This window comes from Actinomycetospora sp. ABD4_176 (assembly GCF_056311855.1).
In genome coordinates this window covers 3,164,517-3,276,078 of record NZ_CM149974.1, presented here as the reverse complement: position 1 = coordinate 3,276,078, position 111,562 = coordinate 3,164,517, and the positions used below count along the sequence as shown (strand labels likewise).

At 75.5% G+C, this 111,562-nt stretch carries 113 protein-coding genes (2 of these 113 only partly in view); 68 read left to right on the top strand and 45 right to left on the bottom strand.

The window, feature by feature from the left end; genetic code table 11:
- A protein-coding gene (locus ACYX4T_RS15840; RefSeq protein ID WP_476010253.1) for an isochorismate synthase crosses the window boundary here: on the top strand, positions 1-1,063 show its 3' portion. 140 nt of this gene lie to the left of the window's left edge; 1,063 of the gene's 1,203 nt are visible here — the last part of the coding sequence; the start codon falls outside the window, past its left edge; its stop codon occupies positions 1,061-1,063.
- Entirely contained in the window at positions 1,060-1,767 is a 708-nt protein-coding gene (locus ACYX4T_RS15835; protein WP_476010252.1) for an RluA family pseudouridine synthase, read from the top strand. Before ACYX4T_RS15840 ends, ACYX4T_RS15835 begins: the two co-directional genes overlap by 4 nt.
- A gap of 52 nt (positions 1,768-1,819) precedes the next feature.
- On the opposite strand, the gene ACYX4T_RS15830 is transcribed toward ACYX4T_RS15835, so the two are convergent.
- Complete coding sequence (locus ACYX4T_RS15830; RefSeq protein WP_476010251.1) at positions 1,820-2,269, bottom strand: SRPBCC family protein; 450 nt, start codon at positions 2,267-2,269, stop codon at positions 1,820-1,822.
- Positions 2,270-2,328: 59 nt separating this feature from the next.
- On the opposite strand from ACYX4T_RS15830, the gene ACYX4T_RS15825 reads away from it, so the two are divergent.
- Entirely contained in the window at positions 2,329-2,853 is a 525-nt protein-coding gene (locus tag ACYX4T_RS15825) for an O-acetyl-ADP-ribose deacetylase (RefSeq protein WP_476015292.1), read from the top strand.
- Positions 2,854-3,076: 223 nt separating this feature from the next.
- On the top strand, positions 3,077-3,544 hold the full coding sequence (locus tag ACYX4T_RS15820; RefSeq protein WP_476010250.1) for a L,D-transpeptidase: 468 nt from the start codon (positions 3,077-3,079) through the stop codon (positions 3,542-3,544).
- A 120-nt stretch (positions 3,545-3,664) separates the two neighbouring features.
- Here ACYX4T_RS15820 and ACYX4T_RS15815 read toward each other — a convergent pair whose 3' ends face one another.
- The 3 genes from ACYX4T_RS15815 to ACYX4T_RS15805 all read right to left on the bottom strand — a co-directional run bounded on the left by ACYX4T_RS15815 (position 3,665) and on the right by ACYX4T_RS15805 (position 5,831).
- Complete coding sequence (locus tag ACYX4T_RS15815; protein ID WP_476010249.1) at positions 3,665-4,291, bottom strand: copper resistance CopC family protein; 627 nt, start codon at positions 4,289-4,291, stop codon at positions 3,665-3,667.
- Positions 4,292-4,397: 106 nt separating this feature from the next.
- Positions 4,398-5,378, bottom strand: coding sequence for an alpha/beta hydrolase (locus ACYX4T_RS15810; protein WP_476010248.1), 981 nt, complete (start codon positions 5,376-5,378; stop codon positions 4,398-4,400).
- Between the two features lie 36 nt (positions 5,379-5,414).
- A complete protein-coding gene (locus ACYX4T_RS15805) occupies positions 5,415-5,831 on the bottom strand; it encodes an organic hydroperoxide resistance protein (protein ID WP_476010247.1) in 417 nt (138 codons plus the stop codon).
- Positions 5,832-5,917: 86 nt separating this feature from the next.
- On the opposite strand from ACYX4T_RS15805, the gene ACYX4T_RS15800 reads away from it, so the two are divergent.
- From ACYX4T_RS15800 to ACYX4T_RS15785, 4 genes are read left to right on the top strand one after another with little or no spacing between them, the layout of a single operon-like run.
- The gene (locus tag ACYX4T_RS15800) at positions 5,918-6,625 is read left to right on the top strand and encodes a dienelactone hydrolase family protein (protein ID WP_476010246.1); all 708 of its coding nucleotides are present in this window, start codon (positions 5,918-5,920) and stop codon (positions 6,623-6,625) included.
- Positions 6,626-6,660: 35 nt separating this feature from the next.
- The gene (locus tag ACYX4T_RS15795; protein WP_476015291.1) at positions 6,661-7,407 is read left to right on the top strand and encodes an HAD-IIA family hydrolase; all 747 of its coding nucleotides are present in this window, start codon (positions 6,661-6,663) and stop codon (positions 7,405-7,407) included.
- Between the two features lie 17 nt (positions 7,408-7,424).
- Positions 7,425-7,829 (top strand): ChaB family protein, encoded by a 405-nt coding sequence (locus ACYX4T_RS15790; RefSeq protein WP_476010245.1) that lies wholly within the window; start codon positions 7,425-7,427, stop codon positions 7,827-7,829.
- On the top strand, positions 7,822-8,517 hold the full coding sequence (locus ACYX4T_RS15785) for a lysostaphin resistance A-like protein (RefSeq protein ID WP_476010244.1): 696 nt from the start codon (positions 7,822-7,824) through the stop codon (positions 8,515-8,517). Before ACYX4T_RS15790 ends, ACYX4T_RS15785 begins: the two co-directional genes overlap by 8 nt.
- Positions 8,518-8,734: 217 nt before the next feature.
- Here ACYX4T_RS15785 and ACYX4T_RS15780 read toward each other — a convergent pair whose 3' ends face one another.
- The 3 genes from ACYX4T_RS15780 to ACYX4T_RS15770 all read right to left on the bottom strand — a co-directional run bounded on the left by ACYX4T_RS15780 (position 8,735) and on the right by ACYX4T_RS15770 (position 10,453).
- A complete protein-coding gene (locus ACYX4T_RS15780; RefSeq protein ID WP_476010243.1) occupies positions 8,735-9,124 on the bottom strand; it encodes a hypothetical protein in 390 nt (129 codons plus the stop codon).
- Between the two features lie 59 nt (positions 9,125-9,183).
- A complete protein-coding gene (locus ACYX4T_RS15775) occupies positions 9,184-9,639 on the bottom strand; it encodes a helix-turn-helix domain-containing protein (RefSeq protein WP_476010242.1) in 456 nt (151 codons plus the stop codon).
- A gap of 67 nt (positions 9,640-9,706) precedes the next feature.
- On the bottom strand, positions 9,707-10,453 hold the full coding sequence (locus ACYX4T_RS15770; protein ID WP_476010241.1) for an SDR family oxidoreductase: 747 nt from the start codon (positions 10,451-10,453) through the stop codon (positions 9,707-9,709).
- 103 nt (positions 10,454-10,556) lie between these two features.
- On the opposite strand from ACYX4T_RS15770, the gene ACYX4T_RS15765 reads away from it, so the two are divergent.
- Together ACYX4T_RS15765 and ACYX4T_RS15760 are read left to right on the top strand one after the other, a co-directional pair.
- Complete coding sequence (locus ACYX4T_RS15765; RefSeq protein WP_476010240.1) at positions 10,557-11,945, top strand: aldehyde dehydrogenase family protein; 1,389 nt, start codon at positions 10,557-10,559, stop codon at positions 11,943-11,945.
- Between the two features lie 77 nt (positions 11,946-12,022).
- On the top strand, positions 12,023-12,652 hold the full coding sequence (locus tag ACYX4T_RS15760) for a hypothetical protein (protein ID WP_476010239.1): 630 nt from the start codon (positions 12,023-12,025) through the stop codon (positions 12,650-12,652).
- Positions 12,653-12,751: 99 nt separating this feature from the next.
- Here ACYX4T_RS15760 and ACYX4T_RS15755 read toward each other — a convergent pair whose 3' ends face one another.
- The 3 genes from ACYX4T_RS15755 to ACYX4T_RS15745 are packed head-to-tail and all read right to left on the bottom strand — an operon-like array spanning position 12,752 to position 14,672.
- A complete protein-coding gene (locus tag ACYX4T_RS15755; protein ID WP_476010238.1) occupies positions 12,752-13,198 on the bottom strand; it encodes a DUF2267 domain-containing protein in 447 nt (148 codons plus the stop codon).
- Between the two features lie 54 nt (positions 13,199-13,252).
- A complete protein-coding gene (locus tag ACYX4T_RS15750; RefSeq protein ID WP_476010237.1) occupies positions 13,253-13,570 on the bottom strand; it encodes a hypothetical protein in 318 nt (105 codons plus the stop codon).
- Between the two features lie 7 nt (positions 13,571-13,577).
- Complete coding sequence (locus ACYX4T_RS15745; RefSeq protein WP_476010236.1) at positions 13,578-14,672, bottom strand: glycosyltransferase family 9 protein; 1,095 nt, start codon at positions 14,670-14,672, stop codon at positions 13,578-13,580.
- Between the two features lie 38 nt (positions 14,673-14,710).
- Here ACYX4T_RS15745 and ACYX4T_RS15740 point away from each other — a divergent pair, with 38 nt between their 5' ends.
- The 4 genes from ACYX4T_RS15740 (at position 14,711) to ACYX4T_RS15725 (ending at position 18,847) form a co-directional block, all read left to right on the top strand.
- Positions 14,711-15,577 carry an MBL fold metallo-hydrolase gene (locus ACYX4T_RS15740; protein WP_476010235.1) on the top strand — a complete coding sequence of 289 codons (867 nt, stop codon included), beginning with the start codon at positions 14,711-14,713 and terminating at the stop codon, positions 15,575-15,577.
- A 109-nt stretch (positions 15,578-15,686) separates the two neighbouring features.
- On the top strand, positions 15,687-16,844 hold the full coding sequence (locus tag ACYX4T_RS15735; RefSeq protein ID WP_476010234.1) for a glycosyltransferase family 4 protein: 1,158 nt from the start codon (positions 15,687-15,689) through the stop codon (positions 16,842-16,844).
- Positions 16,829-17,845: a glycosyltransferase family 9 protein gene (locus ACYX4T_RS15730; protein WP_476010233.1), complete on the top strand. Its 1,017-nt coding sequence runs from the start codon at positions 16,829-16,831 to the stop codon at positions 17,843-17,845. The genes ACYX4T_RS15735 and ACYX4T_RS15730 overlap by 16 nt, the downstream gene beginning before the upstream one ends.
- Before the next feature lie 9 nt (positions 17,846-17,854).
- A complete protein-coding gene (locus tag ACYX4T_RS15725; RefSeq protein ID WP_476010232.1) occupies positions 17,855-18,847 on the top strand; it encodes an aldo/keto reductase in 993 nt (330 codons plus the stop codon).
- A gap of 6 nt (positions 18,848-18,853) precedes the next feature.
- On the opposite strand, the gene ACYX4T_RS15720 is transcribed toward ACYX4T_RS15725, so the two are convergent.
- On the bottom strand, positions 18,854-20,269 hold the full coding sequence (locus ACYX4T_RS15720) for a LuxR C-terminal-related transcriptional regulator (protein ID WP_476010231.1): 1,416 nt from the start codon (positions 20,267-20,269) through the stop codon (positions 18,854-18,856).
- A gap of 94 nt (positions 20,270-20,363) precedes the next feature.
- Between ACYX4T_RS15720 and ACYX4T_RS15715 the strand changes: the two genes are divergently transcribed.
- The 7 genes from ACYX4T_RS15715 to ACYX4T_RS15685 all read left to right on the top strand — a co-directional run bounded on the left by ACYX4T_RS15715 (position 20,364) and on the right by ACYX4T_RS15685 (position 26,798).
- A complete protein-coding gene (locus tag ACYX4T_RS15715; protein ID WP_476010230.1) occupies positions 20,364-21,017 on the top strand; it encodes a GntR family transcriptional regulator in 654 nt (217 codons plus the stop codon).
- Between the two features lie 204 nt (positions 21,018-21,221).
- Positions 21,222-21,626: a GlcG/HbpS family heme-binding protein gene (locus ACYX4T_RS15710; RefSeq protein WP_476010229.1), complete on the top strand. Its 405-nt coding sequence runs from the start codon at positions 21,222-21,224 to the stop codon at positions 21,624-21,626.
- A complete protein-coding gene (locus ACYX4T_RS15705) occupies positions 21,623-22,171 on the top strand; it encodes a diol dehydratase small subunit (RefSeq protein ID WP_476015290.1) in 549 nt (182 codons plus the stop codon). The genes ACYX4T_RS15710 and ACYX4T_RS15705 overlap by 4 nt, the downstream gene beginning before the upstream one ends.
- 1 nt (position 22,172) lies before the next feature.
- Positions 22,173-23,885, top strand: a complete 1,713-nt coding sequence (locus tag ACYX4T_RS15700) for a propanediol/glycerol family dehydratase large subunit (RefSeq protein ID WP_476010228.1) — start codon at positions 22,173-22,175, stop codon at positions 23,883-23,885.
- On the top strand, positions 23,882-24,475 hold the full coding sequence (locus ACYX4T_RS15695) for a propanediol/glycerol family dehydratase medium subunit (protein WP_476010227.1): 594 nt from the start codon (positions 23,882-23,884) through the stop codon (positions 24,473-24,475). Before ACYX4T_RS15700 ends, ACYX4T_RS15695 begins: the two co-directional genes overlap by 4 nt.
- Before the next feature lie 32 nt (positions 24,476-24,507).
- Positions 24,508-26,367, top strand: a complete 1,860-nt coding sequence (locus ACYX4T_RS15690) for a diol dehydratase reactivase subunit alpha (protein ID WP_476010226.1) — start codon at positions 24,508-24,510, stop codon at positions 26,365-26,367.
- Entirely contained in the window at positions 26,364-26,798 is a 435-nt protein-coding gene (locus ACYX4T_RS15685) for a glycerol dehydratase reactivase beta/small subunit family protein (RefSeq protein WP_476010225.1), read from the top strand. The genes ACYX4T_RS15690 and ACYX4T_RS15685 overlap by 4 nt, the downstream gene beginning before the upstream one ends.
- Here the strand turns inward: ACYX4T_RS15685 and ACYX4T_RS15680 are convergent.
- Entirely contained in the window at positions 26,788-27,756 is a 969-nt protein-coding gene (locus ACYX4T_RS15680) for a patatin-like phospholipase family protein (RefSeq protein ID WP_476010224.1), read from the bottom strand. The genes ACYX4T_RS15685 and ACYX4T_RS15680 overlap by 11 nt on opposite strands.
- Positions 27,757-27,833: 77 nt before the next feature.
- On the opposite strand from ACYX4T_RS15680, the gene ACYX4T_RS15675 reads away from it, so the two are divergent.
- The 4 genes from ACYX4T_RS15675 (at position 27,834) to ACYX4T_RS15660 (ending at position 33,421) form a co-directional block, all read left to right on the top strand.
- Positions 27,834-29,588 (top strand): CocE/NonD family hydrolase, encoded by a 1,755-nt coding sequence (locus tag ACYX4T_RS15675; RefSeq protein WP_476010223.1) that lies wholly within the window; start codon positions 27,834-27,836, stop codon positions 29,586-29,588.
- Between the two features lie 339 nt (positions 29,589-29,927).
- On the top strand, positions 29,928-30,800 hold the full coding sequence (locus tag ACYX4T_RS15670) for an alpha/beta fold hydrolase (protein ID WP_476010222.1): 873 nt from the start codon (positions 29,928-29,930) through the stop codon (positions 30,798-30,800).
- 178 nt (positions 30,801-30,978) lie between these two features.
- Positions 30,979-31,770, top strand: coding sequence for a SigB/SigF/SigG family RNA polymerase sigma factor (locus ACYX4T_RS15665; protein WP_476010221.1), 792 nt, complete (start codon positions 30,979-30,981; stop codon positions 31,768-31,770).
- A 103-nt stretch (positions 31,771-31,873) separates the two neighbouring features.
- On the top strand, positions 31,874-33,421 hold the full coding sequence (locus ACYX4T_RS15660; protein ID WP_476010220.1) for an FAD-dependent oxidoreductase: 1,548 nt from the start codon (positions 31,874-31,876) through the stop codon (positions 33,419-33,421).
- Between the two features lie 441 nt (positions 33,422-33,862).
- Here ACYX4T_RS15660 and ACYX4T_RS15655 read toward each other — a convergent pair whose 3' ends face one another.
- Complete coding sequence (locus tag ACYX4T_RS15655) at positions 33,863-35,095, bottom strand: FUSC family protein (RefSeq protein WP_476010219.1); 1,233 nt, start codon at positions 35,093-35,095, stop codon at positions 33,863-33,865.
- A gap of 212 nt (positions 35,096-35,307) precedes the next feature.
- Here ACYX4T_RS15655 and ACYX4T_RS15650 point away from each other — a divergent pair, with 212 nt between their 5' ends.
- The 3 genes from ACYX4T_RS15650 to ACYX4T_RS15640 all read left to right on the top strand — a co-directional run bounded on the left by ACYX4T_RS15650 (position 35,308) and on the right by ACYX4T_RS15640 (position 37,805).
- A complete protein-coding gene (locus tag ACYX4T_RS15650) occupies positions 35,308-36,492 on the top strand; it encodes a hypothetical protein (protein WP_476010218.1) in 1,185 nt (394 codons plus the stop codon).
- A 34-nt stretch (positions 36,493-36,526) separates the two neighbouring features.
- Positions 36,527-36,850: a YrhK family protein gene (locus tag ACYX4T_RS15645; RefSeq protein ID WP_476010217.1), complete on the top strand. Its 324-nt coding sequence runs from the start codon at positions 36,527-36,529 to the stop codon at positions 36,848-36,850.
- An 82-nt stretch (positions 36,851-36,932) separates the two neighbouring features.
- Positions 36,933-37,805: a DUF1206 domain-containing protein gene (locus tag ACYX4T_RS15640; protein ID WP_476010216.1), complete on the top strand. Its 873-nt coding sequence runs from the start codon at positions 36,933-36,935 to the stop codon at positions 37,803-37,805.
- Positions 37,806-37,821: 16 nt separating this feature from the next.
- On the opposite strand, the gene ACYX4T_RS15635 is transcribed toward ACYX4T_RS15640, so the two are convergent.
- The 3 genes from ACYX4T_RS15635 to ACYX4T_RS15625 form a co-directional block, all read right to left on the bottom strand.
- A complete protein-coding gene (locus ACYX4T_RS15635) occupies positions 37,822-38,832 on the bottom strand; it encodes an acyl-CoA desaturase (RefSeq protein WP_476010215.1) in 1,011 nt (336 codons plus the stop codon).
- 189 nt (positions 38,833-39,021) lie between these two features.
- Positions 39,022-39,312, bottom strand: coding sequence for a hypothetical protein (locus ACYX4T_RS15630; RefSeq protein WP_476010214.1), 291 nt, complete (start codon positions 39,310-39,312; stop codon positions 39,022-39,024).
- 79 nt (positions 39,313-39,391) lie between these two features.
- Complete coding sequence (locus ACYX4T_RS15625; RefSeq protein WP_476010213.1) at positions 39,392-40,291, bottom strand: Rieske (2Fe-2S) protein; 900 nt, start codon at positions 40,289-40,291, stop codon at positions 39,392-39,394.
- Positions 40,292-40,383: 92 nt separating this feature from the next.
- Here ACYX4T_RS15625 and ACYX4T_RS15620 point away from each other — a divergent pair, with 92 nt between their 5' ends.
- Positions 40,384-40,668 (top strand): DUF6343 family protein, encoded by a 285-nt coding sequence (locus ACYX4T_RS15620; protein WP_476010212.1) that lies wholly within the window; start codon positions 40,384-40,386, stop codon positions 40,666-40,668.
- Here the strand turns inward: ACYX4T_RS15620 and ACYX4T_RS15615 are convergent.
- Both ACYX4T_RS15615 and ACYX4T_RS15610 read right to left on the bottom strand, forming a co-directional pair.
- A complete protein-coding gene (locus ACYX4T_RS15615) occupies positions 40,638-41,693 on the bottom strand; it encodes an esterase/lipase family protein (protein ID WP_476010211.1) in 1,056 nt (351 codons plus the stop codon). The two genes, ACYX4T_RS15620 and ACYX4T_RS15615, sit on opposite strands and share 31 nt — an antisense overlap.
- A 129-nt stretch (positions 41,694-41,822) precedes the next feature.
- A complete protein-coding gene (locus ACYX4T_RS15610; RefSeq protein ID WP_476010210.1) occupies positions 41,823-42,677 on the bottom strand; it encodes an IclR family transcriptional regulator in 855 nt (284 codons plus the stop codon).
- Positions 42,678-42,739: 62 nt separating this feature from the next.
- On the opposite strand from ACYX4T_RS15610, the gene pcaH reads away from it, so the two are divergent.
- The 4 genes from pcaH (at position 42,740) to ACYX4T_RS15590 (ending at position 46,846) form a co-directional block, all read left to right on the top strand.
- The gene (pcaH, locus tag ACYX4T_RS15605) at positions 42,740-43,498 is read left to right on the top strand and encodes a protocatechuate 3,4-dioxygenase subunit beta (protein WP_476010209.1); all 759 of its coding nucleotides are present in this window, start codon (positions 42,740-42,742) and stop codon (positions 43,496-43,498) included.
- Positions 43,498-44,106 (top strand): protocatechuate 3,4-dioxygenase subunit alpha, encoded by a 609-nt coding sequence (gene pcaG, locus ACYX4T_RS15600; protein WP_476010208.1) that lies wholly within the window; start codon positions 43,498-43,500, stop codon positions 44,104-44,106. The genes pcaH and pcaG overlap by 1 nt, the downstream gene beginning before the upstream one ends.
- The gene (locus ACYX4T_RS15595) at positions 44,103-45,296 is read left to right on the top strand and encodes a 4-hydroxybenzoate 3-monooxygenase (RefSeq protein ID WP_476010207.1); all 1,194 of its coding nucleotides are present in this window, start codon (positions 44,103-44,105) and stop codon (positions 45,294-45,296) included. Before pcaG ends, ACYX4T_RS15595 begins: the two co-directional genes overlap by 4 nt.
- A gap of 173 nt (positions 45,297-45,469) precedes the next feature.
- A complete protein-coding gene (locus ACYX4T_RS15590; RefSeq protein WP_476010206.1) occupies positions 45,470-46,846 on the top strand; it encodes a glycosyltransferase in 1,377 nt (458 codons plus the stop codon).
- A gap of 14 nt (positions 46,847-46,860) precedes the next feature.
- Here ACYX4T_RS15590 and ACYX4T_RS15585 read toward each other — a convergent pair whose 3' ends face one another.
- The gene (locus ACYX4T_RS15585) at positions 46,861-47,349 is read right to left on the bottom strand and encodes an Lrp/AsnC family transcriptional regulator (RefSeq protein WP_476010205.1); all 489 of its coding nucleotides are present in this window, start codon (positions 47,347-47,349) and stop codon (positions 46,861-46,863) included.
- 80 nt (positions 47,350-47,429) lie between these two features.
- Here ACYX4T_RS15585 and ACYX4T_RS15580 point away from each other — a divergent pair, with 80 nt between their 5' ends.
- Positions 47,430-48,548, top strand: coding sequence for a DMT family transporter (locus tag ACYX4T_RS15580; protein WP_476010204.1), 1,119 nt, complete (start codon positions 47,430-47,432; stop codon positions 48,546-48,548).
- A gap of 232 nt (positions 48,549-48,780) precedes the next feature.
- On the opposite strand, the gene ACYX4T_RS15575 is transcribed toward ACYX4T_RS15580, so the two are convergent.
- Together ACYX4T_RS15575 and ACYX4T_RS15570 are read right to left on the bottom strand one after the other, a co-directional pair.
- The gene (locus tag ACYX4T_RS15575; RefSeq protein ID WP_476010203.1) at positions 48,781-50,085 is read right to left on the bottom strand and encodes a sensor histidine kinase; all 1,305 of its coding nucleotides are present in this window, start codon (positions 50,083-50,085) and stop codon (positions 48,781-48,783) included.
- Positions 50,082-50,744: a response regulator transcription factor gene (locus ACYX4T_RS15570; RefSeq protein WP_476015289.1), complete on the bottom strand. Its 663-nt coding sequence runs from the start codon at positions 50,742-50,744 to the stop codon at positions 50,082-50,084. Before ACYX4T_RS15570 ends, ACYX4T_RS15575 begins: the two co-directional genes overlap by 4 nt.
- Before the next feature lie 93 nt (positions 50,745-50,837).
- Here ACYX4T_RS15570 and ACYX4T_RS15565 point away from each other — a divergent pair, with 93 nt between their 5' ends.
- Genes ACYX4T_RS15565 through ACYX4T_RS15555 form a run of 3 tightly spaced genes read left to right on the top strand, consistent with a single transcriptional unit; the run spans position 50,838 to position 53,718 of the window.
- Positions 50,838-51,896 carry a LolA family protein gene (locus tag ACYX4T_RS15565; RefSeq protein ID WP_476010202.1) on the top strand — a complete coding sequence of 353 codons (1,059 nt, stop codon included), beginning with the start codon at positions 50,838-50,840 and terminating at the stop codon, positions 51,894-51,896.
- Entirely contained in the window at positions 51,893-52,849 is a 957-nt protein-coding gene (locus ACYX4T_RS15560; protein WP_476010201.1) for an ABC transporter ATP-binding protein, read from the top strand. The genes ACYX4T_RS15565 and ACYX4T_RS15560 overlap by 4 nt, the downstream gene beginning before the upstream one ends.
- Positions 52,846-53,718, top strand: a complete 873-nt coding sequence (locus ACYX4T_RS15555) for an ABC transporter permease subunit (RefSeq protein ID WP_476010200.1) — start codon at positions 52,846-52,848, stop codon at positions 53,716-53,718. Before ACYX4T_RS15560 ends, ACYX4T_RS15555 begins: the two co-directional genes overlap by 4 nt.
- 15 nt (positions 53,719-53,733) lie before the next feature.
- On the opposite strand, the gene ACYX4T_RS15550 is transcribed toward ACYX4T_RS15555, so the two are convergent.
- Positions 53,734-53,943 (bottom strand): hypothetical protein, encoded by a 210-nt coding sequence (locus tag ACYX4T_RS15550; RefSeq protein ID WP_476010199.1) that lies wholly within the window; start codon positions 53,941-53,943, stop codon positions 53,734-53,736.
- Here ACYX4T_RS15550 and ACYX4T_RS15545 point away from each other — a divergent pair.
- Positions 53,942-55,381, top strand: a complete 1,440-nt coding sequence (locus ACYX4T_RS15545) for an acyl-CoA synthetase (protein ID WP_476010198.1) — start codon at positions 53,942-53,944, stop codon at positions 55,379-55,381. The two genes, ACYX4T_RS15550 and ACYX4T_RS15545, sit on opposite strands and share 2 nt — an antisense overlap.
- A 48-nt stretch (positions 55,382-55,429) precedes the next feature.
- Here the strand turns inward: ACYX4T_RS15545 and ACYX4T_RS15540 are convergent, their stop codons facing one another.
- Positions 55,430-56,062 (bottom strand): SAM-dependent methyltransferase, encoded by a 633-nt coding sequence (locus ACYX4T_RS15540; RefSeq protein ID WP_476010197.1) that lies wholly within the window; start codon positions 56,060-56,062, stop codon positions 55,430-55,432.
- Entirely contained in the window at positions 56,059-57,015 is a 957-nt protein-coding gene (locus tag ACYX4T_RS15535; RefSeq protein ID WP_476010196.1) for an NAD(P)/FAD-dependent oxidoreductase, read from the bottom strand. Before ACYX4T_RS15535 ends, ACYX4T_RS15540 begins: the two co-directional genes overlap by 4 nt.
- Positions 57,016-57,073: 58 nt before the next feature.
- On the opposite strand from ACYX4T_RS15535, the gene ACYX4T_RS15530 reads away from it, so the two are divergent.
- From ACYX4T_RS15530 to ACYX4T_RS15515, 4 genes are all read left to right on the top strand, one after another.
- The gene (locus ACYX4T_RS15530) at positions 57,074-57,655 is read left to right on the top strand and encodes a helix-turn-helix domain-containing protein (protein WP_476010195.1); all 582 of its coding nucleotides are present in this window, start codon (positions 57,074-57,076) and stop codon (positions 57,653-57,655) included.
- A 124-nt stretch (positions 57,656-57,779) separates the two neighbouring features.
- Positions 57,780-59,669, top strand: a complete 1,890-nt coding sequence (locus ACYX4T_RS15525) for a methylmalonyl-CoA mutase family protein (protein ID WP_476010194.1) — start codon at positions 57,780-57,782, stop codon at positions 59,667-59,669.
- The gene (gene scpA, locus ACYX4T_RS15520; RefSeq protein WP_476010193.1) at positions 59,666-61,873 is read left to right on the top strand and encodes a methylmalonyl-CoA mutase; all 2,208 of its coding nucleotides are present in this window, start codon (positions 59,666-59,668) and stop codon (positions 61,871-61,873) included. The genes ACYX4T_RS15525 and scpA overlap by 4 nt, the downstream gene beginning before the upstream one ends.
- Positions 61,874-61,992: 119 nt before the next feature.
- Complete coding sequence (locus ACYX4T_RS15515; protein ID WP_476010192.1) at positions 61,993-63,417, top strand: carotenoid oxygenase family protein; 1,425 nt, start codon at positions 61,993-61,995, stop codon at positions 63,415-63,417.
- A gap of 7 nt (positions 63,418-63,424) precedes the next feature.
- Here ACYX4T_RS15515 and ACYX4T_RS15510 read toward each other — a convergent pair whose 3' ends face one another.
- The gene (locus ACYX4T_RS15510) at positions 63,425-64,630 is read right to left on the bottom strand and encodes a MarP family serine protease (protein ID WP_476010191.1); all 1,206 of its coding nucleotides are present in this window, start codon (positions 64,628-64,630) and stop codon (positions 63,425-63,427) included.
- A gap of 132 nt (positions 64,631-64,762) precedes the next feature.
- Between ACYX4T_RS15510 and meaB the strand changes: the two genes are divergently transcribed.
- The 3 genes from meaB (at position 64,763) to ACYX4T_RS15495 (ending at position 66,692) form a co-directional block, all read left to right on the top strand.
- A complete protein-coding gene (gene meaB / locus ACYX4T_RS15505; protein WP_476010190.1) occupies positions 64,763-65,788 on the top strand; it encodes a methylmalonyl Co-A mutase-associated GTPase MeaB in 1,026 nt (341 codons plus the stop codon).
- 41 nt (positions 65,789-65,829) lie between these two features.
- Positions 65,830-66,216 (top strand): hypothetical protein, encoded by a 387-nt coding sequence (locus ACYX4T_RS15500; RefSeq protein WP_476010189.1) that lies wholly within the window; start codon positions 65,830-65,832, stop codon positions 66,214-66,216.
- Between the two features lie 116 nt (positions 66,217-66,332).
- Entirely contained in the window at positions 66,333-66,692 is a 360-nt protein-coding gene (locus ACYX4T_RS15495; protein ID WP_476010188.1) for a hypothetical protein, read from the top strand.
- A gap of 4 nt (positions 66,693-66,696) precedes the next feature.
- Here the strand turns inward: ACYX4T_RS15495 and ACYX4T_RS15490 are convergent, their stop codons facing one another.
- The 5 genes from ACYX4T_RS15490 to ACYX4T_RS15470 form a co-directional block, all read right to left on the bottom strand.
- Complete coding sequence (locus ACYX4T_RS15490; RefSeq protein WP_476010187.1) at positions 66,697-67,335, bottom strand: NAD(P)-dependent oxidoreductase; 639 nt, start codon at positions 67,333-67,335, stop codon at positions 66,697-66,699.
- Positions 67,336-67,387: 52 nt separating this feature from the next.
- Complete coding sequence (locus ACYX4T_RS15485; RefSeq protein WP_476010186.1) at positions 67,388-68,173, bottom strand: enoyl-CoA hydratase/isomerase family protein; 786 nt, start codon at positions 68,171-68,173, stop codon at positions 67,388-67,390.
- A complete protein-coding gene (locus tag ACYX4T_RS15480) occupies positions 68,170-69,225 on the bottom strand; it encodes an acyl-CoA dehydrogenase family protein (RefSeq protein WP_476010185.1) in 1,056 nt (351 codons plus the stop codon). The genes ACYX4T_RS15485 and ACYX4T_RS15480 overlap by 4 nt, the downstream gene beginning before the upstream one ends.
- The gene (locus ACYX4T_RS15475) at positions 69,222-70,367 is read right to left on the bottom strand and encodes an acyl-CoA dehydrogenase family protein (protein ID WP_476010184.1); all 1,146 of its coding nucleotides are present in this window, start codon (positions 70,365-70,367) and stop codon (positions 69,222-69,224) included. The genes ACYX4T_RS15480 and ACYX4T_RS15475 overlap by 4 nt, the downstream gene beginning before the upstream one ends.
- A gap of 144 nt (positions 70,368-70,511) precedes the next feature.
- Positions 70,512-72,053, bottom strand: a complete 1,542-nt coding sequence (locus ACYX4T_RS15470; protein WP_476010183.1) for an alkaline phosphatase D family protein — start codon at positions 72,051-72,053, stop codon at positions 70,512-70,514.
- A 276-nt stretch (positions 72,054-72,329) separates the two neighbouring features.
- On the opposite strand from ACYX4T_RS15470, the gene ACYX4T_RS15465 reads away from it, so the two are divergent.
- Positions 72,330-73,094 (top strand): DUF1707 SHOCT-like domain-containing protein, encoded by a 765-nt coding sequence (locus ACYX4T_RS15465; protein WP_476010182.1) that lies wholly within the window; start codon positions 72,330-72,332, stop codon positions 73,092-73,094.
- 28 nt (positions 73,095-73,122) lie between these two features.
- Here the strand turns inward: ACYX4T_RS15465 and ACYX4T_RS15460 are convergent, their stop codons facing one another.
- Both ACYX4T_RS15460 and ACYX4T_RS15455 read right to left on the bottom strand, forming a co-directional pair.
- Positions 73,123-73,470: a DUF1918 domain-containing protein gene (locus ACYX4T_RS15460; RefSeq protein ID WP_476010181.1), complete on the bottom strand. Its 348-nt coding sequence runs from the start codon at positions 73,468-73,470 to the stop codon at positions 73,123-73,125.
- 207 nt (positions 73,471-73,677) lie between these two features.
- Entirely contained in the window at positions 73,678-76,239 is a 2,562-nt protein-coding gene (locus ACYX4T_RS15455) for an ATP-dependent Clp protease ATP-binding subunit (RefSeq protein WP_476010180.1), read from the bottom strand.
- A gap of 195 nt (positions 76,240-76,434) precedes the next feature.
- Here ACYX4T_RS15455 and ACYX4T_RS15450 point away from each other — a divergent pair, with 195 nt between their 5' ends.
- Positions 76,435-77,442 carry an NADP-dependent oxidoreductase gene (locus tag ACYX4T_RS15450; RefSeq protein WP_476015288.1) on the top strand — a complete coding sequence of 336 codons (1,008 nt, stop codon included), beginning with the start codon at positions 76,435-76,437 and terminating at the stop codon, positions 77,440-77,442.
- Here the strand turns inward: ACYX4T_RS15450 and ACYX4T_RS15445 are convergent.
- A complete protein-coding gene (locus tag ACYX4T_RS15445; protein WP_476010179.1) occupies positions 77,432-79,546 on the bottom strand; it encodes a PhoX family protein in 2,115 nt (704 codons plus the stop codon). The genes ACYX4T_RS15450 and ACYX4T_RS15445 overlap by 11 nt on opposite strands.
- A gap of 187 nt (positions 79,547-79,733) precedes the next feature.
- Here ACYX4T_RS15445 and ACYX4T_RS15440 point away from each other — a divergent pair, with 187 nt between their 5' ends.
- Together ACYX4T_RS15440 and ACYX4T_RS15435 are read left to right on the top strand one after the other, a co-directional pair.
- Positions 79,734-80,915: a zinc-dependent alcohol dehydrogenase gene (locus ACYX4T_RS15440; RefSeq protein ID WP_476010178.1), complete on the top strand. Its 1,182-nt coding sequence runs from the start codon at positions 79,734-79,736 to the stop codon at positions 80,913-80,915.
- Positions 80,912-81,709, top strand: a complete 798-nt coding sequence (locus ACYX4T_RS15435; protein WP_476010177.1) for an MBL fold metallo-hydrolase — start codon at positions 80,912-80,914, stop codon at positions 81,707-81,709. The genes ACYX4T_RS15440 and ACYX4T_RS15435 overlap by 4 nt, the downstream gene beginning before the upstream one ends.
- 105 nt (positions 81,710-81,814) lie before the next feature.
- On the opposite strand, the gene ACYX4T_RS15430 is transcribed toward ACYX4T_RS15435, so the two are convergent.
- From ACYX4T_RS15430 to ACYX4T_RS15420, 3 genes are read right to left on the bottom strand one after another with little or no spacing between them, the layout of a single operon-like run.
- Positions 81,815-82,702: a MaoC family dehydratase gene (locus tag ACYX4T_RS15430; RefSeq protein ID WP_476010176.1), complete on the bottom strand. Its 888-nt coding sequence runs from the start codon at positions 82,700-82,702 to the stop codon at positions 81,815-81,817.
- Positions 82,702-84,078 (bottom strand): 3-oxoacyl-ACP reductase, encoded by a 1,377-nt coding sequence (locus tag ACYX4T_RS15425; RefSeq protein WP_476010175.1) that lies wholly within the window; start codon positions 84,076-84,078, stop codon positions 82,702-82,704. The genes ACYX4T_RS15430 and ACYX4T_RS15425 overlap by 1 nt, the downstream gene beginning before the upstream one ends.
- A 4-nt stretch (positions 84,079-84,082) precedes the next feature.
- A complete protein-coding gene (locus ACYX4T_RS15420; protein ID WP_476010174.1) occupies positions 84,083-85,396 on the bottom strand; it encodes an acetyl-CoA C-acetyltransferase in 1,314 nt (437 codons plus the stop codon).
- Positions 85,397-85,514: 118 nt separating this feature from the next.
- Here ACYX4T_RS15420 and ACYX4T_RS15415 point away from each other — a divergent pair, with 118 nt between their 5' ends.
- The 3 genes from ACYX4T_RS15415 (at position 85,515) to ACYX4T_RS15405 (ending at position 89,172) form a co-directional block, all read left to right on the top strand.
- A complete protein-coding gene (locus ACYX4T_RS15415; protein ID WP_476010173.1) occupies positions 85,515-86,243 on the top strand; it encodes a TetR family transcriptional regulator in 729 nt (242 codons plus the stop codon).
- A gap of 129 nt (positions 86,244-86,372) precedes the next feature.
- Positions 86,373-88,370, top strand: a complete 1,998-nt coding sequence (locus ACYX4T_RS15410; RefSeq protein ID WP_476010172.1) for an acyl-CoA dehydrogenase family protein — start codon at positions 86,373-86,375, stop codon at positions 88,368-88,370.
- Between the two features lie 247 nt (positions 88,371-88,617).
- On the top strand, positions 88,618-89,172 hold the full coding sequence (locus tag ACYX4T_RS15405; RefSeq protein WP_476010171.1) for a DUF4190 domain-containing protein: 555 nt from the start codon (positions 88,618-88,620) through the stop codon (positions 89,170-89,172).
- Positions 89,173-89,532: 360 nt separating this feature from the next.
- On the opposite strand, the gene ACYX4T_RS15400 is transcribed toward ACYX4T_RS15405, so the two are convergent.
- Entirely contained in the window at positions 89,533-90,795 is a 1,263-nt protein-coding gene (locus ACYX4T_RS15400; protein ID WP_476010170.1) for a phosphodiester glycosidase family protein, read from the bottom strand.
- A 272-nt stretch (positions 90,796-91,067) separates the two neighbouring features.
- Here ACYX4T_RS15400 and ACYX4T_RS15395 point away from each other — a divergent pair, with 272 nt between their 5' ends.
- From ACYX4T_RS15395 to ACYX4T_RS15370, 6 genes are all read left to right on the top strand, one after another.
- A complete protein-coding gene (locus ACYX4T_RS15395; protein WP_476010169.1) occupies positions 91,068-92,198 on the top strand; it encodes a TerC family protein in 1,131 nt (376 codons plus the stop codon).
- Positions 92,199-92,207: 9 nt separating this feature from the next.
- Complete coding sequence (locus ACYX4T_RS15390; RefSeq protein ID WP_476010168.1) at positions 92,208-92,675, top strand: DUF309 domain-containing protein; 468 nt, start codon at positions 92,208-92,210, stop codon at positions 92,673-92,675.
- A 95-nt stretch (positions 92,676-92,770) separates the two neighbouring features.
- Positions 92,771-93,355: a type 1 glutamine amidotransferase domain-containing protein gene (locus ACYX4T_RS15385; RefSeq protein WP_476010167.1), complete on the top strand. Its 585-nt coding sequence runs from the start codon at positions 92,771-92,773 to the stop codon at positions 93,353-93,355.
- A gap of 34 nt (positions 93,356-93,389) precedes the next feature.
- A complete protein-coding gene (locus ACYX4T_RS15380) occupies positions 93,390-94,748 on the top strand; it encodes a lyase family protein (protein WP_476010166.1) in 1,359 nt (452 codons plus the stop codon).
- Entirely contained in the window at positions 94,745-95,149 is a 405-nt protein-coding gene (pcaC, locus tag ACYX4T_RS15375; protein WP_476010165.1) for a 4-carboxymuconolactone decarboxylase, read from the top strand. The genes ACYX4T_RS15380 and pcaC overlap by 4 nt, the downstream gene beginning before the upstream one ends.
- 91 nt (positions 95,150-95,240) lie before the next feature.
- Entirely contained in the window at positions 95,241-95,927 is a 687-nt protein-coding gene (locus tag ACYX4T_RS15370; protein ID WP_476010164.1) for a hypothetical protein, read from the top strand.
- 4 nt (positions 95,928-95,931) lie between these two features.
- Here the strand turns inward: ACYX4T_RS15370 and ACYX4T_RS15365 are convergent, their stop codons facing one another.
- The gene (locus ACYX4T_RS15365; RefSeq protein ID WP_476010163.1) at positions 95,932-96,444 is read right to left on the bottom strand and encodes an FBP domain-containing protein; all 513 of its coding nucleotides are present in this window, start codon (positions 96,442-96,444) and stop codon (positions 95,932-95,934) included.
- Positions 96,445-96,611: 167 nt separating this feature from the next.
- On the opposite strand from ACYX4T_RS15365, the gene ACYX4T_RS15360 reads away from it, so the two are divergent.
- The gene (locus ACYX4T_RS15360; RefSeq protein ID WP_476015287.1) at positions 96,612-98,627 is read left to right on the top strand and encodes an MFS transporter; all 2,016 of its coding nucleotides are present in this window, start codon (positions 96,612-96,614) and stop codon (positions 98,625-98,627) included.
- Positions 98,628-98,765: 138 nt separating this feature from the next.
- A complete protein-coding gene (locus ACYX4T_RS15355) occupies positions 98,766-99,809 on the top strand; it encodes a DUF1275 family protein (RefSeq protein WP_476010162.1) in 1,044 nt (347 codons plus the stop codon).
- A gap of 16 nt (positions 99,810-99,825) precedes the next feature.
- Here the strand turns inward: ACYX4T_RS15355 and ACYX4T_RS15350 are convergent, their stop codons facing one another.
- Positions 99,826-100,665: a YceI family protein gene (locus ACYX4T_RS15350; protein WP_476010161.1), complete on the bottom strand. Its 840-nt coding sequence runs from the start codon at positions 100,663-100,665 to the stop codon at positions 99,826-99,828.
- A complete protein-coding gene (locus ACYX4T_RS15345) occupies positions 100,662-101,678 on the bottom strand; it encodes an MSCRAMM family protein (RefSeq protein WP_476010160.1) in 1,017 nt (338 codons plus the stop codon). The genes ACYX4T_RS15350 and ACYX4T_RS15345 overlap by 4 nt, the downstream gene beginning before the upstream one ends.
- A gap of 188 nt (positions 101,679-101,866) precedes the next feature.
- On the opposite strand from ACYX4T_RS15345, the gene ACYX4T_RS15340 reads away from it, so the two are divergent.
- On the top strand, positions 101,867-103,111 hold the full coding sequence (locus ACYX4T_RS15340) for an acyl-CoA dehydrogenase family protein (protein WP_476010159.1): 1,245 nt from the start codon (positions 101,867-101,869) through the stop codon (positions 103,109-103,111).
- A gap of 53 nt (positions 103,112-103,164) precedes the next feature.
- Positions 103,165-104,076, top strand: coding sequence for a DMT family transporter (locus ACYX4T_RS15335; RefSeq protein ID WP_476010158.1), 912 nt, complete (start codon positions 103,165-103,167; stop codon positions 104,074-104,076).
- Here the strand turns inward: ACYX4T_RS15335 and ACYX4T_RS15330 are convergent.
- The 4 genes from ACYX4T_RS15330 to ACYX4T_RS15315 are packed head-to-tail and all read right to left on the bottom strand — an operon-like array spanning position 104,048 to position 106,085.
- A complete protein-coding gene (locus ACYX4T_RS15330) occupies positions 104,048-104,368 on the bottom strand; it encodes a DUF202 domain-containing protein (protein ID WP_476010157.1) in 321 nt (106 codons plus the stop codon). The two genes, ACYX4T_RS15335 and ACYX4T_RS15330, sit on opposite strands and share 29 nt — an antisense overlap.
- The gene (locus ACYX4T_RS15325; protein ID WP_476010156.1) at positions 104,365-104,754 is read right to left on the bottom strand and encodes a YidH family protein; all 390 of its coding nucleotides are present in this window, start codon (positions 104,752-104,754) and stop codon (positions 104,365-104,367) included. Before ACYX4T_RS15325 ends, ACYX4T_RS15330 begins: the two co-directional genes overlap by 4 nt.
- Before the next feature lie 18 nt (positions 104,755-104,772).
- Positions 104,773-104,940, bottom strand: coding sequence for a hypothetical protein (locus tag ACYX4T_RS15320; protein WP_476010155.1), 168 nt, complete (start codon positions 104,938-104,940; stop codon positions 104,773-104,775).
- A gap of 56 nt (positions 104,941-104,996) precedes the next feature.
- Positions 104,997-106,085: a sulfite oxidase gene (locus ACYX4T_RS15315; RefSeq protein WP_476010154.1), complete on the bottom strand. Its 1,089-nt coding sequence runs from the start codon at positions 106,083-106,085 to the stop codon at positions 104,997-104,999.
- 241 nt (positions 106,086-106,326) lie between these two features.
- Here ACYX4T_RS15315 and ACYX4T_RS15310 point away from each other — a divergent pair, with 241 nt between their 5' ends.
- The 3 genes from ACYX4T_RS15310 to ACYX4T_RS15300 all read left to right on the top strand — a co-directional run bounded on the left by ACYX4T_RS15310 (position 106,327) and on the right by ACYX4T_RS15300 (position 108,842).
- Positions 106,327-106,497: a hypothetical protein gene (locus ACYX4T_RS15310; RefSeq protein ID WP_476010153.1), complete on the top strand. Its 171-nt coding sequence runs from the start codon at positions 106,327-106,329 to the stop codon at positions 106,495-106,497.
- Between the two features lie 826 nt (positions 106,498-107,323).
- On the top strand, positions 107,324-108,202 hold the full coding sequence (locus ACYX4T_RS15305; RefSeq protein WP_476010152.1) for a hypothetical protein: 879 nt from the start codon (positions 107,324-107,326) through the stop codon (positions 108,200-108,202).
- Positions 108,203-108,206: 4 nt separating this feature from the next.
- The gene (locus tag ACYX4T_RS15300) at positions 108,207-108,842 is read left to right on the top strand and encodes a flavin reductase family protein (protein ID WP_476010151.1); all 636 of its coding nucleotides are present in this window, start codon (positions 108,207-108,209) and stop codon (positions 108,840-108,842) included.
- On the opposite strand, the gene ACYX4T_RS15295 is transcribed toward ACYX4T_RS15300, so the two are convergent.
- A complete protein-coding gene (locus ACYX4T_RS15295; protein ID WP_476010150.1) occupies positions 108,806-109,243 on the bottom strand; it encodes an acyl-CoA thioesterase in 438 nt (145 codons plus the stop codon). The genes ACYX4T_RS15300 and ACYX4T_RS15295 overlap by 37 nt on opposite strands.
- Before the next feature lie 57 nt (positions 109,244-109,300).
- Here ACYX4T_RS15295 and ACYX4T_RS15290 point away from each other — a divergent pair, with 57 nt between their 5' ends.
- The 3 genes in view from ACYX4T_RS15290 to ACYX4T_RS15280 are tightly spaced (at most 10 nt apart) and all read left to right on the top strand, a layout consistent with a single transcriptional unit that may run on beyond the window.
- On the top strand, positions 109,301-110,356 hold the full coding sequence (locus ACYX4T_RS15290) for an LLM class F420-dependent oxidoreductase (protein WP_476010149.1): 1,056 nt from the start codon (positions 109,301-109,303) through the stop codon (positions 110,354-110,356).
- 10 nt (positions 110,357-110,366) lie between these two features.
- A complete protein-coding gene (locus tag ACYX4T_RS15285; RefSeq protein WP_476010148.1) occupies positions 110,367-110,819 on the top strand; it encodes a MaoC family dehydratase in 453 nt (150 codons plus the stop codon).
- A 10-nt stretch (positions 110,820-110,829) separates the two neighbouring features.
- Positions 110,830-111,562 carry the 5' portion of an acetyl-CoA C-acetyltransferase gene (locus tag ACYX4T_RS15280; RefSeq protein WP_476010147.1) on the top strand. The gene runs 479 nt beyond the window's last position, so only the first 733 of its 1,212 coding nucleotides appear in the window; the start codon lies at positions 110,830-110,832; its stop codon lies beyond the right edge, outside the window.

Sequence of the window (111,562 nt, the reverse complement as noted above, 5' to 3'; positions counted from 1 at the left end):
CCTGCCCTCCGGCGACGCCGACGCGGTCCTGCGCCGGCTGCGCGACCTCGCCGACCTCCCCGAGCTCCCCGACCGGGCCGTGGCCGTCGGCGCGCTGCCCTTCGACCCGGCCGCCGACGCGCACCTCGTCGTCCCCGAGCACGTCGAGCGCGCCGACCCCCTCGGCGCGGTCCTCGTCGCCGGCCCCGGCACCTCGCCCGTCGCCGGCACCGCCCGCCCGGTCCCCGCCCCGGAGGCCTACGAGGCGATGGTCGGCGAGGCGCTGGCGCGCATGGCGGCCGGCGGGCTGGACAAGGTGGTGCTCGCCCGGGTGCTCGAGGTCGTGGCGGACGGGGCCGACGGGCCGGTCGACGCCGTGCCGATGCTGCGCGAGCTGGCCCGCCGCGACCCGCGCAGCTACCTCTTCGCCGTCGACCTGCCGCCCGGGAGCGCGGGCACGCCGCGCACGCTGCTCGGCGCCAGCCCGGAGCTGCTGCTCGCGAAGCGCGGCACGACGGTCACCGCGAACCCCCTCGCCGGCTCGGCGGCGCGGTCGCGGGACCCCGAGGAGGACCGCCGCCGCGGCGAGGCCCTGCTCGCCTCGGCGAAGGACCGCCACGAGCACGCGCTGGTCGTCGCCGACGTCGCCGAGCGGCTGCGTCCCCTCGTCGACGACCTCGAGGTGCCCGACGCGCCGTCGCTGGTCCGCACCCCGACCCTGTGGCACCTGTCCACCACCGTGCGGGCCCGCGCCACCGCCCGCGACGCGTCGGCGCTGCACCTGGCTCAGGCCCTGCACCCGACGCCGGCGGTCTGCGGGGTGCCCCGCGCGGCCGCCCACGCCGCGATCACCGAGATCGAGCCGTTCGACCGCGGCTTCTACACCGGCGCCGTCGGCTGGACCGACGCCCGCGGCGACGGCGAGTGGGTCATGGCGCTGCGCTGCGGCGAGGTCGAGGGCGACCGCGTGCGGCTGTGGGCGGGCGCGGGGATCGTGCCCGCGTCCCGCCCGGCCGACGAGCTCGCCGAGACCGGGGTCAAGCTGCGCACCCTGCTGGACGCGCTCGGCCTCGACGAGACGTGAGCTCCTGGGACGAGGTCCGGGCGGGTCGCGAGCTGCTCCGTGACGACGACCTGCTCGTCCTCGACAAGCCGGCCGGCTGGTCGGTGATGGGCGAGCGCCACGACACCGACCTCGTCCGCCTCGCCCGCGACGCCGGGGAGACGCTGTGGCCCGCCCACCGCATCGACAAGGTCACCTCCGGGATCGTGCTCTTCGCGCGCCGGCTCGGGACGCACGGCGACCTCACCCGCCAGTTCGCCGACCGCACCGTCGCCAAGACCTACCTGGCCGTCGCGTCCGGGACCGGGCTGCCCGAGCGGGGCACGATCGAGCTCCCGCTGTCGGTGGGCCGCAAGAACCGGGTGCGGATCGCCGCGCCCCGCGAGGCGATCACGTGCGCCGACGGGGCGTGGTCGGTACCCGACGACGCGGTCCTGCCCGGCGACGTCTACCCGTCGACGACGACGTTCGAGGTGCTCCGCCGCGGCGAGGACCGGACTCTGCTCGCGGTGACGCCGGCGACCGGACGCCGCCACCAGATCCGCGTCCACCTCGCCTGGATCGGCCACGCCCTCGTCGGCGACCCGCTGTTCGAGAAGAACCCGGCCACGCGCACCGGCCTGCACGCCTGGCGCCTGGGCTTCACCGGCCCCGACGGCACCCGCCACGACCTCGAGGCCCCGCCCGGCGCTGACTTCGACGCCCTGTGCCCTCCGGGCAGGTGAGCAGAACGAAGTGCTCCAGCACCTCGTTCTGCTCACGAGCGCGCAGCGCACCTCAGGCCAGGGCGGCGGCCAGGTTCCCGGTGGTCGCGCGCATCTCGTCGGCCGTGACCTCGCGGACGCGCCCGAGGATCGCGGGGTCGGTGAGGTCCGCCCAGTCGTGGTAGTGGGTCACGACGGTCCGGTCGTCGCCGTCCGACGCCAGCTCCCAGCCCCACACGTGGCCCGACGGCGCGGTGCCGGGCTTCGCCGGCGCCCAGGCCAGCGCGCGGTCCTCCTCGTAGCGCACCACGTGGTTCTCGACCCGGTAGCGCCCGCGCTCGGGGTGGTCCATCTCGATGACGAACACCTCGCCGACCTCCGTGATCGCGAGGTGGGTGTGCGAGGCGTGGACCGTGCCGCTGCCGTCGAGGTCGGGGTGCCGGTCGGGGTCGGCGAGCAGGGCGAAGACCCGCTCGACGGGGGCGTCGACGGTGTCGGTGACCTCGATGCGCGTGTCGCTCACGCCGCGATGGTGTCAGGTGCGCGGTCGTGACCCGCCGTCACGGCGGGTACCTGGCGCACATGGGCACGTCGGAGGTCACGTTGCACCGGGGCGACATCACGACCGCAGAGGTCGACGCCGTCGTCAACGCCGCGAACTCCGGGCTCCTCGGGGGCGGCGGCGTCGACGGCGCCATCCACCGCGCCGGCGGACCGGAGATCCTCGAGGCGTGCCGCGAGCTGCGGCGCACGACCCTGCCCGACGGCCTGCCGACGGGGCAGGCCGTCGCCACGACCGCGGGGCGGCTGCCGGCCCGCTGGGTGATCCACACCGTCGGCCCCGTGTACGCGAAGGGCGAGGACCGCTCGGAGCTCCTTGCCTCGGCCTACCGCGAGTCGCTGCGGGTGGCCGACGAGGTCGGCGCGCGGACGGTCGCGTTCCCCGCCGTGTCGGCGGGCGTGTACGGGTGGCCGCTCGACGACGCCGCCCGGATCGCCGTCACCACCGTGCGCATCACCGACAGTGCCGTGCGCGAGGCACGGTTCATCCTGTTCAGCGATCAAGTCTTCGACGCCTTCGTCCGCGCGGCCGCATCGAGTGGGTGACCGTCGCCTCGCGGTGAACGCGCTGTGTCGACGACGCGCGGAACCCACAGTGGTTGTGCGCCGAACCGGTTCCGGTGACGTGCTCCGAACCACCGGAAACAGTCCGTGACCCCGTCGTGACTGTCTCGTTGTGCCGGTCGGATCGCGCGGTGTGGGAGCCGCGCGACGCGATCGAGGGGCAGGGCGCATGGCGGGCAGGCATCGCAGGGGGACGCGGCGCGGGATGCCGTCCGGTCGGATCGCGGTCTCGGTGGCCACGATCGGTCTCGGGGCGCTCCAGCTCGGCGGTGTGGCCGTCGCGGCGCCGGCGGGTGGCGTCGGCGGTGTCGACGGCACGCCGTGCACCGACGCGCGGATCAAGGCGTGCGTCGACCTGTCGGAGAACCGCGCCTGGCTGCTCGACGGCCAGGGCAACGTCGTCCACGGGCCGGTGCGCAACAGCCACGGCGCCGAGGGCCACGAGACCCCGACCGGTGACTACATCATCCAGCGCAAGGAACGGCACCACGTGAGCCAGGAGTACGAGGGCTCGCCGATGCCGTACGCGGTCTTCTTCGACAACGAGGGGCGCGCCTTCCACGGCGGCAGCACCGACCGCGAGTCGGCCGGTTGCGTGCGCCTCGGCCAGGAGGACGCGAAGCGGTTCTTCGAGCACCTGAACCCGAACGACCGGGTCCAGATCGTCGAGTAGGACCCCGTCGAGTAGGACCCCGGAGTCCTCCCGGGCCCGACCCGAGGGTCGTGGCCGGGCGTGGCGGCGAGGGGCACCCGAGGGGGGTGCCCCTCGCCCGCCCGGACCCCGGGCCGGGCGTCAGGCCCGGCGCCGCAGCACCAGCGCGACCGCACCGCCCACGACGACCACCGCGATGACGACGAACACCCAGGCGGGCACACCGCCGCCGCCGTCGTCGGGCCCGGCCGCCGCGGCGGGCGACGGCGGGGCGGCCTCGTGGCCGGCGTGGCCGGACTGGCCGGGCTGGCCCGTCCCGGCGGCACCCGGCGCGGCCGCCGCGGTCCCCGCAGGAGCCGCCGACGGGGTCGTCAGCTCGAAGGAGACCGAGCCGGTCGTCGGGTGGCCGTCGCTCGAGATGATCCGGTAGCCGATCTCGTACTGGCCGGCCTGCGGCAGCGGGCCCACCGGCACGGAGACGACCTCGCCCCGCGTGGTGGTCGGGCCCGCCTCGTGGTGGGCGCCGTCGGGGCCGACGACGGTCAGCGTGGACAGGTTGCCCTGCGGTTCGTCGCTGAAGGTCACCGAGACGCTGGTCGGCGCGGTGGGAACGGTGGCGCCGTCGGCCGGATCGCTGCCGGTGACGACGTCGTGGGCGCTCGCGGTGCCGGCGGTGACGAGCAGCGCCGACAATGCGAGCAGGCCGGTCAGGAGGGCGGCGAGGACGCCGCGGCGGGGACGGGCGGACGGGGTCCGCGGTGCGGGCATGGAGGGGTCCTTCCGGGTCGCGGCCCTCCACGGTAGCGCCGCCCCGTCGAGCTCCGGCCCCCGACGTTGTGTGAGCACTTTCCGGGGCCATAGGCCCGGAAAGTGCTCACATGGCGCGAAGGAACGCCCCGATCTCCGCGACCGCCTGGAGCGAGGTGCGTGGGGTCAGGCCGCCGGTGGCGACGTAGCCGTGGGCGGCACCGAGGTAGCGGGTGTGGCGCACCGGGACGTCGGCGGCGTCGAGCGCCTCGGCGTAGCGCTCGCCGTGGTCGCGCAGCGGGTCGTGCTCGGCGGTCTGCACCAGGGCCGGCGGGAGCCCGCGCAGGTCGGCGCGCAGCGGCGAGGCGTAGGGGTGGGTGCCGTCGGCGTCGCCGAGGTAGAGGGCGTGGAAGCCGCGGATGTCGGCGGCGGCGAGGATCGGTGCCACCGGGATCGCCCGCTCCGAGGGCAGCACGTCGACCATCTCGACCCCCGGGTAGACGAGCACCTGCGCCGCGATCGCCGGCGCGGGTGGCTCCCCGGGGTGCCCCTCGCGGCGTCGGTCGCGGGCCATGAGGCAGGCGACGGTGGCGAGGTTGCCGCCGGCGCTGTCGCCCATCACCGCGATCCGCGTGGGGTCGATCCCGACGCGTCCGGGGGCGGCGGCGAGCGCCTCGACGGCCTCGTAGGCGTCCTGCGCGGGCACCGGGAAGCGGTGCTCGGGGGCGAGGCGGTAGTCCACCGACACCACGACCGCCGCGGCCGCCCGCGCGACGTGGGCGCAGAACCACTCGGACTGGTCGAGGTCGCCCTGCACGAACCCGCCGCCGTGGAAGTTGACGACCGCCGGCGCCGGCGCCGCGGTCGACGGCGGCCGGTAGACGCGCACCGTCAGGCCCGCGGGCACCGACGCGGTCGGCAGCACCGTCTCCTCGACGGCGACGTCGCGCGGCGGGGTGCCGAGCACCGCCCGGCCGAGCGGGCCGTGCTGCAGGCGCAGCACGGCCTCCCGGGCCGCGGGGACGTCGGCGGGGTCGAGGTGGGCGACCGACCCGCCGAGCAGACGGCGGGTCGTGCCCACGACGCGGAGACCGAGGGGGAGGCGCACAGCCCCCGAGCGTGGCCCATCGGCTCCGGATCTCCGCTAGACCTTGGCTGTGACCTCCACCCCGATGTTGTCGCGGGTGGCCTTCGAGTACGGGCAGAGCTCGTGGGCGCGGGCGACGAGCTGGTCGGCGGTGTCCTGGTCGGTGCCGGGGATCGTGGCGGTGATCCACACCTGGAGCCCGAAGCTCTCGGCGTCCGGGCCGATGCCGACCTTCGCCTCGACGCTGGTGGAGTCCGTGTCGACGTTCGACTGCCCGCCCGCGAGCTTGAGCGCCTGGTGGAAGCAGGCGGCGTACCCGGCGGCGAAGAGCTGCTCGGGGTTGGTGCCCCCGCCCGGCCCGCCGAGCTCCTGCGGCATCGTCATGTCCTGGTCGATGACACCGTCCGAGCTGCGGACGTGCCCGTTGCGCGCGTCACCGGACGAGACGGCCTCGGCGGTGTACTTGATGTCCATAGGATGGGCGTACCCGCGATGGCCGCGGACCACCGCTCCGGCGAGGCTCGGCCGTCCAGCAGCGCCGAACCGTCTGGGGTGCCCACGTGCCCGACCTGCACATCCCCGCCTCCGCGGGCAGCCACCAGTCCGCGTTCCTCGCCGAGCCCCCGGTGGGGGACGGCCCGTTCCCGGGCGTGGTCGTGCTCCAGGACGCCTTCGGCCTGCGCGGGACGCTGCGCGACCACACCGAGCGCCTGGCCGCGGCGGGCTACCTCGCGGTGGCGCCGGCCCTCTACACCGCGCGCGGCGGCGGGCCGCGCTGCATCGCGGCGACCATGAAGTCGATGACCACCGGCACCGGCCCGGTCTTCGACGACATCGAGGCCGCGCGCACCTGGCTCGCCGGGCGGGAGAACTGCACCGGGCGGGTCGGGGTCATCGGCTTCTGCCAGGGCGGCGGCTTCGCGCTGATCTCCGCGGCCCGGCACGACTACGCCGCCGCCGCCCCGAACTACGGCCGGGTCCCCGACGACGCGGAGCGCGCGCTCGCCGGCATCTGCCCGGTCGTCGCGAGCTTCGGCGGCCGGGACCCGTCGCTGCGCGGGCATCCCGAACGTCTGGAGCAGGCGCTCACCGCGCTGGGCGTCGAGCACGACGTCACGACCTACCCGGACGCGAACCACAGCTTCCTCGAGCCGATGCCCGCGCCGCTCGCGGTGTTCGGGCTCGGCCTGCACCGCCCGTCGGCCGAGGACGCCTGGCGGCGCATCCTGCAGTTCTTCGACACCCACCTGCGACGGGAGGCTCCGTGACCGACCTGCCCGACCTCGACTCGTACCTCATCGACATGGACGGGGTGCTGGTCCACGAGCAGAACGCGCTGCCGGGCGCCGACGAGTTCCTCCGCCGCCTCACGGAGGCCGGCAAGCAGTTCCTCGTGCTGACCAACAACCCGATCTACACGCCGCGGGACCTGCAGGCGCGCCTGCACGCGAGCGGCATCGACATCCCGGCCGACCACCTGTGGACGTCCGCGCTGGCCACCGCGCAGTTCCTCGAGGACCAGCGCCCCGGCGGCAGCGCGTTCGTCGTCGGCGAGGCCGGGCTGACCACCGCCCTGCACGACGTCGGCTACATCCTCACCGACCGCGACCCGGACTACGTCGTCATCGGCGAGACGCGGACGTACTCCTTCGAGGCCATCACGCGGGCGATCCGGCTCATCGAGGACGGGGCCCGCTACATCGTCACCAACCCGGACGCCACCGGTCCGTCGCCGGAGGGCACGCTGCCCGCCACCGGCTCGGTCGCCGCGCTCATCACGCACGCGACGCGGAAGAGCCCGTACTTCGTCGGCAAGCCGAACCCGCTGATGATCCGGGCCGGGCTCAACACCATCGGCGCGCACTCCGAGACCACGGCCATGATCGGCGACCGGATGGACACCGACATGGTCGCGGGCATGGAGGCCGGGCTGCACACGATCCTCGTCCTGTCGGGGATCACCGACCCCGCCGAGATGGACCGCTACCCGTACCGGCCCAACCAGGTCGTGCAGAGTGTCGCCGAGCTGGAAGTGGGCGTACGCGGCTGACCGGGTACCTCCCTGGCATGCCGGAGGACTTCGAGGACCTGCCGTCGACGCTGCAGCGCTCGGACAAGAAGGCGCGCGACACCTACGCGAAGGCGAAGGAGTCGGCGGAGGACACGTACGGCAAGGGCGAGCGCGCGAACCGCACGGCGTACGCGGCGCTCAAGCACACCCACGAGAAGGTCGGCGACCACTGGGAGCAGAAGGAGGAGTACGGCCCCTCCGACTCCCGCGCCGAGAGCGGCGGCGCGAACCCGAGCGGCGAGACCGGCGGCGGGGTCGACGCCAACGCCAGCAAGGAGCACCTCTACGAGCGGGCCCAGGAGCTCGACGTCTCGGGCCGCTCGACGATGGACAAGGACGAGCTGGCGCGCGCCGTGGAGAAGGCCAACGACCGCGAGACGCGCAAGGCCCGGGGTGACTGAGCAGCCGGTCGAGCACGCGGCTCCCGTCGCCCGGCCCGCGCTGGGATGGCTCGAGCTGGTCGTCGGGGCGTTCGCCTACGTGGCGCTGCAGGTGGTGCTGTTCGTGGCGCTCGGGCTCGTGAGCGAGGGCACGCCCCCCGCGCCCGCGCTGGTCGCGGTGTCCGGCGGGTCGGCGCTGCTCGCGGTGGCGATCGCGCTGGCGCTGCGGGTGCGCTCGCCGGTCGCGGTGGGGCTCGTGCGCCCCGTCGCGCGCACCGTCGCGCTCGGCGCGGGCATCGGGCTCCTGGCCTGGCTCGTCTCGCGGGTCCTCATCGTCGTCTACGTCGCGGTCACCGGGGACACCTCCGACCCGCAGGAGGCGCTGACGCTGTTCAGCGGGCCGGTCGCCGCCACGCTCGTCGTGCTGATCGGCGGGCTGGTCGTCCCCCTCGGTGAGGAGCTGCTCTTCCGCGGCCTCGCCTACGGCGTGCTGCGCCGGCTCGGGCACGTGCTCGCGGCGGTGCTCTCCGCGGGAATCTTCGCGCTGGCCCACGGGCTCAACGTCGTGTTCGCGGCCGCGTTCCTGCTGGGCCTCGTCAACGCCGTCCTCTACGAGCGCACCGGGTCGATCTGGCCGCCGGCCGCGGCCCACGCGACGTTCAACCTGATCTCGTTCGCGCTGGTGCTCGCGGTCGGCACCCAGGTGTGAGCGGGAGCCGGTGACCGGGGAGCCGTCGAGGTCGAGCCCGTCTCCTCTGCCTGCCGCCGTGACATACGAAGGCCCGGGGCCCAGCGGGGACGACCCTGTCCTCGTTCGTCGCGGCGTCCGGCCGCTCGTCGGTCGTCCCGCTCGGCCCCGGGCCGGGTCGGTGAGATGGATGCGCGGGAGGCTCGACGGCCTCCCTGGTGGGGTCCGCGCTCGGCGCTCACCTCCTCGTCGGATCGGTGACCGTGGTCGAGCGCGGCGGAGGTGATCGGGGGCCCGGCCCGGTTCGTCGCCGGACCTGCGGGGTCGCGTCGACCGCCGGGAGCGGGTCGCTCCGGTGTCCGGAGCGCGGGCCCGGCCCGGGCGGCGGAGGATCCCGGCGAGCGCGGGTCGCGGCCGCGGGCGGCGGCGTGCGGGGCGACGGGAGGTGCTCGCCCCAGGGGCGCTCGCCCAGGACGATGGCGACGAACTCGGCGTCGACGACGGCCTGATCGGTGAGGTCCGGGTCGCGGTCCAGCCGCAGGGGCTCCGCGGGCGGCTCCCCGCCGCGGCCGGGGGCGTCGTCGACGGTGATGTCGCGCAGCTGCGCGTCGAGGACCTCGACGGTCACGGCGACCACCTCCTCCGGGGACCCAGGGCGTCGACACTGCGGCTCGGATATCTCCAAGTTTAGGAGGAGGTTTTCTGGGGGTCAATCCCCAGGTTCTCGTCGTCCCGGCCGTGCCCCGCGCGGCGCGCGCTGTCCCTCTCGCCGCGGGCCCGGTCACGTTCGCGACGAGCGGTGTCGCGCTCGTCGCGCGCGGCATCCCGGTCGCGCACGGCCTCGTCACGCTCGCGCGACGTGGCCGCGTGCCGCGCGCGCTCGCCGTCGAGGTCGGCGCGCAGGTCGAGGATCTCGGCGGCGCTCACGAGGGTGTGGCCCTGGCCGGCCAGCCGGCGGAGCTCGACGACGCGGTCGAGCTGGTGGCGCGAGTAGCGCCGGTGACCGCCGTCGGACCGACCCGGGCTGAGCAGGCCGGTGGCGTCGAGGTTGCGCAGGAAGGCCGGCGTCACCCCGAGGACCTCGGCGGCCTGGCCCATGGAGTACACGGGGTGGTCGGGGTCGTCGAGACGGTCGAGGGCCACGCACTCCTCCCTCGGCCGCGATGGATCCCGGCCCGGAACCTACCCGGCTCACCTGCGCGAAGCGCACCTAGTTGGTCTGCTCGGTGGGCCGCACGAGCACCTCGTTGACCGCGGTGCGCGGCGCCCGGGTGACCATGTAGACCACGGCGTCGGCGATGTCGCCGGCGTGCAGCACACCCAGCTCCGAGGCCTGGCCGGCGTCGGGCTTGTTGGCGTCGCCGGTGGTGGTCAGCTCGGTCTCGACGAGGCCCGGCTCGACCAGCCCGACGCGCACGTGCTGGCCCGCGAGCTCCTGGCGCAGGGCCTCGGAGAAGGCGCCGACCGCGTGCTTGGTGGCCGCGTAGACGTTGCTGCCGGGCCCGGTGACCGCGCGCCCGGCGACCGAGCTGACGGTCACCACGTCGGCGATCCCGCGCGGCCCCTGAGCGGCCTTCACGAGGTGGCCGAGCGCGGCGTGGGTCGTCGACAGCACCCCGTGCAGGTTGACGTCGACCATCGTCTGCCACTCGCCGAGGTCGGCGTCGCGCGCGAGGTCCATCGAGCCGTAGCCGGCGTTGTTGACCAGCACGTCGACGCGCCCGTGCCGCGCCGCCACCTCGTCGACCGCGGCGCGCACGGCGTCCGCGTCGGCGACGTCGACCTCGTGCACGCTCGCGCCGTCGAGCTCGCCGGCGAGGTCCTCGAGCTTGTCGCGCCGCCGCGCGAACAGCGCCACGGCGGCGCCCTCGGCCGCCAGCGCGCGGGCGGTCGCGTTGCCGATGCCGCTCGAGGCGCCGGTCACGATCGCGGTGGTCCCGTCCAGTCGTCCTGTCACGTGGACCGGCATCCCCGGCGCGGGTGGCGGGCTAACGCGAGGGCGACGGTCGGCCGCGGACGAGCAGGCGTACGGCGGGGGCCGCCGTGGAACCCCGGGCCCCGTGAGCACCGCGATCGACACCGACATCCAGGTCCACGACCCGGCGACGGGCGAGCTCGTCGGGCGCGTGCGCCCCGCGGACCCCGACGAGGTCGACGCCGCGGTCGCCCGGGCCCGCGCCGCCCGTGACGGGTGGGCGCGCACCCCCGCCGCCGAGCGCGCCGGGTGCGTCCGTGACGCCGCCCAGGCGCTGCGCGCCGTCGCCGAGGACCTCGCGCGGCTCAACGAGACCGAGACCGGCCGGCCCTACGACGACGGGCTCGGCGGCGTGCTCGCGGCGGCCGGCACGCTGGAGCAGTACGCCGAGCTCGGCCCGGTGCACCGTGGCCGGTCGCTGCTCGGGTCGTGGTCGGCGACCGACCTCATGGTCCCCGAGCCGCGCGGCGTCGTGGCCGTCCTCACGCCGTGGAACGACCCGGTGGCCGTCGCCGGCGGGCTCATCGGCGCCGCGCTGGTCACCGGCAACACCGTCGTGCACAAGCCCAGCGAGCGCTGCCCGCACCTCGGACGCCGCTTCGCCGAGCTCGTCGCCTCGTTCCTCCCCGAGGGCGTCCTCGAGATCGTCGACGGCGCGGGCCCGACGGGTGCCGCGCTGGCCGGCCACGCGGACGTCGACGTCATCGCGCACGTCGGCTCGATCGCGGCGGGGCAGGCCATCCGCCAGGCCGCGGCGGGGACCGGCGCCCACGTGCTGCTCGAGAACGGCGGCAACGACCCCCTCGTCGTCGACGCCGACGTCGACCCGCGCTGGGCCGCCGAGCAGGCCGCACTGGGCTCGTACGCCAACGGCGGCCAGGTGTGCGTGTCGGTCGAGCGCATCTACTGCGCGGCCGAGGTCGCCGAGCCCTTCCTCGACGCGCTGGCCGAGGAGGCCGCGCGCTGGGTGTACCGCCCGGCCTCGACGGGGGAGAAGGCGCTCGGCCCGCTGGTCGACCGCCGTCACCGCGAGCACGTCCACGGCCATGTCGCGGGCGCGATCGCGGACGGCGCGACCGTCCACGCCGGCGGGTTCCTCCCCGAGGGCGACGGGGCCTTCTACCCGGCCACCGTGCTCTCCGGCCTCACGCCGGCCATGACGATCCTGCGCGAGGAGACCTTCGGCCCCGTCGCGCCCGTGCGCGTCGTCGAGGACTTCGCGCAGGGCCTGGCCGAGGCGGTCGACGACCCGCACGGTCTCGCCGCCACCGTGCTCACCGGCAGCATCGCCCACGCCCAGCACGCGTGGCGCGAGCTGCCCGTGGGCACCGTGAAGATCAACTCGGTGTTCGGCGGAGCGCCCGGCGGGGCGGCCCAGCCGCGCGGGAGGTCGGGCACCGGTTTCGGCTACGGCCCGGAGCTCCTCGACGAGATGACCACCACGAAGGTGGTGCACTGGTCCCCGTTGCCGTAACGGCCGCGGGGTCGCGCTGACGGACCGTGCCGACGATCTCCGCGTGACCCCCGGATGGGTGGTGTCGTTACCCCGAGGTGACCAACGAGGACGACGCCATCCCGGTCGCCGGCCCGACGTCGGCCCTGCCTGTCCGGCCGCCGGGCCGGCGATGGCCGGGGCTGGTGGCGCGGTCGGCGCTGGGCGTCTCGACCGTGGTGGCCGGCGTCCTCGGGGCCGGGGTCGCGACCGGCGTGGCACCGATGGTGGCGGCCGTGCCCGGCGGGTCGGCGACCCTCGGGGTGCCGCCCGCCCCGCTGCTGCCCGCGCTCGGTCCGCCGCCGGTCACGACGACCGAGGCGGCGGCCGGGACCAGCACCTCCACGACCACGACGCGCACGACCTCGCGCGCCCGGCGGCGCACGACGGACGCGGAGACGACCACCCGGCGCACCCCGACCCGCGTGGCCCCGCCGTCGGTCGTCGTGGCCACCGAACCGGCCCCGGCCGACCCGCCCGGGGGTGGCGGTGGTGGCGGCGGTGGAGCCGGCAACGGGGGAGGCAGCGGGGGAGGCAACGGCGGCGGTTCGGGAAGCGGGGGCGGCGCCGGTGATGGCTCCGGAGGCGGTGGCGCCGGCGGTGGTTCCGGCGGCGGCCCCGGCGGTGGTGGTCAGGGCAGTGGTGGCCAGGGCGACCCGCAGCCCCGGGTGTCGACGAGCGCCCGCTGACCGCTGCCGCCCGACCGACGGCGCGGCTCCCCATGCGCAGCGAACGACGCCCTCGCTGCCCGGGAGGCAGCGAGGGCGTGGTTCGCTCGACGACGGGGGTCAGCGCATGAGGGCCACGAGGTCGCCGGGGAGCTGCTCGAGGGTGCGGTCGACCTGGTCCTCGGGGAGCCACTCGCGCAGCACCCGCAGGACCTGCTCGACCTGGCGCTCGACCTCGTCGGCGTCGACGGAGGTGACCGCCCCGCTCACGGCGTCGACGAACGACTCCTTGCTCACCGAGCGGGCCGTGTCGTCCTTCGGGCGCTGCGCGCGCAGCTCCGCGGACAGCTCCGGCGGCAGGCTGATCGTCAGCTCCTGCGCGAGGCCGCTGCTGACCGACTTGCCGAGCTCGTTGAGCGTGCTGCGCACGAGGATCTCGGCCTCCGACGGCTGCTCCAGCCCCAGGCGCCGCTGCACCTGCCCGCTGAACGCGGCGAGCGTCTGGCTGGAGTTCGCCGGGTTCGGGTCGTTCGGGTTCTCGTCGCCCTGGATCGGCGGTGTCGTCATCGGTCCCATCGCTCCTTCGGGTTCGGGAGGCCGTGCGAATGCGGGGGCACCCACTCACTCCGGGGGCGCAAACCCCTCGTCGGCGGCCTGTCGCAGGCCGTCGGTCCAGCGGTCGCGGCGGGCGTCCTCGTCCTGCTCCCACCAGGCCGGGCCCCGCTCGCCGAGCGCGGTCTTCGCGGCGTGGACGCGCGAGCGCGCCGCGGCCTCGCCGTCGGTGTCGCCCGCGCGCTTCGCCGTCCCGACGTCGCGACGCGCCGCCATCAGCCAGCGGCGCAGCACCGCGGCGTCGTCGGCGGGGATCAGCGGGTCGGTCGCCCGCCACTTCCGCCCGTCGACGACGACGTGGTGCCCGTCGTCGGTGTGCTCGACCACGAGACGGCTACACCGCCACCGACTGCAGCCGGCGGGCCGCGGCGAGCACCTCGGCGGGGGTGACCGCGAGGCACTCCTGGGCGAACGGGCACACGAGCTGGCGGCAGGGCGCGCACGCGACCGGCCGGGTGAGCACCTCGGCGCGGGTGGAGCGGGGCCGGTACTGGTCGACGGTCTCGGTGCCGGCGAACAGCTCGACGACGGGCGCGCGGACGGCATCGGCGAGGTGCACGCCGCCGGAGTTGTTGGCCACGACGACCTCGGCGCCGGCGAGCAGCGCCGCGAGGTCGCCGAGCCCGAGCCCGCCCGCGATCGGCACGCCCACCTCGCCGGCGACCGCCGCGACCAGCTCCGCCTCGCGGTCGGTGCCGCTGACCACCACCGTCAGCCCGTCCTCGGCGAGCCCCCGCACGACCGCGGCGAACCGCTCGGCGGGCCAGCGGCGCGACGGGCAGCTCGCCCCGGGCGCGACGACGGCGTAGCGGGCGCCGACGACCGCGAGCGGCGTCGCGGCGTCGTCGGGGATCCGCACGGCGAGCTCGGTGCCCTGCGACGGGCCCTGCGACGGCACGCCCACCGCGCCGAGCAGCCCGAGCATGCGGTCGACCTGGTGCTCCTCGTCGGGCGGCGCCGGCACCCAGTGGGTGAGCAGGCCCCCGCCGAACTCCTTCGACATCCCGACCCGCACCGGCACCCCGGCGCGCCGCAGCACCTCCGCGGCGGGCCACGGCGACTGCGAGAACGACGTCAGCACGACGGCGGCGTCGTAGCCGCGGGCGGCGAGGTCGTCGACGAGCTCGGCGTCGGGGTCGTCACCGGGCACGAGGTCGAGCTGCTGCCACGACACCGAGGCGGTGACGACGCCGTCGACCTCGGGCAGCAGGGCCGCGGCCGCCGCGCCCGCGGGGGACGCGAGCAGGTCGAGGGTCGCCGCCGGGGCCGCGGCGCGCAGGGCGCGGAACACGGGCCCGGTCATGAGGACGTCGCCGACGTTGTCGGGACGAACGACGAGGACGCGGCGCGCGGAGGCCCAGTCGGGGTCGGCCTGCCCGGGGCGGTGCGCGGCGGGGTGGCGCAGGTCGGCGGTGGCGGGGTCGGGCACGGCGGCGAGTACCCGCCGCTCCTGGCAGGCTCACCTGGGTGTCCTGGTTCCGCACCCGGCCGGTGACCCGGGACGTGTGGCTCGTCGCCGAGCCGGGCCACGTCAACTCGTGGCTGGTCGCGGGGCGGGACCGCGCGGTGCTCGTCGACTCGGGGCTCGGGATCGCGCCGATCCGCCCGGTCGCCGAGGGGCTCACCGACCGGCCCGTCGACGTCGTGCACACCCACGCCCACCTCGACCACGTCGGCGGCGACGCGGAGTTCGACCGCGTCGCGATCCACCCCGCCGGCGTCGCCGGGCTCCGCACAGGCGTCGACCCGGCCGAGCGCCGCCGCTACCTCGCGTACGCCCGGCGCCTGCTCGCCGCGGCACCCCCGTACCGCGCCCTGGACCGCGACTTCTTCCACCTGCTCTCCGCGGACGCGGACCCGCGCCCGCTCCCGCCCGACGTCGACACCGCCTGGGACCCGCGTCCCGGCCCCGAGCCCGACCTGCTGTGCGACGGCGACGTCGTCGACCTCGGCGGGCGCACCCTGCGGGTCCTGCACACGCCCGGGCACACCCCGGACTCCGTGTGCCTCCTCGACGAGCACGCCGGCCTGCTGTTCGCGGGCGACACCGTGAACACCGGCCCGATCTACGCGCAGGCGCCGGAGTCCGACCTCGCCGCGTTCGCCGCCTCGACCGCGCGGCTGGCCGCGCTCGCCGACGACGTCCACCTCGTGCTCATGTGCCACTTCGGCCGCGGGGTCGCCGAGGGCGCGTACCTGCGCGAGGTCGCCGACGCGTTCGCGGCGCTGCAGGCGGGCGAGGCCGTCCTCCGCCCGGCGCGCGACTGCGACGACGACCCGGTGCGCGAGGCCGTCTTCGACGCCTGCTCGATCTACGTGGCGGCGCGCGGTTGACCGCCGTTCGCCGTCGCGCTCACCGAGCAGCACCGACCGGCGGACCCGTCGGAGCCGGTCGGAGCAGCGATCGGGTTCTCGGGACGGGCGTTCCGGGTACCGCCGCCGGGTGACTGGACTCCGCGTCGCGCTGGTGCATGGGCGCGCCGACCCGGCCCACGACGGCGTCGCCGACTACACCGTGCACCTGGCCGACGCGCTCGACCGCCGGGGCGTCGACGTCGTGGACGTCCCGGTCGACCCGGGCCCGCGGGGCCTGGTCCGGGCCGCCCGCTACCTGCGCTCGAGCCGCGCCGACGTCGCGCACGTGCAGTTCGCGCCGTCGGCGTTCGGCTTCTCCGGCGCCCCGGGGCTGCTCGGTGACCTCGGCGGCGTCCCGCTGGTGACGACGCTGCACGAGTACGGCTGGTGGTCGTGCGCGCCGCGGGTGCCCGACGCGCTGTGGGGGTTCCTCGAGCGCCGCGGCTGGGCCGACCGCGAGACCGGGCGCCTCGTCCCGCGCAGCGCCGCGGTGCTGACGACCAACGGCGACCACGCCGACGCCCTGCGCGCCCGGTGCGGCGTCGAGGCGCGCCGCGCGCCGCTGCTGCCCAACGTCGAGGTCGACCCGGCGGCGCCGGACCGGGCCACCACCCGCCGCGCGCTGGGCGTGCCGACCGACGCCGAGCTCGTCGTGTTCTTCGGGTTCGTGCACCCGGTCAAGGGCCTGCGCTACCTCGTCGACGCCGTCGCCCGGCTCGCCGACGAGCACCCGCGCCTGCACCTGCTCGTGCTCGGCGGCTTCACCTCGCTCGCGCTGCCCTCCGACGAGGCCGCGGCGTTCCGCGACGAGCTCACCGCGCACATCGCGGGCGCCGGCGCGGGCGACCGCGTGACGATCACCGGGCACCGCCCCGCCGGCGAGGTGTCCGCGGCGCTGCAGGCCGCCGACCTCGCCGCCTTCCCGTTCACCGCCGGCGCGACCCTCAAGAGCGGCGCCCTGCTCGCGGCGCTCGACCACGGGCTGCCGACGCTGGTCACCCGCCGCGGCGACGCCCCCGCCGACCCCGACCTCGTCGACGGCGGGACGGTCGTCGTCGCCCCCGAGGTCCGTGACGTCGACGTGCTCGTCACCGCGCTGCGCCGGTTGCTCGACGACGGCGACCTGCGCGGCCGCGTCGCCGCCGGCGGCCACGCCCTGGTGCGCGGGCACGACTGGGACGCCCTCGCCGCGCTGCACGTGGCGACCTACCGGGAGGTGCTGGACCCCCCGTGCGCATCCTCCTGATCGACCTGCTCGGCGGGCTCGGCGACCTGATCATGGTGCTGCCGAGCGTGCACGCGCTGGCCGAGGCGCATCCCGACGCCGAGCTGACCGTGCTCACGCACGCGCCCGGCACGCCGTTGCTCGCGCGCGACCCGGCCGTCACCGCGGTGCGCACGGCCGAGAAGCACGACGAGCGGGCGGCGGTGGAGCAGGCGCTCGCCGACCTCGCCCCCGATCTCACGGTGACCACCACGCGCTTCGACGGCATCGGCGACCTCGTCGACGAGGACGCCGCGGCGCGGGGCACCCGGGCGGTCTCGAACCTGTGGCGCCGGCCGCCGGCCGACGAGAAGGTGGGGGAGCGCTACCAGCGGATCCTCGCCGCCGAGGGCCTCATCGCCGACCGCGTCCGCCCCCCGCGCGTCGTCCTCGACCCCGCCGAGGTGGCCGCGGCTGTGTCAGCGATGCGGCATCGCTGGCGTTCAACACCAGGATCGCCACAGCCTCGCGAGCACGACACGCCGCGCGACCGAGCCGCCGCGCGGGAGAACGCGCACCCGCCGACCGTCCTCGTCCCCGACGCCGGCATGGCGGTCAAGCGCTGGCCCGCGCACCGGTGGGCGGCGCTGGCCGCGTCGCTCCCGGGTCCGGTGTTCTCGATCGGCCCGGTCGACGGCGCCGAGGAGCTCCCGCCCACCGACCTGCGCGGGCTGGCCGCCCGGTTCGCGGCGCTGGCGGCGGCGGGCGGCGTCGTCGTCGGCCCGGACACCGGCCCGGTGCGCCTGGCCGCCGCGGTCGGCGCGCGCACGGTCGCGCTGTTCGGCCCCACCGCCGCGTCGCGCTACGGCCTCGAGGAGGGCACGAACCTGCAGGGCCTGCCCGACTGCCCGCACCGCATGCCGACCGCCATCACCGAGCAGGTGTGCTGGTGGGACGCCCGCTGCCCGCTCGCCACCGAGCCCGCGTGTCTGCTCGACCTCCCCGTCGCCCGCGTCCGGGAGCAGGTCCTCGCGAGCGGGTAGAACGGGGTCATGCGCTACCTCGACCTCCCCACGGCCAAGAAGTGGTCCGCGATCGGCCTGGGCACCTGGCAGTTCGGGTCCCGCGAGTGGGGCTACGGCAGCGACTACGCGCAGGGCCCCGACAGCGAGGCGTCGCGGATCGTCGCCCGCGCCCTCGAGCTCGGCGTCAGCGTCTTCGACACCGCCGAGGCCTACGGCTTCGGGCGCAGCGAGCGCATCCTCGGCGAGGCCCTCGACCGCGCCGACGCCGACCCCGCGACCACCGTCGTCGCCACCAAGATCTTCCCGGTGCTGCCGGTCGACCAGGTCGTCGTCCAGCGCGGCACGTCGAGCGCCGCGCGCCTGCGCCGCAAGATCGACCTCTACCAGGTCCACCAGCCCAACCCCGTGGTCGGCGACGGCACGACCATGGCCGGCATGCGCACGCTGCAGGCCGCGGGCGTGGTGGACGAGGTCGGCGTCAGCAACTACGGCCTCGACCGCTGGCAGGGCGCCGAGACCGCGCTCGGCACGCAGGTGATCTCCAACCAGGTCCAGTACAGCCTCGTCGCCCGCGAGCCCGACCGCGACCTGCTGCCCTACGCCCGCACCGCCGGCCGCGCGGTCCTCGCCTACAGCCCGCTGGCCCAGGGCCTGCTGTCCGGCAAGTTCGACGAGACGCACCGGCCGGCCAACCGCGTCCGCTCGCTCAACCCGCTCTTCCTGCCCGAGAGCCTGCGCCGCGCGACGCCGCTGGTGGAGACGCTGCGCGCGGTCGCCGACGCGCACGACGCGACGCCCTCGCAGGTCGCGCTGGCCTGGACGATCCACCACCCCGTGGTCGTCGCCATCCCCGGGGCGTCCAGCGTCGCGCAGCTGGAGAGCAACTGCGCGGCCGCCGAGATCACGCTCGGCGACGACGAGTACACCGCGCTCACCGCGGCCGCCGAGTCCTTCCGGCCGGTCTCGGGGCTCTCGGCGCTGGCCGGGATCGCCCGCGCGCAGATCGGCGTCGGGCGGTAGGAGCACTCAGCCCAGCTGCGCCAGCATCGTCCGGTTGCGCGTGCCGGTCTTGCGCAGCAGCGAGCCCACGTGCTTCTCGACGGTCTTGGCCGAGATCGCCAGCGCCCGGGCGATCTGGCGGTCGGTGAGGCCGCGGGCCACCAGCCCGCGGACCTCCCGCTCGCGCGGGGTGATCGCGTGCGCGCCGCGGGCCGGGGCGGCGAGGCGCTCGAGCTGGTCGTCGGCCAGCAGCGTCTCCCCCCGCCCCGCGGCGGCGACGACGGCGACGAGCCGGTCGGCGTCCGGGTCGACGCAGCCCTTCACGCCGGCGCCGACGGCGACCCGCAGGCGCTCGTCGGGGCAGTCGCCGGCGAGGAGCACCACGGCCGGCGGGTCGGGCAGCGCGGCGAGGCGCTCGAGCATGCCGACGAGGTCGTCGCCGAGCAGGTCGTGCTCGACCACCAGCACGTCGGGGCCGAGCAGCCGGCAGGCCGCGGCGAGGTCGTCGGCGCCGGAGACCTCGGAGACCATGCCGAGGTCCGGCGCCCCGAGCTGGAGCATCCGCACGACGCCCGCGCGCACCACCGGGCGGACCGCGGCGACGAGGACGCCGGTCCGGGTCCGCCCGGGGACGGGCGGGGGAGCGGAGGTGCAGGGCAGCGTCAGGCGCAGGCGGGTGCCGCGCCCGGGCGCGCTGTCGATCTCGAGCTCGCCGTCGAGGCGCCGGGCGCGGGCGGCCATGGCGCGCAGCCCGAGGCGCGCGCCGGCCGTCGCGACCGCCAGCCGGGCGCCCGCCGCGGTGTCGAAGCCGCGGCCGTCGTCCTCGACGAGCACGGTCAGCGTGCCGGGACCGTGCACCACGCCGACCCGCACGCACGCGGCGTCGGCGTGCACGGCGGCGTTGAGCAGCGCCTCCTGGGTCATGCGGAACACCTCGTCGCCGAGGTCCTCGGGGATGCTGCCGGCGCCGACGGTGACGAGGTCGGCGCGCGTGGGCGCCTGCGCCTCGACCCAGTCGAGCTCCTGGCGCACGGCCTGCTCGAGGGTGCGCCCGGCGAGCACGCCGCTGTCGGCGAGGGCCAGCGCGGCGTAGTCGGCGAACAGCTCGGCGAGGTGGACGTCCGCGTCGGAGAAGCCGGCCGCGTGACCCGCCGACGCCACGCAGGCCCCGACGATGCGCGGCCCCCGGCGGACGGGGACGGCGAGCACCGGCCCGTCGACGACCGGCTCGCCCGTCGTCAGCAGCCGCGCGATGGCCTCGCCCGGCACCGAGCCGTCGCCGACGGCCACCGCCCAGGAGCGGGCGGCCTCGTCGACGCGGACGACCCAGCCGGCGCCGCCGGTCAGCGTGCCCAGGTGGTCGGCGATGCGTCGCAGCAGCGGCTCGGGCTCACCGTGGCGGGGGGCGGCCGGGAGCACGGACGTCGGTGCCGCTGCGACCACGAGCTGCCCTCCTCGACGTGGACACCTGATGCATACAAGATGCATCGATCTGGTGAGAGTAGGGTCACGCCGACTCGACGGCAAGGGCGGTGCGGTGACGGGGAACGGCAGCCTGTCGGCGAAGGAACGCGCCTACCGTGACACGAAGGCCCGCATCCTGGACGGGTCGTTGCCCGGTGGTGACCTGATCACCGAGGGGCAGGTCGCGGACACCCTCGCCATGAGCCGGACCCCGGTCCGCGAGGCGTTCCTCCGGCTGGAGGCCGAGGGGCTCCTCCGTCTGTTTCCCAAGCGCGGCGCACTCGTCGTCGCCGTCTCCCCCAGTGAGGTGGAGGCCGTGCTCGAGGCCCGCGAGCTGGTCGAGGGCCACGCCCTCACCAAGCTCTGCGCCGCGCCCGAGGACGACCGCGCCGTGGTGGCCGCCGCCCTGTACGAGGTGCTCGGCGTCCAGCGCGAGGCCCTGTCCCGCGGGGACGAGCAGGCCTTCGCCGAGGCCGACCGGCGCTTCCACATCACGGTGGTCGAGAGCGGGCGCAACCCGATCCTGCTCGAGCTCTACGCCTCGCTGCGCGACCGCCAGCTGCGCATGAACCTCGGCTCGCTCGAGCGCGGGCCCTCGCGGCCCCGGGCGATCCTCGCCCAGCACGAGGCGATCGTCGCCGCGCTGACCGCCGGCGACGCCGAGGAGGCGCGCGAGCGGCTGCGGGTGCACCTCGACGCCACGCGCGTCTCCGTGCTGGGTCGGTAGCCGCCCGGTCGACGGGGCAGTGGGGGATTTCCCCCAGAGGGCCAGGTGGGGACAGTCCCCGTGGCCCGGGGGTCGCCGGGCTCCCTAGCGTCCAGCGTCGCCGGGCCCCGGGCCCGACCGCCCCGCCCGACCGGCCACACCCCCCGACCGGTCGGGAGCGGGGCGTCCACGTCCACCCGCCCCACCCAGCGCGGAGGTTCCCGCATGCCCGGACTGTCCCTCGCCGAGGCCCGTCGGATGCTCGACGCCGGGCTCGCCGAGGCCGACGCGATCGGCCAGCCGATGAACGTCGCCGTCGTCGACGCCGGCGGCCACCTGGTGGCGTTCGCGCGCCAGGACGGCGCCATCCGCGCCAGCATCGACATCTCCCAGCGCAAGGCGGCGACCGCGATCCTCATGGAGGCCCCGACGGCCGCCCTGATGGAGCTGGTCCAGCCGGGCGCGGAGCTCTACGGGCTCGAGCAGACCGCCGGCGGCATGGTCGTCTTCGGCGGCGGCGTCCCCGTGCACCGCGACGGCGAGCTGGTGGGCGCCGTCGGCGTCAGCGCCGGTTCGGCCGAGCAGGACGTCCGCGTCGCCGAGGCCGCGGTCGCCGCGCTCAAGGCCTGACACCCCGGCACCGAAGGCCGACCCCGCCACCCCGCGACACCCGCCGACGTGGTCGTGCCGACCACCGACGCGGCGAAGGAGAAGGCATGACCAGCACCGAACTGACCCCGGCGGACTACCCGCTGTCGATCAACCGGCCCGAGCTGCTGCACACGCCCACCGGCAAGTCGCTCGGCGACATCACGATGGACGCCGTGGTCTCCGGCGAGATCACGAACGAGGACCTGCGCGTCACGCCCGACACGCTCGTCATGCAGGGCCAGATCGCCGAGTCGATGGGTCGCCGCCAGCTCGGCGAGAACTGCCGCCGGGCGGCGGAGATGACCGCCATCCCCGACGCCGAGGTGCTCGCGATGTACAACGCGCTGCGCCCACGGGCCTCGAGCGCGGCCCAGCTCGAGGAGATCGCCACGAAGCTCGAGCAGACGTACTCCGCCGCGACGTGCGCCGCCCTCGTCCGCGAGGCAGCCGAGGTCTACGCGGCCCGCAACCTGCTCGCCGAAGAGGAATCCCCCGTCGCTCCGCTCGCCCCGCAGGAGGACTGACATGACCGCGGTCGAGCCGCGCTCCGGCGCCACCGTGCAGGCATCCAAGCGCACCGAGGTCCTCGAGGACCGCCCCGTCAACCTCGACGGCTTCGTCGAGGAGTGGCCCGAGAAGGGCCTCGTCGCCATGGAGTCCGACTTCGACCCCGCGCCGTCGGTGCGGGTGCAGGACGGTCGGATCGTCGAGCTGGACGGGCGCACCCGCGACCGGTTCGACTTCATGGACACCTTCATCGCCGACCACGCCATCGACGTGGACGCCTGCGAGGAGGCCATGGCGACCCCGTCGGTGGAGATCGCGCGGATGCTCGTCGACCCGCGCACGCCGCGCGCCGACGTCGTCGCCCTCGGCCGCGGCCTGACGCCCGCGAAGATCCTCGAGGTCGTCAAGCTGATGAACGTCGTCGAGATCATGATGGGCATCCAGAAGACCCGCTCGAGGCGCACCCCGGCCAACCAGGCCCACTCGACGAGCGCGAAGGACAACCCGATCCAGGTCGCGGCCGACGCGGCCGAGGGCGCGGTGCGCGGGTTCGCCGAGCTCGAGACCACGCTCGGCGTCGTGCGCTACGCGCCGCTCGTGGCGATCGGCCTGCAGGTCGGCGGCCAGGTCGGGCGCGGCGGCGTGCTCACCCAGTGCGCGCTGGAGGAGGCCACCGAGCTCGACCTCGGCATGCGCGGCATCACCGCCTACGCCGAGACGATCTCGATCTACGGCACCGAGTCGGTGTTCGTCGACGGCGACGACACGCCCTGGTCGAAGGCCTTCCTCGCGTCGGCCTACGCCAGCCGCGGCATCAAGATGCGCTTCACCTCGGGCACCGGGTCGGAGGTGCAGATGGGCAACGCCGAGGGGCGGTCCATGCTGTACCTGGAGATCCGCTGCATCCTCATGGCCAAGGGCGCCGGCGTGCAGGGCCTGCAGAACGGCTCGATCTCCTGCATCGGCGTGCCGGGCGCGGTGCCCGGCGGCATCCGCGCGGTGGCGGCGGAGAACCTCGTCGCCAGCTGGATGGACCTCGAGTGCGCGTCCGGGAACGACCAGTCGTTCTCGCACTCGGCGATGCGGCGCACCAGCCGCCTGCTGCCGCAGATGCTGCCCGGCACCGACTTCGTGTGCTCCGGGTACTCGGCGGTGCCGAACAAGGACAACATGTTCGCCGGGTCCAACCTCGACACCGAGGACTACGACGACTGGAACGTCATCCAGCGCGACATGCAGGTCGACGGCGGCCTGCGCCACGTCCGCGAGGACGTGATCCTCCAGGTGCGCAACAAGGCCGCGCGCGCGATGCAGGCGCTGTTCGCCGAGCTCGACCTCCCCGCCATCACCGACGAGGAGGTGGAGGCGGCGACGTACGCCGACTCCAGCGACGACTACCCCGACCGCGACGTCCTCGCCGACCTCGAGGGCGCCCGCAGCGTCATGGACCGCGGCATCACGGGCCTCGACCTCGTCAAGGCGCTCGAGCGCACCGGCTTCGGCGACGTCGCGGAGAACTACCTGCAGGTGCTGCGCCAGCGCGTCTCGGGCGACCTGCTCCAGACCGCCGCGATCTTCACCGGCGACTTCGTCCCGCTGGCGGCGATCAACGACGCCAACGACTACGCCGGGCCCGGCACCGGCTACCGCCTGTCCGGCGAGCGGTGGGAGGAGCTCAAGAAGCTCCGCCACGTCACCTCCGCCGAGAACCCCGAGGAGGAGGTCGTATGACGTCGCCAGGAGCGGTCCGGACCGAGTCGGTCCGCACGCTGTCGTTGCGCGAGATCGGGCCCGCCGAGCGTGGCACGAAGGCCGACGAGGTCGTCATCGCGCTCTCGCCGGCGTTCGGCGACCCGTTCACCAAGACGATCGTCGACGTCCCGCACGCCGAGGTGGTCCGCCAGCTGCTGGCGGGCATCGAGGAGCGCGGCGGGTCGGCGCGGGTCGTCAAGGTCTACAAGACCGCCGACCTCGCGGCGATCGCCCACTTCGGCGCGAAGATCTCTGGGTCGGGCATCGCGGTGGGCGTGCTGTCCCGGGGCACCACGGTGCTCCACCAGCGCGACCTCGCACGCCTGTCGAACCTCGAGCTGTTCCCGCAGGCGCCGTTGCTCGACGCCGAGGTGTTCCGCATGATCGGCGCGAACGCCGCGCAGTACGCGCAGGGCCAGTCACCGAAGCCGGTGCCGACCCGCAACGACCAGATGGCCCGCCCGCGCTGGCAGGCCAAGGCGGCGCTGCTGCACCTCAAGGAGTTCGAGTGCATCGACCACTCCCGCAACGCGGTGGAGGTCGAGCCCGTCATCACGAAGGTGGACTGAGCGGGGCACCGTCGGAGCGAGAGAGGACAGGCGTGTCGCTGGTCATCGGCGTCGACATCGGCAACTCCACGACCGAGGCGTGCATCGCGGAGGTCGGGGCGGGGGAGGTCCGGCGGCTCGCGTCCTCGCTCACCGCGACGACCGGGGTGAAGGGGACGCCGGCGAACACCCAGGGCGCCGTCACGGCCGTGCGGCGTGCCCTCGAGGCCGCGGGGCGACCGGCGGACGCGCTGGCGACCGTGCTGCTCAACGAGGCCACGCCGGTGATCAGCGGGCTCGCGATGGAGACGATCACCGAGACGATCATCACCGAGTCCACGATGATCGGGCACAACCCCGACACCCCGGGCGGCGAGGGCCTGGGCGTCGGCATGACCGTGACGCTCGCCGAGGCGGCCGAGGTCGAGGAGGACACGCCGGTCGTCGTCGTGGTCGGCGCGGGCGAGGACTTCGACGACGTCGCGCACCGCATCAACCGGGCCCTCGAGCGCGGCGTGGACGTCGTCGCCGCGGTGATGCACGGCGACGACGCGGTGCTCGTCGTCAACCGGCTGGCGCGCCGCATCCCCGTGGTCGACGAGGTGTCGGCGGTCGACCGGGTGCCGCTGGGGATGCTCGCGGCGGTCGAGGTCGCGCCGCCCGGGCGGACGATCCGGACGCTCTCGGACTCCTACGGGCTCGCGTCGACCTTCGACCTCGACGCCGAGCAGACCCGCCAGGTGTCCCCGGTGGCGCGGGCGCTGTCGGGCAACCGCTCGGCGGTGGTCGTGCGCACGCCCGCCGGCGACGTCACCGACCGGCGCATCCCCGTCGGCACGCTGACGCTGTCGGGGTCCGGGCGCACGCTCGACGTCGGCGTCGACGGCGGCGCCGACGCGATCATGGAGGCGATCGGGCGCGTCGCACCCCTGTCCGACGTGCACGGCGAGGCCGGCACGCACGTCGGCGGCATGCTCGCGAACGTCCGCGACACCATGACCGACGTGACCGGCCAGCCGGCCTCGGAGATCCAGATCCGCGACGTCCTCGCCGTCGACACCCTGGTCCCGGCGACGGTGACCGGCGGGCTCGCGGGCGAGGTGTCGCAGGAGAACGCGGTCGCGCTCGCGGCCATGGTGCGCACCAGCCGCAGCCGCATGCAGGCGGTGGCCGACGCGCTGTCCTCCGAGCTCGGCTGCTCGACGATCATCGGCGGCGTCGAGGGCGAGGTCGCGGTGCGCGGCGCGCTGACGACGCCGGGCAGCGCGGTGCCGATCGCGATCATCGACATGGGCGGCGGGTCCACCGACGCGGCGCTGCTCGACCGCGACGGCGCGGTGTCGGCGGTGCACGTGGCGGGCGCGGGCGAGCTCGTCACGAAGCTCATCGACTCCGAGCTGGGCCTGGACGACCGCGAGGCCGCGGAGTCGGTCAAGCGCCACCCGCTGGCCAAGGTCGAGAGCTTCTTCCACGTCCGCCACGAGGACGGCACGGTGCAGTTCTTCACCGAGCCGCTGCCGCCGCACGTGTTCGCGAAGGTCGTCACCGTGACGCCGGAGGGGCTCGCGGCGGTGCCGGTGAAAGGCTCGCTGGAGTCGGTGCGGCGGGTGCGGCGCGAGGCCAAGCGGCGGGTGTTCGTGGTCAACGCGCTGCGGGCGCTCGCGCAGGTGGCCCCGCAGGGCTCGCTGCGCCTGCTCGGCTCGGTGGTGCTGCTCGGCGGCTCGGCGCTGGACTTCGAGATTCCGGCCATGGTCGCCGACGCGCTCGCGCCCTACGGCGTGGTCTGCGGGATCGGCAACGTGCACGGCACCGAGGGCCCGCGCAACGCGGTGGCCGCCGGGCTCGTCGACGCCCACGCGGGCACGGCCGCCGGCCCGGCGCCCGAGAAGCTCCAGCGGCAGGCGGCCTCATGAGCCGGGGCTCCCCGCTCTCGGGCGTCGCGGCCTCCGGCGGGCCGGGCTGCCACGGCCGGCTCGACCGTCCTCTCTCGAGCCGTGATCTGGCCGACCCCGCGATGCCGCCGGCCGTGCTCGTCGTGGCCCACGAGCACGCGCCGCCGGCGGTGGTGCGCGAGGTGTGCGCCGGGGCGGAGGAGCAGGGGGTGCCGACGGCGCTGCTCGACCCGCCGCGGAGCGACCGGCTGGGCCCGTTCGCGGCGCGCGAGTCCCGGCTCGAGGTCGGGGTGGGGATCGCCGCCGACGGCGCGGTCGCCGTCCACCACGTCCTCGTGCCCGAGGCGGTCCTGACCCTCGACGCGGGCGCGCCCGCCGCGGACCTGCGCGTCGTCGGGGCGGACGCGGCGCGGATCGTCGCCGGGCTGCCGCTGCGCAGTCTCAGGCCGTAGAGCGCTGGTCCTCGTCGAGGTCGAGGGCCTCGCGCAGAGCCGCCTGCCCCGTCTCGATGCCGCGACGCAGGACGTCCGGGTCGGTCTCGAGCGGGTTGATCGTGTCCGAGCCCGCCGGCGGGCGGACCTCGAAGAGGAACGGGCCCTCGTCGGCGGGCGAGGCGGTGGCGTGGGCGAGGCGGGAGTCGTCGGCGCGCCGGTTCTCCAGCCGGTTGCCGATCACGTGGACCAGGCCCGGGACGTTCACCGCGCCCAGGCGCGAGACCAGCGCCTTCTCCAGGCGCGTCGCGTCGATGGCGGTCTGGTCGGCGCGGCGGGTGCGCAGCACGAGCACGTGCGTGGCGCCCTGGTGCAGCGCGGTGTGGAACGGGATCGGCTCGGCGACGGCGGCGTCGACGTAGCGGCGCCCCTCGATCTCGACCGGCAGGCCGGCGAGCAGCGGCACGGCGGCGCTCGCGCGCAGGGCCAGCTGCAGCGAGGCCTTGTCGACGATCGTGTCCGCGAGGTCGACGGCCTCGCCGGTCTCGACGTCGGTGGCGACCGGGTGCAGCGGGACCTCGGCGTCGAGCACCTGCTGCCAGTCGAGCGGGACGACCTCCTCGCCGACGGTGTGGATGAGGTACTCGACGTCGACGACCGGCTGGCCGCGCAGCCCCCGCCCCGGCCGGGTCACGCGCTCCATGAGCCCGGGCCGGTACCAGCCCGCGGCGCAGTGCGCGGCCTGCGCGCCGGCGAGCCAGCTGCCCGCGAGCGCGCCGGCCGACGAGCCGTAGATGTCGTCGAAGCACTCGGCGAGTCCGAGCTCCTCGAGCGCCAGCACCATGCCGCTGGAGTAGGTCGCCCGGCTGCCGCCGCCCTCGACCGCGAGCGCGACCCGGTGAGGGTCGCGACGGTTGCTCGGGCACGTGCCCTCGGCGCGGCGGGCGGCCAGGACGTCCAGGACGGGGTGGGCGCGCACCGGAGCATCATGCCCGCTTCACCCGCCCGCGTCCGTTCGGGCTACGTGAGCACTTTCCCGGGCTATAGCCCGGGAAAGTGCTCACGTGCGGGACCGGCACCGCCGGGCGCCGTTCGACGCGGATCGGCGAGACTCGACGGCGTGAGCCTCGTGACCGGGATCCTGCGCCGGGCCCTGCGCCTGCCCCCGCCGCGCACGTCGCGGGTGTCGGTGGACCGCGACGTCGCGGTGCCGATGCCCGACGGGGCGGTGCTGCGCCACGACCACCACCGCCCGGCCGGGGTGCACCGGGGCCCGGTCGTCCTCGTCCGCAGCCCCTACGGGCGTGCCGGCTGGATCGGCACGGTGTTCGGGGGCCTCGTCGCGGAGCGCGGGCTGCAGGTCGTGGTGCAGTCGGTGCGCGGGACCGCCGGCTCCGGCGGGCGGCTCGCGCCGTTCGACGAGGCCGACGACGGCCGCGCGACCGTCGCCTGGGTGCTCGACCAGCCCTGGTCCGACGGCCGGCTCGCGACGCTCGGCCCGAGCTACCTCGGGCTGACCCAGTGGGCCCTCGCGCCCGCCGCGGGCCGTTCCCTCAAGGCCATGGGCACCCTGGTGACCGCGTCGTCGTTCCGCGACCAGACCTACGCCGGCGGCGCGTTCTCGCTGGACAACGCGCTGTCGTGGACCTCGATGATGCGTACGGCCGCCGCCGGCGGCCTCGCCCGCGTCACGGGGATGCTCCGCGGCCGCAAGAAATCCTCGAGGCCCTGGACGCCCTGCCGCTGCGCACCGGCGACGTGCGCGCCACCGGCGGGGAGGTCGACTGGTACCAGGACTGGCTGCGCGAGACCGACCCCGGCTCGGCCTACTGGGCGCGCCGCGACCACACCGGCGACGTGGCCGCGGTGGCCCGCGCCGAGGTCGCGGTGACGATGCTCGGCGGCTTCCAGGACATCTTCCTGCCCTGGCAGCTCGCCGACCACGCCGCGCTGCGTGCCGCCGGCGGCCGCCCGCGCCTGGTGCTCGGGCCGTGGGTGCACACCTCCGGCCCGGGCCTCGCGGCCGGGCTGCGCGAGGCCCTGGCCGCCTTCGAGCGCGCCTTCGACGGCAGCCACGGCGGCGGGAGCGTCGCGGCGGCCACCACCGAGGAGGCCCCGGTCACCGTGACGCTCTCGGGCGACGGCGGCACCCGCCACCTCACCGACTGGCCGCCGCCGCACGCCTCGCAGCGGACCTGGTTCCTGCGCGCCGACCACTCGCTGTCGGTGCAGCCCCCGCCCGACCGCACCGACGGCGCGGTGCGCTGGCCCGGCACGTTCGTCGACTACGACCCCGCCGACCCCACACCCGCGGTCGGCGGCCCGATCCTCACCGGCAGGTCCGGGCCCCGCGACCAGGCTCCGCTCGAGTCGCGCGCCGACGTCGCCGTGTTCACCTCCGACGTGCTCGCCGAGGACCTCGTGGCCCTCGGACCGGTGTCGGCCACCGTGCACCTGCGCGCCGGGGTCGAGCACCTCGACGTGTTCGTGCGGGTCTGCGACGTCGACCCCCGCGGGCGCTCGATCAACGTCACCGACGGCCTCGTCCGCCTCGCCCCCGGGGCGCCCGCCACGGCCGCCGACGGCACCCGCGCGGTGACCGTCGACCTGTGGCCCACCGGCCACCGGTTCGCCGCCGGCCACCGCCTGCGCCTGCAGCTCTCCGGCGGCGCGCACCCCCGCTTCGCCCGCCACCCGGGCACCGGTGACCCCCTCGGCGAGGCGACGACGCTCCTGCGCCAGCCCCGCGAGGTGCTCCACGACGCCGGCCACCCCACGTCGGTGACCCTGGCGGTGGAAGCCCGCCACTGAGCGTCGGCGAGCGGCGATTCGCCGAGCGGTCGCATGGGCCGGGTCACACCGCCCGCCGGGTGCTCGCCGCCCTTGGCCGACGTCACGCCCCGACGAGGTGGAGACGGCGTCGCCGATGCCGATCCTGGAGCCATGGCCGTCCTGCCCTCCCTGCTGCCCGTGACGGCGGCCGGCGTGGCGACCGACACCGCGAGGACGGGGTCGGCACCCGCACCGGCCGCCCCACCAGCACCGTCACCGGCGCCGTCACCAGCACCCGGACCAGCGCCATCGCCCACGTCCCCATCGCCCACGTCCCCCGCGGCACCCCCGGCGGCGCGCCCGCGCCCCGTCCACGGGGTGCGGACCAGCGACGGCGTGCCGCTGCACGTCGAGATCCGCGGCCACCAGGGACCGGTCGTGGTGCTCAGCCACGGGTTCACCGTGGACTCGGACGAGTGGGCGCCGCAGATCGCGGCCCTGGCGCACCGCGCCCGGGTCGTCACCTGGGACCAGCGCGGGCACGGCCGCTCCGGGTGGGGTGACCCCGCCCACGCCACCGTCGACCAGCTCGGCCGCGACCTCGCCGCGGTCGTCGAGGCCGTCGCCCCGTACGGCCGGGTCGTGCTCGGCGGGCACTCGATGGGCGGCATGACCGTCCTCGCGCTCGCCCGCCAGCACCCCGAGTGGTTCGGGACGCGGGTCGCGGGCGTGTTCCTCGTCGCGACCTCGGCCGGCGACCTGTTCTCCGACGGCCCGCTCGGTGTCCTGCACACCGCGGCCCGGCGCGCCGGCGTGCTCCCGGCGGTCCTCCAGGGCGCGCGCCTGGCCGCCCCGCTCGCCGAGCAGCTGCCGTGGCGGGACTCCCTGCTCGGACGCTGGTTCGTCCGGCACATGGCGTTCACCAAGGACGCGAGCGACGAGGAGGTGCGCCGGCTGCAGGCGGTCACCGAGAGCGTGCCGCTGTCGATCACCTCGGCGTTCTCGTCGTCGCTGCTCGCCCACGACGAGAGCGCCGCTCTCCCGGCGCTGGCGCGCGTCCCGACGACCGTCGTCGCGGCCACCGGCGACCGCCTCACCCCGGCCGCCCACGGACGTCGCATCGCCGAGGAGCTCGGGCCGAAGGCGCGGCTGGTGGTGGTCGAGGGTGCGGGTCACGCCGTCAACCAGACCCACCACGCGGTCGTCGACGCGGCCCTGTTGGACCTGGTCGACGGGCTCCGGCACCGGTGAGCGGAACTGCTCGTAGCCGGCCGTGAGCGGAGAGGTGTGGGTCCGGCCCGCACGGGGCACTCAGCTCGTCACGAAGGAAGTCCGGTTCAGACACCAGCCGGGTCAGCTCACGTTCAACGAGCCCCCGCCTGGTCCGTCGAGACGGTCCGGTGCCCGGGGCCCCATCCGGGGGTGACCGATGGCCGGCCGCAGCAGTGATTACGACGAGTACGTGCCCCTCCTCGAGGAGTACGCCTCCCTCACCGACGACGACCCACGACGCGAGAGCGTCCGCGAGAAACTGGTCGTGGGCTTCCTGCCCGTCGCCCGCAACATCGCCCGCCGCTTCGCGCGGCGCGGCGAGCCCACCGACGACCTCGAGCAGGTGGCCTCGCTGGGCCTCCTCCACGCGCTCGAGCGCTTCGACCCGGGGCGCGAGCGCGACTTCCTGTCGTACGCGGTGCCGACGATCATGGGGGAGGTGCGGCGGCACTTCCGCGACTCGGCCTGGTCGGTCCGCACGCCGCGCAGCGTCAAGGACCGCTACGTCGCCGTCGGCTCGGCGACCGCCTCGCTCTCGCAGCGGTTCGGCCGGGCGCCGACGGCCGCCGAGCTCGCCGAGCACCTGGGCATGAGCCGCGACGACGTCGCCGAGGCCGTCGCCGCGCACGGCTCCTACCAGCCCGCGTCGCTCGACGAGTCGCTCGGCGACGGCGACGACTCCGCCCTCGTCGACATCCTCGGGGTCCTCGACGGCGAGCTGGACCGCGTCGAGGTCCGCACGCTCGTCGGCTCGCTGGTCCGCGACCTGCCCGAGCGGGAGCGCACGATGCTCGCCCTGCGCTTCGTCCACGAGAAGACGCAGGCCGAGATCGCGGCGGTGCTGTGCATCTCGCAGATGCACGTCTCACGCCTGCTGTCCCGCACGCTCGCCGCGCTGCGCGAGCAGATCGAGCGCGAGATGGGCGCCGACCAGCTCGTCGCGGTCTGACCGCCCTGAGGCCCCCGCATGTGAGCACTTTCCTGCCCTATAGAGCAGGAAAGTGCTCACATACCGCCGTTTGCCGTCCCGGCGGGCCGGACACCTCGTCCCCATGCGGCCACCACTCCCCGCGCACGAGATCTCCGCGTGGCACGACCCCGAGCACGCCGAGGAGCCCGACACCTACCCGCGCCTCGACGGGGACCGCCGGGTCGACGTCGCCGTGGTCGGCGCCGGGATCACCGGCCTGACGACGGCGGTGCTGCTCGCCCGCGAGGGGCTGCACGTCGCGCTGCTCGAGGCGCGCCGCATCGGAGCCGTCGCCAGTGGCAACACGACCGCGAAGATCTCGCTGCTGCAGGGCACGCGGACGGCGACCCTCGACCGGCGCCACGACCACGACACCGTCGAGGCCTACCTGGCCGCGCACCGCGCCGGGTTCGACTGGCTGCTCGACCGGGCCCGGCGCGCCGACTGCGACCTCGAGCACCGCGACGCCGTCACGTTCTCGACCGCCGGGCGCTCCTCCGCCGGCGCCGACGCCGTGCGTCACGAGGCGTCGGTGCTGCGCCGCGCCGGGCTCCCCGCGGAGCTGGGGACCGACGTCGGCCTGCCGTTCGCGGTCTCCGAGGCCGTGACGCTTGCCGACCAGGCCCAGTTCGACCCCATGCCCTACCTCGCCGACCTGGCCCAGGAGCTGCACGAGGGCGGCCACCTGGTCTGCGAGGGCACCCTGGTGCGCAGCACCTCCCTGCTCGGCGCCCCGCGGCTGCGCACCGACCACGGCGAGGTCCGCGCCGAGCGGGTCGTGGTCGCCACCGGCATCCCGGTGCTCGACCGCGGCCTGTACTTCGCCCGCGTCGAGCCCAGCCGCTCGTACGCGCAGGCGGTCCGCGTCGACGGGCCGCTGCCCGAGGCCATGTATCTGTCGGTCGACGAGCCGACGGTGTCGCTGCGCACCGCCGAGATCGAGGGCGAGCGCCTCCTGCTCACCGGCGGCTTCGGCCACCGCGTCGGGGCGAGCACGCCGACGTCGTCGCACGAGCGGTCGCTCGCCGACTGGGCCGCCGCCCACTTCCCGGTCCGCGCGATCACCCACCGCTGGTCGGCGCAGGACTACCTGCCCGAGGACGGCCTGCCCTTCGTCGGCCCGATGCGCTGGCAGCCGCGCATCCTCGTCGCGACCGGGTTCGCGAAGTGGGGCATGACCGGCGGCACCGCGGCCGCGCTGGCCCTGCGCGACCACGTCGTCGGGCGCGCCAACCCGTGGATGGGCGCGCTGCGCGCCGACCGTGCCCCGGCCGCGTCGGCGCTGCCGAGCCTGGCGCGGGCGAACACCGAGGTCGGCCGCTACCTCGCCACCGGCTGGGCCCGCCCGCACCTGCCCACGTCCGAACCGCTGCGCGAGGGCGAGGGGCGGGTGGAGACGACGACGCGCGGCAAGATCGCCCGCTGCCGCGTCGGCGGCGTCCTGCACGAGCGCGGCGCGGTCTGCCCGCACCTCGGCGGCATCGTCGCGTGGAACGACGCGGCCCAGAGCTGGGACTGCCCGCTGCACGGCTCCCGCTTCGCGCCCGAGGGCGACGTCCTCGAGGGCCCCGCCACCGCCGGCCTCGCCTCCCCGCCCGGCCTCGCCCGCGTCGTGGCGCCCCGCGGCTGAGGGATCCACGAGCGATGCGGCATTCCTGGCGTTCATCGCCAGGATCGCCACATCCTCACCGGCGCGACACGCCGTGCGAGTCAGACGACGCGCCGCCGGACGCGTCGGGGCCACTCGTCGCGCGGCATCCGCATCTGCGGCGGGCGGCGTCGGGTGACGGCCCGGCACCGGTCGCGGCCCGGGTCCTGCCCCACGTCGACGCCCCGGGCCTCGGCCTCCCGCCATGGTTCCACCGACCTGCTGAGCATCCCGTCCGCCTCCTCGACTCTGTGGAGCTCCCGACGCTAGGTAGCCGCCGACGAGGGGGGAGTGGGGCGGACCCGAGCCCGGACCCCACCTCGCCGGGGGAGACCCTGCTCGCGGCGTGTCGCGGGACCGAGGATGTGGCGATCCTGGCGATGAGCGCCAGGAATGCCGCATCGCTCGTGCCGCCCCCAGCCCTCACTCGTCGGGGGCCGGGGCCTCGTTGGGGCGGGTGGGGCGGCGGCCGGTGAGGTCGACGACCGCGCGCTGGGCGGCGTTGAGCAGCGCGCCCTCGACGCTCCAGCCGGTCCGGACCTCGCCGGACGCGCCGGGCAGGCGCCGGGCCGCGTCCCGGTGCACCGCGCTCATGAGCTCGAGCGCCGCCGAGCCGGGCGGGTGGCGGTCGGCCCGGGGCGAGAGCGAGCCCGGGTCGTTGCGGATCTCCTCGAGCGCCTCGGCGAGGTGGTCGAGCAGGTCGGCGAACGACCCGACGAACAGCGGGTCGAGGCCCGGCTCGTCCGGCTCCTCGGCGGACCCGTCCCGGTCCTGCTCCTCCGCCGCCTCGACGACCGCCTCGCACAGGTCGACCACGTGCCCCGCGACCTCGACCACCGCGTCGGCGGCGGGCCCGAGGACCGCAACGGGCTCGGGGCTCTGCCGGCGGGCGCGCAGCGGGTTGAGGCGCAGGCTCTCGCGCGCCCACGCCACGCTGTCCCGGGCCCGGCGCGCCTCGGCGTCGAGTCCGCGGGCGCGGTGCAGCCAGTCGTGGACGAGGTCCTCGCGCGGTTCCTGGTCCTCGCGCAGCGACGCGGCGACGCCGCGCAACAGGTCGGCGAGCCGGGCGGTCACACCGGTCAGCGCCGCGCTCGCGTCCCGCTGGTAGACCGGCGGCAGCACCAGCATGTTGACGACGACGCCGATCGCGGCCCCGAGCGCGATCTCGACCAGCCGCACCAGCGCGTCGACCGGCGAGCTCGCCGCCGGGCCCGCCTGCGCGACGACGATCAGCGCCGTCACCGCCACCCAGTCGCCCTGCTCCCCGAACACGCGCAGCCGCCCGAGCAGCAGGCCGACGAGGACGACGAGGACGAGCCCGACGACGACCTGGCCGGTCGCCAGCGTCGCCACCAGCGCGAGCACCACGCCCGTCGCCACGACCGCGAGCTGCTGGCCGGCGTCGCGCACCGACCGGTACACGGTCACCTGCACCACGAGGAACACCGCTGCGTAGGGCGCGAGGAACGGCTGGGGCGCCTCCAGCACCCAGCGGGCCAGCAGCCAGGCGGCGCCCGCCGCCGCGGCGGCCTTGACGGCCTGGATGACGGCCTCCCGCTCCGGTCCGCTCGCCTGCGCGGCCCGCGCGAGGAACCGCGGCGGGCGCAGGAGCTGACGGCGTGCCCGGCGGGCGAGCGTGCGCACAGAGGGCCGCATGGAGCACGGTGTGCCCACCCGCGCCGCCGGCGTGAACGACCCGTGCGCCGGACGGCACCGGGCGGGCTGGTGCGGACGGCGCAGCAGCACCCCGGGCCGGCGGACCCGTGACCGGCGCGGCTCGCCGCGTCGTGCGTGCGCCCGGGGTCGGCGTGGGGCACGGTGTGCCCACCCGCGCCGCCGGCGCGCACGATCCGCGACGAGGTGCCCGCATGTCCCAGGGTCCCGACGATCCCGCCGAGGAGGAGCTCCCCACCTCCCTCGAGGACGCCGCCGACCTGCTCTACGGGGTCGGGCGCGAGGAGTTCATCGGGGTCCGGGACGCGATGGTCAAGGAGGTCCGCCAGGCCGGGGACCGCGAGCTGGCCAAGGACGTCGCTGCGCTGCGCAAGCCCTCGGTCGCCGCGTGGGTCGCCAACCGGCTCGCCCGCGAGTACCCCGACGAGGTCGAGGCGCTCGAGGAGCTGGGCTCCTCGTTGCGCGAGGCCCAGTCCAAGCTCGAGGGCGACGCGCTGCGCCAGCTCTCCCGCCAGCGTCACGGGCTCATCAACGCGCTGGTGGACCGTGGCCGGCGCATCGCCCGCGAGGAGGCCGTGCGCCTCGGCGACCAGTCGGTCCGGGAGCTCGAGCGCACCATCGGCGCCGCCCTCGCCGACCCTGCGGCCGCCCGCGCCCTGGCCGGCGGGCAGCTCGCGGGCGGTATGGAGGCGGGCCCGGGGCTGGGTGACGGCGGGATCAGCGCGGCGCTCGGCGGCCCGGCCTCCGGCGCCCGGCCCGCCCGCCGCGACCGGCCCAGCCGACCCGACCGTCGTGACCCGCACCGCCGCCCCGACCGCCGTCCGAGCCGCCCGCAGCGCCCCCGCCCGCCGGCCGAGGAGGACGACGACACCGACCTCGACACCGACACCGACCTCGACACCGACACCGATCTCGACACCGACACCGATCTCGACGACGGCGCCGCCGACATCCGCGACGACCAGGAGACCCGCGAGCGCGAGGAGCGCCGGCGCGCCGAGCAGGAGCGCGAGCGCGCCGAGCAGGAGGAGCGCGAGCGCCGGCGCCGGGAGGAACGGGAGCGCCGCGAGCGGGAGGAGCGTGAGCGCGCGGAGAAGTCCGCGCGCGAGGCCCGGGAGCGCGCCGACGAGCTCGCCGAGCAGGCGCGGGAGGCGTCCGAGGCCGCCGACGCCGCCACGCAGGAGGCCGAGGACGCCGACGCCACCGTCAGCGACCTGCGCGCCCGGCTCAACGCCGCCGAGGACGCCCGCCGCGCCGCGTGGGACCGCTCCGACACCGCCGCCCGCGAGCGCGACACCCGCCGTCGCGAGGCCGACCGGGCCCGCGAGGACGCCGACACCGCCGAGCGCCACGCCCGCGCGCTCGGGGTACACACCTGACGCGGCTCGCCGAGACGCGGCAGGCTGCGCGTCCATGAGCGCACGCACGCCGAGCAGCAGCGACACCCCGGGCGGGCACCTGCCGCCGCTGGTCTACCGGATCGGCCGCGAGGAACTGGTCATCCGCCGCCGCTACGAGGTGGTGTCCATCGTCAACGACATCCTCATCGGCCTGTGGTTCCTCGTCGGCAGCATCCTGTTCTTCTCCGAGTCGACCACGTACGTCGGCACCTGGTTCTTCGTCATCGGCAGCGTCGAGCTCCTGATCCGGCCGGTCATCCGGTTCTCCCGCCGGGTGCACCTGCAGCGCGTGCCGCAGGCCCCGGGCATGCCGACCGACTTCGGGCCCGACTACTGAGCGACACCGCGGGTCCCGTGAGCCCCGTGAGCACCGTCGCAGCGGGGTTTCGCCGGGGGGTGGGTCCGGCGACCTGGCGGGGATGACGACGCCGGAGAGGGTCGAGGGGGTCGGGGAGGCCGCCGGTCACGCCGTGCACGAGGCGGCGGACCGGGCCGTGCACGGCGGCGGCGACGCGCCCAGCCGGCTCGTGGAGCTCCTCGGACGGGCGGGACTCGTGGCCTACGGCGTGGTGCACCTGCTCGTCGCCGGGCTGGGGCTGCGGCTGGCGCTCGGCCAGGCGTCCGAGGTGGACCAGCAGGGCGCGGTGTCGGCCGTGGCGGCCGTCGGCCTTCCCGGCGTCCTGCTGCTCGTCCTGTTCGTCGCGGGACTCGCGGCGTTCGCGCTCTGGCAGGTCACGGCCGCCGTCGCCGGCTTCCGCTGGGTGTCGGGCGGGGAGCGCTTCCGCAAGCGCGTCGGCGCGGCGGCCAAGGCGGTCGCCGTGCTCGCCGTCGCCGTCGTCGCGGCCCGCACCGTGCTCGGCGACCCCGAGGAGGGCCGCGCGGGCCCGCAGAAGCTCGTCGTGTGGCTGCTGGGGCTGCCGCTCGGGTGGCTCCTGGTCGCCGCGATCGCGGTCACGGTCGTGGCGATCGCGGGCACGATGGTCTACACCGGCGCCGCCCGCACGTTCCTGGGCGACCTCGTCGACGACGTGCCGGGCTGGGCCCGCCGCGCCGCCGTCGTGCTCGGGGCGGCCGGCAACCTCGCCCGCGCCGTCGCGTTCGGGGCGGTCGGGGTGCTCTTCGGCGTGGCCGCGATCAACGCCGACCCCGCCCGCGTGGGCGGCCTCGACCGGGCGCTGCGGGTGCTCGTGAGCCAGTGGCAGGGCGTCACGCCCCTCGTCGCGATCTCGCTGGGGCTCGCCGCGTTCGGGGCCTACTGCTTCCTCGACGCCCGCTACCGACGCGCCTACTGACGCTGGTCGGGGTCGCTCACGCCGCGGCGCGCGCCGCCAGCCGGTCGAGGCGCCGGGCCGTCGGCCACTTGACGTGCGTGGCCCAGCCGAGCTTCTCGAACAGCCAGATCGTCCGCGCCGAGATGTCGAGCTGGCCGCGGCCGACCCCGTGGCGCGCCGAGGTCGGGTCGGCGTGGTGCAGGTTGTGCCACGACTCGCCCATGCTGGGGATCGCGAGCAGCCAGACGTTGGTCGACCGGTCGCGCCGGCCCCACGGGCGCTCGCCGACGAGGTGGCAGATCGAGTTCGTCGACCAGGCGACGTGGTGAGTGAGGCCGACGCGGACGAGGCTCGCCCAGAAGAACGCGGTGAGCGCGCCCCACCACGACCACGTCACGAGCCCGCCGATCAGCGGCGGCGCGCCCAGGCTGACCATCGTCAGCGGCGTGAACCAGCGGTGCACCGCCCGCATGTCCCGGTCCTCGAGGAGGTCCGGGGTGAAGCGCTTCTGGTTGGTCAGCGAGCGGTCGAAGAGCCAGCCCATGTGCGCGTGCCAGAAGCCGCGCACCAGCGCCGCCGGCGACGTCCCGAACGCCCACGGCGAGTGCGGGTCGCCCTCCTTGTCGGCGAAGGCGTGGTGGCGGCGGTGGTCGGCGACCCAGTGCCGGATCGGGCCCTGCACGGCCATGCTGCCCGCCACGCCGAGGGCGATCCGCAGGCCGCGGGCGGCGCGGAAGGCGCCGTGGGTGAAGTAGCGGTGGAACCCGACCGTGACGCCCAGCATCGTCAGCACGTAGAAGCCGGCGGTCAGGCCGACGTCGAGCCACGTCAGCCCCCAGCCCCACGCCAGCGGTACGGCCGCGACGAGCGCGACGAACGGGACGAACGCGAAGAGGTAGACCATGACGTGCGGGGCGATGTGCCGCTCGTGGTCGGAGAGGTCGTCCTGCCGGGTCGGCTCGGCCGGGGCGGTGACGGCGGGCCGGAGGGGCTCGGCGGGGTCGACGGACGGGGGGTCGGCAGGCGGGGAAGCCGGACCGGACGTCATGCGGGGATGCTCCCGGGGGGCGGGCGGTCCTGGGCGACGGGCTCGTCGACCAGAGTGGTGGTTGCCTTCTCCACCACCCTGACACGGCGCTCGGACGCTCCGCGCTCCGGGCGCGGGCGGCCCGACGAGGTTCGCCCGGCGGTCGCCGCGCGCTCACCCGGACGACGCACCGCCGTGACGGCGCAAACCTCATCGGCTCCCGGCGGTCGTGGCCGGGGCCGTGAGGTCGGACTCCTCGTGCAGCTCGGTGAACACCGGCGGCGCCATGTCCCCGCCCGAGGCCATGTCCTTCTCGGTCTCGGCGCGGAACCGGGCGAGCGCGTCGTCGTCCGGGAAGGTGAGCAGGACCACCACGCGATCGTCGTCGGCACGGAAGACGCGGGCGCTCTCGCACTCGCGGGCGCCGTCGGCCTCGGCGAAGGCCTGGCGGAAGTGGTCGAAGCCGTCGGTGGGGAAGTCGGCGAGGGCGTGCACGGTCATCGGGCTTTCCTCCCAGGAGGGCGTGCGGAACCGGACCGGCGTCGGGTGCCCGACGCCGGTCCCGGCGCACGTGTGACGCTCAGCTCGCGGGCACGGCCTCGTAGCCGGTGACCGCCAGCTCGAGGCGCCCGCCCCGCACCCGCGTGCGGAACGTCGGCTGCGGCGCGGTGGCCGGGCCGTGGACGACCGAGCCGTCGTCGAGCCGGAAGACGCTGCCGTGCCAGGGGCACACGACGCACTCGTCGCCGTCACGGCCGTCGGCGCCATCGGTGCTGGTCAGCCGGCCCTCGTGGAGCGGTGCCGACGCGTGGGCGCAGCGGTCGGCGAGGGCCTTCACGACGTCGCCGCGGCGCACGACCAGCACCCCGACGTCGCCGACGATGCGGCGCGTCGGCTCGCCCTCGGGCAGCTCGGCGACGGTGCCGACGTCGGTCCAGTCGCCGGGGCCGATGTGGGGGTAGCCCTCGGCGTGGTTCGCGCCCATCGCCTGGTGGTAGGCCATGTGGCCGCCCAGGGTGGCGCCGGCGATGCCGACGGCCAGCGCGGCCCAGCCCCACAGCGCGCCGCGCAGGCTGCGCCCGCGGGCCCGCGCGGCGAGCGAGGCCACGTAGCCGGCGAGCATCACGCCGTTCGCGGCCGCGTGGACGACGCCCACGCGCTGCTGCTCCTCGTGGCCGTCGGCGTAGTCGGCCCACCCCGCCGCGGCCGTCGGCACCGCGGAGACCAGACCCACCGCGATGAGTGCGGCGGCCGGGCGGCGGGTGCGCGGGACGGCATCGAGCAGCCCGGCGGAGGCGAAGCTGCCGATCGAGAGCTGGGCGAGCACCGGGTGCAGGGGGTGGCCGAGCCACACGCCGTGCAGCGCGTCCTTGACCTGCTGGTTCGTGAGGACCTGGTGGACCGCGTCCCGCAGCGGCGCCGCGACCTTGTCGAGGGCGGGGGTCTTCGCGAGGCGGTCGATGTCGTCGAACGGGCGCATGGGGGTCCTCCCGGACGGTGGTGGTGCCCGGGTTTCGCCGATCACGGCCCCCGGGCAAACCCCACGACTCGACGACCGGACGGAGGAGCACCGTGGCCGACCGGAGCGGACGCACCCGCGAGGACTACGCCCGAGGACTGCCCGACTACCACGACCCGACCGCCGGCTTCGGCGGCGCGGCCCCGACCTACAGCGCGCTGACCTTCCGCGCGGTGCTCGCGGCCTTCGGGCTGCTGAGCTCGATCGCGGGCGTGGTGATCTTCCTCGTCGTCCTCTACCTGCCCTGGGCGGCGATCGCGTTCGGGGTGGTCGCGCTCATCTGCCTGGTGGACCTGGCGTGGGTGCTCTACCGCAAGGCCCGGGGCGAGCCGGGCTGATCCGGGTCGGCGAGCGTGTAGGGCGCGAGCTCCGGCTCGGCCAGGACGTGCGGGTAGGGCGCGACCTGCGCGCCGATGCCCGCGGTGTAGGACGCGAGGCGCGCCGGGAACGTCACCGGGTCGACGCCCTCGTGGAACGGCTGCAGGCACACGGCGCGGTCGACCCGTGACGCGCGTGCCGGGCCGTCGTGGTCGAGCGCGTCGACGACCAGCGCGTACGCGACCGCGTCGAACGACCCCATCGACAGGTGCTCGGCGACGTGACCGGGGCAGACGTCGAAGGTCGAGATGTTGGCCCGCCGCCCCGCGCCCGTCGTGAGCTGTGAGCTCGGTCGCGGACCGACGTTGGGCACCACGACCTCGTCGGTCGGCGTCCACATCTGGGTGTAGTCGATGCCCGCGAACGTCTCGGTGCGCGAGTTCAGGGCGGTGGTGAACGCCGAGAGCGTCTGCTGCTGCCAGAACGCCGGCGCGCACCCGGCGGCGGCACACACCGGATAGGCGTCGAGCGTGCCGTGGTTGGACGGGTCGATGCCGACGACCTCGCCGACCTGCTCGCGGGTGTCCGGCCAGAACCGCAGCGCCCACCGGCCGATCATGCCGCCCTGGCTGAAGCCGACGATCGCCACGCGCTGCCCGCTGCGCTCGTGCATCGTCCGGATCGCCGCGACGACGTACTCGGCGGAGACCTGGATGTCGCTCATGGCGTGGTCGGGCAGGGTGACGGTGCAGTACGGCCGCCCGGCGGCGCGGAAGGCGCGCTCGTCGTTCCAGGAGAAGTTCTCCTCGGCGGTGAGCGTCGTTCCGGGGATCAGCAGGACCGGCGGGCGGGAGGCGCCGTCGACGTCGGCGGTGCAGTCGAGCGCCTCGGCGAGGTCGCTCCCGGCGACCTGCAGCGCCGGACCCGGACGGTCCAGCGGCGCGTACTCCCGCGCCGGCTGGGGGATCGGCAGGGGCAGCTGCGGCCGGGCGTCGGCGACCGCCGGGCCCGCGAGTCCGAGGACGGCGGCCAGCACGGCGGCCACGACCGTGAGACCCCCGACACCCGCACTCCAGCGCGCGTCGCGCCCCATCGCGATCCTCCCGTCGCGGGCCCACGACCACACGGCCGGATCGGGACACCCGGACGGCCCAACGACGCGGGCCGGCGCGGGTCACGCGCCGCGGTCGGCTCCGGACGGGGGTGACGTGGCGGCGGCCGCCAGCGGGCTGACGACACCCGCGGGGCGCCGGCGGGCCGACGGCGCGCCGAGGGCCCGGGAGATCCCGCGGGCGGCGGCGCGCACGGCCGGGACGATCGCGCGCGGCTCGGCGCCCGCGCTCGGCACCACCACCGACAGCGACGCCACGACCCGGTCGTCCTCGCCGCGCACCGGGGCCGCCACCGACAGGGAGAGCAGGTCGACCATCCCGTCGCACACCGCCACGCCCTCGCGGCGCACGGCGGCGAGGCAGCGTCGCAGCTCGTGCGCGTCCGTGACCGTGCGCGGGGTCAGCGCGGTCATCGGGGCCGCGAGCACCTCCTCCTGCAGCGGGGGCGGGGCGTGCGCGAGCAGGACCTGGCCGACCCCGGTGGCGTGCAGCGGCATCCGCCCGCCGACGCGACTGAACACCCGCACGGCCTCGGGGTGGGCGAGCCGCTCGACGTAGACGACCTCGTGCCCGTCGCGCACCGCGAGCTGCACGTTCTGCCGCGTCGCCTCGTAGAGGTCCTCGAGGTAGGGCATGGCGCGTTCCCGCAGGCCCAGGCTGCGCGGGGCGAGCGCGCCGACCTCCCAGAGCCGCAGGCCGATCCGGTAGCGCCCGTCCTCGCCCCGCTCCAGCGCGCCCCAGGAGGCGAGCTCGCCGACGAGCCGGTGGGCGGTCGAGAGCGGCAGGCCCGCGGTCCGCGCGATGCCCGAGAGCGTCAGCGCCTCGGCCCCCGGACCGAACGCGGAGAGGATGGCGAGCACGCGGCCGGTCACCGACGGCCCCGCGGACTTCTCGTGGGCGCCCTGCGCTGGGCTCACCTCTGGCTCCTTCCGGTGGCCGGAAGCTCGATTCTGGCACGGCCTCGCCAGCAGGCACCCTGATGCGGGTGAGCGCATCCCAGGAGCCCGCGACCCAGCGGGAGGTGTCCGCCGAGATCGCGACCGCGGCCGGCGTGCCACCGCGAGCCGACGGCCACCCCGAGCGGGCCTACGGGCCGTACCGCAGCACGGCGCTGCGGGCCCCGCAGCAGCCCCTCGTCGTCTCGCCGCCCAGCCTCACCGAGCTCGCCGCGCCCGTCTTCGGTGTGCGCGACGTGGCGCCGATCGACGCCGACCTGACCCGCCACCACACCGGGGACCCGCTCGGCGAGCGGATCATCGTGACCGGCCGCGTGCTCGACGGCGACGGGCGCCCGGTGCGCCACCAGCTCGTCGAGATCTGGCAGGCCAACGCGTCCGGGCGCTACCGCCACGAGGGCGACCAGCACCCGGCGCCGCTCGACCCGAACTTCACCGGCGGCGGCCGCGCGATCACCGACGACGACGGTCGCTACCGGTTCGTGACGATCAAGCCGGGCGCGTACCCGTGGCGCAACCACACCAACGCCTGGCGGCCGGCGCACATCCACTTCTCGCTGTTCGGCACGGCCTTCAGCCAGCGCCTCGTGACGCAGATGTACTTCCCGGGCGACCCGCTGTTCGGCTTCGACCCGATCTTCCAGTCGGTCACCGACGAGAAGGCCCAGCAGCGCCTCGTCGCCGCCTACGACCACGACGTCACCGAGCCCGAGTGGGCCCTGGGCTACCGCTGGGACATCGTGCTCGACGGCGCGCACGCCACCCCGGAGGACCGCGACTGATGCTCGAGCTCACGCCCTCCCAGACCGTCGGGCCGTTCTTCGCGTTCGGGCTGCCCGTCGACGGCGGCGGCGACGTCGTGCCGGTCGGGACGCCCGGCGCGATCACGCTGCACGGCACCGTGCGCGACGGCGCCGGCACGCCGGTGCCCGACGCCCTGCTCGAGTTCTGGCAGACCGGCCCCGACGGGCGCCTGCCGACCCGGCCGGGCTCGCTGCACCGCGACGGGCGGTCGTTCACCGGCTTCGCCCGCGTGCCCACCGACCGCGCCGGCGACTACCACCTGCGCACCCTGCGCCCGGCCGCCCCGGCCGGCTCGCCCCACGCCCCGCACCTCGCGGTGACCGTCTTCGCGCGCGGCCTGCTGCACCACCTGTTCACGCGCGTCTACTTCCCGAACCACGTCGAGGCCAACGCCGCGGACCCGCTGCTCTCGGTCCTCGACGAGGAGCGCCGCGCGACGCTGGTGGCGGTGCCCGACGGCGGTCCGACCGGACCCGGCTACCGCTTCGACGTCCGCATGCAGGGCCCCGGCGAGACGGTCTTCCTCGACCTCTCCACCCACGGCCTCGCCCAGCCCCCCGTGTCGACCGCCGAGACGCCGGCATGAGCGCCCCGGCGCGCACCCAGGTCGCGGTCGTCGGCGGCGGCCCGGCCGGGCTGATGCTGTCCCACCTGCTGCGCCTGCGCGGGGTCGACTCGGTGGTGCTCGAGTCGCGGCCGCGGGAGCGCGTCGAGACCCGCCAGCGCGCCGGCATCCTCGAGCACGGCACGGTCGACGCGCTGCGCGAGGTCGGCGCCGACGCGCGGATGGACGAGCTCGGGCTGCCCCACGACGGCTTCGAGCTGCGGTTCGCCGGCCGCGGCGTCCGCGTCGACATGCAGGAGCTGACCGGGCACCACGTCATGATCTGGGCGCAGACCGAGGTCACGAAGGACCTCATCGCGCTGCGCCTCGACCAGGGTGAGCCGCTGCTGTTCGAGGCGGAGGTCCTGGAGGTCTCGGACGTGGAGACCGACAGTCCGTCGGTGCGGTACCGCCACGACGGCGCCGAGCACGTCCTGCACGCCGACGTCGTCGTCGGGGCCGACGGGTCGTACGGGCCGGCGCGCAAGGCGATCCCCGAGCACCTCGTGCGCCGCTTCGAGCGCGTCTACCCGTACTCGTGGCTGGGGATCCTCGCCGACGTCGCGCCCTCGTCGCACGAGCTGATCTACGCGCGCGGGCGGACCGGGTTCGCGCTGGCCTCGATGCGCTCGCCGACGGTGACGCGCGCCTACATCCAGGTCCCCAACGGCACCGACGCCGCCGACTGGGCCGACGAGGCCATCTGGGACGAGCTCTCGGCCCGCTTCGCGCTCGACGACGGGTCGTTCACGCTCGCGCGGGGCCCGATCACGGACAAGTCCGTGACGCCGATGCGCAGCATGGTGTGCGAGCCCATGCGCCACGGGCGGCTCTTCCTCGCCGGCGACGCGGCGCACATCGTGCCGCCGACCGGCGCGAAGGGCCTCAACCTCGCCGTGGCCGACGTCCGGGTGCTGGCCGAGGCGCTGGGCGAGTGGTTCGCGACCAAGGACGAGCGCCTCGTCGACGCCTACTCCGACACGGTGCTGCGCCGCGTCTGGAGGGCGTCGCACTTCTCCTGGACGATGACGACGATGCTGCACGTCGACCCCGACGGGGACCCGTTCGACGAGCAGCTCGCCCTGTCCCACCTGCACCACATCGAGTCCTCGGAGTCGGCCCGCCGCGCGCTCGCCGAGAACTACCGCGGCCTGGCGCTGGGCGCGGTCTGAGGGGGAGCGAAGGACGCCCTGGCTGCGTGGGAGGCAGCGAGGGTGACCCTCGCCCCGGCTCGGGCGCGCGCGGCCCGCGGCTCGCTCGGGGCCTCGACCGGGTCGGCGCGGCTCCCCACGGCTCCGCGCCTAGGCTGCGCCCCGACGAGGCTCGAGACCCCGGGGAGACACCGATGGGCGACCGGCTGATCTTCCAGCTGGGCACCAACAACTGGCAGCGCGACGGGGAGTTCGCCCCGGGCTCGGGCATCCTCCACGAGGCGCACCACCGCGCCTACGACGAGATCCCCGGGGTGCGCGCCTACTCGATGTATCCGTCGCGGGTGCAGCGCACGCGCGAGGGCGAGGACGACGTCCGGGTGTTCGCGCTCGACCACGACATCCCGATCTGCGAGTCGGTGTCGCCGGTCAGCAGCTACCGCTGGCATGCGATGAGCCCCGAGGAGGTCGACGCCTACCGGGCGCGGCTGGTCGCCGAGGTCACCGCGTTCGTCGACGACGTCGAGGCCACCACCGGCAGCGAGTTCGGGCTGTTCGTCGCCCACCACGCGTTCATGAACACCGTGGTGCTGCGCGACGTCAACCGGGCGCGGGTCGCCGCCGGGCGCTCGCGCGTGCCGGTGCTCTGCTTCGCCCACGGCACCGAGCTGAAGATGTACGTTCACGAGCAGCGCGGCGAGGACCCCGCCGAGTTCCCGTGGCGGTTCCTGCCGTTCGTGCAGCAGGAGAAGATCTTCGACTGGGCGGACCCCGACCACGGCGTCGACATCGTCGCCGCGATCTCCTCGGAGCAGATCGAGGCCTTCTCGGCGATCTTCCCCGAGTTCCCCCGCGAGCGGATGGTGCTCTCGCACAACGGCTACAACCAGCAGGTCTTCCACCCCTCGCCCGAGACCTGGGCCGACCGTGAGCAGGTCCTCGCGGGGTTCACCACCCAGCCGCCGCCCGGTGGCGGGCGGGGCCCGGAGCCGGTCGCGCCGGCCGGCGGGTGCGACGCCGTCGTCGCGTTCGTCGGGAAGTTCGCCGACTGGAAGCGGCTCGACGCGCTGCTCACCGCGGCCGCGTCCTACGAGCGCGGCGACCGGCGCGTGCTCACCGTGGTCGCGGGCTCGGGGCCCGTCGAGCAGCAGGTCGCGATGCACGAGCTCGTCGCCACGCTCGGGCTCGAGCGGACCTACCTGGTCGGACCGCGCCAGCAGAGCGAGCTCGCGACCCTGTTCGCCTGCGCGGACGTCGGCGTCTTCCCGTCCTACCGCGAGCCGTTCGGGCTGGTGTTCCTCGAGTGCATGGCGTGCGGGACCCCCGTCGTCGGCGCCGACTCGGGCGGGCCGCGCGACTTCGTGGTCGACGCCGTCGGGACGCTCGTGCCCGAGACCGACGACCGCGCGGCGCTCGCCGGGTCCCTCGCCGCCGCGGTGACGACCGCGCTGGACGAGGGCTGGAAGCAGAGCAAGGGGCCCGAGGCGGCGCGCTACGCGCGCGACCGGTTCAGCGTCGTCCGGCAGGTGTCGGACCTGCTCGCCGAGGTCGACCGGCTGACCGCGGGCTGACCCCCGCACCTCTCTCAGAGGCGCGTGACCCGGTCCACCAGCGCGGACGTGGCGACCATCGTGGTGAAGCGGGCGACGCCCGGCACGCGGGCGAGAGTGCGCCGCAGCAGGACGTCGAGGGCCTCGACGTCGGCGAGGTCGATGCGCAGCAGGTAGTCGACGTCGCCGGTGACGTGGTGGCAGCTCACGAGGCCCGCGAGGTCGACGATGTGGCGCTCGAACCGCCCGACGGTGTTCTCGGTGTGGTCGACGAGCGTGACCGTCAGGTGCACGACCAGCCCGCGGTCCACGGCGACCGGGTCGAGAACGGCCCGGTAGCCGCGCACCACCTCCTCGTTCTCCAGGCGCCGTAGCCGCCGCTGCGCCGACGACGGGGAGATCGACACCGCCTCTGCGAGGTCGGCGAGGCTCGACCGTCCGTGGCCCGCGAGGTGGTCGAGGATGCGTCGGTCGACACGGTCCAGGGAAGGCTGGGCGGATCGTGCACGCTTCGGCGCGGTCATGGGCTCATCATGCGCCTCCCGGCGATCTCGTCGCGATGATCGCCCGGCATCGCCCGCAGGCGCGCGCGCACCGTGGAGGCATGACGGGAGGCTTGTCGCGCCGGACGGCGCTGGTGGCGATGGTGCTCGCGGGCGCGGGCTGGGGTGCGGTGTTCGTGGCGCCGGAGCTGGCGCCGCTCGCCCCCGCCCTGCTGCTGGCGATGGGACGGTTCGTGGCGTTCGGGGCGGTGTCGCTGCCCCAGCTGCGGGCGGTGCTGCGCGCCGACGTCCCGTGGGTGCGGGTGGTCGCCCACGCCGTGACCGGGTCGCTGCTCTACTACGGCCTCGTCGCGCTGTCCGTCCGTCTCGCCGGCCCGACCATCGCCGTCGCGACCATCGGCCTCGTCCCCGCCGTCATGGCGCTGATCGCCGCCCGGCACCGGGGGCGCGCGGGCCTGGTCGCCCTCCTGCCGGCGTTGGCGCTGGTGGGCGTCGGGCAGGTGCTCGTGCACCTGTCGCCGACCCCGGGCACCGGCGGGTGGTCGACGATCATCGGCACGCTGCTCGCGCTGGTGGCCGTGGCCTCGTGGAGCTGGTACGGCCTCGACTCGCACCGCCTGATCGCGGCGCGCCCCGACCTCGGGCCCGTGCTCGCGGGCGCCCAGGGTCTCGCGGCCGGCGTGCTCGCCCTGCCGATCGGCGCCTGGCTGATCGCGACCGAGGGCGTGCCGGCCGAGCCGGTGCGCGCGCTGCTCGTCGTGCTCTTCCTCGGCCTGGTGTCGTCCTGGCTCGCGGTGCGGCTGTGGCACGCCGCGGCGGCGCGCCTGTCGTCCGTGCTGGTCAGCCAGCTCATGGCGACCGAGACCGCCTGGGGCTTCGTCTTCGCCGCCCTGCTCGCCGGCGCCGTGCCCGGTCCGGTGGCCCTGCTCGGCGAGGTGGCGCTCGTGGCGGGCGTCGCCCTCGCGGTGGTCACCGACGGGCACCGCGAGCGGCGGGAGCGCGCGTCCGTGGCGCACGAGGTGGTCCGGCCCGGCGTCCAGACCGGCGTCGGAGGCCGGGAAAGCCCCCACGATCACGCCGGTCACGAGATGCCCGGCTCGTCGGCGAGCACCGCCCGCGCGACGCGCAGCGCCGCCTCGCGGATGCGCGAGGACCGCGGGTCCTCACCGGAGGCGTGGGCGACGGCCTCGAGCAGCGCGCACACCTCGAACCCCGCGTAGTCGCCGGCGAGACCGGCGTAGCGACCCACGGCCACCCGCCGCCGGAGCACGGCGGCGGCGCGGTCGATGGTCTCGGCGTCGAGGCGCGCACGGGCGCGGCGGTGGTCGAGCGTGGACACGGTGGCTCCCCTCGGGCAGGGCCGACCGCGGTCCGGTCGGCGGGCCGCGGGGGAAGCGCGACGCCACCGATTCTGCCCGCGACCCCCGACAGCCGGCGCGGCGTCGCCGGACCTCAGGCCGCGGGCCAGCGCACCACCACCCGCAGCCCGCCGTCGGGGGACGTCGTGGCCCGGGCGGTGCCGCCGCGCCCGGCGACGAGGCGCCCGACCAGCGCCAGGCCGAGCCCGCTGCCCTCGCCGGCGTCGGGCCGCAGGCGGGTGAAGCGGTCGAAGATGCGCTCGCGCTCCGCGGGCGCCACGCCCGGCCCGTCGTCGTCGACGAGCAGCCGCACCCACCGACCCGCGGGCACCACGGCCACGTGCACGACGGTCGCGGCGTGCCGGCGGGCGTTGGCGAGCAGGTTGTCGAGCACGATCGCCACCTCGGCGGGGGTCGCCGCGACCGCGACGGGCATCGGCGCCCACAGGGTGATCGCCACCGTCACGTCCTCGGGCAGGCGGGCGAGCGCCTCGCCGACCGCGTCGACGAGGTCCACCGGCCGGGCCGGCACCCGCTCGCCCGCGTCGGCCCGCGCCAGCGCGAGGAGGTCCGCGACCAGCGTCGACAGCCGCTCGGCCTCGCGGGTCACCGACCGCCACGTCGCCTCCCCCGACGCCTCGCCGGGGTGCGCGACGGCGACGTCGGCCTGGGCGCGCAGGGCGGCGATGGGGGAGCGCAGCTCGTGCGCGGCCTCGCTGGTGAAGCGCTCGAGGCGCGCCACGGCGTCGTCCCGGCGCGCGAGCAACGCGTTGATCTCGCCCGCGAGGGCGGCGAGCTCGTCGCGGGCGGGCGGCACGGGCAGGCGCTCGCCCGGCGGGAGCGCCGCGGCGGCGCTCCGCATCCGGTCGACCGGGCGCAGCGCCACCCGCACCGCGACCCACGCGGCCGCCGTCACCCCCACCGCGCCCAGCAGCACGGTCAGCGCCAGCACCCGCGCCGCCTCGGCGACGAGCGCCGCCGCGTCGACGAGGTCGCGCGCGGCGAGGACCAGGCGCGGCGACCCGTCGGGCGCCGGCACGGAGACCGCCACCCAGCGCTGCGGACCGAGCGGGCCGGACGTCGTCACCGGCTCGCCGGCCGCGAGCCGGCGCACGGCGTCGGGGTCCACCGGCCCCGGCCCCCGCCCGTCCACCGGGGCCCCCGCGGCGTCGACGACCCGCACCCCGAGCGGCACCGGTGTCCCGGCCGCCACCGCGCCCGAGGCCGCGGCGGCCCGCTCGACGAGCGCCACGTCGCCGCTGCGCACCACCGCCGAGAACAGCTGCCCGCCCGCGACCCGACCCACCGCGAGCAGGGCCACGACGGCCACGACCCCCACGGCGACCGTGATCCGCGTCCGCAGCGACCGCCGCGCCCACCAGCCCGCGGTCCGGCTCACCCCACCCCCAGCCGGTAGCCGCGGCCGCGCTCGGTGCGCACCAGCTCGCCCGCGCCGACCGCCGCGAGCTTGCGCCGCAGGTAGCCGACGTAGACCTCCACGACGTTGCGGCTGGCCGACCCGCCCCCGCCCCATACCGCGGCGAGCAGGTCGTCCTTGGTCAGCACCGCGTCCGGACGCACGGCGAGCGCGTGCAGCACCGCGAACTCGCGCGCCGAGAGCTCCACCTCGCGGCCCTCCCAGGCCGCCGACCGCGTCGCCGGGTCGAGACGCAGCCCGCCCCGCACGACCCGCGGCGCCGGCGGGCCCGCGCGGCGCAGCACCGCCCGCAGCTGCGCGACGAGCACGACGAACGAGAACGGCTTGACCAGGTAGCCGTCGGCGCCGAGGTCCAGCCCGTCGGCCTGGTCCACCTCCCCGTCCTTCGCCGAGAGCAGCAGCACCGGCGTGGCGACGCCCTCCGCCCGCAGCGCCTCGAGGACCCGGTAGCCCGACAGCCCGGGCAGCAGGATGTCGAGCACCACGGCGTCGTAGGCCCCGGTGGCGGCCTCGCGCAGGCCCGCGTGCCCGTCGGCGACCGCGTGCACGTCCATGCCCTCGGCGGCGAGGCCGCGGCGCAGGGCGTCGCGCACCCCGGGCTCGTCGTCGACCACCAGCACCCTCGGCACCCTTCCGACGGTAGAACCTCGGCCCGACAGGAGCGGCCGCCCGACGCTGAGACGGTCTCAGCATCCCGGGGCCACGATGGGGTCATGGGTCGCAGGAGCTGGGTCGGGGCAGGTCTGGGGGCGGCGCTCGTCGGTGCCGTCAGCGTGGGGCTCGTGGTGGCCCCGGCGGGCGCGTCGGCGGCGCCGCCGCTGCCGCCGGTGAGCCCGGAGGACCTCGTGTCCTCGGTGATCCGGGCGGAGCCGGGGGCGTTCGCCGGGGAGGTCGAGGTCGACAACGCCCTGGGCCTGCCCGCGGTCCCGGGCGTGCCGCAGCTGGCGAACGGCACGTCGACGGTGCGGGTGTGGTCGGGCGGCGAGGGCCGCGGCCGGGTGGCGCTGCCGTCGCCCGACGGCGAGCGCACGCTGGTCTCGGACGGGACGACGCGCTGGTCGTACGACTCCCGCGACCGCACCGCCACCCGCGCGCCGGCCGGCGAGGGCCGCGACGGGCCGCCCGGCGAGGTGGCGCAGGACCCGACGGCCGCCGCGACGCAGGCCGTGGCGACGCTGCGGCAGACCAGCACCGTCGCGGTCGACGGCACCGCCGAGGTCGCGGGCCGGCCCGTCTACCAGCTGGTCCTGACGCCGCAGCCCACCGAGCGCACGCTGCTGCGCGAGGTGCGCGTCGCGGTCGACGCCGAGACCCGCCAGCCGCTGCAGCTCACGGTGCTCGCGCAGGGGCAGGGCGAGCCGGCGCTGCAGGTGGGCTTCTCCGAGATCACCTACGGGCCGCAGGACCCGTCGCTGTTCACCTTCACCCCGCCGCCGGGCACCACCGTGCGCGACGCGCCGGCCCGCGACGGCGAGCGGCGTCCCGGGGGCGACCGGCCGCGCGCCACGGTCGGCGACGGCTGGGACACCGTGGTCATCGGGCAGGCGCCGCAGCGCGGCGAGGGTCGGGCACCGGATGGGCAGGACGGGCAGGACCCGCAGCGGCCCGCGGACGCCCCGGACCTGTCGGCGCTCGGCACACCGGTGTCGGGTCCGTGGGGCAGCGGTCGGGTGATCACGACGGCCGTGGCCACGGTCATCGTCACCGACGACGGCCGGATCGCCGCCGGCGCGGTGCCGCAGCAGGTGCTCACCGAGGCCCTGGCCCGGTGACGGCCGCCCCCTCGGTGGCCGCACCGGCCACCGCCACCTCCGCGGACGCGGTCGCCGCGCGGGTGCGCGGCCTGCGCAAGACGTTCGGGGCGACGGTGGCCGTCGACGACGTCGACCTCGACGTCCCGGCCGGCGCCGTGCTGGGGATGCTGGGGCCCAACGGGTCGGGCAAGACCACCCTGATCCGCATGCTGCTGGGACTCACGCGGCCGACCGCGGGCACCGTCGAGCTGCTCGGCCACGCCGGCGACGACCTCACCGCCGCGCTGCCTGACGTCGGCGCGCTGGTCGAGGGGCCGGGCTTCCACCCGTTCCTGTCCGGCCGCGACAACCTGCTGCGCGCCGCCGCTGCCGAGCCCCGCCTCGACGGCGACCTGCGGGGTCCGGTCGACGCGGCGCTCGAGCGGGTCGGGCTCGCCGACGCCGCCCGCCGACGCTACCGCGGCTACTCGCTCGGCATGAAGCAGCGCCTCGGGCTCGCCGCGGCCCTGCTCGTCCCGCGCCGGCTGGTGGTGCTCGACGAGCCGACCAACGGGCTCGACCCGGCCGGCACCCGCGACGTGCGGCGGGTGGTGGCCGAGCTGCGCGACGCGGGCGCGACGGTGCTGCTGTCGTCGCACCTGCTCGCCGAGGTCGAGGCGGTGTGCACCCACGTCGCGGTGCTGCAGACCGGCACGCTGCTGGTGTCCGGCGAGCTCCGGGCGCTGCTCGAGGCGGACGCCGGCGGCCTGGTCGTCAGCACGCCTGACGTCGATGACGCGATCCTCGCGCTGCGCGAGGCCGGCGCCCCGTCCTACCGCGCCGAGGGCGGCGTCGCGGTCCCGCCGGGCGCGCTGGAGGCGCCCGAGATCGTGGCCGCGCTCGTCGGGGCCGGGGTGGCGGTGTGGGAGGTCCACCGCCGCCGCGCCCACCTCGAGGAGCTCTTCGCCCGCCTGACCGAGGAGGACGCGTGACCACGGTGTCCACGGACGCGCCCGCCCCCACCCGCGCGTCGACCCGCTCGGTCGCCCCGCTCGGGCGGCTCACCGCGGCCGAGGTCCGGTGGGTCCTGCGCCGGCCCCGCACGCTGGTCCTGCTCGGGCTCCTGGCGCTGGTGCCGATCGCGCTCGGGGTCGGGATCGCGCTGACCGGCGGCCCGGGCGACGGCGACGGCCCGGGCCTCGTCGCGGCGGTGGCGGGCAACGGGCTCGTGCTGCCGATCGCCGCCCTGGGCCTCGCGCTCTCGCTCCTGCTCCCGCTGACGGTGGCCACGGCGGCCGCCGACGCCCTGGCCGGGGAGGCCGCGCACGGCACGCTGCGCGGGCTGCTGCTCGCGCCCGTCGGCCGGGTCCGCCTGGTCGTGATGAAGGCGGCCGGGGTGCTCACTGTCGCCGTGCTGGCGGTGCTCGTCGTCGCCGTGGTCGGCGTGGTCACGGGCCTCGTCGTCGTCGGCGGCCCGGACGGCACCATGATCACGCTGTCGGGCACCACGCTCGGGCTCGGCGAGGCTCTCGGTCGCGTGGCGCTGGTGGCGGGCTGGACGATCGTGCAGCTGCTGGCGATCGCGGCGGTCGCCCTCGCGGTGTCGGCGTTCACCGAGCACCCGCTCGTCGTGCTGGCCGCCGTCCTCGGCGGCCTGATCGTCTTCGGTGTGCTCGCGGCCGTGCCGTCGCTCGAGTGGCTCCAGCCCCTACTGCTGACCTCGGGCTGGACCGCCGGCGCCGACGCCCTGCGCGACCCGCTCCCGCTCGACGGCCTGGCCTCGAGCACCGAGCGGGCGCTGGTCTACGTCGTCCTCGGGGCCGCGGTCACGGCGTGGCGGATGCGGCGCCGGGACGGGTAGCCGCCCAGGCCGACATCACGGGCCGTCTCGACGCCCCTCGACGCCGGGCTCGACCCGGCCGTTCTCCCCGACGATCAGCGCCCTGCGCCCGCTGCTGACGACCGGCGGGGGCGACGAGCGCGACGCCTGGAAGCTGCGGGTGATCGTCGACGGGCTGCTGGCGCAGAGCCGCTCGCCGGGGTAGCCGCGCGCGACCGGCAGGCCCTTGCCCATGATGGGCGCCATGACGCTGCTGCGGGCACTGGCCGAGGGGGCCCTCGACGACCCCGACGCGATCCGTGTCGGCGACGCCGCCATGTCCGGTCCCGAGCTCCTCGGGGCGGCGGCGGTCGTGGCCGACCAGATCCGGGAGCGCTCCGACGAGGGCCCGGTGGCCGTGCTCGCCGAGCCCACGGCGCAGGCCGTCGTGGCGATGGTCGGGGGCCTGCTCGCCGGCGTGCCGGTCGTGCCGGTGCCGCCCGACACCGGCCCCGGCGAGCGCAGCCACGTCATCGCCGACTCCGGCGCGTCGCTGTGGATCGGCGACCGGCCGCACGACGTCTCGCTGCCGATGCGCAAGGTCGACATCAACCGCCGCAGCGGCGACGTCGCCCGGGAGGCCCCGAACGACGGCCCCGCGCTGGTGCTCTACACGTCCGGCACCACCGGCGCGCCCAAGGGCGTGCTGCTGTCGCGGGCCGCGATGGGCGCCGGGCTCGACGGGCTCGCCGACGCCTGGGACTGGACGGCGCGGGACACCCTCGCCCACGGCCTGCCGCTGTTCCACGTGCACGGGCTGGTGCTCGGGGTCTTCGGCGCGCTGCGGATCGGCTCGCCGCTGGTGCACGTCGGCCGGCCGAAGCCGTCGGCGTACGCGGCGGCCGTCCGCGACCACGGTGCGACGCTGCTGTTCGGGGTCCCGACGATCTGGTCGCGCGTCGCCGCCGACCCGGAGGCCGCGGCCGCGCTGCGCCCGGCCCGCCTGCTCGTCTCGGGCAGCGCGCCGCTGCCCGTGCCGGTGTTCGAGCAGCTGCGCGAGCTCACCGGCCAGGCGCCGGTGGAGCGCTACGGCATGAGCGAGACCATGATCACCCTGTCGGTCCGGGCCGACGGCGAGCGCCGGCCCGGCTGGGTCGGGGTGCCCGTCGCCGGGGTGGAGACGCGACTGGCGTCCACCGACGAGGAGACCCCCCAGGTCGGCGGGGTCGAGCTGCTCCCGCACGACGGCGAGACCATCGGCGAGCTGCAGCTGCGCGGCCCCGGCCTGTTCGACGGCTACCTCGGCCGCCCCGAGGCGACCGCCGCGACCTGGACCGCGGACCGCTGGTTCCGCACCGGCGACGCCGCGGTGATCGACGAGGGCGGCTACCACCGGATCGTCGGCCGCCGCTCGGTCGACCTCATCAAGACCGGCGGCTACCGCGTCGGTGCCGGCGAGATCGAGACCGCGCTCCTCGAGCACGAGGGCATCCGCGAGGCGGCCGTGGTCGGCGAGCCCGACGACGACCTGGGCCAGCGGATCGTCGCCCACGTCGTCCTCGTCGGCGATCCCGTCGACCCCGAGGAGGTCATCGCCTTCGTCGCCGACCGCCTCTCGGCGCACAAGCGGCCCCGCGAGGTCCGGGTCGTCGACGCCCTGCCCCGCAACGCGATGGGCAAGGTGCAGAAGGCGCGCCTGTCGTAGCAACGAACGGCCTGTTCGCTGCTTCTAGGTGCGCGAACTCCCCGTTGATCACGGCCGGCGCACCCGCAGCACCGCGTCGTAGAGGAAGCGCGGGCGGCCGTCGGGCTGGACGGCGTCGCGGCCGCGGCGCTCGGCGACCTCGACCGTCCAGCCCGCGATCGCGTCGCCGAGCTCGCCGACCAGCTCCTCGGCCGTCGCGAACATGTCCGGCGGGTGGTGATCGGCGGCCTCCGGCGGCATGCCCTCGGGGTCGTGCCCCACGATCAGCAGCGTGCCCCCGGGCGCGACGGTGCCGGCGACGGCGCGGTAGAGCCGCGGCCGCTCGGCGCCCGGCAGCTGCATGAAGTGCATGGTGACGAGGTCGAAGCCGCCCGGGAGGTCGTCGGCGAAGAGGTCGACAACGCGCGCCGTCACCCGCTCGTCGACGCCCTCGGCCGCGGCCCGGGCGGCCACGCGCTCGAGCGCGACGCGCGAGACGTCGACGGCCGTGACCCGCCAGCCGCGCGCGGCGAGCCAGACCGCGTCGCCCCCCTCGCCGCTGCCGACGTCGAGGGCGGTGCCCGGCACGAGGTCGGCGACCTCCGCCACGAGCACCGCGTTCGGCTCGCCGCTCCAGATCCTCTCGCTGCTGCCGTAGCGCTCGTCCCAGAACGCGGCGGTGTACTGCTCGTGGGTCGTCATGCGAGTGCTCCCTCCCGGCGGCGGGCGACGGCCCGCGCGATGTCCTCCTCGACGAGGTCGGCGTTGATCCGCGCACCCGCCATCGTGCCCGCCGCGGCGGCCGCGACGACCTGCGCGGACAGGTCGGCGACGTTGCCCGCGACCCAGACGCCGGGCACCTCGGTCCGGCCGGTGAAATCCGCGGTCGCGACGTAGCGCCCGCCCCACGGGTGGTCGACGACGGGGACGCCGAGGTCCTCCAGCACCGCGCTCTGCGCCACGAACCGCGGCCCGACCACGAGCGCGGTGCGCGGCACGATCCGCCCGGTCGCGAGGCGCACGCCGGTGAGGCGGCCGTCTGTGGTCTCCAGGCCGGCCACCTCCTCGTCGACGACCGTGACGCCGAGCGCGGCGAGCTCCTCCGCCTCGTCGGGCGAGAGCGCCGGCGCGTGGTGGCGCAGGTAGACGAGGTCGGCGGTCAGCTGCGAGAAGAGCTTGACCTGGTGCAGGCTGTTCGGCCCACTGCCCAGCACGGCGACGGGCTGGTCGCGCACCTCCCACCCGTGGCAGTACGGGCAGTGCAGCACGTCGTGGCCCCACAGCTCGCGGACTCCGGGCAGGTCGGGCAGCTCGTCGACCAGCCCGGTCGCAACGAGCAGCCGGCGTGCGGACAGGGTGTCGCCGTCGGCGGTGTCGACGGCGAACAGCTCGCCCGCACGGCGCGCCGCGACCGCGGTGCCGGAGCGGAACCGCCCGCCGTAGGACTCCACCTCCGCGCGCCCGAGGCGCACGAGCTCGGCGGGCGGCAGGCCGTCGCGGGTGAGGAAGGCGTGCACCCCGTCGGCGGGGGCGTTGCGGGGCTCGCCGGCGTCGAGCACGAGCACCGAGCGGCGGGAGCGGGCGAGGGTCAGCGCGCCGGAGAGTCCGGCCGCGCCACCCCCGAGGACGAGGGCGTCGACGGTGTCTGCAGTCATGGGACCACCGTGCGCCGACGAGGGGCGGGCGACGAGGATTCTTGCAATAGTGGCAAACATGTCCACCGACGTCCTCGACGACCTGGGCGCCCGGCTGGCCACGCGGCGGCGCCGCGAGGGCCTGGGCCTGGCCGAGCTCTCCGAGCGCACCGGCATCTCGGTGAGCACCCTCTCCCGGCTCGAGCACGGCGGCCGGCGCGCCACCCTCGAGCTGCTCCTGCCCCTGGCCACCGTCTACGGCACCGGGCTCGACGAGCTGGTCGGCCTGCGCGAGGCGCAGCCCGCCCGGGACGCGCCGGTCGCGCGCAGCGAGGACACGGTGACCTACCGGCTCTCGCGCAGCCCGGGCCAGCCCGCGGCCTACAAGTTCGTCTTCTCGCCCGCCCGGCACACCCCGCCCGCCGAGCTCCCGACCCACCAGGGCTGGGAGTGGGTGTACGTCCTCGCCGGGCGCCTGCGCGTCATCAACGGCGACAGCGACCTCGTCCTGCGACCGGGCGAGGCGACGGAGATCGACACCCGCCGCCCCCACTGGCTGGGGAGCACCGGCGACGGCCCGGTCGAGGTGCTCGCGCTCTTCGGGCGCCAGGGCGAGCGGGTGCACATGCGGGGGTCGCGAACGGGGAGTTCGCGCGCCTAGAGGCAGCGAACCGCCCGTTCGCTGCAACCCCCGCACCCCGACTCGACCGATTCCGCTCGCCCGCACCGGTGGCCTGGCGCACGGCGGCCGACCGGTCGGGCCTGACCGTCCTACGATCCCGCGCATGACCGCAGCGGAGCCCACCGAGAGCCCGGAGGACCTGACGCTGGCCGGCGAGTTCGACGCGCCGACCCGCGAGCAGTGGCGCGAGCTGGTCGCGGGCGTGCTGGCGAAGTCGGGCCGCGAGGTGTCCCCGGAGGAGGCCGAGGCGGCGCTCGCGACCGTCACCGACGACGGCATCACCATCGCCGGGCTCTACGCCGCCGAGGACGCCCCGCACGTGCCCGTCGGGGTGCCGGGCCTGCCGCCGTTCGTGCGCGGTGCCCGCGCGGAGGGTCAGGTCGCCGAGGGTTGGCTGGTCCGCCAGCGACACGCGTTCGCGCCCGACGGCGACCTCGGCGAGGCCCACGACGTGGTCATGGCCGAGCTGGAGAACGGCGTCTCCTCGCTGTGGCTCGTGCTCGGTGACGCGGGCGGGCCGCCCGTCGACGCGCTGCCGACGCTGCTCGAGGGGGTGTTCGTCGACCTCGCGCCGATCGCGCTCGACGCCGGCCGCGACACCCCCGAGGCCGCCGCGTCGCTGCTGCGGTTCGCCGAACAGGCCGGCTCCGGGGCCATCGGCGGCTCGCTCGGCTACGACCCACTGCTCGACCGCACCCAGGGCGGGCCCGCGCTCGAGCAGCCGTACACCGACGCCCTCGTCGAGCACAGCCGGCAGGCCGCCCGGCACCACCCCGAGCTGCGCACCGTCGTCGCCGACGCCCTGCCCTACCACCGCGCGGGCGGCAGCGACGCCCAGGAGCTCGGGGCCGCGCTCGCGGCCGGCGTCCACGCGCTGCGCCTGCTCACGGAGAGCCAGGGCAACGGGGGCGCGGGCCTGGACACCGACGACGCGTTCCGCCGGATCGAGTTCCGGTTCGCCGCCACCGCCGACCAGTTCGCGACGCTCGCCAAGCTCCGCGCCGCGCGCCGCTGCTGGGAGCGGATCGGCTCGGTGTCCGGCGCCTCCGAGAGCGCGCGGGCGATGGTCCAGCACGCCGTCACGAGCCCCGCGATGATCACCCGCCGCGACCCGTGGGTGAACATGCTGCGCACCACCGTCGCCGCCGTCGGTGCCGGGCTGGGCGGGGCCGCCGCGGTCACCGTGCTGCCCTTCGACGCGGAGCTCGGCCGTCCCGACGAGGCCGCCCGCCGCCTCGCGCGCAACACCCAGGCGCTGCTGCTCGAGGAGTCGCACCTCGCGCACGTCATCGACCCGGCCGGCGGCTCCTGGTACGTCGAGTCGCTGACCGACGCGCTGGCCCACGCCGCCTGGGAGGAGTTCACGCGCACCGAGCGCGACGGCGGCATCGCGGCGGTGCTGGACGACGGGAGCCTGGCGGCCCGCCTCGACGAGACCTGGCAGCAGCGGGCGACGCGCATCGCCCGGCGGAAGGACCCGATCACGGGGGTCAGCGAGTTCCCCCACCTGCACGAGGAGCTCCCGCAGCGGGCCCCGCTTCCGATCACCGAGCACGACGGCGGCCTGCCCCGGCGCCGCTACGCCCAGGTCTTCGAGGAGCTCCGCGACCGTGCCGACGCGGCCGGGAACAGGCCGACCGTCTTCCTCGCCACGATCGCCACGCTCGCCCAGTACACGGCGCGTGCCTCGTTCACCACCAACCTCATGAACGCCGGCGGCGTCGCCACCACCGACGGCCCCGGCGGCACCGACCCGCAGGAGATCGCGAGCGCGTTCCGCGAGGCCGGCACGCCGGTGGCCGTGATCGCGTCGTCGGACAAGGTCTACGACGAGCACGCCGCCGGCGTCGCCGCGGCCCTGCGCGAGGCCGGCGCGACGCGCATCCTGCTGGCGGGGAAGAAGGACATCGAGGGTGTCGACGCCACCCTCCACGCCGGGTGCGACGCCGCGGGCGTCCTCCGGGACACCCTGGAAGCGCTGGAGGTCCGATGAGCATCCCGAACTTCGGCGACGTCGAGCTCGGCACGCCCGAGCTGCCGTCCCAGGACTGGGAGGCCGCGCTCGAGGCCGCGACCGGCAAGGGCGCCGAGGACCTCGTCTGGGAGACCCCGGAGGGCATCGGGGTCAAGCCGCTCTACACCGACGCCGACCTCGAGGGCCTCGACTTCCTGCGCACCTACCCGGGCGTGACGCCGTACCTGCGCGGGCCGTACCCGACGATGTACGTGACCCAGCCCTGGACCGTGCGCCAGTACGCGGGCTTCTCGACGGCCGCGGAGTCGAACGCGTTCTACCGGCGCAACCTCGCCGCCGGGCAGAAGGGCCTGTCGGTCGCGTTCGACCTGCCCACCCACCGGGGCTACGACTCCGACAACCCCCGCGTGTCCGGCGACGTCGGCATGGCCGGGGTGTCGATCGACTCGATCCTCGACATGCGCCAGCTCTTCGACGGCATCCCGCTGGACCGCATGTCGGTGTCGATGACCATGAACGGGGCCGTGCTCCCGGTGATGGCGCTCTACGTCGCCGCCGCCGAGGAGCAGGGGGTGTCGCCGGAGCAGCTGGCCGGGACCATCCAGAACGACATCCTCAAGGAGTTCATGGTCCGCAACACCTACATCTACCCGCCGAAGCCGTCGATGCAGATCATCTCGGACATCTTCAGCTACACGTCCGAGAAGATGCCGAAGTTCAACTCGATCTCCATCTCGGGCTACCACATCCAGGAGGCCGGGGCCTCGGCCGACCTGGAGCTGGCGTACACGCTGGCCGACGGGGTGGAGTACCTGCGGGCCGGTCGGAACGCCGGTCTCGACATCGACACGTTCGCGCCGCGCCTCTCGTTCTTCTGGGGCATCGGCATGAACTACTTCATGGAGATCGCCAAGCTCCGGGCCGCCCGCCTGCTGTGGGCGAAGCTCGTGCACGGCTTCGGCGCCCGCAACCCCAAGTCCCTGAGCCTGCGCACGCACTCCCAGACCAGTGGGTGGTCGCTGACCGCCCAGGACGTCTACAACAACGTCGTCCGCACCTGCGTCGAGGCGATGGCCGCGACCCAGGGACACACCCAGTCGCTGCACACCAACGCCCTCGACGAGGCGCTGGCGCTGCCGACCGACTTCTCCGCGCGCATCGCCCGCAACACCCAGCTGCTGCTCCAGCAGGAGTCGGGCACCACGCGCACCGTCGACCCGTGGGGCGGCTCCGCCTACGTCGAGCGCCTGACCCGTGAGCTCGCCGGCCGGGCCTGGGCCCACATCGGTGAGGTCGAGTCCACCGGCGGCATGGCGCAGGCGATCGACGAGGGCCTGCCGAAGATGCGCATCGAGGAGGCCGCGGCCCGCACCCAGGCGCGGATCGACTCGGGCCGTCAGCCGCTGATCGGCGTCAACAAGTACCCGCTGACCGCGGACGAGGACGTCGAGGTCCTCAAGGTCGACAACGCCGACGTGCTGCGCCAGCAGGTCGAGCGGCTCCGGCAGCTGCGGGCCGACCGCGACGACGACGCGGTCCGCTCGGCGCTGCAGCAGCTGACCAACGCTGCGCGCGCCGCCGACGAGGGCACGCGCGAGAACGGGTTGGACGGCAACCTGCTCAAGCTCGCCATCGACGCCGCCCGCGCCAAGGCCAGCGTCGGCGAGATCTCCGACGCGCTCGAGGAGGTCTACGGCCGGCACCGCTCGGACGTCCGGACGATCTCCGGGGTCTACCGTGACGAGGTGGGCGAGAACTCCGCCGTCGAGCAGGCGCGGCAGGCGGCGCAGCGCTTCGAGGAGGCCGAGGGCCGCCGCCCGCGCATCCTCGTCGCCAAGATGGGCCAGGACGGCCACGACCGCGGGCAGAAGGTCATCGCCACCGCGTTCGCCGACCTCGGCTTCGACGTCGACGTGGGCCCGCTGTTCCAGACGCCCGCCGAGGTCGCGCGCCAGGCCGTCGAGGCCGACGTGCACGTCGTCGGCGTCTCGTCGCTCGCGGCCGGGCACCTGTCGCTGGTCCCGGCCCTGCGCGACGAGCTCACCGAGGCCGGCGCCGAGGAGATCCTCATCGTCGCCGGCGGCGTGATCCCGCCCGGCGACCACCAGGAGCTGCTCGACAACGGCGCCGCCGCGATCTTCGGCCCGGGCACGGTGATCGCCGAGGCCGCGACCCAGCTGCTCGGCACGCTGTCCGAGCGGCTGGGGCACACCGCCGGCTGAGCTCCCGGGTGGCAGGCCCGGGGCGCGCGGGGGAGGCTCTCCAGGAGCCGAGCACGGAGGTTCTCCTGAGCGCCGCCGAGGACGCCCGCCCTCTCCACCTGTCCGGTCACTACGCGCCGGTGCCCGACGAGATCGACGCCGTCGACCTGCCGGTCGAGGGCACCCTGCCGCCGGAGCTCGACGGGCGCTACGTCCGCAACGGACCGAACCCGCTGCCCGGAGCCGACCCGGGGCACTGGTTCCGGGGCCACGGGATGCTGCACGGTGTGCGTCTGCAGCACGGGCGCGCGCTCTGGTACCGCAACCGCTGGGTCCGCACCGGGGCGCTCGAGGGTCGCCGGTACCTGACCTGGCGCGGGGTCGACCTCACCGCGGTGCCGGCCAACACCCACGTCATCGAGCACGGCGGGAAGCTGCTCGCCCTCGTCGAGCAGGGCCTGCCCTACGAGGTGGACCGCGACCTCGGGACCGTCGGCGCCTGCGACTTCGGCGGGCGGCTGACCACCGCGATGACCGCGCACCCCAAGGCCGACCCGGTGACCGGGGAGCTGCACTTCTACGGCTACTCCCCGGTGCCCCCGTTCCTGACCTACCACCGGCTGTCCGCCGCGGGGGAGCTCGTGGTCAGCCGCCGCGTGAAGGTCCGGCGCCCGACCCTCATGCACGACGCCGCCATCACGGCGCGGCACACCGTGTGGCTGGACCTCCCGCTGACGTTCTCGCTGCGGCACATCCGGGCCGGCTTCCCGTTCGTCTGGGACGAGTCCTACGGCGCGCGCCTCGGCGTGATGCGCCACGACGACCCGACCGCGACGGTGCGGTGGTTCGAGATCGACCCCTGCTACGTCTTCCACGTCGGCACCGCGCACGAGGACGCCGACGGGCGCATCGTCGTCGACGGATCCCGCTACGCCGCGGCGGACATGGCGGCGCAGTGGGCGCCGCCGACGCGACGGCGCCGGGAGCGTCTCCGGGGCCTCCGCCGGCCCGGCGGTCGGGACACCGCCCCGGAGGCGGCGCGTGCCGCGGCGGGAGCCGCGGGCGCGGACCCCGCGGGCGCGGACCCCGCGGGCCGGGCGGCCGGCACCGGCGCGGCCCGGATGCACCGCTGGGTCCTCGACCCCGCCACCGGCCGGGTCTCCGAGGGGCCGCTCGACGACCGTCCCGTGGAGTTCCCCACCGTCGACCCGGAGCGGGTCGGCCGTGCCGCCCGCTACCGCTACGGCGTCACCTCGTCGCCGGACACCAACGCGGTCCTCAAGATGGACCTGGCGACCGGGAGGACCCTCGCCCACGAGCTCGGGCCCGACGTCAAGGCCGGGGAGGCCGTGTTCGTCCCGGCCGATCGTGCCGGTCGGGGCGAGGACGACGGCTGGCTGCTGACGATCACCACGCGCGCCGACGGCTCGGCCTCGCGGCTGCTCGTGCTGGACGCCACCGACGTGACCCGGGCCGTCGCCGCGGTCACCCTGCCCCGCGGCGTGCCCTCGGGCTTCCACGGCTCCTGGATCCCCGAGCCGCCGGCGGAGGGGCCGGGGACGTGAGGGCGGCTCAGAACCGGCAGGCCCCGGTGTCAACGACGGTGTCGCGGGCGACGGCGTCGGCGACCACCGGACGCACCTGCTCGACGGTGAGCGCGTAGCCGGTGGGGCTGCCGTCGGGGGCGCCGGCGAACACCACGCCGCCCACCCGGCCGTCGGCGGTGACGAACGGCCCGCCGGAGTCGCCGCGCTCGACCCCGGCGGCGAGGACGAGCACCTCGCGACGCACCGACGCGTCGCCGCGGACGTCGCGTCCGACGGCGTCCACCCGGGCGCGGACGGTCGCCGGCTCCACCACCAGGTCGGCGCTCCCGCCCGGGAAGCCGAGGGTGGCGCCCTCGTCGCCCCGCCCGAGGGTCGCCTCGCTCCACGCGAGCGGGGGCGCGCCGAGGTCGGGCGCGGACAGCACGGCCACGTCGAGCGCGGCATCGACCAGGATCGGCTCCGCGGTGTACCGGCCCGCCGTGTCCTCGACGGTCAGCCGGTCGAAGCCCGCCACCACGTGCGCGTTGGTGACGACGACGCCGGGCGCCGTGACGAACCCCGAGCCGAAGCCGACCGCCGCCCCACAGCCCCGACCCTGGACGCGCACGGTGCTCGGCAGCCCGGCCCGGGCCGCCGCCTGCACGGCGGCGTCCGCCGTCGCGGCGACCGGCGGGGCCGTGATCCCGCCGCCCAGCCCGGCGAACACCGTGGGGAAGCCCTGCCGGTCCAGGTAGGCCGCGACCTCGCCGACGACCGCGGGGGTCGGAGGCAGGGCCCGGTCGAGGGCGGCGACGATCTCCGAGCCCTGCACCTGCCGGGCCACCGCCGGGATCGGGCCCTGGGCGAGCAGCCCCGCGAGGAGCCACACGACGAGGGCGGTGCCGGCCAGACCGACCCCCAGCCCGAGCACCCGGTCGACGGCCCCGGCGCCGACCCGGACGGCGCCGCGGCGCAGCGCCACGCCGAGACGCAGGCCGATCCCCTGCCCGACGAGGACGGTCACGAGGAGCAGTCCGAGGCTCAGCAGGGCGGTGCCGGCGCCCGGGCCGTCGAGGAGCCACGCCGTGATCCGGGGCGCCGCCCACGCGCCCGCCAGCAGCCCGAGGACCAGACCGCCGAGGGAGAGCAGCGCGACGAGCGCGCCCTGGCGCCAGCCGCGGAGCAGCGCGAGCAGGCCGACGACGACGAGGACGCCGTCCAGGATGTTCGGGGAGAGCCCCTGGGCGGGCACGTGCGGCACCTCCGTGTCTGTGGTGGCTGCCCCCACTCTCCGCTCTCGACCATGGCGGCGGGGTGTGCCGCGCACCGCAGCGGCGCGGGCGCCACGGCGATCTCACCGAGGGGAGCGACCCGGGTCCGTAAGATGGCCGACCGTGTCGTGCGGGGTCATCGGGCAGGAGATGTGAGCGCCATCGACCTGGACAAGTACGTCGAGGGCGTCCGGTCCGGCTCGCGGCTCTGGATCGGGCGGGCGATCACGCTCGTCGAGTCGACGCGCCCCGACCACCGGGAGGCCGCCCAGGAGCTGCTCGTCGAGCTCCTGCCCCACGCGGGCGGGGGGCGGCGGATCGGCATCTCCGGGGTGCCCGGGGTCGGGAAGTCGACGTTCATCGGGGCGCTCGGGTCGACGCTGACCGCCGCCGGCTCGAAGGTCGCGGTGCTCGCCGTCGACCCGTCCTCGACCCGGTCCGGCGGCTCGATCCTCGGCGACAAGACGCGGATGAACGAGCTCGCCACCGACGACGACGCCTTCATCCGGCCCTCGCCGACGGCCGGGACGCTCGGCGGGGTGGCGAAGGCGACGCGCGAGACGATGGTCGTGATGGAGGCGGCGGGCCACGACGTCGTCATCGTCGAGACGGTCGGGGTCGGGCAGTCGGAGACGACCGTGGCGCAGATGGTCGACTCGTTCCTCTTCCTGACCCTCGCGCGCACCGGCGACTCCCTGCAGGGCATCAAGCGGGGCATCCTCGAGATCGCCGACGTCATCGCCGTCAACAAGGCGGACGGACCGCACGCGCGCGAGGCGAAGCGGGCCGCACGGGAGCTCGAGCAGGCGCTCGCGATGCTGCGCGGCGAGCGGGAGACCTGGAAGGTCCCGGTCCTGACCTGCAGCGCGGCCGAAAAGACGGGGCTCGACGACGTGTGGTCGGCCCTGGTGCGCCACCAGGAGCACCTCGACGCCGGAGGCGGGCTGGCCGAGAAGCGCGCTCAGCAGCAGGTCGACTGGACCTGGCAGATGGTCCGCGACCGCCTGCTCGGGCGGCTCCAGGACCACCCGCAGGTCAAGGGCATGCGCACAGAGCTCGAGCACGAGGTCCGCGACGGCGCGCTCACCCCGGCGCTCGCGGCCGACCGCATCCTCGAGGCGTTCCTCGGCCCCACCTGAGGTCTGACGCGCGGCGCTCCGCATCGGGTACACCGGACGCCATGAGCGAGGCACCGGAGCCTGCGGGCGGCCAGAACCCGCTGTGGAGTGTCGTCACCGGCCTGCGCGGACTCGCGGAGAACGTCGTCAGGGCGGCCGGGTCGGCGACGCCGCTCGGGGAGCTGCCCGCGCTGCCGGAGGTCGCGACGCACCCCGGCGCGATGTCGGCGGCGCAGCTCGGGGCGATGCGCTCGGCGATCCAGGCCCAGCGCGACGCGGTGAGCGCGATGCGGAGCCAGCTCGCGGCGTTCGACGAACAGCTCGAGGTCCTCCAGCGGCTGCTCGTCCCGCTCGCCGAGTGGAGCGCGACGTGGGCCCGGCTCGAGGCGCGGGTGGTGCCGGGGGCCCACGGGTCGTCCCCGCAGGCCGAGGGGGACGACGCCCGCTGACCTCGCCGGGTTGGCGGGGGTCGGCGGAGGGGTAGCCGGACCGGTACACCGCGCGCTCCGAGCCCCCTCACCGGTGCCGGGACCCACCGCGCGCCGGACCAGGAGGGCGGTCAACGATGGGGGTCTCGACGGCGAGCTTCGTGACGACGGTGGTCATCGGCGTCGTCGTCACGGTGGTGGTGGGCGTGCTCCTGCGCCGGCTCGGCCGCGACTTCCTCACGGAGGTGTACGGCGATCGATCGCTCTCGAGCTCGCTGAGCTTCCTGCTGGTCAGCCTCTACTACCTGTTCGCCCTGGGTCTGCTGACCCTCGTGGCGGGCGCGGACCTGGCCCTCACCGGCGTCCAGCTCGTCGTCGTCCGCGTCGGGATCTTCCTGCTGGTCCTCGGCGCGGTGTACGGCGGGGCGGTGCTGGCGCTCGAGAGGGCGCGCAGCCGTCGCCGGGAGGAGGACCTCGAGGACGGCTTCCGCCGGTGAGCCGCTAGTTGCTGATCGCGGGCGCGGCGCCGACGTAGCGGTCGTCGGTGAGCTGGTCGACGAGGAAGGCGGCGACGTCGGTGCGCGCCATCGGTGTCCCGACGTCGTCCCGGCCGAGGAAGCCGGCCCGCAGGGTGCCGTTGGACGGGACGTCGACGGGTGCGAACATCCGCGCGAGCGTCCAGTCGAGGTCCGACGTCGAGACGACCTCGGCCATGCCCTGGACCTCCTCCAGCGCACCGGGGATGAGCAGCCCGATCCCGACCGGCACGAGCCGCTCGACCAGGCCCGGGCGGTCGCGGGGGTCGGGCACGCTGACGGTGCTCAGCGCGATGAGCCGGCGCACGCCGGCGTCGTGCATGGCGGCGACGATCGTGCGCATCGCCGCCGTCAGCGGGCCGCTGCGCAGGAACGGGTCGACGGCCGGGCCGAGCGCGCTGATCACCGCGTCCGCGCCGCCGACCGCCTTACGGATCGCGGGCTCGTCGTCCAGCTCGGCGACGATCACCTCGAGGCGCTCGTCGTCGACCGTCAGCTTCTCGGGCGAGCGCACCAGCGCCGTGACGCGGTGACCGCGGGCGAGCAGCTGCTCGACCACGAACCGCCCGATCTTGCCGGTACCGCCGAACACGGTGACGTCCACCCGGTCGGATACCCGCTCGTCCGGGGACCGCGCGTCACGTGGGTCACACGGCTCAGCGGGCGCGCCAGACCGGGTCGCGCTTCTCGACGAAGGCCGCGACGCCCTCGACGCGGTCCTCGCTCGTGTACGGGTCGGGGCCGACGTCGAGGCGCAGGGCGGCGGACAGCGGCAGCGAGCCGCCCTTGCCGAGCGCGGCCTTGTACCGGCGGACGGTCAGCGGGGCGTTGGCGGCGATCCGGGACGCCAGCGATGCCGCATCGCCCGCGAGCTCCGCGGCGGGCACCACGCGGTTGACCAGGCCCCAGCGCGCGGCGTCGGCCGCGGCGAGGTCGTCGCCGGTGTAGAGCAGCTCGTAGGCGATGCCCGGCGGCAGCATGCGACCGACGAGGTGGGCGCCGAAGTTCGCGCCCATGCCCCGCTTGGCCTCCGGGAGCCCGACGCGCGCGTGCTCGGCGGCGAGCCGGATGTCGCAGGCCAGCGCGAGCTCGAAGCCGCCGCCCAGGGCCCAGCCGTTGATCGCCGCGATGGTCGGCTTGGTGCACTCGAGGACGGTCTCGAAGACGTTGCGCGACGCCCCGCCCATCGGTCTGATGCCGGCGTCGCTCGCGCTGTCGTTCTCCCGGATCTCCCGCAGGTCGACCCCGGCGCAGAACGCCTTCCCGCCCGCCCCGGTGAGCACCACGACCCAGACCTCGGGGTCGTCGACGAACCCGTCGAACGCGGCGACGAGGTCGCGCTGGAGCCCGGTCGAGAGCGCGTTGAGGCGCTCAGGGCGGTCGAGGGTCACCGTCGCCACCCGGTCGGCGACCTCGACGACCAGCCCGTTCCCGGTCCTCATCGACACACCCCTCGTGACAGCGTCGGCCACAGCGCCTCCGGGCCGCCCGCCGCGAGAGTGTGGCCGAGCCGCGTCGCCCACGCCCGCTCGCCACCCCACTCGTCGCGCCACGACCACAGCCGCCGCGTGAGGACGCCGAGCGCGAACTCCCGGGTCACGCCCATCGCCCCGGTCGCCTGGTGCGCGGCCGCGGCCACGATCCCGGCCGCCTCGGACGCGACGGCCGACGCCGCGGCCACCTCCAGCGCCGCCGGCTCACCGTCCCCGGCCGACGCCGCCGCCGACCGCGCGGCGATCGCGGCCATCTCGACCTGCTCGGCGATGCGCACGAGGTGGTCGGCGACGGCGGGGAACCGTGACACCGGGCGGCCGAACTGCACGCGCTCGCCGGTGTAGGTCACGGTCAGCTCGCCGACGCGCCGGGCGGCGCCCGCGATCATCGCCGCGCGCGCCAGCGCACCGCGCCGGGCCAGGGCCTCGCGGGCGTCGGCGGGGGCCGGGGCGGTCGTCTCGGGGACCACGCCGTCGAGGTCCACCGCGTCGCGGGGCTCGGCGGCGAGGTTGGTGCCGGGGGTGGTGCGGGCGGCCGCGGGGTCGACGACGGCGACGTGCGTGGTGCCGTCGGGGTCGTCGGCCAGCAGCACGATCCGCGCCGCCCGCCGGGCCCACGCGATGCGGGCGAGGCGCCCGGTGAGTGCCCTGCCGTCGAAGGAGACCTCGCCCGTGCCCGTGGTCAGCGGCCCGTCGGGCAGGCCGAGCCCGGCCGCGGCGAGCAGCCGCCCGGCGAGCAGGCCGGTCTCGGCGACCGGCACCGGCGCGCACGCCGCGCCCGCGGCCTCGAGCACCGCGCAGGCCTCGGCCACCGAGCCGCCCGCGCCCCCGGCCGCCTCGGGCACGCCGACCGTCGTGAACCCGCCCGCGTGCAGCGGCTCCCACACCCCGGCGGCCCAGCCGTCACGCTCGGCGTCCTCGAGGACGGCGGGGGTGACGCGGTCGGCGAGCAGGTCGGCGACGGCGTCGCGGACCTCGGTCACGTCCAGGGTCGCCGTCACCGCGCGCTCCTCGTCAGGGCCTTGGCCGCGATCCCGCGCAGGACCTCGGTGGTGCCGCCGCGCAGTGTCCAGGTCGGGGCGTTGAGCACGCACTCGGCCAGCAGCCGGTCGAACATCGTCGGGCCTCCCGGGTCGATCTCGCCGCCGGCGACGTCGCGCAGGGTCTCCACGACCTGCTGCTCGAACGTCGTCCCGACGTCCTTGACCAGCGACGCCTCCACCGCGGGGGCCTCGCCCTGCTCCAGCGAGCGGGCGACGGCGAGCGAGAGCTGGCGGATCGCCCACAGCTGCGCGCCGATCCGCCCGATCGCGGCGGCGCGCACGTCGTCGGGATCGCGGCCGTGCACCGCGAGGAACGCCCGGTAGAGCCCGAGCACCGAGAGGTAGCGGTCGGGGCCGGAGCGCTCGTGCGCGAGCTCGGCGGTCACCTGCGCCCAGCCCTGCCCGACCTCGCCGAGGACGCGTTCGTCGGGCACGAACACCCCGTCGAGGACGACCTCGTTGACGTGCTCCTCGCCGTCGATCAGCGGGATGGGCGAGACCGCCACGCCCTCGGCGCCGAGGTCGACGATCAGCTGGGACAGGCCCGCGTGGCGGTCGCCGTCACCCTGCGGGCTCGTGCGGCACAGGACGACGGCGAAGTGGTTGAGGTGGGCGTTGGTGGTCCAGACCTTGGTGCCGGTGACGCGCCAGCCCCCGTCGACCGGCGTCGCCGTCGTGCGGACCGAGGCGAGGTCGGAGCCGGCGTCGGGCTCGCTCATGCCGAGGGAGAACCAGCACTCGCCGGCGGCGATGCGCGGGAGGAACCAGCAGCGCTGCTCCTCGGTGCCGAAGCGCAGCAGGGCGGGGGCGGTCTGGCGCTCGGCGATCCAGTGCGCCGCGATCGGGGCGCCCGCGGCGAGGAGCTCCTCGACGACGACGAACCGCCGGACCGTGCTGGCGCCGGCGCCGCCGTACCCGGTGGGGATCGACATGCCGACCCAGCCGCGCTGGGCGAGCGCGCGGGTGAACTCCGGGTCGTGGCGCCCGCCGAGCCCGAGGCCGGGGCGGAAGTCGTCGGGCAGGACGTCGGCGAGCCAGGCGCGCACCTCGGCGCGCAGCTCCTCCTCGGCGGGGGAGAGCGGGGTCGGGTCGAAGATCATCGGCTGCCCCCGGCGCGCTGGACGTCCACCTCGGAGCCCCCATGCTGCCCGACCGGCGGGCGAGCGGCCCGTCGTCACCCCCCAACCACCGCGCCGCCACCGTCCCTTGTGAGCACTTTCCGGGCCTATAGGCCCGGAAAGTGCTCACGTACGGGGCGGGACCTCCGGGACCACCACCGTCGCGGCCGTGCGCACCGGCGCGCCGCGGACGGTGACGCGGTCGACGACCTGGAAGTCCGCCCGCCACTGCTGCGGCGTCACCGTGCTGCGGACGTAGCCGCGGCGCCGGTCGAGCACGCGCAGGTGCGGGTTGGCGGCGAGCAGCGCGGCGTCGCCCGGACCCCGGGGCCCGCCGTCACCGCCGGAGGTGATCGAGGTCGTGACCAGCTCGGTCGCCACGCGTCGCGACGCCGGGTCGGCGGGGTCGGCGAGCACGTCGGCGGCGTGGTGGGCGTGGACGTCGCCCGTGAGGATCACGGGGTTCGACGTGCGGGCGGCGACGAGGTGGTCGCGCAGGGCGTCGCGCTCGGCGGCGTAGCCGTCCCACGACTCCTCGTCGAGGGCGACCGCCGGGCCGGGCGCGAGGTCGCGGGGCGCGAAGAACACCTGTTGGGCCAGCACGTTCCAGCGCGCCGTCGGCCCGGCGAGCCCGCCCCACAGCCAGGCCCGCTGCGCGGCGCCGAGCATGGTGCGCGCCGGGTCCCGGGCGCGGGCCGGGTCCTGGTCGCTGCGGTGCTGGCGGGTGTCGAGCAGGTGCACGTCGACGAGGTCGCCGAACGTCAGCCGCCGGTGCGCGCGCATCGCCGGGCCGTCCGGGCGCTGGGCCCGGCGCAGCGGCATGTGCTCCCAGAAGGCGCGGAACGCGTCCGCGCGCCGGCGGCGGAACACCGCCGGGTCGGCGTCGGGCTCCCCGTCGCGCTGGGAGACGTCGCCGGCCCAGTTGTTCTCGACGTCGTGGTCGTCGAGCGTGACCGCCCACGGGAACGCGGCGTGCGCGGCCTGCAGGTCCGGGTCCGTCCGGTACTGGGCGTGGCGCACGCGGTAGCCGGCGAGCGTCGACACCTCGCCGGCGGGCTGGTGGTCGCGCCCGGCGAAGCTCGTCGCGGGGCTCTCGTAGATGTAGTCGCCGAGGAAGACGACGAGGTCGAGGTCGTCGCGCACCATCGCCGCGTAGGCGGTGTAGTAGCCGTCCTGGCGGCACTGGCAGCTCGCGGCGGCCAGCGCGAACCGGTCGACGCGCGCGCCGGGCGCCGGCGCCGTCCGGGTCCGGCCGACCGGGCTGATCACCGATCCGGCCCGGAAGCGGTAGAAGTGGTCGGCCCGCGGGCGCAGCCCGCCGACCTCGACGTGCACGGCGTGCGCGTCCTCGGGCCGCGCCACCACGCTGCCCCGCGCGACGACCCGGCCGAACGCCGCGTCCTCGGCGACCTCCCACGCGACGAGCACGGGACGGTCGCCCATGCCGCCGCGCCCGTCGGGGGCGAGGGGCGCGGGCGCGAGCCGGGTCCACAGCGCGACACCGTCGGGCGTGGGGTCGCCGGACGCGACGCCGAGGGTGAACGGGTCGGAGCGCGGCGGAGCCGCGTCCGCGGCCGACACCCACGGGGCCCCGAGCGCCACGGCCGCCCCGGTCAGCGCCACCGCGCCCCCGAGCAACGTCCGGCGGGACACCGGTGCTCCGCTCACGGGCCTCCTCTGGTCGTCCGGACCGGGGTGCGCCGACGGGCGGCGCCTGTCCCACCGAACGGTTGGCCCTCCCCCGCGGTTCGGGACTGTCCGTGATCGGATCATTCCGGTGCGTCACCGCGCGGCGGACGGCGAGCGCGCAGGAGGCGTCGAGCACCGCGGGCGCCCGGTCATCGCGAGCCGCCCGGGGGAGACCCGCGTGGTCGTGGACGTGCCGGGCGGGGCGACCATCGCGGGTGCTGCCACCGTCCCGGAGGGCGGCCTATCCTCCCGCCCATGAGCCAGCCGCCGCCGGAGCAGCAGGGGGACGACGAGCAGGGCGCCGGGGCGGAACGGCTCCCGTCGAGGCCCGAGCCGCCGGCGATCCGGGCGTCGGACGGCGAGCGCGAGGAGGTCGCCGAGGTCGTGCGCCGGGCGGTGTCCGACGGCCGGCTCACGATCGTCGAGGGCGACGAGCGCCTGCGCGACGTCTACGCCGCGGTGTTCCGCCGCGACCTCGTGCCGATCACCGCGGACCTGCGGCCGGCGCAGGACCGCTCCACCACGGCCGCGACGCCCTCACGGCGGGCGCTCGGGCACCTCGACCGGCCGTCGTCGACGCTGTCGGTCGCGGTGCTGTCCGGGGTGCAGAAGCGCGGGGAGTGGACGCCCGGCCACACCCACCGCGTCGTCGCGTTCTGGGGCGGCGCCGAGCTGTCCTTCCGGGACGCGCGGCTCGACGACGCCGGCCTCGTCATCGGCGCCATCGCGATCATGGGCGGCGTGTCGATCGACCTGCGCGGCATCCCCGCCGGGGTCGAGGTCACCATCCAGGCCGTGGCGATCATGGGCGGCATCGACGTCACCGTCGACCCGGAGACCACCGTCGTCGAGGACGGGTTCGGGTTCATGGGCGCGTTCGAGGACGGCTCGGGCCGCCCGCAGCGCACCGACGGCCCCCGCGTCCGGGTCACCGGGCTCGCGCTGATGGGCGGGGTGTCGGTGGCCCGCAAGCCGCTCGCGATCGAGGGCGGCGGGGACCAGCCGGCGGTCGAGGGCTGAGCCGGTTCCCGGTGGCAGGACCGGCGGATCAGCGCTCGAAGCGCTTGGCGACGTCGTCGGCGACGTCGGAGACGGCGCGCGCGGCGGTGCCCGCCGCACCCTCGGCCTGCTCCTTCGCGGCGCCGGCAACCTCGGCGGCCTTCTCGCCGGCCTGCTCGGCGGCCTGCTCGACGGCCAGGCCGACCTTGTCCGTGACCGAGCCCGACTCGAACGTCGCGTCCGGGCCGGGGGTCACGATCGTCTCGTGACCGTCGTCGAACCGGATGCGGTAGGGCGGGCCGTCCTCCCCGAGCACGCCCACCACGGTCCCGGTGCGGTCGGGGACGTCGGTGTGGTTCGAGTGCATGCGGATGCGGTCGCCGACGGACGCGCTCACGGGGTCCTCCTCGTTCGACGGGGTCACCTGGTCGGTACCCCGTTCCGGGCGGTGGGCACCCTCGCTCGGACTACCCGACCGTGGGCGCCCGTCGCCGGAACCGCGCGCCGGCCCCGGGAACGAGCGAAGGGTCCCTCCGATCGACACAGTCGACCGGAGGGGCCCTTCGCTCAGAAGTGCTCGCTGCCGCTCAGGACGGCAGCACCGTCAGCCGGCGGCCACCGGCGTCGCCGCGGCCGGGCTGTCCGCCACGGCGAACGTCAGCTCGCCGTCCGCGACGTCGATCGTCACCGTCTGGCCCCCGTGCAGCTCGCCGCCGAGCAGCATCGAGGACAGCCGGTTGCCGACCTGGCGCTGGATGGTCCGGCGCAGCGGCCGGGCCCCGAACTCGGGCTGGAAGCCCAGCTCGGCCAGGCGGTCGACGGCGGCCTCGGTGATCGCGAAGCCGATGTCCTTCGCCGCGAGGCGCTCGCGCGTCTCGTCGAGGATCAGGTCGGTGATCCGGCGCAGCTGGCCCTCGTCGAGCCGCTTGAAGACGATCACCTCGTCGATCCGGTTGAGGAACTCCGGCCGGAACGACTCCCGCAGCCGCGGCATCAACCGCTCCTGCAGGGACTGGTCCGGGTTCACGCTCGAGGGCGCGAAGCCCAGCGCCTGGGTGTTCGTCGTGATCAGCTCGGAGCCCACGTTGCTGGTCATGATCAGCACCGTGTTGCGGAAGTCGACCGTGCGGCCCTGCGAGTCGGTCAGCCGCCCGTCGTCCAGCACCTGCAGCAGCGTGTTGAAGACGTCGGGGTGGGCCTTCTCCATCTCGTCGAGCAGCACCACCGAGTACGGCCGGCGGCGGATCTCCTCGGTGAGCTGACCGGCCTCGCCGTACCCGACGTAACCGGGGGGCGACCCGATGAGCCGCGAGACGGTGTGCCGCTCGGAGTACTCGCTCATGTCGACGCGGACCATGCGGTCCTCGTCGCCGAACATCGTGGCGGCCAGGGCCTTGGCCAGCTCGGTCTTGCCGACACCGGTCGGGCCCAGGAACAGGAAGCTGCCGATCGGGCGGTCCGGGTCGTCCAGGCCGGCCCGCGAGCGGCGGACGGCCTCGGCCACGGCCGCGACGGCGTCGTCCTGACCGACGACCCGCTCGTGCAGCTCCTCCTCGAGCTTGAGCAGGCGATCCCGCTCGGTCTCGGTGAGCTGGCTGACCGGGATGCCGGTCGACCGCGCGACGATCTCGGCGATGTCCTCGACGGACACCTCGAGCACCGACGGGTGGTCCGACCGGCGGTCGGTGCGGGCCTGCTCGAGCTGCGACTGCGTCTCGGCGATCTCGTCGCGCAGCGCGCCGGCGCGCTCGTAGTCCTCGTCGGCGACGGCCTGGTCCTTGTCGCGGGTCAGCGACTCCAGCTTGCGCTCGAGCTCGCGCGAGTCGGTGTGCGGGCCCTTGGCCTGCAGCCGCTTGCGCGCGCCGGCCTGGTCGACGAGGTCGATGGCCTTGTCGGGCAGGAACCGGTCGGTGACGTAGCGCTCGGAGAGCTCGGCCGCCGCGGTCAGCGCCTCGTCGGTGAACCGCACCTGGTGGTGCGCCTCGTAGCGGTCGCGCAGACCGTGCAGGATCGCGATCGTGTCCTCGACCGACGGCTCGGGCACCATCACCGGCTGGAACCGGCGCTCGAGCGCGGCGTCCTTCTCGATCGACTGCCGGTACTCGTCGAGCGTCGTGGCGCCGACGATGTGCAGCTCGCCGCGGGCCAGCGCCGGCTTGAGGATGTTGCCGGCATCCATGCCGCCCTCGGACGAGCCGCCGGCACCGACCATGGTGTGCAGCTCGTCGATGAAGACGATGAGCTCCTGCGAGTGCTCGCGGACCTCGGAGACCAGCTTGGTCATCCGCTCCTCGAAGTCACCGCGGTAGCGGGTGCCCGCGACCATGCCCGACAGGTCGAGCTGGACGATGCGCTTGCCCTCGAGCTGCTCGGGGACGTCGCCGGTCACGATGCGCTGGGCGATGCCCTCCACGACCGCGGTCTTGCCGACGCCCGCCTCGCCGATGAGGACGGGGTTGTTCTTGGTGCGGCGCGAGAGGACCTCGATGGTCTGGTCGACCTCGTCCTCCCGGCCCACGACCGGGTCCAGCTCGCCGGCCCGCGCCTTCGCGGTCAGGTCGACGCCGAACTGGTCGACGGTCGGGGTGTCGGACTCGCCGCCCTGGCCGCCGGCACCGCCCTGACCGCCGCCGCCCGGGCGCTGGCCACCGTTCGCGGCGGAGCGCTGCAGCGACTGCGGGGTGACGCCCTGCGCGCCGAGGGCACGGCCGACGGGGCTGTCGTTGTTCGCGGCCAGCGCGAGCACGATGTGCTCCGGGCCGATGTAGCTCGAGCCGAGCGCACGGGAGATCTGGTGCGCGTCGAGCAGGGTGCGCTTGGCCGTCGGGGTCAGGGACGGCGGCTCCGTCCGCGCCTCGTCACGCGGCAGCTGCTCGTCGGCGGTGCGCGCGAGCGCGTCGACGTCGGCCCCCGCACCGGCCAGGAGCTGGCGCAGCGGCGGGACCTGCGTGACGACGAGCAGGAGGTGCCAGGCGTCGAGGTCGCTGTTGCCCCGCTCGGCGGCCTGCTGGGCCGCGGCACCGACCAGCTGGCGGGCCGGCTCGGTCATGAGCTGGGTGATGTCGATGCGCTGAACGCCTCGCGGGGACGCTCCGCCCAGGAAGCGTGCGAGGAAGTCGTCGAACGGGCCGGACCCGGGACCACCGGGCCCGAAGGCGCTGGTCATGAAGCTCCTCAGTGGGTCCACACCGGCGGGAGCGCCGGCACTGACCGGATCAGCAACGGGCGCGGCGCATTCATTCCTGAGCCACGCCGACTCAAGTCGTGACGCGGGCCATGAGTCGGCCACGCTCAGGGCGCGGGCTACCCGCGTCACGGCATGGCCACGCGCCGGCGCGGGCACGCGTCCTCCATGAGCTCCGTGACCGCCCGCGAGGTCCACCTCGTCCGCCGCCCGCAGGGGATGCCCGACCCCGACGACTTCGCCCTCGTCGACCGCGACCTCGGCGAGCCCGGTGACGGTGAGGTGCTCGTCGCCAACCACGACTTCTCCGTCGACCCCTACATGCGCGGCCGCATGAACGACGTCCCTTCCTACGTGCCGCCCTTCCGGCTGAACGAGGCGATGGACGGCCGTGCCGTCGGCGAGGTCCTCGCCAGCAAGAGCGACGACGTGTCCGTGGGCGACGTGGTGACCAGCAACCTCGCCTGGCGCACCCACGGCATCGTGCCGGCGAAGCAGGTCCAGAAGGTCGCCGCGCCCGAGGGTGTCGACCCGTCGGCCTACCTCGGCGTGCTCGGCGCGCCGGGCCTCACGGCGTGGGTCGGGCTGCTCGACAAGGCCGCGTTCCGGGAGGGCGACAGCGTCTTCGTCTCCGGTGCCGCCGGCGCGGTCGGCAGCGTCGTCGGGCAACTCGCGAAGATCAAGGGCGCGTCCCGGGTCGTCGGCAGCGCCGGCAGCGCGGACAAGGTCCGCTGGCTGACCGAGGAGCTCGGGTTCGACGCCGCGTTCAACTACAAGGACGGCCCGGTGGTCGACCAGCTGCGTGAGGCCATGCCCGACGGCGTCGACGTGTACTTCGACAACGTGGGCGCCGACCACCTCGAGGCCGCCATCGCCTGCGCCAACGACTTCGCCCGCGTCGCCGCCTGCGGGGCGATCGCGCACTACAACGACACGGCGGACGACCCGACCCCCGGTCCGGGCAACCTCTTCCAGATCGTCAAGAAGCGCCTGACGATCCAGGGCTTCATCGTCACCGACTCGCTCGACCGCATGCGCCCGTTCCTCGACGAGGTCACGCCGTGGGTCGCCGAGGGCCGCCTCAGGTTCGCGGAGACGACGGTGGAGGGCATCGACAACGCCGTCGAGGCCTTCCGCGGCCTGCTCCGCGGCGAGAACACCGGGAAGATGATCGTCAGGATCTAGTGCGGTCCTGCACCAGCGGGCCGCCGTCCGCGCGCCACACGGAGACGACGGCGGGGCGGGGGACGCTCGTCCCGCCGTCGGGCCAGCGCGACGCGGGTTCGGCGACGGTGGCCTCGTCGGACTCGCCGGGATGCTGCACCGCGACGAGCGCGAGCCGCTCCTCCAGCACCGGCCCGCAGGTCTCGGCGCCCCGCGGCACCGTGAGGAACTGCTGGACCCGCCCGCGCTGCGGCCCGTCGACCGGGACGGCGAAGAGACCGTCGTTGGAGCCCAGCTCGTTGCCGTCGGTGGCCACCCACAGGTTGCCGGCGGCGTCGAAGGCGACGTTGTCCGGGCACGAGATCGGACTGACCTGCTCCTTGGGGAAGCCACCGAAGTAGGTGTCGGCGGCCGCCGGGTCACCGCATACCAGCAGCAGCGACCAGGTGAACGACCGGGCGGCCGGGTCGTCGCCGGCCTCGACCAGCTCGAGGACCTGGCCGTTGGTGTTCTGCGGGCGCGGGTTCGCCGCGTCGACCCCCGGCTTGCCCGGCGTGCCGCGCTCGTCGTTGTTGGTCAGCGCGGCGTAGACGCGGCCGGTGGCGGGATGGGGCTGCACGTCCTCCGGGCGGTCCATCGTCGTCCCGCCGGCCACGTCGGCCGCCTGCCGCGTGTACACCAGCACCTCCACGCCGGACATGCCCGGCACGAACGACCGGGCGGTGCCGTCGGCGCGCGACTCCACCAACGGCAACCACTCGCCGCCGCCGTCGGGTCCCGGCGCCGGGGCGCCGTCCGGAGCCTGCGCGCCGAAGCGGGCGACGTAGAGCGTGCCCTCGTCGAGCAGGCGCGCGTTCGACGCGCGCTCGGCCTGCCCCGTCCCCGCGCGGTGGGTGCGCGACGAGACGAACTTGTAGAGGTACTCGAACCGCTCGTCGTCGCCCATGTACACCGCGACGGTGCCCGTCGGCCCGACCCGCGCGTTGGCGCCCTCGTGCTTCATGCGGCCCAGCGCGGTGTGCTTGCGCGGCGTCGAGGTCGGGTCGAACGGGTCGAGCTCGACGATCCAGCCGAAGCGGTTCGGCTCGTTGGGTTCGCGGGTCAGGTCGAAGCGGGGATCGACGGTCTCCCACCGGCGCTGCGAGGCGCCGCCGTCCATGCCGTAGCGGGCGAGCTTCTCCTTCACCGCGGGGTCCGCGACGGCCTCGCCGCCCGCAAAGTACTGGTCGACGTTCTCCTCGCCGGACAGGACCGTGCTCCAGGGCGTGGTGCCGCCCGAGCAGTTGTTCAGCGTGCCGAGCACCGTGCGGCCGTCGGGGTCGGCGGTGGTGCGCAGCAGCGGGTCGCCGGCGGCGGGCCCGGTGAGCGTGAAGGGCGTGGTCGCGGTGATCCGCCGGTTCGTCGCGTCCATCACGGGGGTCAGCCGGCCGGAGGCGGGGTCGCGCTCCACCATGACCACCGACATGCCGTGGGCCGCCATCCCGATCCCGACGTGCTCCGCGCTCGGCGCGTCGGGGTCGTAGCCCGGGATCATCTGCGGCTCGGTCGAGTACTCGTGGTTGGCCACCATGAGGGTGCGTCCCGGGCTGCCGGGCACGTCGATCAGCGTCAGGTAGTCGTTGTTGAACCCGAACTGCCGCGCCTGCGCGGCGGCGCTCTGCGCGTTCACGTCGAACGCGGGCGCGCCGGGGAGCACCGGGTCGCCCCAGCGGATGACCACCTGCTGCTCGAAGCCCTCGGGGACGACGACGAGGTCCTCGGTGTTCGGCGGCACCGCGGTGAACCCGAGCGTCGAGGGCGGGGGCGACGCCGCCGGGCCGGCCGGCGCGCCGCCGGCCGCCCCGCCGGTCACCCCGCCGGACGGTGCCCCGCCACCGCAGGCCGCCGTGGCCACGCCGGCCAGGCCGGCCACGAGCCCGGCCTGCAGGACCCGCCGTCGGCTCAGCGCCGCGACCTCCCGGAAGGTCGGGTGGTCGGTGGGGTTCGGGGCCGGCCGGGAGCAGGCGTCGTTGCACTTGTAGCGGCACCCGATCTCCGAGCGCCCGTGGGCACGGCGGGAGCCCACGAGGGGCAGCAGGCGGCGCCCGGGACGCGGCGCGTCACCGTGGTGGAGGGCGTCGGGCACGTGGTCTCTCCGAGGGGTCGAGCGATCGTGTGACGACGCGTGACGCTAGGTGTACGGGGCGTCGCCGCGGGTCCCGAGGGGTGAACGTCGTGCGAACAGCACCGGGGTGCCGGCCGCCCGGCGGCGGCGTGGCGTCGTCGCCGCCCGCGGCCGTTTCGCGTCGACCCGTGGCCGGGCAGCCGGACCCATGCGTGCACTGACATGGCAGGGCCAGAACGACGTCCGCGTCGAGACCGTGCCGGACCCGGCGATCCAGGCGCCGACCGACGCGATCATCAAGGTCACGAGCACGGCGATCTGCGGCTCGGACCTGCACCTCTACGAGGTGCTCGGCCCGTTCCTGGACCAGGGCGACATCCTCGGTCACGAGCCGATGGGCGTCGTCGAGGAGGTCGGGTCCGAGACGGGGGACCTGAAGGTGGGCGACCGCGTCGTCGTCCCGTTCAACATCTCCTGCGGGCACTGCTGGATGTGCGAGCACCAGTGGTTCGCGCAGTGCGAGACGACCCAGAACCGTGAACAGGGGATGGGTGCCTCGCTCTTCGGCTACACGAAGCTCTACGGGCAGGTCCCGGGCGGGCAGGCCGAGTACCTGCGCGTTCCGCAGGCGCAGTTCGGCCCGATCAAGGTCCCCGAGGGCCCGGCCGACGAGCGGTTCCTCTACCTCTCCGACGTGCTGCCCACCGCGTGGCAGGCCGTCGCCTACGCCCGCGTGCCCGAGGGCGGCAGCGTCGTGGTGTTCGGGCTCGGCCCGATCGGGCAGATGGCCGCGCGCATCGCCCGGCACCAGGGCTTCCGGACCATCGCCGTCGACAGCGTCCCGGAGCGGCTGGCCATGGCCCGCCGCCACGGCATCGAGGTCGTCGACTCCCGCACCGTCGACGACGTGGGCTCCGCGATCCGCGACCTCACCGACGGCCGCGGCACCGACTCCGCGATCGACGCGGTCGGCATGGAGGCGCACGGCAGCTCGGTGATCCCGCAGCTCGCGCAGAAGATGGCGGGCAAGCTGCCCGACGCGATCTCCGCGCCGCTGATGCAGGTCGCGGGCGTCGACCGCACCGCCGCCCTCGTCGGCTGCGTCGACGCCGTGCGCCGTGCCGGCGTCGTGTCGCTCTCGGGGGTCTACGGCGGCACCGCCGATCCGATCAACATGCTCAAGCTCTTCGACAAGGGCGTCTCGCTGCAGATGGGCCAGGCGCACGTGAAGCGCTGGATCCCCGACATCATGCCGCTGCTCACCGACGACGACCCGCTCGGCGTGCACGACCTCGAGACCCACCGCCTGCCGCTCGAGTCGGCGGCCCACGGGTACGAGATCTTCCAGAAGAAGCAGGACGAGTGCATCAAGGTCGTCCTCGCGCCGTGACCGACTCCTCGCTCTTCTTCGTCGGGACGGCGACGACGCTGCTGCGGTGCGGGGGGTTCACGGTCCTCACCGACCCGAACTTCCTGCACCGCGGCCAGCGGGCCTACCTCGGCAAGGGGCTGTGGTCGAAGCGGCTCACCGAGCCCGCGCTGAGCCCGGCCGAGCTCCCCGCCCTGGACGCCGTGGTGCTCTCGCACCTGCACGGCGACCACTGGGACCGGGTGGCCCGGCGGGGGCTCGACCCGTCGGTCCCGGTGATCACGACGCCCGAGGCGGCGCGGACGCTGCAGTCGCGCCAGCGCTTCCGGCGCGCGCTGGGGCTCGCGGTGTGGGAGTCGCACACACTCGTCCGGCCCGACGGGGCGACGCTGCGCGTGACGGCGCTGCCCGGCCGGCACAGCCCCCGGCCGCTGACCCGCCTGCTCCCGCCGGTGATGGGCAGCCTGCTGGAGTTCGCCGACCCCGCGGGCGCGGTGCTGCGCCGCATCTACCTCTCCGGCGACACGCTGCCGTTCGAGGGGATCCCGAGGATCCGCGAGCACATCGGCGAGGTCGACCGCGCCGTCCTGCACCTCGGCGGCACGACCCTGCCGGGCGGGCTCGTCGTCACCATGGACGGGCGGATGGGGGCCGACGTGCTCGAGACCATCGCGCCGCGGCGCGCGACACCGGTGCACATCGACGACTACGGCGTCTTCCGCTCGCCGCTGTCCGACTTCCTCGACGAGGTCGAGCGCCGCGGCTGGGCCGACCGTGTCGACGTCGTCGAACGGGGCGGGACGATCCCGCTCTAGCGGCGCGGGTCAAGCAGCGAACGTGCTGTTCGCGCGCGTAGAGGCAGCGAACAGCGCGTTCGCTGCCCCCACGGCGCCCGCTGCCGCGACCGACACGCCGTGCGCTCAGCCCTCGCGCAGGGTCAGCAGCAGGTGGTCGCGACCCTGGGGGCTCACGAGCTTCGCGTCCCAGCCGCCGTCGACGGCCGCGGTGTGGAACCAGGCCCTCGACGGCGCGCGGACCGGCGTCTTGAACACGACGTCGACGGTGAACGCCGGCCCGTAGCGCCCGGCGAGCGCCGCGAGCGCGCGCGCCTTGGTCCACATCCCGTGCGCGATGGTGCCCGGCATCCCGAACGCCCTGGCGGCGAGGCCGTGGACGTGGATCGGGTTCACGTCGCCCGACACCGCGGCGTAGCGGCGCCCGATGTCGCCCGGGACCGTCCAGATCGCGTGCGGCAGGCGCCCGACGTGCGGGTCCGGCTCGGGCGGGGCGGCGGGCGCGTCGTCGGCACCCGCGGGCGTCGGGGCCCCGCGCACGAAGTAGGTGCTGCGCGAGTCCCAGATCGTCGTGCCGTCCTGGGCGGCCACCGTGGTGACGAGGTCGACCTGCGCGCCCTTGGGGTGCGCGGCGAGCCGGTCGGCGTGCACGGCCACGCGCAGCGGCTCGCCGACCACCGGCGGCCGCACCTGGGAGATGACGTTGCGCAGGTGCACCATGCCCGGCGCGGGCAGGGGGAACTCGCGGTCGGTCATCAGCCGCATCTGCAGCGGGAACGCCAGCATGTGCGGGTAGGTCGGCGGCACGTCGCCGCCGACGGAGAACCCGCAGACGTGGTTGTAGTCGGCGACCGCGTCGGGATCGATCCGCACGTTCACCAGCTCCAGGCGGCGGTCGGGCAGCGCCGAGCCGCCCGACCGCGCCGTGAGCAGCGCCCGTCCGTAGAGCACGCCGAGGGTCGGCGCGCTGTCGAGGGTCTCGACCGGAGCGACCGGGGAGGATGGCGCCGTCATCAGGCCCCCAGGTAGTTCTGGCCGTCGACGCGCAGCACCTGCCCGTTGACGGCGTAGGACGCGGCCTGCGCGAACCAGGCGATCGTCTCGGCGACGTCGACCGGCAGCCCGCCCTGGGTCATCGACGACAGCCGGCGTCCGGCCTCGCGGGTGCCGACGGGCATGGCCGCGGTCATCGCGGTCTCGATGAACCCGGGCGCGACGGCGTTGATCGTCGCGTCCTTCTCGACCAGGAGCGGGGCGGTCGCGTCGACCATCCCGATGACCCCGGCCTTCGACGCGCCGTAGCTCGTCTGCCCGCGGTTGCCGGCGATGCCCGCCATCGACGAGACGGTGACGATGCGCCCGCCGCGGTGGAAGTGCTCGGACGACAGCAGCGCGTCGTTGATCTTCAGCTGCGCGTTGAGGTTGACGTCGATGACCGAGTTCCAGCGGTCCCGGTCCTGGTTGGCGAGCAGCTTGTCGCGGGTGATGCCGGCGTTGTGCACGACGACGTCGAGCCCGCCGTGGCGTCCCGCGTGGTCGAGCAGGGTCGCCGGCGCGTGGTCGGCGGTGATGTCGAGCTGCAGCGCGCTGCCGCCGACGTCGTTGGCCGTGCGCGCGAGGGCGTCGCCGGCCGACGGGACGTCGACGCAGATCACCGTGGCGCCGTCGCGGCGCAGGGTCTTGGCGACGGTCGCGCCGATGCCACGCGCGGCGCCGGTGACGACGGCCGTGCGCCCGGCGAGCGGCCGGTCCCAGTCGACACCCTGGCTCGAGCCCGCGAAACCGGGCACCGTGCCGACGTCGAGGCGCTGGCCGTGGACGAACGCCGAGCGCGACGACAGGAAGAAGCGCAGCGTCGACTCGAGGTCGGCCCCGACAGTGTCCTGCGCGACGTGCACGAGGTTGACCGTCGCGCCGTAGCGCGCCTCCTTCCCCGCGGAGCGCACGAGGCCCTCGAGCGCGCGGCGCGCGGCCCGCACCGCCGGCGACGTGGCCTCGGCCGGCACGTCGCCGATGACGAGGATGCGCCCCGACGGCCCGATGCGGCGCATGACCGGGGTGAGGAAGCCCTGGATCTCCGCGAGGTCGGCCGGCGACGACAGCCCGGTCGCGTCGACGATCCCGGCGGCGACCTTCGAGGTCGAGCTGCCGCCCCCGACGGGCGCGTGCGGGTCGTCGTGGACCTCGATGCCCAGGTCGGTCAGCAGCGAGCGCACGACCTTGGCGACGCGGCCGTCGGCGGTGGCCGTGCCCAGCAGCGCCGGGCCCGACAGCAGCGGCTGCCCGGGCTCGAAGCGGCGCAGGCGCGGCACCGGGGGCAGCCCGACCTGGCCGGCGATCGTCCGCCCGAAGCCGGAGTTGACGAAGTCGGAGTACCAGTCGTTGCTCATCTGCTCAGGCCTCCAGGATCGCGACGACGCCCTGGCCGCCGGCCGCGCAGATCGAGATCAGGCCGCGGCCCGAACCCTTCTCGTGCAGCTGCTTCGCCAGGGTCGGGACGATGCGGGCGCCGGTGGCGGCGAACGGGTGGCCCGTGGCCAGCGACGACCCGACGACGTTGAGCTTCGACCTGTCGAACGAGCCCAGCGGCTCGTCGTGCCCGAGCTTCTCCTTGCAGAAGATCGGGTCCTCCCACGCGGCGAAGGTCGCGAGGATGGTCGAGGCGAACGCCTCGTGGAACTCGTAGAAGTCGAAGTCCTGCAGGGTCAGGCCGTTGCGCTCGAGCAGGCGCGGCACGGCGTAGGCCGGGGCCATGAGCAAGCCCTCGTCGCCGTGGACGTAGTCGACCGCGGAGGTCTCGGCGTCGACGAAGTGCGCCAGCACCGGCAGGTCGCGCTCGGCGGCCCACTCGTCGCTGGCCAGCAGCACCGTGGCCGCGCCGTCGGTCAGCGGCGTGGAGTTGGCCGCGGTCATCGTGGCCTCGGTGTCGGGGTAGCCGGCGGGCTTGAACACCGGCTTGAGCTTCGCGAGCCCCTCGACCGTGGAGTCGGGCCGCAGGTTGTTGTCCTTGGTCAGCCCGAGGTAGGGGGTCATGAGGTCGTCGAAGAACCCGCGGTCGTAGGCCCGGGCGAGGTTCTGGTGGCTGGCCGCGGCGATCTCGTCCTGCGCCTGGCGGGTGATGCCCCAGGCGGCGGCGGTCTGGGCGGCGTGCTCGCCCATCGACATGCCGGTGCGCGGCTCCCGGTTGGCCGGGATCTCGGGGACGATCTGCCCCGGGCGCAGGCCCGCGAGCGCCTTGACGATGCCCGCGGTGGACTTCGCGCGGTTGGCGGCCAGCAGGACGCTGCGCAGGCCCTCGTTGACCTCGATCGGCGCGTCACTGGTGGTGTCGACGCCCGCGGCGACGCCGCTCTCGATCTGCCCGAGCGCGATCTTGTTGGCGATCAGGAGCGTCGTCTGCAGGCTCGTGCCGCAGGCCTGCTGGACGTCGTAGGTCGGGGTCGACGCGGCGAGCCGGCTGCCGAGCACGGCCTCGCGGGTGAGGTTGAAGTCGCTGCTCTTCTTGAGCACCGCGCCGGACACGACCTCGCCGACCTGCTCGCCGGCCATGCCGAAGCGGGCGACGAGGCCGTCGAGGGCGGCGGTGAGCATGTCCTGGTTGGAGGCCCGCGCGTAGGCGCCGTTCGACCGGGCGAACGGGATGCGGTTGGCGCCGACGATCGCGGCGCGGCGCGGCAGCGAGGGACGGGACGATGGAGCGGAGGGCACGATTCCTCCCGGAGTCGGGCTGGGTCGGTCGCGGGCGGGTCCGCTGGGCGGTCACGGTTCTGGTGACGTGCGCCGTTCCCGCCGGAGTTACCCGAAAGTATCAGGTACCGTCGGTAACGTGAGCCGTCGTTCCCCGCATCACGTCGACGCCGGCCGGGCCACCGGTCCCGGCGCCGGTCGCGACGGCGAGCGTGACGGCTCCCGTCCCCGCCGCGACCGGCGGTCCAGCCGCTGGGACGAGCATCGCCGCGCCCGGCGCCAGGAGCTCACGGCGGCCACGATCGTGGCCATCCGTGCCCACGGCGCCGACGTGGGGATGAGCCAGGTCGCGGCCCAGGCGCGCACCAGCAAGACCGTCGTGTACCGCCACTTCACCGACAAGAACGACCTCTACCTGGCCGTGTGCGACTGGGTGGCGGCCGTGCTGGTCGGGCAGCTGCAGAGCGCGATGCGCGACGCCAGCGAGGACCCCCGCCGGACGCTGGTGTCCGGCATCGACGCCTATCTCGGACTGATCGAGGCCGATCCCGAGGTCTACCGCTACGTGATGCGCCCGCCCAAGCTCGACCGCCCCGAGGGCGAGGACCCGGTCAGCGACCTCTGCACGGTCATCGGCGACCACATCGCGGAGATCATCTCCACCGAGCTGCGGCGGCAGAACCGCGACACCGCGCCGGCGCAGACGTGGGGCCACGCCCTGGTCGGGATGGTCCGCGCGGCCGGTGACCAGTGGCTCGCCGTCCGGCCGGACCTGGAGCGCGAGGCGCTCGCGGGCCAGCTCGCCGACCTCGCCTGGTCGGGTCTGTCCCGGACCGTGACGCCCGCCGCGGCGTCGTCCGCGTCCTGACGGGGCATGACCCGATCACTCGTCTCATCCAGTGCTTCCCCCGCACCGCTTCCCCCGCACCGCTTCCCCCGCACCGCTCCACCCGTCCCGTGACCGGGGTGGAGCACCCGTCCCCTCCCGGAGGCATCCGTGACCCGTCCGTCCCCCGACGACGTCACCCCGGCCACCGTGGCCGCCGTGCAGCGCACCCTCGACGGCCGCTGGCACACCCTGCGTGACGAGATCCGTTCTCGCGAGGACTTCGCCGAGCTGCGCGTCGACCCGGGCACCGACGTCGAGACCTACCGTGCCGCGATCTGGGACATGCTCGGGCGCCTGGCCGCCGACGGGCACGCGGTGCACGGCTTCCCCACCGCCGTGGGCGGGCGCGGTGACATCGGCGGCTCGGTCGTGTCGTTCGAGATGCTCGCGTTCGCCGACCTGTCGTTGCAGGTCAAGAGCGGTGTGCAGTGGGGCCTGTTCGGCGGGGCGATCCAGGCGCTGGGCAACGCCGAGCAGCACGCCCGCTGGCTGCCGTCGGTCATGGACCTGACGCTGCCGGGCTGCTTCGCGATGACCGAGACCGGCCACGGCTCGGACGTGCAGTCGGTGCACACCACCGCGACCTACGACCCGGACACCCGGGAGTTCGTCGTCGACACCCCCACCGAGTCGGCGCGCAAGGACTACATCGGCAACGCCGCGCGCGACGGGCGGATGGCGGCGGTGTTCGTGCAGCTCTGGTCGCGCGGCGAGCGCCACGGCGTGCACGCGGTCCTGGTGCCGTTGCGTGACGAGGACGGGGTCGTCCTGCCCGGCGTCGAGATCACCGACGACGGCCACAAGGAGGGGCTCAACGGCGTCGACAACGGGCGCCTGGCCTTCCACGGCGTGCGCGTCCCGCGCGAGAACCTGCTCGACCGCCACGGCGCGGTCGCCGAGGACGGGACGTACTCGAGCTCGATCTCCAGCGAGAACCGGCGCTTCTTCACGATGCTCGGCGCGCTCGTGCGCGGGCGGGTCAGCGTCTCGGGCAGCGCGGTGGGCGCGGCGTCGCTGGCCCAGACGATCGCCGTGCGCTACGGCGAGGCGCGCCGCCAGTTCGCCGGGCCCGGGAGCGACGAGGAGATCGTCGTCCTCGACTACCTCGCCCACCAGCGCAAGCTGCTGCCCGGGCTCGCGCGGACCTACGCGCTGCGGTTCGCGCAGAACGAGCTCGTCGAGATGCTCCACGACATCCAGACGACGCGGGAGGCCGGTGGGGAGGTCGAGGAGAAGCGCCAGCGGGAGCTCGAGTCGCGGGCCGCGGGCACCAAGGCGCTGACCACCTGGCACGCCACGGCGACCATCCAGGCCTGCCGCGAGGCGTGCGGCGGGCAGGGCTACCTGTCGGAGAACCGGCTCGGCCAGCTGCGCGCCGACACCGACGTGTTCACGACGTTCGAGGGCGACAACACCGTCCTGCTCCAGCTCGTCGCCAAGGGCCTGATCTCGGGCTACGCCGACGACTTCGGCCACCTCGACACCCTGGGCACCGTGCGCTTCGTCGCCGACCAGGTCCTCGACACCGTCGCCGAGCGCACCTCGCTGCGCCAGCTCGCCGAGCGCCTGCGTGCCGTCGGCCCCGGCGGCGAGGACGACGTGCGCGAGCGGTCGTGGCAGGTCAAGCTCCTCGACGACCGCGAGGAGCACACCCTCGACGGGCTGGTGCGCCGGCTGCGTCCGGCCCGCGACAAGGGCATCTCGGCCGAGCGCCAGTTCGCGATCTTCAACAACGCGCAGGACCACCTCCTGCGCGCGGCGCGGGCGCACCTCGACGGCCTGGTGCTCGACGCCTTCGTGCGGGCGATCGACGCGTGCGTCGACCCGTCGGCTCGGGCGCTGCTGGAGAAGGTCTGCGACCTCTACGCGCTGTCGCTGATCGAGGAGGACAAGGGCTGGTTCCTCGAGCACGGGCGCATCTCGGCGGCACGGTCGAAGGCGATCACGGCCGAGGTCAACCGCCTGTGCCTGGAGCTGAGGCCCCACGCCCGAGCGCTCGTCGACGCGTTCGGGATCCCGGAGGCGTGGATCGGCGCGCCGATCGCCACCGGCGCCGAGCAGCGCCGCCAGGACGAGGCCCGCGCCCACGCCGCCTCCCTCGCCTGACCCCGATCTGACCACGAGCGATGCGGCATCGCTGGCGCTGGTCGCCAGGATCGCCACATCCTCGCCCGCACGACACGCCGGGCGGCTGCGGCACGGGGTGTCTCAGCCGGGCGTCCACGCCAGCGCTGGACGCCAGGAAATCCACCCGCTCGGATGCGCCGTTCGGTGGACTCCGGTCGGAACGGGTACCGGTGGCACGATGGCCGCCCCGGCGGCGAGCCGGACCGAGGGCGAGAGGACGTTCGACGTGAGCACTCCGGGCGAGGGCTACGGCCAGCAGGGATACGGGCAGCAGCCGGGCTACGGCCAGCAGCCGCCCGGTGAGCCGGGCTACGCCGGCCCCGGCGGCACGGCGCCCGGGTGGGGGCAGCCGACCATGCCCCCCAAGCCGCGCAACGGCATGGGCATCGCGGCGCTGGTCTTCGGCATCCTGGCGCTGCTGACATGCTGGTGGCTGCCGATCGTCGGCGGGATCCTCGGGATCGTCGCGATCATCCTCGGCGTCGTCGGCCGCGGGCGGGCCAACCGCCTCGAGGCGAACAACAAGGGCATGGCCACGACCGGCCTCGTGCTGGGCGTCCTGAGCCTGATCGTCAACATCATCCTCAGCGTCGCCCTGTTCTTCCTCGGCTTCGCCTTCCTCAACTTCGGTGGCGGGCAGTCGATCCAGCAGTTCCAGGACTGCCTCGCGAACGCCTCCAACCAGCCGAACCCGGCGGCGGTGCAGCAGGCCGCCGAGCAGTGCGGCCAGCAGTTCGGCCAGCAGCTCCCGGGCGGGGAGCAGCCGGGCGAGCCGGAGTGAGCCGGCGCTGACGACCTGACGACGACGGCCCCGCACCTGGGTGCGGGGCCGTCGTGTGTCAGGTGTCCGGACCGGGCGATGGCCGCCTCGCGGCGCGTGGCACAACAGGGCTTCAGCCGAACGATCGTCCCTGGAGGCCTTTCAATATGAGACCCGGGGGCACATGACGCCCGGCCCGGACACCCCCATTGAACCCCACGCGGGCGCGGTCTGTTCCCGGGGTGGGGGGTCCGATCGTCCGGGCCGGCCGCGACGCGGCGTGACGGGTTGCTCCACGACGGGCGATGGTCCGGCGTGTCGCGACGACGAGGATGTGGCGATCCTGGTGTCCATCGCCAGCGATGCCGCATCGCTCGCAGGTCAGCGGGGCACCACGGCCAGGGCGTCGGTGACGGCGCGGAGGGGGTCGGCGGAGGGGGCGTTGACGATCGTGAGGTCCTCGTCACGGCCCCGGTGCACCATCGTCGTCGAGCCCCCGCCGTCGAGGGACGCGGCGACGGGCGCGCCGAGGTCGGTCAGCAGGCGGCCGAGCTCGGCGAGCGTCGTGCCGATGCTCGCCTCCTGGCGCCCGTCGACCGTCACCAGCCAGAGCCGACGCCCGTCGTCCGACAGGCCCACGGCCGTCCGCGGCGCCCGCTCGGTGTCCTGCAGCCCGGGCAGCGGGCGCCCGGCGCGGGCCAGCGGCAGGGCGCCGACGGCCACGCGCAGCGGCGGGGCGCCCACGGCGTCGAGGCCGTACTCCAGCGTCACCGCCGCCCCGACGCGCAGGCCCCGCAGCGCCACCGCGCCCCGGTCGCGCCCCACGAGCGCGACGGTCCCGCGCGGCAGCGCGCCCGCGCCGGGCGGGCCGGCCGCGACGACGCGCCCGTCGGCCACCCGCACCTCGCGCACGTCGGTGCTGCACCCGGCTCCGGGGTCGATGTCGTTCCCGCAGGTCGCCGACGTGCGCGGGGCGGCGCCCCAGGCCGCGTCGAACACCCCGACCCCGTCGACGGGCAGCGCGTAGCCGTCGAGCCCGGACAGCACGACCGTGCGCTCCCCGTCGGAGACGCGACCGTGGAACCGTGCCTGCGCCAGGTGCGCGAGGCCGTCGGCGTCGAGGCCCACGACCGCGTCCGGGGACTCACCCGGCGGCGCCGGCGGGGCCGGGCGGCGGCCCACCGGCACCCCGGACGCCCGCGCCGCGCCGTCCACGATCTGCACGCCCACCGGCGCCCCGGTCCCGCCCTGGTCGAAGAACCCGCCGTTGACCGCGGTGACCGCCCCGGCACGCGCGGCCAGCTCGGGCACCGTCGCGACGGCGGCGACGACCGGCGGGGTCAGCAGGTCGACACGCAAGGTGGGCGCGGTGAGGTCGACCTCGACGACGTCGCCGCGCACGGGCCCGCCGCGCGGGTCGGGCAGCGTCGTCGTGAACTCGCGGTGCGTCGTGCCGGGCAGGTCCTCCGCGCCGCGAGGTGCGAGCAGCTCGCCGAGCACCCGCCCGTCGGGCGGCGGTGACGGCCCCGGCGGCCCGAGCGGCGGCCCCGGCGCCGCCCCGACCGTCAGCGCCGCGCAGACCGCCAGCGCGAGGGCGGCGCGACACCGGGCCGGAACACCATCCCGGGCCGGAGACCGCCCCACGCCGCCTCCCCGTCCCCCGACCCGTCCGCCGACCCGCCCCTCGATCGACGGGCGAGCCTGGAGCCGCACGGCCTCGCCGCCCCGGTCGACACACGGGCGCGGGCGCGGCGCCGCCCGGACGAGTGAGGACAGGGGGAACCCGACATCGGGGAACGAACCGCTGCGGGGTCGGTATCGTCACAGCGGGAACCTTCCCCCCGGGCGACCCGTTGGCGCCCCGGAACAGCGACGACCGCCGTTCTCCACATGACCGGCGACACCGAGGAGCAGGCGTGACGGTCCCCTTCTGGGTCTGGGCGGCCACCGTCGGCGGTATCGCCGTGCTGGTGGCGATCGACATCTGGCACGCCCGGTCGCCCCACGAGGTCAGCTTCCGCGAGGCCACCCTCTGGTCGGTCATCTACATCGTCGTCGCCCTGGTCTTCGGCGTGATCCTGCTGTTCACGATGGGCACGCAGTCGGGCACCGAGTACTTCGCCGGCTACCTCGTCGAGAAGAGCCTCTCGGTCGACAACCTGTTCATCTTCGCGGTGATCCTGGGCCAGTTCGCCGTCCCCAAGCGCCACCAGCAGAAGGTGCTGCTCTGGGGCGTCATCGGCGCGCTGGTGATGCGCGCGATCTTCATCGCCATCGGCGCCGCGGTGATCTCCGCGTTCGCGTTCGTCTTCGTCATCTTCGGGGCGTTCCTGCTGTACACGGCGTACACGCTGATCAAGCAGCACGGCCAGGAACCGAAGGACATGCACGACAACCGGGCGGTCAAGCTGGTCCGCCGGTTCGTCACCGTGCACGAGGACGCCGGCGACCACGAGGGCTACGCCGACGACGGCAAGCTCACGGCGCGCGTCAACGGCAAGTGGGGCGTCACGCCGCTGTTCATCGTCGTCGCGGTGATCCTGTCGGTGGACCTCGTGTTCGCCCTCGACTCGATCCCCGCGATCTTCGGCATCACCCAGAACGCCTACATCGTGTTCACGGCGAACGCGTTCGCGCTGCTCGGCCTGCGGGCGCTGTACTTCCTGCTGGTCGGCCTGCTCGACCGCCTCGTGCACCTGTCCTACGGCCTGGCGTTCATCCTCGCCTTCATCGGCGTGAAGCTGATCCTGCTCTACCTGCACGAGGACGTGAACCCGGCGATCCCCGAGGTGCCGACCTGGCTCTCGCTCGTGGTCATCGTCGTGACGCTGGCCATCGTGACCGTCACCAGCCTGATGTCGACACGGAACGGTGCGGCCGCGGGCGGCCACGCGTCCTCGTCGCCGGACGACCAGGGCGGGCAGGAGCAGGGCGGCGAGCAGGCCGCGGTCGAGTCGTCGGGCCCGGGCGACGACGGCACGGGCACCGGCGCGACCGGGTCGTCTCCGACCGGTTCGGGGCAGACGGGGTCGCGCTCCTCGTCCTAGGGTCGGGCCATGGCCGCCGACCGCGACCGTGACGCCGAGGGCCGGGCCCGCAACGCCCGGCCCCGTGACGCGAGTGGACGCCCGCTGCCCTACGGGGCGGCGGGCGTGCCGCGCAGCGACGAGGAGGACGAGGACCTCCCGGCCGACGAGGTGCTGCGCCGCGCTCAGGACCTCCTCGACCAGGACCGGCCCTTCGACGCCCACGACGTCCTCGAGGGCGCCTGGAAGTCCGCGCCGCCCGACGAGCGGCTGCTGTGGAAGGGCCTCGCCCAGCTCGCGGTGGGCCTGACCCACGAGCAGCGCGGCAACCCGCGCGGCGCGTCCTCGCTGCTGCGCCGGGGCGCCGAGACCGCCGCGCAGGCGCCCGGGGCGGCGTCCCGCCACGGCGTCGACCTCAGTGCGCTCGCCGGGTGGGCGGCCGCCCGCGAGGCGTCGGGACCCCTCGCGCCGGGCCTGGTGCTGCGGGCGCGTCGGTGACGGGGCCTGACCGTTTCGGACGACGCCGCGGCCGGGGACCCGCTGGTCGACCGGGCGGCCACCGCGCCGCCGTCGACGCATCGAGGAGGGTCGGCATGGCCGGCGCACTGGACGGACTGCGGGTCGCGATCATCGCCACGAACGGCGTCGAGCAGGCGGAGCTCGAGCAGCCCCGCCGGGCGGTCGACGAGGCCGGCGCACGGTCCACGCTGATCTCGCTGTCGACCGACGCGATCCAGGCGATGAACTCGGACATCAACAAGGGCGACACGTTCACGCCCGACAAGGCCGTGGCCGACGTCTCGGCCGACGACTTCGACGCCCTGATCATGCCCGGCGGCACGATCAACGCCGACCAGCTCCGCCAGAGCGGCGACATCGTGTCGTTCGTGCAGGCGGTCTTCGCCGCCGGCAAGCCCGTCGGCGCGATCTGTCACGCGCCGTGGACGCTCGTCGAGGCCGACCTCGTCAAGGGCCGGACGCTGACGTCCTACCCGAGCTTGCGCACCGACATCCGCAACGCCGGCGGGAACGCCGTCGACGAGGAGGTCGTCGTCGACCGCGGGCTCGTGACCAGCCGCAACCCCGGCGACCTCGACGCGTTCTGCGCGAAGATCGTCGAGGAGTTCGCCGAGGGCGCCCACAGCGTCCACGACGAGGGCGCGACCGCCCAGGCCTGAGGTGCGCCTCCGGCGCACCCGGCATGATGCCCCGGTGACCGACCGCCCCGGCCTGTTCGACTCCGTGCTCGCCCGCGGGGAGGCCCGGGCGGCGGTCGCCGACGACGCGTGGGTCGCCGCCCTGCTCGAGGTCGAGGCGACCCTCGCCCAGGCGAGCGCCGACGTCGGCACGCTCGACCGCGCCGACGCCGACGCCATCACCGACGCCTGCCGCCGCCCCGTCGAGCCCGTCGACGCCTCGGCGCTCGGCGAGGAGGCGGCGGCGTCGGGGAACCCCGTGGTCCCGCTGGTCGCGCGGCTGCGCCGTGGGCTCGCCGGGTCCGCGGCGTCCGGCGTGCACCGCGGCGCCACCAGCCAGGACGTCGTGGACACCGCGGCGATGCTCGTCGCGCGCCGGGCCGTGGCCGCGATCGCCGGCGACCTCCGCGCGGGCGCCGACGCCGCCGCCGAGCTCGCGGCGACGCACCGCGACCGCCCGGCGGCCGGGCGCACGCTGCTCCAGCAGGCCGCGCCCATCACCGCCGGGCTGCGGTGCGCGGGCTGGTGCGCCGGCCTGGACGCCGCCGCCGACGTCCTCGACGCCTGGCGGCCCGCGGTGCAGCTGGGCGGCGCCGTCGGCACGCTCGCGGCGTTCGACGGCCACGGCCGGGCGGTCCGCGCCGCGCTGGCCCGCCGCCTCGACCTCGCCGAGCCCGTGCTCGCGTGGCACACCGACCGTGGCCGGATCGCCGAGCTCGCCGGGCTGCTCGGCCGGGCCGGCGCGGCGGTCGGGTCCGTCGCCACCGACCTGGTGCTGCTCGCGCAGACGGAGGTCGGGGAGGTCCGCGAGGACGTGCCGGGCCGCGGCGGGTCGTCGACGCTGCCGCACAAGCGCAACCCCGTCGCCGCGGTGTCCGCGCGCGCCGCCGCGGTGGCCGCGCCGGGCCTCGTCGCGTCCCTGCTGACGGCCGCCTCGCTGCACGAGCACGAGCGCGCCGCCGGGCCGTGGCACGCCGAGTGGCGCCCGCTGTCCGAGCTGCTGCGCACCGTCGGGTCCGGCGCCGCCTGGCTCGCCGACGCCCTGCGCCACCTCGCCGTCGACACCGACCGCGTCGCGGCGTCCCTCGACGCCACCGGCGGGCTGCTGCTCGCCGAGCAGGCCACGACGGGCCTGCGCGCACGGCTCGGGCACGCGGCCGCGAAGGACCTGGTCACCGACGCCGCGTCGCGGTCGCAGGACCAGGGCCGCCCGTTCGCCGACGTCCTCACCGACGCCCTGGCCGCCCTCGACGACCCGCCCCCCGACCCCGCCGCCGAGGTGGCGACGCTCCTCGACCCGTCCCGCGCGGTGGGCGAGGCCGCGGCGCTGGTCGACGACCTGCTGACGAGCCGTTCCCGGAAGGACCACACGTGAGCCAGCACCCCTCCACGCAGCACTGGGACCCGGCCGGCGAGGAGGTCCGCCGCGCGGTGCTGGGCGACGAGCACGTCGACCGCGCCGCGGCGACCACCGACGACGTCACCGCCGACTTCCAGGACTTCATCACCCGCTACGCCTGGGGCGGCATCTGGACGCGCCCGGGCCTGGAGCGCCGCGACCGCAGCATCGTCACCCTGTCGGTGCTCGCCGCGCTGCACCACGACGGCGAGCTCGGCATGCACGTGCGCGCCGCCCGCCGCAACGGGCTGAGCCGCGAGGAGATCCAGGAGGTGCTCCTGCAGGTCGGCGTCTACGCCGGGGTGCCGGCGGCCAACCGGGCGTTCGCGGTGGCCCAGCGCGTCCTCGCGGAGCTGGGCGAGGACGGGACGGACTGAGCGACACCGCACGGGCGCCCACTACCGTGGGCGCACGGGCAGTACGGTCCGGCACGACGGTGCGGCACGGCGGAACGACGGGGCGGGGGCGATGGGGCGCGGGGGAACTCCACCGGGGGAGCGGTCACCCCGGCGCCGCGTCCGTCGACGCCTGGGGCTCGCGGTCGCCGCCCTCGGGCTCGTCGTGGGCGCCTGCTCGTCGGGTCCCTCCGCGGGCACACCACCGATCCCGACGTTCCCCGGGCCCGGCGCCGCGCCGGTGACCAGCGCCCCGCCGCCCCGCAACAGCATCCTGCCCACCGAGTGCGACGAGGTGCTGGCCTCGGACCAGCTGCCCAACTACCTCGGCCTGCCCCTCGGGACGGTGCGCGTCACCTCGCTGCGCGACGTCCCCGCCCCGCAGGTCGGGCGCCTCGAGCGCGTCACCTGCAACTACACCTCGCAGGGCGGTCCCGGTGCGCCGCCGCCCAACACGCTCGTGCTCAAGGTGCTGATGAGCGGCTACACCGACCCGGGCGCGGCCTCGGCGCAGTCGCGGGTCAACCGGGACGCGCAGGCGTACTCGGGGGTGCCCTCCCAACCCGTGCCGTTCGGCGCCGCCGAGGCGATCTACTACCCCGATCCCGAGGGCCCGGTGCTCGTGGTCGTCTACGGCCGCGTGACGGCGAGCTTCACGCTCACCCCGGACGGGCCGGTGCCCGCCGACCAGGCGCAGCCCGTGCTCGTCGACCTCGCCCTGCGGGCTCTGCCGGTGCTGGTCCCGACGTCCGGCTCGTGATCGTTCAGGCGGCGTCCTCCCGGCCCCGGACCGCGGCGAGGAAGCCGTCGACGCGCACGCGCAGGCCGGCGACCCGCTCGTCGACCGGCAGGCTCAGGTCGGGCATGACGCTCGCGCTCGGCTTCCTCTCCAGCCGCGTGGTGACCGGGCAGGCGAGGTCGTCGCAGACGTAGGTGCCGACGCTGTTGCCGTCGCGCCCGGCGGCGCCCGCCCTGGGCGCGGTGTAGAGGGTGACGTCGCCGTCGGTGTGGGTGGTGCGGCACAGCGCGCACATCGCCGTGCGCCGCACGCCCGCGCCCCCGGCGGCCGGGCGCAGCAGCACCCCGGTCACCGCGCCCTCGTGGACGGTGACGAGGTACGCGCGCTGCGGCATGCGGGGGTCGTGCCAGCCGACGAACTCGACCTCGTCGAGGTCGGTGCCGACGACGGCGTCGACGACGGTCATCCGCTTCGCGTCGCCCTTCGAGCAGTTGATCATCGAGCGGCGCACGGCGTCGGCCGTGAGCACGGTGGTCATGACGGGTCCTCCAGGAGTCCGGGCCGTCCGGCACGCTAGTCGCCGCCGCGAGCGGTTTCCCGCACGAGGAGGTCACAGCGCCGTCGCCCGCCCAGCGTGCTTATAGTTGCCCGAACCTAACGATCTGGGGTGGAGGCGACGTGACGAGCACCGTGTCGGCGGGGCAGGTGGCGCACCTGGGACCCCGCTACAAGTGGATCGCGCTCACCAACACGACGCTCGGCGTGCTGATCGTGACGATCAACATGTCGATCCTGCTCATCGCGCTGCCCGACATCTTCCGCGGCATCGCGCTCGACCCGCTGCGCCCGGAGAACATCAGCTACCTGCTCTGGCTGATCATGGGCTACCTCGTGGTGACGGCGGTCCTCGTCGTCACGTTCGGCCGCGTCGGCGACATGTTCGGCCGCACGCGGATGTACACGCTGGGGTTCGCGGTGTTCACCGTGTTCTCGGTCCTGCTCGCCGTGACCTGGCTGCGGGGCGACGCCGGCGCGATCTGGCTGATCGTCATGCGGGTGCTGCAGGGCATCGGCGGGGCGCTGCTGCTGGCCAACTCGACGGCGATCCTCACCGACGCCTTCCCCTCCTCGCAGCGCGGCCTGGCGCTGGGCATCAACTCGATCGCCGCGATCGCCGGCTCGTTCCTGGGGCTGATCATCGGCGGGGTGCTCGCGCCGCTGGCGTGGCACCTCGTGTTCGTCGTATCGGTGCCCGTCGGGGTCTTCGGCACGATCTGGGCCTGGGCGAAGCTGAAGGAGACCAGCGAGCGCCACGAGGGCCGCATCGACTGGTGGGGCAACGTCACCTTCGCCGTCGGCCTCGTCGCCGTGCTCATGGGCATCACCTACGGCATCCAGCCCTACGGCGGGCACGTCATGGGCTGGACGAGCCCGACCGTGCTCGTCTGCCTCGTCGGCGGCGTCGTCGTGCTGGGGATCTTCGTGGCGATCGAGCGCAGCATCCCGCACCCGATGTTCCACCTGTCGCTGTTCTCGATCCGCGCCTTCACCGCCGGGAACGTCGCCAACCTGCTCTCCGCGCTCGGGCGCGGCGGGCTGCAGTTCATCCTCATCATCTGGCTGCAGGGCATCTGGCTGCCCCGCCACGGCTACGACTACGAGTCGACGCCGCTGTGGGCCGGCATCTACATGGTCCCGCTGACGATCGGCTTCCTGGTCGCCGGACCCCTGTCGGGCGTGCTCTCCGACCGGCACGGGGCGCGCTGGTACGCGGGCGGCGGGATGCTCGTCGCGGCGGTCAGCTTCCTGCTCATGGGCTTCCTGCCCGTCGACTTCCCCTACGCGCTGTTCGCGGTGCTGCTGGCGGTCAACGGGCTCGCGATGGGCCTGTTCTCCTCGCCCAACCGCGCGGCCATCATGAACAGCGTGCCGGCGCGGCAGCGCGGCGCCGCGGCGGGCATGACCGCGACGTTCCAGAACGGCGCGACCGTCCTGTCGATCGGCATCTTCTTCTCGATGCTCATCCTGGGCCTCGCCTCGACGCTGCCGGCGGCGCTCTACGGCGGGCTGACCGGCCAGGGCGTGCCGGGCGACGTCGCGGGCCGCATCGCCGGGCTCCCGCCGGTGAGCACGCTCTTCGCCGCCCTGCTCGGCTACAACCCGATCGAGACGCTGCTCGGCCCTGACGTCCTGGCGCAGGTCGGGCCGCAGCAGGCGGCGTTCCTCACGGGGCGCAGCTTCTTCCCCGAGCTGATCTCCGGCCCGTTCGCCGACGGCCTGTTCCTCGCGCTCGGCTTCGCCGCGGTCTGCTGCCTGGTCGCCGCGGTCGCCTCGCTGTTCGACGGCGGCCGGCCCTCGGTGGCCGACGCCGAGGCACCCGGCGAGGCGCTGGGGGAGGAGGGGAGCCGGACAGCGGTGGCGACCCGGGAAGCGGCCCCCGCGCGCCCCGTCGCCGTGGCCGGCCGGATCCTCGGCCCGGACGAGGGCCCGGCGGCCGCGGTCCTGACGCTCGTCGACGCCCACGGGCACGAGGCCGACCGCGCCGGCACCGACGACGACGGGCACTTCGCACTGCGCGCCGACGGCCGACCCGGCGACTACCTCGTGATCGCGAGCCCCCGCGGCCACGGGAGCGCGGCGCCGGCGGTCACGCGCGTCAGCGTCAACGGCTCGCCGGTGCACGTCGACGTCGTGCTCGGAGAGCGCACGGCCGTCCGCTGAGCACCGCTGTGCTGCTCGTCGCAGCGGGCGCACACGAACGGAGCACGGAGGTCATCGTTCCGTAAAGCCCCGCTGCGAGCGTCGATCACCGTGACCGGCTTCGACGAACCGGAACGGCGCCCCCGCACCCTCGGCGCCGTGACCATCGTGCTCACCGCCGCCGCGGGCGCCATCGACGTCGTGACCTACTTCGCCTTCAACCAGGTCTTCGCCAGCACGATGACCGGCAACCTGGTGCTGCTCGGCCTCGGGCTGGGCGAGGGCGACGTCGGGCAGGTCGTCGACAACGTCTGCGCGATCGCCGGCTACTGCGGCGGGCTGGTCGCGGGCACCGTGGCCTGCGGGCTCGCGATGCGCCGCTGGCCCTGGCGCAACGCGGTCGGGGCGACGCTGACGGCCGAGCTCGTGCTGCTGCTCCTGCTCGGCGCGTTCTGGTACGGCGTGGACGACGACGGCGCGCTCGCGCCGTGGAAGGTCGTGGTGCTGGTCCTCGGCGCCGGGCTGGCGATGGGCGTGCAGGCGGCGGCGCTGCGCTACGTCGGGCCGGCGGGGACGCCGACGAGCTTCCTGTCCGGCACCGTGACGAACTGGGTCTCGAGCCTCGTCGAGCTGCACAAGCCGTTCCGCTGGACCTGGAACTCGCCGCTGCGCCTGGGCGCCCTCGTCGTCGCGGCCGCCGGGAACGCGGTGGTGCAGCGCCTCGTGCCCGACTGGTCGTTCGTGGCCCCGGTGGTGCTGGTCGCGGTGGCGATCGCGCTCATGGCGATCGTGACGCGCGCGAACAGCGGCGGCCTCACGCGCGGCGAGCCGCAGTTCACGGCCGACCCGCGCGAGGAGGTGCCCGACGCGGGTGAGGACGAGGCGGCCGCGGCGCCGGCGCAGGTCGGGCCCGTGCACGGGCGCGTGCTCGGCCGCGACGGCGGTGCACGACCGGCGGTGCTGACGCTCGTCTCGGGCGACGGCGAGCAGGTCGGGCGCGTGCACACCGGCACCGACGGCACCTACCGCCTCGACCCGCCGTCGTCCGGCGACTTCATGCTGATCTGCACCCCGCACCGCATGGGCGGGCGCGCCGCCCGGCCCCGCGCGGTGCTCGTCGCGGTGGACGGGCGCCCGGTGCTCCACGACCTCGTCCTCGGCGCCGCGCCGGGCGAGGCGGGTCACCAGCCGGCGCCGGTCTGAAGGTCTCCCCGGGGCGTCAGGCCGCCCGGACGGCCTCGATGTCGATCTCGATCCGCAGGGTGCGGCCCACGGCGAAGATCCCCGCGATCACCGACTGGTTCCAGCGGATGTCGAAGTCGTCGCGGGAGAGCTGGGTGGTCGCCGAGAAGCCGGCGCGCTCGCCGCCCCAGAGGTCGGGGCCGGCGCCGTGGTAGACGACGTCGAGGGCGACGGTGTTGCGCACGCCCTTGAGCACGAGGTCGCCGTGCATCGTCCAGCGGTCGGGGGTGTGCCCCACGACGGCGGTGGAGGTGAACTCGATGCGCGGGAACGCGACGACGTCGAGGAAGTCGCCGGCGCGCAGGTGCTGGTCGCGGGTGTCGTCGTCGGTGTCGACGCTGGCCGGGTCGATGGCGGCGTGGACGCGGGTGCTCGCGAGGTCGGCACCCATCTCGATCGCCCCGGAGAAGCGGCGCAACCGCCCGTGGACCTTGGTGATGCCGAGGTGGAACGCCGACGCGGCGATGCGCGAGTGCACCGGGTCGATGTCCCAGCGGCCCGGCGCGGGGAGTGTCAGCGCGCCCGAGCGCGTCAGCACCACCCGGCCCAGGTCCCCCGGCCCGGGCAGCGGCCGCGCGGCAGGGGTGTGCCCGACCGCCGAGGTGATCACCGTCGCCGGCCCGTCGGGCAGGCCCTCGACGAGGAACGACCCGTCCCCGGCCACCGAGGTGCCGCCGACCTGCGTCCCCGACGCGTCGATCACCGTGACCACGGCGAACGGCACCGGCCAGCCGTCGCTGGTCACCGCCGCGCCGCGCACCCAGCCGCCGCGCCGCGCCGCGGTCACCCCGGGGCCGTGCGCGGGACCGGCACTCACCAGCGCTCGCCGGACTGCGTCCGCGGCTCGCCGGGCTCGCCGGGCTCGAGGTGCTGCCCGTGCCGCCCGGTGCCGTCCCCGAGGCCGTCCGCGACGAACCCGTTGCCCGCCCCGTTGCCCGCCCCGTTGCCGGCCCCGTCGCCGGCCATCGCCCCGTCGTCCCCGCGCGGGGCGTCGGGACGCGCGGGCGGCTCGCCGGCACCGTCCACGGCCGGCGGCACGAGGCTCAGCACGACGTCCGACGGGTGCCCGGGACCGATCTCGATCTCCGAGGCCACCGGGGCGTAGCCGCTCGCGGTGATCGTGTAGACGCCGTGCGGGACGTCGTCGAAGCGGAACGACCCGTCCTCGCCGGTGACGCGCGAGCCGACGACGTGCCCGTCCTCGCTGACCAGCGTCGCGAGCGCCTCGGCCACCGGTCGGCCGGCGCCCGCGGAGCGCACCGTGCCGTGGAGCCGGGTGCGGGTGGCCAGGGCGACGTCGTGGGTGACGTGGCCCTCGGCGGGCACGCGCACGGTCTCGGCGATCGGCGCGAGGCGTGCCGCGGCGGCCGTCAGGGTGTAGGTGCCCTCGGTGAGGTCGGCGAAGCGGTAGGCGCCGTCGGCGCCCGAGCGGGTGACGGCGACGACGGTGCCGCGCACGTCGGTGAGGGTGAGCACCACGTCGCCCCAGCCGCTGACGCCCGTCCCGTCGCCGTTGGTGCTCCCGGCGTGGCGCACCCCGACGGTGCCGCCGAGCGAGGCCCCGCCGCCCGTGAGGCCCACGTCGTGGCGCAGCGGGCGGTCGGCCACCGCGACGAGCGAGGCCTGCGGCTGGTGGGTCGAGGAGGCGCAGATGACCAGGTAGGTCCCGCCGGCCGGCGGCACGAGCTGGTAGTGCCCGCCCTCGTCGGCGGCCGCGCGGTCGAGCTGGTCACCGGAGAGGTCGCACAGTGTCAGCGCCGCGCTCGGCACCGGCGCACCGTCGCCGCGCGTCACCCGACCGAAGATCATGATCGGTTCCTGTCCGTCCACCGACGTCCACCTCTCTCGACGCACCGTCCGCGACGCGCCGTCCGCGATCACCGCGCGCCCACCGTCCGTGCGGTCCCTCCACCGTGAGGGCCGTCCGGCGTATTGCTTGGATAGTACAAGCATCATCTGGCGGCGGCCCGCCGGTGATCGGATGGCAGAGCCCGCCGCGGCGGGCCACGCTGGGGGGCATGCCCGAGCTCCCGTCCGACTTCTCCGCCCTGCCGCGGCCCGCGCTCGACCTCGACCCGGACCGGGACGCGATCGCCGACTTCTACGACTACGCCGACCTGCTCACCGACGACGAGGTCGCGACGCTGCACCGGCTGCGGTCCTACCTCGCGCGCGACGTCGCCCCGGTCGTCGACGACGCGTGGGAGCGCGCCGAGTTCCCGATGCAGCTGGTCAAGGGGTTCGCCGAGCTCGACCTCGCCGGCCTGCCCTACGGTCTCGCCGGGATGGGCGACGAGCCCGCCCGCCGCGTCTTCACCGGCTTCCTGCACGCCGAGATCGCCCGCGTCGACCCGTCGGTGAACAGCTTCTTCGGCATCCACACCGGCCTGGCCATGGGCTCGATCTGGGCGGGCGGCACCGAGGAGCAGCGGCAGCGCTGGCTGCCGGCGATGGCGCGGATGGAGACGATCGGCGCGTTCGGGCTCACCGAGCCGCACGGGGGCTCGGACGTCGCGGGCGGCATGGAGACCACCGCACGCCGCGACGGCGACCACTGGGTGCTCGAGGGCGACAAGCGCTGGATCGGCAACGCGCCGTTCGCCGACGTCATCGTGATCTGGGCGCGCGACCTGGAGACGGACGAGGTCCGCGGCTTCGTCGTCCCGGGCGACGCCGAGGGCATGACGATCGCCAAGATCGAGGGCAAGACCGCGCTGCGCATCGTCCAGAACGCCGACATCGCCCTGCGCGGCGTGCGGGTCCCCGACGAGGACCGCCTCGCCGGCGGCACCGGCACCTTCGCCGACGCGGGCGGGGTCCTGCGGGTCACGCGCGGCAACGCGTCCTGGGGCGCGACCGGCACGCAGATGGCCGCCTACGAGCTCGCCCTGGACTACGCCCGGCAGCGCGAGCAGTTCGGGCGACCGATCGCCGGGTTCCAGCTCATGCAGGAGCTGCTCGTGCAGATGCTGGGCAACGTCACCGCCTCGCTCGGCATGGCGTCGCGCAACGCCGCGCTCCTCGACGACGGCCGCGGCTCGGACGCGCACTCGGCGCTGGCCAAGGAGTTCTGCGCGAGCCGGATGCGCGAGACCGTCGCGTGGGCACGCCAGCTCGTCGGCGGCAACGGCGTGATCCTGGGCAACGGGGTCGCGCGCTACTTCGCCGACGCCGAGGCGCTGTACTCCTTCGAGGGCACCCGCGAGATGAACGCGCTGATCGTCGGCAAGGCGATCACGGGCCAGAGCGCGTTCGTGCGCTGAGGGGCGGGTAGGACTGGAGCCGTGATACCGGCCCCGACCGCCCGCGAGCCCGCGTGACCGGCAACCCGACGGTCGCCGTCGCCCTGGCGCTGTGCTCTGTCGTCGCCTACGCCTTCTCCGCGGCCCTGCAGCGGCGCGAGACGGCACGCGCGTCCGAGCCCGTCGAGACGTCGGGCGGCTGGCGGTTCTTCGGGGCGCTGCTGCGCCGGCGCTGGTGGTGGGGCGGGATCGCCTGCATGACCGCCGGCGCGCTCATCCACGTCGGCGCCCTGGGGTTCGGCTCCATCACGCTCGTGCAGCCGATTGGCGTGACCACCCTGATCCTCGCGCTGCCGCTCGACTCGTGGCTGGAGAAGCGGCGGATCAGCTCGCGGGAGTGGGTCGGCGCGGTGGTGCTCGTCGCCGGGCTCGTCGGCCTGCTGACCCTCGCCGCGCACGGCCCGCCGGCACGGACCCCGCCGGCCCCGGTCGTCCTCGGCGCGGTGGGGGTGATCGTGATCGCCGCGGTGGTGCTCGCCGCCGCGGGGGCGAAGGGCCGCCCGGTGATCCGGGCGGTGATCCGCGCGGCGGCGTCCGGCCTGTGCGCGGGGGCGACGTCGGGCCTGGTGCGCCTGATCATCCAGCTCATCGCCGATGACCGCTCCTGGGCGCTCATCGGGGTCGTGGTGGCGGCGGCGCTGGTGCTGCCGGTGGCGTCGATCCTGCTGATCCAGACCGCCTTCCGCGACGGTGGCCTCGACGCCGGGCTCTCCACCCAGATCACCGCCGACCAGGTCGCGGCGGCGGCGATCGGCATCGTCGTGCTGGGGGAGCGCTACACCCTGGGCGCGGCCGGCGCGGTGCTGGCGGGCGCGTTCGCGGTCGTGGCCCTGGTCGGGCTGGTCGTGCTCATCCGGGCCGGTCCCACACCCGAGCAGCGGCGGGAGCTCGCCGCCGCTAGTGCAGCGCCAGCACCACGCCGGTGACCAGCGCCAGCAGCGCCACCGCGCCGCCGAGCACCGGGACCGCGCGGTCGGGGGCCAGCGGCGAGGGCAGCGGGGCGTGGCGCAGGCGCGCCGTCCGGTGGCGCCCGTAGAGGGCGACGACGACGGCGAGGACGCCCGCGACGACCGCGAGCACGAGCGACGGGCCGGGACCGTCGTGCGTGAGCTCCCGGACCGCGAGCAGCACCGCGTTCGCGGCGACCCCCAGTGAGGTCCGGCTCCACGCGAGGCCGGTGCGCTCGGCCTGCAGACCGGCGTCCGACGGGGAGCTCACGCGGCCGCCCGCACGCCGACGAGCACCAGGCCGAACAGGGCGAGGACGACGAGCCCGCCGGCGAGCACCCAGGGCAGGCGCTGGCGGGGCAGGGGCCGGCCGCGGCGGATGGCGAACTCGACACCGCGCCAGCGCAGGACCCCGCCGGCGGCGGTCACGACGGCCAGCGCCGCGAGCAGTCCGCCGACCACCGCGCGCGTCCCGGGGACGGCGAACTCGGGCAGCAGCTGCACGACGGCCACCCCGGCCGCCAGCAGCGACAGCGACGTCCGCAGCCAGGCGAGGAACGTCCGCTCGTTCGCGAGCGTGAACCGGTAGTCGGGTTCGTGCTCCTCGTCGTCGTCCGGCACGGACCCTCCCTGGTAACGCGCAGCTGACCCGCGCATGGTGCCGGGTCGGCGCGGTCAGAGCAGGGCGGGCGCGAGCAACGCGATCATGCCGTTGGTCTGCGGGCTCGTGGGCGCCGCCTGGGTCTGCGCGAGCAGGAACAGCACGACGCCCAGGACGACTAGCACGGCCAGCAGCACGCCCACCAGGACGCCGATGGACGGGCGGCGGTTCGTCGAGCTCAAGGGGTACCTCCGGGTCACCTCGTCGGGACCCGGGCGGATTCCCGGTGCGGGACCGCTCACCCGTCGTCGCGGGCGACCGCGTGCAACGTCACGTGCGCCCACGCGTTGTTCGCGTAGCCCTTCGGGTTCCACAGCTCGGCGGGGTCCGCGGGCTGGACACCGGCGGCGGAGTCCCAGGCCCGCACGGTGACGCGGGTCGAGCCGGGGGGCAGGTCGAGCTCGGTGTGCCACAGACGCCAGCTCCAGCGACTCGCCGGCGGCTCGAGGTCCGCCTGCCGCCACGTCGCGCCGCCGTCGGTGGAGACGTCGACGCGCACCACGGTGCGCTCCCCGCCGGCCAGCGCGTAGCCCGAGACGCGGACCGGACCGGCCGCGACCTCGGCGCCGTCGTCGGGGGAGAGGACGTCGGCGTTCACCGCGATCGGCCCGAGCGGCACGCCGCGCCCCGGTGCGGGGGACGCGTCGGCGGGCAGGAGGCGGTAGGCGACGGCCTGGTAGTGGCCCTGCGAGGGCCCGTCGGCGACGGTGACGCGCTCGAGCCACTTGACGCTGCGCGCCCCGATCCAGCCGGGGACGACCACGCGCACCGGGGCGCCGTGGGCGTCGGGCAGCGGGGCGTCGTCCATCGACCACGCCAGCAGCACCTCCGGCGCGAGCGCCTTCTCGAGCGGGACCGAGACCTCGTAGGGCGCCCCGTCCGTCTCCTCCGGGAGGTCCGCGCCGGCCAGCACGACGTCGCTCGCGCCGGGATCGACGCCGACCTCGCGCAGCACGTCGGCGAGACGCACGCCGGCCCAGCGGGCGGTGCCGGTCGCGCCGGGCCCCCACGGGGTCTCGCCGGGCAGGTCGGCCACCTCGATCAGGCCCGCCCGGCGGTTGCCCGCGCACTGCAGCGTCACGACCTCGGCGTGCTCGCGGAACCGCTCGCGCAGACCGCCGAGCGAGAACGTCGCCGGCCGCTCGACCATCCCGTCGACGCGCAGCGTCCAGGTCGCGGGGTCGACCCGGGGCCGTTCCCGGGCGTGGTTGCGGTGGTAGAAGGCGTCGAGCGGGGTCAGGTCGCGGTCGGCGAGCGCGGCGCGCGGCGGCTCCGCGTTGTACGGCTGCGACGAGTGGACGGTCAGCTCGACCGGCTGGGTGGCCATGGTCCTCCCTTGGTCCTCCCGGGGTCGACGACAGGGGGTGAGGACCGTCCCGGACCCGTTGATCCGACCGGGTGGACCTCGCTGTCGGGTTCGTGACCGGCTCCCCCGGCCCCGCTGTCCACGATCGCGGAGGACCCGGCCGACGGCGCGGTGTGCCCTGCTCAGCGGCGGTTCGAAACCCTCCGGAAGGATCGCCGGAGTGCCCGTCGGCTCCCCCGGCCGGAGTCGTAGGGTGCCGCGCATGACGCAGACGCCGATCTACGAGGAAGTCCGCCGGGCGTTCGGTCGCGTCGACCGCGGCGTCGAGCGTCGGGCCTTCCGCGACGACGCGGCGGCCGGGGGCGACGAGCGTCCCTCCCGCCCCGTGATGCTCCGCGGCAACGGCGGCCGCCACCGGCGCGCGGGCGACTGATCCCCGTCCTCGGCGACCCCGGGCGACCGGCCCGTCCCCGCGGCCTCCCGGGCCCCGGACCGCGACGGCCCGCGGCCGTGGGGCAGGGTTGGGCCCGGTCCGACCGGCGCCGAAGGGCCGGTCGACGAGGTCAGCGAGGGCAGGGATGAGCGAGCAGTCCGGACCCCCGGGGCCCGGCCGCGGGCGACACGCCGCGCCCGGCCCGGACCCCGACGACGCCCCCGCCCGCCACGCCGCCGACGGGTCCGCCGGTGCGGAGCCGGGTCCCGGCGCGCCGATGCCGAACGGTGGCGTCGCCGGCCGCCCCGCCGGACCGCCGCCGGGGCGCAGCCCGCTGCCCGGACCACCCGGAACACCCGGTCCGCCCGGTCCGCCCCCGGGCCCGCAGGGCGTCCCCGGTCCGCAGGGGCCGCCGCCCCCGGGCGCGTACGGACGCCCCGCAGCGGGACCCGGCGCCCCCGGCCCGTCCCCGCGACCCGCCCCGCCCCCGGCGGCCGCGCCCGGCCCGGGCCAGGTCGACGCGCGGGTCCCCTCCGGACCGCCCGGCGCCCCGGGGCGTCCGGGCCACGCTCCAGGTCATGCTCCAGGTCATGCTCCAGGTCATGCTCCGGCCCACGCTGCGGGCCTCGCTGCGGGCGACGCGTCCGGTCGCGGCGCCGTGCCGGCGGACGGCCGCCCGTTCGACACACCGACGCGGCACGTGTCCGACTCGCCCGACGCGGCGGGTAATGCCGCGACGGGCCACCGTGCGGGCGCGGGCCACGGGAACGACGCGGCTCGCCCCGGAGGAAACGGGGAGGCCGCGGCGGCGGAGTCGGGCCTGTCGGTGACCAAGGTGTCCGGGCAGGCGTTCGCCGCCATCGTGACCGCCGGAGCGGGCTCCTTCATGGGCGGCGCGGCGGGCACGGTGGTCGGCGCCGGCGTCGCCGCCATCATCACCACGGTCGGGGACGCCGTCTACCAGCGCTCGGTGGAGCGCACCCGCCACCACGTGCGGTCGCGGATGGCGGCCCGCCGTGACGCGAGGGGCGCCGGGGCCCCCACCGGGGTCCCCGCCGGGGTCACCACCGAGGTCCCCGCGGACGGGCGGACCGCCGTCGTCGCCGCCCCGGGCCACCGGTCCGGCCCCGCCCCGGACGACGAACCGACGATGGTGATCGGCTCCGGCGAGGCCGGGGAGACCCGGGCCCTCGGCCACGGCGACGCCGAGCGCACCCGGGTGGCCGGTGCCGGCACGCGGGTGCTGACCGCGGGCGACGACGAGACCGCCCTGGTCGGGACGCCCGGCGGTCCGGCGCGCGACGGCGACGGCCCGGACGGCCCGGACGACCCGGACGGCCCGGACGGCGGTGAGCCCCCGCGCCGTACCCCGTGGCGGCGCTACGCCCTCCTCGCCGCCACCGCCCTGCTGATCTTCCTCATCGCGATGCTGGCGATCACCGGCATCGAGCGGGTGAAGGGCTCGCCGCTGTCCGGCGGCGACACGGGCACGAGCGTCGGGTCGGTGCTCGGGACGAGGGAGCCGGCGACGACGTCGAGCGAGGCGCCCACGACGACCTCCGAGGCCCCCGCCGACGGCGCGGAGACGTCGGCGACGTCCGAGGCGCCCGCGAGCAGCACCGCCGACGAGCCCGAGCCCGACGAGACGACCACGACACGGGCGCCGCAGCTGGTTCCGAGCGGGCTGCTGCCGGGGAACAACTGAGCCCGTGCGCACCGACTTCGACCCCGACGCGATCGGGTCCGGCGGCTTCTACAAGTTCCTGACCTCGGTGATCGTGCCGCGCGCGATCGCCTGGGTGGTGACGCGCTCGGCCGACGGTGTCGACAACCTCGCGCCGCACTCGTTCTTCACCGTCGCGAGCACCGACCCGCCGGTCGTGCAGTTCACGTCGGTCGGCGAGAAGGACTCGCTGCGCAACGCCGTCGCGTCCGGCGAGTTCGCGGTGTGCCTGACGCCCGAACCGCTGCTCGAGCACATCAACGCCACGGCCACCGACTTCCCGCCGCACGAGAGCGAGATCGACGCGACCGGCCTGACCCGCGAGCCGTCGCTGCGCATCGCGACCCCGCGCATCGCGGAGTCGCCGGTGGCGCTGGAGTGCCGGCTGGAGCGCACGATCGAGGTCGGCAACTGCGTGCTGGTGCTCGGCCGGGTCGTGCACGCCGCGGTCGCCGACGACGTGCTCGTCGACGGCCGCCCGGACGTCAAGCGGCTCGCGCCGCTGGCGCGTCTCGGCGGCAACCAGTGGTCGACGGTCGGCGAGGTCCTCGCGACCCCGCGCATCCGCTACGACGACTGGCCCGGTCACTTCTCCGACGGGGACGCCGCGCCGAGCACCTGAGGCGCCCGCTGCGGGTCGCCGAGCGCGAGGAGCCGGCCGCGGGGGTCGGCGACGAGCCGGCGCGTGCCGTGGTCGAGCAGGCCCATGACGCCGGTCAGGGTGGCGCAGACCTGCTCGCCGCGGCACAGCTCGGTGTCCATCCGGAAGGTCTTGCCCTCGCCGAAGCGCACGTCCACGGCCACCTCGACCTCGTCGCCGACCCGCAGCTCGGCGAGGAACCGGACCGTCGACTCGAGGATGACCGGGCCGAGGCCGACGGCGGTCAGGTCCGGCACGTCGATGCCCGCGGCCCGCAGCGCCTCGGTGCGCCCGTGCTCGCCGTACTGGTGGTAGACGGCGTGGTTGACGTGCCCGTTGGCGTCGCACTCGTAGCCGCGCACCGTCACCGTCGTCGTGAACACGCCCGTCTCCCGTCGCCGTACTGCCGTGATCAACGCGATCGTGACAGGCTGCGCGGCGTGCGCATCGGGATGGGGTTGAACTACAGCGGCGGGTTCGAGGAGACGGTCGCCGAGCTCGCCGAGCACGAGGCGGCGGGCCTGGACATCGTCTTCGTGCCCGAGGCCTACAGCTTCGACGCGGTGAGCCAGCTCGGGTTCATCGCCGCGCGCACCAGCCGCGTCGAGATCGCGTCGGGCATCCTGCAGATCTACACGCGCACCCCGTCGCTGACCGCGATGACCGCGGCCGGCCTCGACTACGTCTCCGGCGGGCGCTTCACGCTCGGCATCGGCGCCTCGGGCCCGCAGGTCATCGAGGGGTTCCACGGCGTGCGCTACGACGCCCCGCTCGCCCGCACCCGCGAGATCGTCGACATCTGCCGGCAGGTGTGGCGCCGCGAGAAGGTCGAGCACTCCGGGCGCCACTACCGGATCCCGCTGCCCGCCGAGGAGGGCACCGGGCTCGGTAAGCCGCTGAAGATCATCAATCACCCGGTGCGCGACCGCATCCCGATCGTCCTCGCCGCCATCGGCCCGAAGAACGTGGCGCTGACCGCCGAGATCGCCGAGGGCTGGCTGCCGATCCTCTTCGTCCCCGAGCGCGCGCACGAGGTGTGGGGCGAGTCGCTGGCGGCCGGCAAGGCCAAGCGCGACCCCGCGCTCGGCGACCTGCAGACCTACCTGCAGGCGTCGCTGTGCATCACCGAGGACGCCGACACCGCCCGGCAGATGCTCGACGGCATGCGCCCGTTCGTCGCGCTCTACGTCGGCGGCATGGGCGCGAAGGGCAAGAACTTCTACAACGAGCTCGCCCAGCGGTACGGCTACTCCGAGGAGGCGGAGAAGATCCAGGACCTCTACCTCGACGGCAAGAAGGACGAGGCCGCCGCGGCGGTGCCCGAGGACCTCGTCAAGGCGATGTCGCTGATCGGGTCGCGCTCGTACGTCGCCGAGCGCCTGCAGGCCTTCGCCGCGGCCGGCGTCACCACGATCAACGTCACGCCGCTCGCGGGCACGGCCGCCGAGCGGGTGTCGTTGGTCGGGCAGGTCAAGGAACTGGCCGCCGACCTGTAGAGGAGCCCGGATGCGAGTGTTCGCCGACGTCGAGGAGCTGCGCGGTGCGGTGGGGGAGGACCTCGGCACCAGCGCCTGGGTGACCGTCGACCAGCACCGTGTCAACATCTTCGCCGACGCCACCGACGACCACCAGTGGATCCACGTCGACCCCGAGCGCGCCCAGGACGGGCCGTTCGGGCGGACGGTGGCCCACGGGTTCCTGACCGTCGCGCTCATGCCGAAGTTCGGCTGGGACACCTTCCAGGTGCAGGGCGTCTCGATGACGGTGAACTACGGGCTGAACAAGGTGCGCTTCCCGTCGCCGGTCCCCGTGCCGAGCCGTGTGCGAGGTCACTGCCGCCTGGTGGACGTCGCCGACGTCGCGAACGGTGTGCAGGCGACGATCGGGGGGACGGTCGAGATCGAGGGGTGGCCCAAGCCGGCGTGCGTCGCCGAGGTCATCCTGCGCTACGTGCTCTAGGAGGTCGGCTGTGCCGGATGCGGTGATCTGTGAGCCCCTGCGGACCCCGGTGGGTGGTTTCGGGGGTGCGTTGCGGGACGTGGGGCCGCAGGAGCTGGCGGCGACGGTGATCCGGGAGCTCGTGTCGCGCACCGGTCTGCGGGCCGAGGACGTGGACGACGTGGCGTTCGGGCACTGCTACCCGACGATGGACGCGCCGGCGATCGGGCGGGTGGCGGCGCTGGACGCGGGCCTCGAGGTGACCGTGCCCGGCATCCAGGTGGACCGGCGCTGCGGGTCGGGCCTGCAGGCGGTGCTCTACGCGGCGATGGCGGTGCAGACCGGCGGGGCGTCGGTGGTGCTCGCGGGCGGCGCGGAGTCGATGTCGGGCGCCACCTACTACAGCCAGGCGCCGCGCTGGGGCACGAAGGCGGGCGGGTTCCAGTTCAAGGACGCGCTGGCCGAGGGCCGGGTGCACGCGGGCGGGGTGAACCACCCGGTGTGGGGCGGGATGATCGAGACCGCCGAGAACGTGCGGAAGCGCTACGACATCCCGCGCGAGGAGCAGGACCGCCTGGCCGTCCGGTCGCACGAGAAGGCGACGGCGGCGGTCAAGGAGGGTCGCTACGCCGACGAGCTGGTGCCGGTGACGATCCCGGGCCGCAAGGGCGACACCGTCGTCGACCAGGACGAGCACATCCGCCCCGACGCGAACCTGGAGTCGCTGGCGAAGCTGCGCCCGATCATGGGCAAGCAGGACGACG

Excerpts from the sequence above, each read along its gene's own strand:
- ACYX4T_RS15825 (WP_476015292.1), top strand. The coding sequence starts at position 2,329 with ATGGGCACGTCGGAGGTCACGTTGCACCGGGGCGACATCACGACCGCA.
- ACYX4T_RS15820 (WP_476010250.1), top strand. The coding sequence starts at position 3,077 with ATGCCGTCCGGTCGGATCGCGGTCTCGGTGGCCACGATCGGTCTCGGG.
- ACYX4T_RS15815 (WP_476010249.1), bottom strand. The coding sequence starts at position 4,291 with ATGCCCGCACCGCGGACCCCGTCCGCCCGTCCCCGCCGCGGCGTCCTC.
- ACYX4T_RS15805 (WP_476010247.1), bottom strand. The coding sequence starts at position 5,831 with ATGGACATCAAGTACACCGCCGAGGCCGTCTCGTCCGGTGACGCGCGC.
- ACYX4T_RS15795 (WP_476015291.1), top strand. The coding sequence starts at position 6,661 with ATGGACGGGGTGCTGGTCCACGAGCAGAACGCGCTGCCGGGCGCCGAC.
- ACYX4T_RS15790 (WP_476010245.1), top strand. The coding sequence starts at position 7,425 with ATGCCGGAGGACTTCGAGGACCTGCCGTCGACGCTGCAGCGCTCGGAC.
- ACYX4T_RS15755 (WP_476010238.1), bottom strand. The coding sequence starts at position 13,198 with ATGACGACACCGCCGATCCAGGGCGACGAGAACCCGAACGACCCGAAC.
- ACYX4T_RS15725 (WP_476010232.1), top strand. The coding sequence starts at position 17,855 with ATGCGCTACCTCGACCTCCCCACGGCCAAGAAGTGGTCCGCGATCGGC.
- ACYX4T_RS15710 (WP_476010229.1), top strand. The coding sequence starts at position 21,222 with ATGCCCGGACTGTCCCTCGCCGAGGCCCGTCGGATGCTCGACGCCGGG.
- ACYX4T_RS15700 (WP_476010228.1), top strand. The coding sequence starts at position 22,173 with ATGACCGCGGTCGAGCCGCGCTCCGGCGCCACCGTGCAGGCATCCAAG.
- ACYX4T_RS15695 (WP_476010227.1), top strand. The coding sequence starts at position 23,882 with ATGACGTCGCCAGGAGCGGTCCGGACCGAGTCGGTCCGCACGCTGTCG.
- ACYX4T_RS15685 (WP_476010225.1), top strand. The coding sequence starts at position 26,364 with ATGAGCCGGGGCTCCCCGCTCTCGGGCGTCGCGGCCTCCGGCGGGCCG.
- ACYX4T_RS15665 (WP_476010221.1), top strand. The coding sequence starts at position 30,979 with ATGGCCGGCCGCAGCAGTGATTACGACGAGTACGTGCCCCTCCTCGAG.
- ACYX4T_RS15660 (WP_476010220.1), top strand. The coding sequence starts at position 31,874 with ATGCGGCCACCACTCCCCGCGCACGAGATCTCCGCGTGGCACGACCCC.
- ACYX4T_RS15655 (WP_476010219.1), bottom strand. The coding sequence starts at position 35,095 with ATGCGGCCCTCTGTGCGCACGCTCGCCCGCCGGGCACGCCGTCAGCTC.
- ACYX4T_RS15650 (WP_476010218.1), top strand. The coding sequence starts at position 35,308 with ATGTCCCAGGGTCCCGACGATCCCGCCGAGGAGGAGCTCCCCACCTCC.
- ACYX4T_RS15645 (WP_476010217.1), top strand. The coding sequence starts at position 36,527 with ATGAGCGCACGCACGCCGAGCAGCAGCGACACCCCGGGCGGGCACCTG.
- ACYX4T_RS15640 (WP_476010216.1), top strand. The coding sequence starts at position 36,933 with ATGACGACGCCGGAGAGGGTCGAGGGGGTCGGGGAGGCCGCCGGTCAC.
- ACYX4T_RS15635 (WP_476010215.1), bottom strand. The coding sequence starts at position 38,832 with ATGACGTCCGGTCCGGCTTCCCCGCCTGCCGACCCCCCGTCCGTCGAC.
- ACYX4T_RS15630 (WP_476010214.1), bottom strand. The coding sequence starts at position 39,312 with ATGACCGTGCACGCCCTCGCCGACTTCCCCACCGACGGCTTCGACCAC.
- ACYX4T_RS15625 (WP_476010213.1), bottom strand. The coding sequence starts at position 40,291 with ATGCGCCCGTTCGACGACATCGACCGCCTCGCGAAGACCCCCGCCCTC.
- pcaH (WP_476010209.1), top strand. The coding sequence starts at position 42,740 with ATGCGGGTGAGCGCATCCCAGGAGCCCGCGACCCAGCGGGAGGTGTCC.
- pcaG (WP_476010208.1), top strand. The coding sequence starts at position 43,498 with ATGCTCGAGCTCACGCCCTCCCAGACCGTCGGGCCGTTCTTCGCGTTC.
- ACYX4T_RS15595 (WP_476010207.1), top strand. The coding sequence starts at position 44,103 with ATGAGCGCCCCGGCGCGCACCCAGGTCGCGGTCGTCGGCGGCGGCCCG.
- ACYX4T_RS15590 (WP_476010206.1), top strand. The coding sequence starts at position 45,470 with ATGGGCGACCGGCTGATCTTCCAGCTGGGCACCAACAACTGGCAGCGC.
- ACYX4T_RS15585 (WP_476010205.1), bottom strand. The coding sequence starts at position 47,349 with ATGACCGCGCCGAAGCGTGCACGATCCGCCCAGCCTTCCCTGGACCGT.
- ACYX4T_RS15580 (WP_476010204.1), top strand. The coding sequence starts at position 47,430 with ATGACGGGAGGCTTGTCGCGCCGGACGGCGCTGGTGGCGATGGTGCTC.
- ACYX4T_RS15565 (WP_476010202.1), top strand. The coding sequence starts at position 50,838 with ATGGGTCGCAGGAGCTGGGTCGGGGCAGGTCTGGGGGCGGCGCTCGTC.
- ACYX4T_RS15545 (WP_476010198.1), top strand. The coding sequence starts at position 53,942 with ATGACGCTGCTGCGGGCACTGGCCGAGGGGGCCCTCGACGACCCCGAC.
- ACYX4T_RS15550 (WP_476010199.1), bottom strand. The coding sequence starts at position 53,943 with ATGGCGCCCATCATGGGCAAGGGCCTGCCGGTCGCGCGCGGCTACCCC.
- ACYX4T_RS15540 (WP_476010197.1), bottom strand. The coding sequence starts at position 56,062 with ATGACGACCCACGAGCAGTACACCGCCGCGTTCTGGGACGAGCGCTAC.
- ACYX4T_RS15535 (WP_476010196.1), bottom strand. The coding sequence starts at position 57,015 with ATGACTGCAGACACCGTCGACGCCCTCGTCCTCGGGGGTGGCGCGGCC.
- ACYX4T_RS15530 (WP_476010195.1), top strand. The coding sequence starts at position 57,074 with ATGTCCACCGACGTCCTCGACGACCTGGGCGCCCGGCTGGCCACGCGG.
- ACYX4T_RS15525 (WP_476010194.1), top strand. The coding sequence starts at position 57,780 with ATGACCGCAGCGGAGCCCACCGAGAGCCCGGAGGACCTGACGCTGGCC.
- scpA (WP_476010193.1), top strand. The coding sequence starts at position 59,666 with ATGAGCATCCCGAACTTCGGCGACGTCGAGCTCGGCACGCCCGAGCTG.
- meaB (WP_476010190.1), top strand. The coding sequence starts at position 64,763 with ATGGCCGACCGTGTCGTGCGGGGTCATCGGGCAGGAGATGTGAGCGCC.
- ACYX4T_RS15500 (WP_476010189.1), top strand. The coding sequence starts at position 65,830 with ATGAGCGAGGCACCGGAGCCTGCGGGCGGCCAGAACCCGCTGTGGAGT.
- ACYX4T_RS15495 (WP_476010188.1), top strand. The coding sequence starts at position 66,333 with ATGGGGGTCTCGACGGCGAGCTTCGTGACGACGGTGGTCATCGGCGTC.
- ACYX4T_RS15485 (WP_476010186.1), bottom strand. The coding sequence starts at position 68,173 with ATGAGGACCGGGAACGGGCTGGTCGTCGAGGTCGCCGACCGGGTGGCG.
- ACYX4T_RS15475 (WP_476010184.1), bottom strand. The coding sequence starts at position 70,367 with ATGATCTTCGACCCGACCCCGCTCTCCCCCGCCGAGGAGGAGCTGCGC.
- ACYX4T_RS15465 (WP_476010182.1), top strand. The coding sequence starts at position 72,330 with ATGAGCCAGCCGCCGCCGGAGCAGCAGGGGGACGACGAGCAGGGCGCC.
- ACYX4T_RS15455 (WP_476010180.1), bottom strand. The coding sequence starts at position 76,239 with ATGACCAGCGCCTTCGGGCCCGGTGGTCCCGGGTCCGGCCCGTTCGAC.
- ACYX4T_RS15440 (WP_476010178.1), top strand. The coding sequence starts at position 79,734 with ATGCGTGCACTGACATGGCAGGGCCAGAACGACGTCCGCGTCGAGACC.
- ACYX4T_RS15430 (WP_476010176.1), bottom strand. The coding sequence starts at position 82,702 with ATGACGGCGCCATCCTCCCCGGTCGCTCCGGTCGAGACCCTCGACAGC.
- ACYX4T_RS15425 (WP_476010175.1), bottom strand. The coding sequence starts at position 84,078 with ATGAGCAACGACTGGTACTCCGACTTCGTCAACTCCGGCTTCGGGCGG.
- ACYX4T_RS15390 (WP_476010168.1), top strand. The coding sequence starts at position 92,208 with ATGGCCGCCGACCGCGACCGTGACGCCGAGGGCCGGGCCCGCAACGCC.
- ACYX4T_RS15385 (WP_476010167.1), top strand. The coding sequence starts at position 92,771 with ATGGCCGGCGCACTGGACGGACTGCGGGTCGCGATCATCGCCACGAAC.
- ACYX4T_RS15370 (WP_476010164.1), top strand. The coding sequence starts at position 95,241 with ATGGGGCGCGGGGGAACTCCACCGGGGGAGCGGTCACCCCGGCGCCGC.
- ACYX4T_RS15365 (WP_476010163.1), bottom strand. The coding sequence starts at position 96,444 with ATGACCACCGTGCTCACGGCCGACGCCGTGCGCCGCTCGATGATCAAC.
- ACYX4T_RS15340 (WP_476010159.1), top strand. The coding sequence starts at position 101,867 with ATGCCCGAGCTCCCGTCCGACTTCTCCGCCCTGCCGCGGCCCGCGCTC.
- ACYX4T_RS15325 (WP_476010156.1), bottom strand. The coding sequence starts at position 104,754 with ATGCGCGGGTCAGCTGCGCGTTACCAGGGAGGGTCCGTGCCGGACGAC.
- ACYX4T_RS15315 (WP_476010154.1), bottom strand. The coding sequence starts at position 106,085 with ATGGCCACCCAGCCGGTCGAGCTGACCGTCCACTCGTCGCAGCCGTAC.
- ACYX4T_RS15310 (WP_476010153.1), top strand. The coding sequence starts at position 106,327 with ATGACGCAGACGCCGATCTACGAGGAAGTCCGCCGGGCGTTCGGTCGC.
- ACYX4T_RS15285 (WP_476010148.1), top strand. The coding sequence starts at position 110,367 with ATGCGAGTGTTCGCCGACGTCGAGGAGCTGCGCGGTGCGGTGGGGGAG.